This is a genomic window from Gallintestinimicrobium propionicum (assembly GCF_025567525.1).
GTDB classification, from domain to species: domain Bacteria; phylum Bacillota; class Clostridia; order Lachnospirales; family Lachnospiraceae; genus Gallintestinimicrobium; species Gallintestinimicrobium propionicum.
The window spans coordinates 1-115343 of the sequence record NZ_JAOQJY010000001.1 but is presented as its reverse complement, the minus strand read 5'-3'; the positions used below and the strand labels follow the sequence as shown (position 1 = coordinate 115343).

At 48.8% G+C, this 115343-nt stretch carries 109 protein-coding genes, 1 other RNA gene, 1 pseudogene and 1 other annotated feature (1 of these 112 running past the window's edge); of the genes and pseudogenes, 16 read left to right on the top strand and 95 right to left on the bottom strand.

Features of this window, described 5'->3' with window-relative positions:
• The 7 genes from ruvA to OCV62_RS00525 form a co-directional block, all read right to left on the bottom strand.
• Positions 1-372, bottom strand: partial view of a Holliday junction branch migration protein RuvA gene (ruvA, locus tag OCV62_RS00555; RefSeq protein ID WP_262584649.1) — the 5' portion only. The gene continues 243 nt to the left of window position 1, outside the view; the window shows 372 of its 615 coding nt (coding positions 1-372); the start codon lies at positions 370-372; the stop codon falls past the left edge of the window.
• A 21-nt stretch (positions 373-393) separates the two neighbouring features.
• A complete protein-coding gene (locus tag OCV62_RS00550) occupies positions 394-906 on the bottom strand; it encodes a Gx transporter family protein (RefSeq protein ID WP_262584648.1) in 513 nt (170 codons plus the stop codon).
• A 196-nt stretch (positions 907-1102) separates the two neighbouring features.
• Positions 1103-2263, bottom strand: a complete 1161-nt coding sequence (locus OCV62_RS00545) for an RNA-guided endonuclease InsQ/TnpB family protein (RefSeq protein WP_262584646.1) — start codon at positions 2261-2263, stop codon at positions 1103-1105.
• Entirely contained in the window at positions 2196-2849 is a 654-nt protein-coding gene (locus tag OCV62_RS00540; protein WP_262584866.1) for an IS607 family transposase, read from the bottom strand. The genes OCV62_RS00545 and OCV62_RS00540 overlap by 68 nt, the downstream gene beginning before the upstream one ends.
• 155 nt (positions 2850-3004) lie before the next feature.
• A complete protein-coding gene (locus tag OCV62_RS00535; protein WP_262584645.1) occupies positions 3005-3352 on the bottom strand; it encodes a NusG domain II-containing protein in 348 nt (115 codons plus the stop codon).
• Between the two features lie 79 nt (positions 3353-3431).
• Complete coding sequence (locus OCV62_RS00530; RefSeq protein WP_262584644.1) at positions 3432-4289, bottom strand: tetratricopeptide repeat protein; 858 nt, start codon at positions 4287-4289, stop codon at positions 3432-3434.
• Positions 4286-5026: a hypothetical protein gene (locus OCV62_RS00525; protein ID WP_262584642.1), complete on the bottom strand. Its 741-nt coding sequence runs from the start codon at positions 5024-5026 to the stop codon at positions 4286-4288. The genes OCV62_RS00530 and OCV62_RS00525 overlap by 4 nt, the downstream gene beginning before the upstream one ends.
• A 162-nt stretch (positions 5027-5188) precedes the next feature.
• Here OCV62_RS00525 and OCV62_RS00520 point away from each other — a divergent pair, with 162 nt between their 5' ends.
• Entirely contained in the window at positions 5189-6346 is a 1158-nt protein-coding gene (locus OCV62_RS00520) for an SLC13 family permease (protein ID WP_262584640.1), read from the top strand.
• Between the two features lie 144 nt (positions 6347-6490).
• On the opposite strand, the gene leuD is transcribed toward OCV62_RS00520, so the two are convergent.
• Both leuD and leuC read right to left on the bottom strand, forming a co-directional pair.
• Positions 6491-6979, bottom strand: coding sequence for a 3-isopropylmalate dehydratase small subunit (leuD, locus tag OCV62_RS00515; protein WP_021915332.1), 489 nt, complete (start codon positions 6977-6979; stop codon positions 6491-6493).
• A gap of 16 nt (positions 6980-6995) precedes the next feature.
• Positions 6996-8261, bottom strand: a complete 1266-nt coding sequence (gene leuC / locus OCV62_RS00510) for a 3-isopropylmalate dehydratase large subunit (protein ID WP_117959810.1) — start codon at positions 8259-8261, stop codon at positions 6996-6998.
• 246 nt (positions 8262-8507) lie between these two features.
• On the opposite strand from leuC, the gene OCV62_RS00505 reads away from it, so the two are divergent.
• On the top strand, positions 8508-9449 hold the full coding sequence (locus OCV62_RS00505) for a LysR family transcriptional regulator (RefSeq protein WP_021915334.1): 942 nt from the start codon (positions 8508-8510) through the stop codon (positions 9447-9449).
• Here the strand turns inward: OCV62_RS00505 and OCV62_RS00500 are convergent.
• From OCV62_RS00500 to OCV62_RS00460, 9 genes are all read right to left on the bottom strand, one after another.
• A complete protein-coding gene (locus OCV62_RS00500) occupies positions 9364-10155 on the bottom strand; it encodes a prolipoprotein diacylglyceryl transferase (RefSeq protein ID WP_021915335.1) in 792 nt (263 codons plus the stop codon). The genes OCV62_RS00505 and OCV62_RS00500 overlap by 86 nt on opposite strands.
• Before the next feature lie 123 nt (positions 10156-10278).
• Positions 10279-11625 carry a bifunctional GNAT family N-acetyltransferase/class I SAM-dependent methyltransferase gene (locus tag OCV62_RS00495; RefSeq protein WP_021915336.1) on the bottom strand — a complete coding sequence of 449 codons (1347 nt, stop codon included), beginning with the start codon at positions 11623-11625 and terminating at the stop codon, positions 10279-10281.
• A gap of 456 nt (positions 11626-12081) precedes the next feature.
• Entirely contained in the window at positions 12082-12948 is an 867-nt protein-coding gene (locus OCV62_RS00490) for a tRNA 2-thiocytidine biosynthesis TtcA family protein (protein ID WP_021915337.1), read from the bottom strand.
• Positions 12949-12952: 4 nt separating this feature from the next.
• Entirely contained in the window at positions 12953-14071 is a 1119-nt protein-coding gene (locus OCV62_RS00485; protein WP_021915338.1) for a cysteine desulfurase family protein, read from the bottom strand.
• On the bottom strand, positions 14071-14841 hold the full coding sequence (locus OCV62_RS00480) for a tRNA threonylcarbamoyladenosine dehydratase (RefSeq protein WP_021915339.1): 771 nt from the start codon (positions 14839-14841) through the stop codon (positions 14071-14073). Before OCV62_RS00480 ends, OCV62_RS00485 begins: the two co-directional genes overlap by 1 nt.
• 85 nt (positions 14842-14926) lie before the next feature.
• Entirely contained in the window at positions 14927-15496 is a 570-nt protein-coding gene (locus OCV62_RS00475; protein WP_262584633.1) for a GNAT family N-acetyltransferase, read from the bottom strand.
• Positions 15497-15507: 11 nt separating this feature from the next.
• Positions 15508-16545, bottom strand: a complete 1038-nt coding sequence (locus tag OCV62_RS00470; RefSeq protein WP_262584632.1) for a S66 family peptidase — start codon at positions 16543-16545, stop codon at positions 15508-15510.
• 156 nt (positions 16546-16701) lie between these two features.
• A complete protein-coding gene (locus OCV62_RS00465; RefSeq protein WP_262584631.1) occupies positions 16702-17280 on the bottom strand; it encodes a nitroreductase family protein in 579 nt (192 codons plus the stop codon).
• Between the two features lie 16 nt (positions 17281-17296).
• Positions 17297-17782 (bottom strand): GNAT family N-acetyltransferase, encoded by a 486-nt coding sequence (locus OCV62_RS00460; protein WP_262584630.1) that lies wholly within the window; start codon positions 17780-17782, stop codon positions 17297-17299.
• A 422-nt stretch (positions 17783-18204) separates the two neighbouring features.
• On the opposite strand from OCV62_RS00460, the gene OCV62_RS00455 reads away from it, so the two are divergent.
• Complete coding sequence (locus OCV62_RS00455; RefSeq protein ID WP_118763128.1) at positions 18205-18720, top strand: DJ-1/PfpI family protein; 516 nt, start codon at positions 18205-18207, stop codon at positions 18718-18720.
• A 21-nt stretch (positions 18721-18741) separates the two neighbouring features.
• On the opposite strand, the gene OCV62_RS00450 is transcribed toward OCV62_RS00455, so the two are convergent.
• The 8 genes from OCV62_RS00450 to OCV62_RS00415 all read right to left on the bottom strand — a co-directional run bounded on the left by OCV62_RS00450 (position 18742) and on the right by OCV62_RS00415 (position 27205).
• Positions 18742-19590, bottom strand: a complete 849-nt coding sequence (locus OCV62_RS00450; RefSeq protein ID WP_262584629.1) for an Rpn family recombination-promoting nuclease/putative transposase — start codon at positions 19588-19590, stop codon at positions 18742-18744.
• Positions 19568-19810, bottom strand: coding sequence for a hypothetical protein (locus OCV62_RS00445; RefSeq protein ID WP_262584628.1), 243 nt, complete (start codon positions 19808-19810; stop codon positions 19568-19570). The genes OCV62_RS00450 and OCV62_RS00445 overlap by 23 nt, the downstream gene beginning before the upstream one ends.
• Positions 19811-20111: 301 nt before the next feature.
• The gene (gene ilvC / locus OCV62_RS00440) at positions 20112-21128 is read right to left on the bottom strand and encodes a ketol-acid reductoisomerase (RefSeq protein ID WP_021915348.1); all 1017 of its coding nucleotides are present in this window, start codon (positions 21126-21128) and stop codon (positions 20112-20114) included.
• Positions 21129-21204: 76 nt separating this feature from the next.
• A complete protein-coding gene (gene ilvN / locus OCV62_RS00435; protein WP_262584627.1) occupies positions 21205-21726 on the bottom strand; it encodes an acetolactate synthase small subunit in 522 nt (173 codons plus the stop codon).
• A gap of 251 nt (positions 21727-21977) precedes the next feature.
• Complete coding sequence (gene ilvN / locus OCV62_RS00430; protein WP_021915350.1) at positions 21978-22466, bottom strand: acetolactate synthase small subunit; 489 nt, start codon at positions 22464-22466, stop codon at positions 21978-21980.
• Positions 22467-22485: 19 nt separating this feature from the next.
• A complete protein-coding gene (gene ilvB / locus OCV62_RS00425) occupies positions 22486-24102 on the bottom strand; it encodes a biosynthetic-type acetolactate synthase large subunit (RefSeq protein WP_021915351.1) in 1617 nt (538 codons plus the stop codon).
• 96 nt (positions 24103-24198) lie between these two features.
• On the bottom strand, positions 24199-24624 hold the full coding sequence (locus OCV62_RS00420) for a hypothetical protein (RefSeq protein WP_021915352.1): 426 nt from the start codon (positions 24622-24624) through the stop codon (positions 24199-24201).
• A 43-nt stretch (positions 24625-24667) separates the two neighbouring features.
• Positions 24668-27205 (bottom strand): homocysteine S-methyltransferase family protein, encoded by a 2538-nt coding sequence (locus tag OCV62_RS00415; protein ID WP_262584625.1) that lies wholly within the window; start codon positions 27203-27205, stop codon positions 24668-24670.
• Positions 27206-27413: 208 nt separating this feature from the next.
• Here OCV62_RS00415 and OCV62_RS00410 point away from each other — a divergent pair, with 208 nt between their 5' ends.
• Both OCV62_RS00410 and OCV62_RS00405 read left to right on the top strand, forming a co-directional pair.
• The gene (locus OCV62_RS00410) at positions 27414-28619 is read left to right on the top strand and encodes an FprA family A-type flavoprotein (protein WP_118763133.1); all 1206 of its coding nucleotides are present in this window, start codon (positions 27414-27416) and stop codon (positions 28617-28619) included.
• Positions 28616-29149 (top strand): hypothetical protein, encoded by a 534-nt coding sequence (locus OCV62_RS00405; RefSeq protein WP_262584623.1) that lies wholly within the window; start codon positions 28616-28618, stop codon positions 29147-29149. The genes OCV62_RS00410 and OCV62_RS00405 overlap by 4 nt, the downstream gene beginning before the upstream one ends.
• A 329-nt stretch (positions 29150-29478) precedes the next feature.
• Here OCV62_RS00405 and OCV62_RS00400 read toward each other — a convergent pair whose 3' ends face one another.
• From OCV62_RS00400 to gmd, 17 genes are all read right to left on the bottom strand, one after another.
• Positions 29479-29817, bottom strand: coding sequence for a cyclic-di-AMP receptor (locus OCV62_RS00400; protein WP_021915356.1), 339 nt, complete (start codon positions 29815-29817; stop codon positions 29479-29481).
• 72 nt (positions 29818-29889) lie between these two features.
• Positions 29890-30318: a GNAT family N-acetyltransferase gene (locus OCV62_RS00395; RefSeq protein ID WP_262584622.1), complete on the bottom strand. Its 429-nt coding sequence runs from the start codon at positions 30316-30318 to the stop codon at positions 29890-29892.
• On the bottom strand, positions 30311-30766 hold the full coding sequence (gene sufU / locus OCV62_RS00390; RefSeq protein WP_021915358.1) for a Fe-S cluster assembly sulfur transfer protein SufU: 456 nt from the start codon (positions 30764-30766) through the stop codon (positions 30311-30313). The genes OCV62_RS00395 and sufU overlap by 8 nt, the downstream gene beginning before the upstream one ends.
• Positions 30756-31976 carry an aminotransferase class V-fold PLP-dependent enzyme gene (locus OCV62_RS00385; protein ID WP_262584621.1) on the bottom strand — a complete coding sequence of 407 codons (1221 nt, stop codon included), beginning with the start codon at positions 31974-31976 and terminating at the stop codon, positions 30756-30758. Before OCV62_RS00385 ends, sufU begins: the two co-directional genes overlap by 11 nt.
• Entirely contained in the window at positions 31954-33021 is a 1068-nt protein-coding gene (locus OCV62_RS00380; RefSeq protein ID WP_021915360.1) for a SufB/SufD family protein, read from the bottom strand. Before OCV62_RS00380 ends, OCV62_RS00385 begins: the two co-directional genes overlap by 23 nt.
• A 50-nt stretch (positions 33022-33071) precedes the next feature.
• A complete protein-coding gene (gene sufB, locus OCV62_RS00375) occupies positions 33072-34478 on the bottom strand; it encodes a Fe-S cluster assembly protein SufB (protein ID WP_021915361.1) in 1407 nt (468 codons plus the stop codon).
• Between the two features lie 24 nt (positions 34479-34502).
• Positions 34503-35255, bottom strand: coding sequence for a Fe-S cluster assembly ATPase SufC (gene sufC, locus OCV62_RS00370; RefSeq protein WP_021915362.1), 753 nt, complete (start codon positions 35253-35255; stop codon positions 34503-34505).
• A gap of 288 nt (positions 35256-35543) precedes the next feature.
• Positions 35544-36614, bottom strand: a complete 1071-nt coding sequence (queA, locus tag OCV62_RS00365; RefSeq protein ID WP_317258828.1) for a tRNA preQ1(34) S-adenosylmethionine ribosyltransferase-isomerase QueA — start codon at positions 36612-36614, stop codon at positions 35544-35546.
• Positions 36614-37999 carry an aminopeptidase gene (locus tag OCV62_RS00360; protein WP_021915364.1) on the bottom strand — a complete coding sequence of 462 codons (1386 nt, stop codon included), beginning with the start codon at positions 37997-37999 and terminating at the stop codon, positions 36614-36616. The genes queA and OCV62_RS00360 overlap by 1 nt, the downstream gene beginning before the upstream one ends.
• On the bottom strand, positions 37999-38280 hold the full coding sequence (locus OCV62_RS00355) for a hypothetical protein (RefSeq protein ID WP_021915365.1): 282 nt from the start codon (positions 38278-38280) through the stop codon (positions 37999-38001). The genes OCV62_RS00360 and OCV62_RS00355 overlap by 1 nt, the downstream gene beginning before the upstream one ends.
• Positions 38281-38361: 81 nt before the next feature.
• On the bottom strand, positions 38362-40782 hold the full coding sequence (gene pheT / locus OCV62_RS00350; RefSeq protein ID WP_117959832.1) for a phenylalanine--tRNA ligase subunit beta: 2421 nt from the start codon (positions 40780-40782) through the stop codon (positions 38362-38364).
• Positions 40783-40802: 20 nt separating this feature from the next.
• Positions 40803-41822, bottom strand: coding sequence for a phenylalanine--tRNA ligase subunit alpha (gene pheS, locus OCV62_RS00345; RefSeq protein ID WP_262584617.1), 1020 nt, complete (start codon positions 41820-41822; stop codon positions 40803-40805).
• A 169-nt stretch (positions 41823-41991) separates the two neighbouring features.
• Positions 41992-42228 (bottom strand) — a binding site (T-box leader).
• Between the two features lie 36 nt (positions 42229-42264).
• The gene (locus OCV62_RS00340) at positions 42265-43119 is read right to left on the bottom strand and encodes a YihY/virulence factor BrkB family protein (protein WP_262584616.1); all 855 of its coding nucleotides are present in this window, start codon (positions 43117-43119) and stop codon (positions 42265-42267) included.
• A 27-nt stretch (positions 43120-43146) separates the two neighbouring features.
• Positions 43147-45831, bottom strand: coding sequence for a SpoIID/LytB domain-containing protein (locus tag OCV62_RS00335; protein ID WP_262584615.1), 2685 nt, complete (start codon positions 45829-45831; stop codon positions 43147-43149).
• Positions 45832-45907: 76 nt separating this feature from the next.
• Positions 45908-46091, bottom strand: a non-coding RNA gene (ssrS, locus tag OCV62_RS00330) — 6S RNA.
• A gap of 43 nt (positions 46092-46134) precedes the next feature.
• Positions 46135-47076 carry a GDP-L-fucose synthase family protein gene (locus tag OCV62_RS00325; protein WP_334301787.1) on the bottom strand — a complete coding sequence of 314 codons (942 nt, stop codon included), beginning with the start codon at positions 47074-47076 and terminating at the stop codon, positions 46135-46137.
• Positions 47077-47172: 96 nt separating this feature from the next.
• Positions 47173-48231, bottom strand: coding sequence for a GDP-mannose 4,6-dehydratase (gmd, locus tag OCV62_RS00320; protein WP_262584614.1), 1059 nt, complete (start codon positions 48229-48231; stop codon positions 47173-47175).
• Positions 48232-48415: 184 nt separating this feature from the next.
• Here gmd and OCV62_RS00315 point away from each other — a divergent pair, with 184 nt between their 5' ends.
• Positions 48416-49276: an AraC family transcriptional regulator gene (locus tag OCV62_RS00315; protein ID WP_262584613.1), complete on the top strand. Its 861-nt coding sequence runs from the start codon at positions 48416-48418 to the stop codon at positions 49274-49276.
• Between the two features lie 511 nt (positions 49277-49787).
• On the opposite strand, the gene OCV62_RS00310 is transcribed toward OCV62_RS00315, so the two are convergent.
• The 3 genes from OCV62_RS00310 to OCV62_RS00300 all read right to left on the bottom strand — a co-directional run bounded on the left by OCV62_RS00310 (position 49788) and on the right by OCV62_RS00300 (position 50539).
• Positions 49788-50066 carry a hypothetical protein gene (locus OCV62_RS00310; RefSeq protein WP_117466780.1) on the bottom strand — a complete coding sequence of 93 codons (279 nt, stop codon included), beginning with the start codon at positions 50064-50066 and terminating at the stop codon, positions 49788-49790.
• Positions 50059-50202 carry a hypothetical protein gene (locus tag OCV62_RS00305; RefSeq protein WP_262584612.1) on the bottom strand — a complete coding sequence of 48 codons (144 nt, stop codon included), beginning with the start codon at positions 50200-50202 and terminating at the stop codon, positions 50059-50061. Before OCV62_RS00305 ends, OCV62_RS00310 begins: the two co-directional genes overlap by 8 nt.
• Before the next feature lie 73 nt (positions 50203-50275).
• Positions 50276-50539, bottom strand: a complete 264-nt coding sequence (locus tag OCV62_RS00300; RefSeq protein WP_262584611.1) for a hypothetical protein — start codon at positions 50537-50539, stop codon at positions 50276-50278.
• A gap of 7 nt (positions 50540-50546) precedes the next feature.
• Here OCV62_RS00300 and OCV62_RS00295 point away from each other — a divergent pair, with 7 nt between their 5' ends.
• Complete coding sequence (locus OCV62_RS00295; RefSeq protein WP_262584610.1) at positions 50547-50843, top strand: transposase; 297 nt, start codon at positions 50547-50549, stop codon at positions 50841-50843.
• A 259-nt stretch (positions 50844-51102) separates the two neighbouring features.
• Here the strand turns inward: OCV62_RS00295 and OCV62_RS00290 are convergent, their stop codons facing one another.
• The 5 genes from OCV62_RS00290 to OCV62_RS00270 all read right to left on the bottom strand — a co-directional run bounded on the left by OCV62_RS00290 (position 51103) and on the right by OCV62_RS00270 (position 54097).
• The gene (locus OCV62_RS00290; RefSeq protein ID WP_262584609.1) at positions 51103-52053 is read right to left on the bottom strand and encodes a hypothetical protein; all 951 of its coding nucleotides are present in this window, start codon (positions 52051-52053) and stop codon (positions 51103-51105) included.
• A gap of 37 nt (positions 52054-52090) precedes the next feature.
• Entirely contained in the window at positions 52091-52273 is a 183-nt protein-coding gene (locus tag OCV62_RS00285) for a hypothetical protein (RefSeq protein ID WP_117961124.1), read from the bottom strand.
• A gap of 514 nt (positions 52274-52787) precedes the next feature.
• A complete protein-coding gene (locus OCV62_RS00280) occupies positions 52788-52949 on the bottom strand; it encodes a hypothetical protein (protein ID WP_165853143.1) in 162 nt (53 codons plus the stop codon).
• 38 nt (positions 52950-52987) lie between these two features.
• Entirely contained in the window at positions 52988-53788 is an 801-nt protein-coding gene (locus OCV62_RS00275; RefSeq protein WP_262584604.1) for a helix-turn-helix domain-containing protein, read from the bottom strand.
• A 24-nt stretch (positions 53789-53812) separates the two neighbouring features.
• Positions 53813-54097: a hypothetical protein gene (locus tag OCV62_RS00270; protein ID WP_117466771.1), complete on the bottom strand. Its 285-nt coding sequence runs from the start codon at positions 54095-54097 to the stop codon at positions 53813-53815.
• A gap of 337 nt (positions 54098-54434) precedes the next feature.
• Here OCV62_RS00270 and OCV62_RS00265 point away from each other — a divergent pair, with 337 nt between their 5' ends.
• The 5 genes and pseudogenes from OCV62_RS00265 to OCV62_RS00245 all read left to right on the top strand — a co-directional run bounded on the left by OCV62_RS00265 (position 54435) and on the right by OCV62_RS00245 (position 58344).
• A complete protein-coding gene (locus OCV62_RS00265) occupies positions 54435-54848 on the top strand; it encodes a cysteine-rich VLP domain-containing protein (RefSeq protein ID WP_262584602.1) in 414 nt (137 codons plus the stop codon).
• Positions 54849-54959: 111 nt separating this feature from the next.
• Positions 54960-55355, top strand: a complete 396-nt coding sequence (locus OCV62_RS00260; RefSeq protein ID WP_262584600.1) for a replication initiator protein A — start codon at positions 54960-54962, stop codon at positions 55353-55355.
• A gap of 183 nt (positions 55356-55538) precedes the next feature.
• Positions 55539-56477 carry a MobV family relaxase gene (gene mobV / locus OCV62_RS00255; protein ID WP_262584598.1) on the top strand — a complete coding sequence of 313 codons (939 nt, stop codon included), beginning with the start codon at positions 55539-55541 and terminating at the stop codon, positions 56475-56477.
• Positions 56478-56547: 70 nt separating this feature from the next.
• The gene (locus OCV62_RS00250; protein WP_262584596.1) at positions 56548-56739 is read left to right on the top strand and encodes a hypothetical protein; all 192 of its coding nucleotides are present in this window, start codon (positions 56548-56550) and stop codon (positions 56737-56739) included.
• A gap of 94 nt (positions 56740-56833) precedes the next feature.
• Positions 56834-58344: pseudogene (locus tag OCV62_RS00245) on the top strand (recombinase family protein).
• A 138-nt stretch (positions 58345-58482) separates the two neighbouring features.
• Here OCV62_RS00245 and OCV62_RS00240 read toward each other — a convergent pair.
• The gene (locus tag OCV62_RS00240) at positions 58483-60297 is read right to left on the bottom strand and encodes an aminopeptidase P family protein (protein ID WP_262584594.1); all 1815 of its coding nucleotides are present in this window, start codon (positions 60295-60297) and stop codon (positions 58483-58485) included.
• 380 nt (positions 60298-60677) lie between these two features.
• Between OCV62_RS00240 and OCV62_RS00235 the strand changes: the two genes are divergently transcribed.
• Entirely contained in the window at positions 60678-62054 is a 1377-nt protein-coding gene (locus tag OCV62_RS00235) for a citrate/2-methylcitrate synthase (RefSeq protein WP_021915948.1), read from the top strand.
• 277 nt (positions 62055-62331) lie between these two features.
• On the opposite strand, the gene thrC is transcribed toward OCV62_RS00235, so the two are convergent.
• Both thrC and OCV62_RS00225 read right to left on the bottom strand, forming a co-directional pair.
• The gene (thrC, locus tag OCV62_RS00230) at positions 62332-63822 is read right to left on the bottom strand and encodes a threonine synthase (protein ID WP_021915947.1); all 1491 of its coding nucleotides are present in this window, start codon (positions 63820-63822) and stop codon (positions 62332-62334) included.
• A gap of 113 nt (positions 63823-63935) precedes the next feature.
• The gene (locus tag OCV62_RS00225; protein ID WP_262584591.1) at positions 63936-64604 is read right to left on the bottom strand and encodes a cell wall hydrolase; all 669 of its coding nucleotides are present in this window, start codon (positions 64602-64604) and stop codon (positions 63936-63938) included.
• Positions 64605-65032: 428 nt separating this feature from the next.
• Between OCV62_RS00225 and OCV62_RS00220 the strand changes: the two genes are divergently transcribed.
• Positions 65033-66034 carry an FAD:protein FMN transferase gene (locus OCV62_RS00220; protein ID WP_262584589.1) on the top strand — a complete coding sequence of 334 codons (1002 nt, stop codon included), beginning with the start codon at positions 65033-65035 and terminating at the stop codon, positions 66032-66034.
• Between the two features lie 104 nt (positions 66035-66138).
• Here the strand turns inward: OCV62_RS00220 and OCV62_RS18410 are convergent, their stop codons facing one another.
• From OCV62_RS18410 to rsxC, 6 genes are read right to left on the bottom strand one after another with little or no spacing between them, the layout of a single operon-like run.
• On the bottom strand, positions 66139-66933 hold the full coding sequence (locus tag OCV62_RS18410) for an RnfABCDGE type electron transport complex subunit B (RefSeq protein ID WP_021914528.1): 795 nt from the start codon (positions 66931-66933) through the stop codon (positions 66139-66141).
• A 10-nt stretch (positions 66934-66943) separates the two neighbouring features.
• The gene (locus OCV62_RS00210) at positions 66944-67519 is read right to left on the bottom strand and encodes an electron transport complex protein RnfA (RefSeq protein WP_117959888.1); all 576 of its coding nucleotides are present in this window, start codon (positions 67517-67519) and stop codon (positions 66944-66946) included.
• Positions 67520-67533: 14 nt separating this feature from the next.
• Positions 67534-68274 (bottom strand): electron transport complex subunit RsxE, encoded by a 741-nt coding sequence (gene rsxE / locus OCV62_RS00205; RefSeq protein ID WP_262584588.1) that lies wholly within the window; start codon positions 68272-68274, stop codon positions 67534-67536.
• Complete coding sequence (locus tag OCV62_RS00200; protein WP_262584587.1) at positions 68267-68893, bottom strand: RnfABCDGE type electron transport complex subunit G; 627 nt, start codon at positions 68891-68893, stop codon at positions 68267-68269. Before OCV62_RS00200 ends, rsxE begins: the two co-directional genes overlap by 8 nt.
• Positions 68890-69831, bottom strand: coding sequence for an RnfABCDGE type electron transport complex subunit D (locus OCV62_RS00195; RefSeq protein ID WP_117959842.1), 942 nt, complete (start codon positions 69829-69831; stop codon positions 68890-68892). The genes OCV62_RS00200 and OCV62_RS00195 overlap by 4 nt, the downstream gene beginning before the upstream one ends.
• On the bottom strand, positions 69828-71162 hold the full coding sequence (gene rsxC / locus OCV62_RS00190) for an electron transport complex subunit RsxC (RefSeq protein WP_021914533.1): 1335 nt from the start codon (positions 71160-71162) through the stop codon (positions 69828-69830). The genes OCV62_RS00195 and rsxC overlap by 4 nt, the downstream gene beginning before the upstream one ends.
• 131 nt (positions 71163-71293) lie before the next feature.
• On the opposite strand from rsxC, the gene OCV62_RS00185 reads away from it, so the two are divergent.
• On the top strand, positions 71294-72418 hold the full coding sequence (locus OCV62_RS00185; protein ID WP_262584586.1) for a ribonuclease H-like domain-containing protein: 1125 nt from the start codon (positions 71294-71296) through the stop codon (positions 72416-72418).
• A gap of 249 nt (positions 72419-72667) precedes the next feature.
• Here the strand turns inward: OCV62_RS00185 and rpsA are convergent, their stop codons facing one another.
• The 21 genes from rpsA to OCV62_RS00080 all read right to left on the bottom strand — a co-directional run bounded on the left by rpsA (position 72668) and on the right by OCV62_RS00080 (position 99912).
• Entirely contained in the window at positions 72668-73801 is a 1134-nt protein-coding gene (rpsA, locus tag OCV62_RS00180) for a 30S ribosomal protein S1 (RefSeq protein ID WP_021914535.1), read from the bottom strand.
• Positions 73782-74630: a 4-hydroxy-3-methylbut-2-enyl diphosphate reductase gene (gene ispH / locus OCV62_RS00175; RefSeq protein WP_262584585.1), complete on the bottom strand. Its 849-nt coding sequence runs from the start codon at positions 74628-74630 to the stop codon at positions 73782-73784. The genes rpsA and ispH overlap by 20 nt, the downstream gene beginning before the upstream one ends.
• Positions 74631-74747: 117 nt before the next feature.
• The gene (gene cmk, locus OCV62_RS00170; RefSeq protein ID WP_262584584.1) at positions 74748-75416 is read right to left on the bottom strand and encodes a (d)CMP kinase; all 669 of its coding nucleotides are present in this window, start codon (positions 75414-75416) and stop codon (positions 74748-74750) included.
• 1 nt (position 75417) lies between these two features.
• A complete protein-coding gene (locus OCV62_RS00165; RefSeq protein WP_262584583.1) occupies positions 75418-76704 on the bottom strand; it encodes a BaiN/RdsA family NAD(P)/FAD-dependent oxidoreductase in 1287 nt (428 codons plus the stop codon).
• On the bottom strand, positions 76701-77633 hold the full coding sequence (locus tag OCV62_RS00160; protein ID WP_262584582.1) for a MurR/RpiR family transcriptional regulator: 933 nt from the start codon (positions 77631-77633) through the stop codon (positions 76701-76703). The genes OCV62_RS00165 and OCV62_RS00160 overlap by 4 nt, the downstream gene beginning before the upstream one ends.
• Positions 77634-77780: 147 nt before the next feature.
• A complete protein-coding gene (locus OCV62_RS00155) occupies positions 77781-79193 on the bottom strand; it encodes an oxaloacetate decarboxylase subunit alpha (protein WP_117959849.1) in 1413 nt (470 codons plus the stop codon).
• A 118-nt stretch (positions 79194-79311) separates the two neighbouring features.
• Positions 79312-80463 carry a sodium ion-translocating decarboxylase subunit beta gene (locus tag OCV62_RS00150; RefSeq protein ID WP_118763516.1) on the bottom strand — a complete coding sequence of 384 codons (1152 nt, stop codon included), beginning with the start codon at positions 80461-80463 and terminating at the stop codon, positions 79312-79314.
• Between the two features lie 44 nt (positions 80464-80507).
• Positions 80508-80882 (bottom strand): biotin/lipoyl-containing protein, encoded by a 375-nt coding sequence (locus OCV62_RS00145; RefSeq protein WP_021914542.1) that lies wholly within the window; start codon positions 80880-80882, stop codon positions 80508-80510.
• Positions 80883-80916: 34 nt separating this feature from the next.
• Positions 80917-81237 carry an OadG family protein gene (locus OCV62_RS18635; protein ID WP_412271465.1) on the bottom strand — a complete coding sequence of 107 codons (321 nt, stop codon included), beginning with the start codon at positions 81235-81237 and terminating at the stop codon, positions 80917-80919.
• 432 nt (positions 81238-81669) lie between these two features.
• Positions 81670-83100, bottom strand: coding sequence for an acyl-CoA carboxylase subunit beta (locus tag OCV62_RS00135; protein ID WP_021914544.1), 1431 nt, complete (start codon positions 83098-83100; stop codon positions 81670-81672).
• Positions 83101-83252: 152 nt separating this feature from the next.
• Positions 83253-84602, bottom strand: a complete 1350-nt coding sequence (locus OCV62_RS00130) for a D-alanyl-D-alanine carboxypeptidase family protein (protein ID WP_262584579.1) — start codon at positions 84600-84602, stop codon at positions 83253-83255.
• A gap of 62 nt (positions 84603-84664) precedes the next feature.
• Positions 84665-85234: an SMC-Scp complex subunit ScpB gene (gene scpB / locus OCV62_RS00125; RefSeq protein WP_262584578.1), complete on the bottom strand. Its 570-nt coding sequence runs from the start codon at positions 85232-85234 to the stop codon at positions 84665-84667.
• Positions 85231-85986 (bottom strand): segregation and condensation protein A, encoded by a 756-nt coding sequence (locus OCV62_RS00120; protein ID WP_021914885.1) that lies wholly within the window; start codon positions 85984-85986, stop codon positions 85231-85233. The genes scpB and OCV62_RS00120 overlap by 4 nt, the downstream gene beginning before the upstream one ends.
• 63 nt (positions 85987-86049) lie before the next feature.
• On the bottom strand, positions 86050-86907 hold the full coding sequence (locus OCV62_RS00115) for a metallophosphoesterase (RefSeq protein ID WP_262584576.1): 858 nt from the start codon (positions 86905-86907) through the stop codon (positions 86050-86052).
• A gap of 93 nt (positions 86908-87000) precedes the next feature.
• On the bottom strand, positions 87001-88188 hold the full coding sequence (locus OCV62_RS00110) for a D-alanyl-D-alanine carboxypeptidase family protein (RefSeq protein ID WP_262584574.1): 1188 nt from the start codon (positions 88186-88188) through the stop codon (positions 87001-87003).
• Between the two features lie 69 nt (positions 88189-88257).
• Positions 88258-89685 carry a glycoside hydrolase family 25 protein gene (locus OCV62_RS00105; protein ID WP_262584572.1) on the bottom strand — a complete coding sequence of 476 codons (1428 nt, stop codon included), beginning with the start codon at positions 89683-89685 and terminating at the stop codon, positions 88258-88260.
• A 191-nt stretch (positions 89686-89876) separates the two neighbouring features.
• On the bottom strand, positions 89877-90053 hold the full coding sequence (rpsU, locus tag OCV62_RS00100) for a 30S ribosomal protein S21 (RefSeq protein ID WP_021914881.1): 177 nt from the start codon (positions 90051-90053) through the stop codon (positions 89877-89879).
• 139 nt (positions 90054-90192) lie between these two features.
• Positions 90193-92802, bottom strand: a complete 2610-nt coding sequence (gene alaS / locus OCV62_RS00095) for an alanine--tRNA ligase (RefSeq protein WP_262584864.1) — start codon at positions 92800-92802, stop codon at positions 90193-90195.
• Between the two features lie 56 nt (positions 92803-92858).
• Positions 92859-93746 carry a DegV family protein gene (locus tag OCV62_RS00090; RefSeq protein WP_262584569.1) on the bottom strand — a complete coding sequence of 296 codons (888 nt, stop codon included), beginning with the start codon at positions 93744-93746 and terminating at the stop codon, positions 92859-92861.
• A gap of 99 nt (positions 93747-93845) precedes the next feature.
• A complete protein-coding gene (locus OCV62_RS00085) occupies positions 93846-97337 on the bottom strand; it encodes a GLUG motif-containing protein (protein WP_262584567.1) in 3492 nt (1163 codons plus the stop codon).
• A complete protein-coding gene (locus OCV62_RS00080) occupies positions 97312-99912 on the bottom strand; it encodes an efflux RND transporter permease subunit (RefSeq protein ID WP_262584565.1) in 2601 nt (866 codons plus the stop codon). The genes OCV62_RS00085 and OCV62_RS00080 overlap by 26 nt, the downstream gene beginning before the upstream one ends.
• A 201-nt stretch (positions 99913-100113) precedes the next feature.
• On the opposite strand from OCV62_RS00080, the gene OCV62_RS00075 reads away from it, so the two are divergent.
• Positions 100114-101469, top strand: a complete 1356-nt coding sequence (locus tag OCV62_RS00075) for an MATE family efflux transporter (RefSeq protein WP_262584563.1) — start codon at positions 100114-100116, stop codon at positions 101467-101469.
• On the opposite strand, the gene OCV62_RS00070 is transcribed toward OCV62_RS00075, so the two are convergent.
• The 14 genes from OCV62_RS00070 to OCV62_RS00005 form a co-directional block, all read right to left on the bottom strand.
• Entirely contained in the window at positions 101426-102004 is a 579-nt protein-coding gene (locus OCV62_RS00070; RefSeq protein WP_262584561.1) for a TetR/AcrR family transcriptional regulator, read from the bottom strand. The two genes, OCV62_RS00075 and OCV62_RS00070, sit on opposite strands and share 44 nt — an antisense overlap.
• 52 nt (positions 102005-102056) lie before the next feature.
• Positions 102057-103112 carry an NAD(P)H-dependent flavin oxidoreductase gene (locus OCV62_RS00065; RefSeq protein ID WP_262584559.1) on the bottom strand — a complete coding sequence of 352 codons (1056 nt, stop codon included), beginning with the start codon at positions 103110-103112 and terminating at the stop codon, positions 102057-102059.
• A 45-nt stretch (positions 103113-103157) separates the two neighbouring features.
• A complete protein-coding gene (gene accD / locus OCV62_RS00060; RefSeq protein WP_262584557.1) occupies positions 103158-104879 on the bottom strand; it encodes an acetyl-CoA carboxylase, carboxyltransferase subunit beta in 1722 nt (573 codons plus the stop codon).
• Positions 104876-106225, bottom strand: a complete 1350-nt coding sequence (gene accC / locus OCV62_RS00055) for an acetyl-CoA carboxylase biotin carboxylase subunit (RefSeq protein WP_262584555.1) — start codon at positions 106223-106225, stop codon at positions 104876-104878. Before accC ends, accD begins: the two co-directional genes overlap by 4 nt.
• A gap of 8 nt (positions 106226-106233) precedes the next feature.
• The gene (gene fabZ, locus OCV62_RS00050; protein ID WP_021914871.1) at positions 106234-106665 is read right to left on the bottom strand and encodes a 3-hydroxyacyl-ACP dehydratase FabZ; all 432 of its coding nucleotides are present in this window, start codon (positions 106663-106665) and stop codon (positions 106234-106236) included.
• Between the two features lie 19 nt (positions 106666-106684).
• On the bottom strand, positions 106685-107170 hold the full coding sequence (gene accB, locus OCV62_RS00045; RefSeq protein WP_262584553.1) for an acetyl-CoA carboxylase biotin carboxyl carrier protein: 486 nt from the start codon (positions 107168-107170) through the stop codon (positions 106685-106687).
• 5 nt (positions 107171-107175) lie between these two features.
• Positions 107176-108456, bottom strand: a complete 1281-nt coding sequence (fabF, locus tag OCV62_RS00040; protein WP_262584552.1) for a beta-ketoacyl-ACP synthase II — start codon at positions 108454-108456, stop codon at positions 107176-107178.
• Between the two features lie 79 nt (positions 108457-108535).
• Positions 108536-109276 (bottom strand): 3-oxoacyl-[acyl-carrier-protein] reductase, encoded by a 741-nt coding sequence (gene fabG, locus OCV62_RS00035; RefSeq protein ID WP_262584863.1) that lies wholly within the window; start codon positions 109274-109276, stop codon positions 108536-108538.
• 109 nt (positions 109277-109385) lie between these two features.
• Positions 109386-110324: an ACP S-malonyltransferase gene (gene fabD / locus OCV62_RS00030; protein ID WP_262584550.1), complete on the bottom strand. Its 939-nt coding sequence runs from the start codon at positions 110322-110324 to the stop codon at positions 109386-109388.
• Complete coding sequence (fabK, locus tag OCV62_RS00025) at positions 110315-111244, bottom strand: enoyl-[acyl-carrier-protein] reductase FabK (RefSeq protein WP_021914866.1); 930 nt, start codon at positions 111242-111244, stop codon at positions 110315-110317. Before fabK ends, fabD begins: the two co-directional genes overlap by 10 nt.
• A gap of 18 nt (positions 111245-111262) precedes the next feature.
• Positions 111263-111490 carry an acyl carrier protein gene (gene acpP / locus OCV62_RS00020; protein WP_262584548.1) on the bottom strand — a complete coding sequence of 76 codons (228 nt, stop codon included), beginning with the start codon at positions 111488-111490 and terminating at the stop codon, positions 111263-111265.
• 25 nt (positions 111491-111515) lie between these two features.
• The gene (locus OCV62_RS00015; RefSeq protein WP_262584547.1) at positions 111516-112499 is read right to left on the bottom strand and encodes a beta-ketoacyl-ACP synthase III; all 984 of its coding nucleotides are present in this window, start codon (positions 112497-112499) and stop codon (positions 111516-111518) included.
• A 205-nt stretch (positions 112500-112704) separates the two neighbouring features.
• Positions 112705-113553, bottom strand: a complete 849-nt coding sequence (locus OCV62_RS00010; protein ID WP_262584546.1) for an HAD family hydrolase — start codon at positions 113551-113553, stop codon at positions 112705-112707.
• A gap of 261 nt (positions 113554-113814) precedes the next feature.
• Positions 113815-114837: a DUF3048 domain-containing protein gene (locus OCV62_RS00005; protein ID WP_262584545.1), complete on the bottom strand. Its 1023-nt coding sequence runs from the start codon at positions 114835-114837 to the stop codon at positions 113815-113817.
• Positions 114838-115343 lie beyond the last annotated feature (506 nt).

Sequence of the window (115343 nt, the reverse complement as noted above, 5' to 3'; positions counted from 1 at the left end):
AATCCGCTGCGCGGTTTTGGTCCCAACGCCGGGCGCTTTTGCAATCGCCTTTGCATCCTGGGAAATCACTGCCATTCGAAGCTCGTCTGCGCTCATCGCAGAGAGCACCGAAAGACCGCCCTTTGGCCCGATTCCGCTGACCGTAATCAGCTGCCGGTACATATTTAAGTCGTCCCGGCTCAAAAATCCATACAGCCCGATCGCATCCTCCCGGACGCTTGTATAGGTATAGAGTTTAACCACTTCTCCGATCTGGGGAAGCCGTCCCGCCATTCCCGCCGGAATTCGGACATTATAGCCAATACCGTTTACTTCTATTACAATATTTTCTTCTTCGATTTCGGCGAGTATGCCGTTTAAATATGCAATCATGTGTTCTCCCTCTGCCGTATCCTATCTCTGCGGCGGCAGCGCCCGGTTGACCGCCCCTGCGCACACGCCAATAAAAATCCCGGTCACGCAGCCTGCCAGCATAAGCCACGGCAGATACCAGCCTGCCCAGCTGCCTCCGAGCACTGCGACCGCCACCGCCAGCTGCCCCAGATTATGGCACACGCCGCCAAGGACGCTCACGCCGACGACAGAAAACAGCTTCAGGCGTTTTGCAAGCACCATCGCAGCAAACGCACATGCCGCCCCCGCCAGGCTGTATAACATCGTAAACATACTCCCGAACAAAAATGCTGCCAGTGCAATCCGAACCGCATTCAGAAAAAGGGCTTCCTTCCAGCCATAGCGATACAGACACAATACCACTGCCAGATTCGCAAATCCCAGTTTAATCCCCGGGATGCCCGGGACAAGGATAAACAGCGATTCTATATAGGAAAGCATCAGTGCCGCCGCGGTCATGACACCGAGAAAGGCTGTTTTTCCGGAAGGATTGCGTGTACTGTTGCTGTTCATGAAGCTTTGCTGCCACTCAAAATATGTTTAAATATACTCAAACACATGGAGAAATTGAAGTCCTTGCGGATACTTCTTACTGCTTCAATGTGTATGCTTTGGCGATTGTAAACAATACGCTACTCACAAGTTCTTGTACACTCCACAGTCGTAAATTCCTGCGATAGCCCGCAGTACATACTTACGTTTGCGTTCATTATGCAACTTCGTAAGTTAAAGCATCTCTTAGATTAAGAGCAGCATTGAAATCCCTATCCTCGACATAGCCACAATCACAACGGTATATTCTATCTGAAAGCTTCAAATCTTTCTTGATAGCACCACAGCAGTGACATATTTTGGATGATGGATACCATCTGTCTACGACTCTTAATTCAATACCATTTTCATCACACTTCGCTTTAAGCTTAGTTCTAAATTCATAGAACTTTTGTGACGCAACGGCTTTTGATAGATGTCTGTTCTTCATCATTCCTGATACATTCAAATCTTCAATCGTTATATAAGATGGCTTGGTTTTCACTATCTCGGCTATTGATTTATTGATATAATCAGTACGGATATTATCTATTTTATGATGAAGTCTTTGCACTTTGAGCTTTTGCTTTTGTATATTCTTTTGAGTGGACTCCCCTTTCTTTGAATTTTCATACTTGCGTGAGAGACCTCTTTGTTCTCTGCGCAATTTCTTTTCCAATTTCTTAACTCTTGCTGACTTATTGATATTTTTGTAAGTTTTACCATTAGAAACAATCGCCAGGTCTTTCAAACCCAGGTCAATTCCTATACCGTCATTGCTATTATTAGCAATCTTAGCGTCGGGAATTTCTACAAGAGCTGACACATAATATCTACCTGCTTTGATGGATACTGTACCGCTTTTGATTTTCCATCCGTCTTTCGTTGTTGGTATATAGCCTTTTTCTTTCATGCGTACCCAACCTAAAGTGGGTATGTTTAACCTATGTCTCTCGCATCTACAATCTTTAGGATTATTCTTTACGAAATACATTTTTACATCAGATTTACCTTTCTTTTTGAAATTAGGAAAAGCACTTTGATGTTTAAAAAATCTTTTAAATGCAGTGCATCCATCTTCTATAGATTTTTTTACAGCTTTTGAATATGCTTCTTTAATCCATATTTTATCAGGATTATCAGGAATGTACTCATTATTGAGCCATACGCTAAAACTCTTGCCGGTCATAAACTTTTCACCTTTATCGTATAAAGCTTTGTTGTGACCGAGATAGAAGTTATAGACGTATCTACAAGTGCCGATCGTCTTGTTAATCTTGATTTTTTGCTCGACTGTCGGATTTATTTCCGTTTTGAAGCTCTTTAGCAATTTCCTCATCCCCTTCTATTTGTTTTTTATACTTACGAAGACCGTACAATCTACAAGAAAAAACGTGAAGAATAGATACAATATCCTGTACAAGTTCTTCCTGCGGTGATAATTCTTCATTATTCACTACCACTATGGTTGTATGAAACCTCATACAGAATTTTTCAAACCAATCATAGCCAAATCTGACAAATCTATCTTTATGTGTAATTATGATAGTTTTGATTTTTTGTTCCATTACTTCATCTAATAATTGATTCCACTTTTTACGATTGTAGTTAAGCCCACTTCCATAATCTTCAATACATTGATCTACAATGATACCTTTCGCATTGCAAAACTGGCGTAAAAAAGTTACTTGGTTTTGTAAATCATCTTTTTGGTTTCTTGTAGATACTCTGGCATAAATAACAGTCTGACGATTATCGTTTTCAGAATTTATGCCCTTAAACTGAAGATATTGGTCATAAGTATAATAACGCCTATCAGTTGGAGTTCGATTTGCTTTTAGAATCCCCTCTCTATCCCAGCGTTGTAACGTTTTGACTGAGACACCCAATAATTCAGCAAAATCTTTTGGTTTGTAATTAGTGATATTAGATGTGTTCATAACAATATCCTCCGTGGGTATATTTCAACACATTTAATTACTATTGACAATGATTTTGATTACTTAAAGTTTGCTCCTTTCTGGCGGATCCAATCTGTCATTGACCAGTTTGATCTATTTCGTTGACCAGCTCAGTCGTTTCATTCTGCTACCGCATCCAGTTCCTGATCTCCCAGCTGTTCCAGACGGATGACAAGCCGGTGCGGCAGGCAGACGATACTCTGTCCGCTTTTCCGAATCAGTCCGCGGCTGACGCAGATCTGATCCGGGCAGTCCGCTTCCTTCATTCGGACGCCACCCTCTGTAATTTCGATCACGTTATAGCTGTCTCCATCGGAAATCCGATATTCCCCGGGTTCCGACAGCGGCAGACGCATCAGCTCTTTACTGTCCTGCTCCACGATCGCATAAACCGTACCGGAAGTCCTGTTTTTGACCTGAAAGAAAAAGACAGCTGCTGCCGCTGCCAGTATAACAGCGGCGATCAAAAGGAAATCCCTCCTGTATTCGCCGCTGCTTATTGTATCATTTTCGAACGTATGTTTCAAGTTTTATTTCCCCGTCCTGTCAGGCTTCCGGGCAGTATTTTTTGCGCTGCACCTCATACTCTTCAGCTTTTGCGCTCTGTCCAAGCTCTCTGCAGATCGCCGCGCAGTTGCCGCAGAGCAGACCGTAGCCTTCTTTTCTGCCGAAATGCTTTTCCACCTCAAACAGCGCGTGCTCATAATTTTCCAGGGCGCGTTCCAGACTGCCCTGACGGTAGCAGACCTCGCCGAGTCCGGCAAGCGCTGCGCTGTAGTGTGTATCCGTCTTGCCGCCATCCTCTTTAAACGCGGAAATCGCAAGCTCGAGATGCTTTTCCGCCGCTTCCAGCTTGTCCATTTTCAGCTCGATCAGTGCAAGACTCGTCCGGGAAGTCGCTACTTCAACCCTTGTTCCAGGCTGTTTTTCCATAATCTGAATCGCTTTTTCCAAAAACAGCGCCGCATTTTCATTTTCGTTGAGCTTTTCCAATAAAATACTGATGCTGCTATATAGTTCTGCCAGACGATAGTCGTCTTTGGGAAGCTCTTTTTGATAAATTTCAAGGGCACGCCGATAATTTGCAAGTGCTTCCTCGTATTTTCCTGCCGTGCGGTACGCAGTCGCCACATTGAACAAGGTCGTTGCAAAATGGACGGTATGATCCAGCTGCAGCTCCTCCATCAAAAGAAGAACGTCCTCCCCGACCGCAAATGCAGCCTCAAACTGTCCGATGCTTCTGTAAAAGCCCAGAAGCTCGTTGCCGACGGAAATATAAATGCCATACTCCTGCTCTTTTTTGGCATCCTCCAGACAGGATAAGAGAAACGGCTCTATCTCTGTCAGCTGATCCTCCTTATAATAATGATCCAGCTTTGTTAAAATCTGGTCAATTGTCATCATTGCCCTGCGTCCTCCTTTGTTGCTGTCGCTTTCCAGCCTCCGCCCGCCTGATAGGCGACACAGTACCATTCCACTTCCCCGGTCGTATCCCTGCGCGCGATCGTACCCGATTCATCCAGCGTAATTTCATATAATAATTCGATCACATGGCTTCCCTCCTCTTCATAGGCAGCCGTGTAGATCAGACAATTCTCCCCGTCTCCCGTGTTGGCGCTGACCGGCAGAAAAATATTTTCCCCATTCGGATTGTCAAACGAATATTCCCCGACGACGATTTTTGCAGTTCTGGCGTTGTCTGTCGTTTTGCTTTTGGTATCCGTTTTCGACGTTTTATTTTTGGAAGAGCTCTGCTCAGACGTACTTTTCCCATCTGTTTCTTCCGTAAGAAGCCCGGCTTCCCGCTTTGCGATTTCTTCCTTCGCCTCCTGCGGAATCAAATCTGTCCGCATAAACAAATCGTGCTGAAGCTCTAAAACCTCACTGCTGGTCAAAGAAGAAACGTATACATTCCATTTGTTGCGAAATGCAGAAAGCTCTCCGTTTTCTTTTTTCAGGGTGCTGTTGATATCCCGCATGTTCTCTACTTCTTCCTGAAGTACTGCTGCATTGTCCTCTGCATCCTTTCTGCGGCTTCGCTCTCGCGAAAGCCCCCATGCCTCGAATGCAACGATTCCCAGCAGCACGGCGACAGTAATATAGGTAAAAATCTTTGCTAAAACCTCTTCCCGAAATCTCATACAGTCAATACTCCTTTACATTCGTTGTTTTGACCTTTCTCCATATTACAATAATCTTTCCAAAAAGTCATCCCTTTTTCATTGTTCCTTGACTTTCCTATTTGTAAAAATTATAGTATTTACAAGAAATATCCCATAATAAAAAGAAAAAGAGGCTTTCCCATGCTATATTCCATCTTTCAGAAACTGTTTTACAAAATCCGCCAGGAGGCTGTCCTGTCGATTGCCGTTTTGCTCGCCCTGCTCTCTGCCTGCTTCGTTTTGCCGGACGCATCCTATTTCGGTTATATCGATTTTCGCACGCTTACCATCCTGTTTTCCCTAATGACTGTCATGTCCGGGCTGCAGCGTCAGGGCGTTTTTACACGGTTCGCATATTCCCTGCTGTCCCGCACAAACAGCATCACTTCCCTGGTATTCGTCCTGGTCGGTTTATGCTTTTTTTGCAGTATGCTGATCACGAACGACGTTGCGCTCCTGACCTTCGTTCCGTTTTCCTTTGCTGTACTGGGACAGCTGCCGGAAGCATCCGGCAAAAAACACCTGACGCCCGTTGTTTGCCTGCAGACTATTGCCGCCAACCTCGGCAGCATGCTGACTCCCATCGGGAACCCTCAGAATTTATATCTGTATGGCAAAAGCCAACTGTCCTTTTCCGCTTTTTTGCAGCTCATGCTCCCTTATACGCTGCTGTCTGCCATCCTGCTTTCTGTCTGCATTTTCTATCTGGGACATCCGCATCGGCAGCAAACAGTCTCTTCCTCAATCCAGAATCCGACTACAAACGCTGCACAAAAAAAGCCGGCGCTGATCCGGCTTTACATCGTTTTGTTTTTCTTCTGCCTCCTTGCCGTTTTGCATGTGCTTCCCTACCCGGCAGTCTTTGTCCTCGTCCTCTTGGGCGCATTGATCGCAGATAAAAAAGTGCTGGCACAGGTCGATTATTCCCTGCTCGCCACGTTTCTCGCATTTTTTATTTTCATCGGAAATCTCGGCAGAATTCCCGCCTTTGCCTCCTGGCTTTCTGCAGCGCTCTCCGGTCGGGAAATCCTCATCAGCGTCCTCGCCTCCCAGGTCATGAGCAACGTTCCGGCGGCGCTTTTGCTGTCCGGCTTTTCCAATAACGTTCCAGCGCTGATCGTCGGCACTAATTTAGGTGGGCTCGGAACCCTGATCGCATCGATGGCAAGCCTGATTTCTTATCGGCAGATCGCCCGGAAGCTTCCCGAACAGAAAGGGCAGTACTTTCTTCTGTTCACCCTTGCAAATATTGGTTTTCTGGCAATTCTGCTTGTTTTTGCGACAGCTGTCCATCCATAATCGATACACGCTGCTTCTGACCGGTCCATACAGCCAATGATGTTCATCAGCGTCGTTTTGCCGGAGCCGGACGGACCCAAAACCGCAACTGCAAAAAGCCGCCGCAGGCGTTTCAAACCTGCGGCGGAGCATGCATTCTATTATTTAATCCTCGTTAATGTAATTGATCAGTCCGCCTGCAGCGATAATCTTCTGCATGAAGGGTGGAAACGCCTGTCCTTTGAACTGCCTGTTCTGCGTCTTGTCGGTGATGATACCGGTATCGAAATCGATTTCGACCTCATCACCCGCCTGAATTGCTTCTGCCGCCTCCGGGCATTCGATGATCGGCAGTCCGATATTGATCGAATTACGGTAAAAAATCCGGGCAAAGGTCTGTGCAATAACACAGCTGACGCCAGCCGCCTTGATAGCAATCGGCGCATGCTCTCTGGAAGAACCGCAGCCGAAATTTTTATCCGCAACAATGATATCGCCGGGCTTTACGTTTTTGATGAAATCCTTGTCAATATCCTCCATGCAGTGCTGTGCAAGCTCTGCCGGATCAGAGGAATTTAAGTAACGTGCGGGGATAATGACATCCGTATCCACGTTATCTCCATATTTGAAAACTGTTCCGTTCGCCTTTTTCATGCTGTTTTGTCCCTCCTCAATCGAGCTGCTCAGGACATGCGATCTGTCCCGCCACCGCGCTGGCTGCCGCAACTGCCGGGCTCGCCAGATAAACCTCTGATTTGACGTGCCCCATACGTCCGACAAAGTTCCGGTTCGTCGTCGATACACAGCGCTCGCCCTCTGCCAGAACGCCCATATAACCGCCAAGGCAGGGTCCGCAGGTCGGTGTGCTGACCACTGCTCCCGCCTCGATAAAGGTCTTTAACAGCCCTTCTTCCATCGCTTCCATGTAAATCTTCTGAGTCGCAGGGATTACGATACAACGGATCCCCTTTGCCACATGTCTGCCCTCCAGCACCTCTGCAGCGATCCGAAGGTCATCCAGTCTGCCGTTTGTACAGGAACCGATCACAACCTGGTCGATGGCAACAGATTCCTGGATTTCATCGATGGTCTTTGTGTTTTCCGGAAGATGCGGGAATGCGATCGTCGGACGCAGTGCAGAAAGGTCAATCGTGTATTCCTCATCATAAACAGCATCCGCATCCGCTTCGTAAATGTGGTATGGCTTTGTGGAATGCTCCTTCATGTATGCGATCGCCTTGTCGTCTACCGGGAAAATGCCGTTCTTGCCGCCTGCCTCAATCGCCATGTTGGCAATTGTAAACCGGTCGTCCATGCTTAAATTGGCAACACCCTCACCGGTAAATTCCATGGATTTATACAGTGCGCCGTCTACGCCGATCTTGCCGATGATATGTAAAATCACATCCTTGCCGCTGACCCACTTGCCCGGTTTGCCGATCAGGTTAAACCGGATTGCAGACGGAACTTTAAACCACGCCTTGCCGGTCGCCATTCCAGCCGCCATATCTGTGCTGCCGACGCCGGTGGAAAATGCGCCAAGCGCACCGTAGGTACAGGTATGGGAGTCTGCACCGATTACGACATCACCTGCTACGGTAAGTCCTTTTTCCGGCAACAGGGCATGCTCAATTCCCATCTCGCCGACCTCGAAATAGTTCGTGATCTCATTGCGGCGTGCGAATTCGCGCACGCATTTGCAGTGTTCTGCCGATTTGATATCCTTGTTCGGTACAAAATGATCCGGTACCAGCGCGATCTTGTCCTTATCGAACACACCGTCCACCTTCATTTTTTCCATCTCTTTGATGGCAACCGGGCTTGTAATGTCGTTGCCAAGAACCAGATCCAGCTGCGCTTCAATCAGCTGTCCTGCTTCCACATGATCGAGTCCGGCATGCGCGGCCAGAATCTTCTGTGTCATTGTCATTCCCATATGATCCGATCTCCTTTTTGGCTGAAAAACAGCCGGATTTGCAGATGTCCGTCGCCCCGGACGTCTTTTTTCTGTATTTAAGTGTATCATAGTACATTCAGAAAGGAAAATACCTTTCTCTTATATTTACTATAATCATCAGTTATGGTAGGATTGTGTTATATATAAAATCAGTTATACCAGTAACAGACAGAAACAGACCGCATATGGTAAAAATTACTACCGGTCTGCCGGAAAGGGAAACTTATGGAACAGAATTTTAATCTTTACCACATTTTTTATACCGTCGCCAAATGCCGCAACATTTCCGGCGCGGCGCGCGAGCTCTACATCAGCCAGCCCGCCATTTCCAAGGCGATCTCCAAGCTTGAACAGAGTCTTGGCACGACGCTTTTTTACCGCTCCTCCCGCGGTGTTTCCTTGACGGAACCGGGCGAAATCCTGTTTGCCCAGGTAGAAAACGCTTTCCAGGCGATCACCCAGGGCGAAGAACAGCTGCAGCGCTTCCAAAAGCTCGGCATGGGACATCTTTCCATCGGCGTTTCTGCGACGCTGTGCAAATATGTCCTGCTCCCGATCCTACAGCCCTTTATCCGCCAAAACCCGCATATCCAGCTTTCCATCGCCTGCCAGTCCTCCCTCGAAACGATGCAGGCACTCGAACAAGGCACGCTCGACATCGGGCTGATCGGCGCAGAGGATGACATGTCTGCGTTTGTTTTTGAACCCCTCACCGACATTCAGGATATTTTTGTCACCACGCACACCTATCTCGACAATTTAAAAGAGCGCATCCACCCAAACGACCATCTTTCCTCCCGGACGGCGTTTGCAGCGTCTACGCTCCTATTATTGAATAAAGAAAATATTACCCGCCGGTACATCGACCGCTATCTTTCCCAGGAAAACTTAAGCGCCTCCCGGATTATCGACGTAACCTCCATGGATCTTCTGATCGAATTTGCAAAAATCGACTTAGGAATCGCCTGCGTCATCAAAAATTTCGTCCGCGACGAGCTCGCAGAGGGAAGGCTTGTCCAGCTGAAAATGCCGGTTTCCATTCCCGCCCGCAAAATCGGCTTCGCCTATGCAAAATCCGGCGCTATTCCTCCGACTGTGCGCAAGCTCCTTTCTTTTTTGCAAGAACTGGAAGTCCAAAAAGCAATACAAGACCGATCAGACAGATAAACAGGGAGATAAACTGCGACGTGGAAAACTCCCCGACGTTTCCCCGGATCAGGTCGCCCCGGAAGTATTCCAGGACAAATCTGCCGATGCTATAAAAGATCAGATAACAGCTCGCCACCTGTCCGTCTGTTTTGAGCTTCTTCGACAGTGCAAGCAGCACGAAGCAGTTTGCAAAATCCAGCACACTGGAAATAATCTGCGTCGGCAAAAGCGCGACATCATTTGGTGCATAGGCGGAATTGTGGAACACGATCCCTATCGGGTTTGCGGGATCCAGCTCTATTCCGTAGCAGCAGCCGGCGAGCAGGCAGCCAATCCGCCCGAAGCCCTGTGCCATCGCAACCGCAGGCATCGCGATATCAAAAATTTTCCAAAAGTTCCATTTCGTACATTTGCAGTAAATCCACGCAGTCAGGATACCCCCGATAATGCCGCCGTATACGACAAAGCCGTCCTTAATGCTGCTGCCAAGAAGCACCGGATTTGCAAGAATGTCCGGCAGTCTTGTCAGAAGATACAGAATCTTCGAGCCCAAAAAGCCGCCCAGCACCGACCAGACCGTCAGCGGGAACACTTTTTCCCAGTCCATCTGTTTCTTTTTTGCACGGTATTCCACCATATAATAAGCGGACAAAACTCCGATCGCAATCATCAGTCCATAGCCGTGTACGGTAAACGGTCCAATAGAAAACAGGTCATTTTTCATACGCTGTAAAACTCCTTTGTATTTTCATTTCCGTCAGTGGGGAAAGCTGTCCGCCGACGCATATCGCCATTATACCCCGAAGAGACGGTTTCATGCAACCGCTTTTCCAAAAAGGCACCGCGTTCACTGCTTTCTTCCGATGTAGAGGAAGTGCTCGCTCATACCGAGCAGCTTTCTGTCCTGGCTCAGTCTCCATGCGAGGTTCAGCCATTTTTCCTGCTGCTGAGACGCAAGCTTGTGCAGCAGCTCTTCTTTCCCGCAAAGGATATTTTCCACACCCGCAAAGGCCAGTTGGCAAAGCCCTGCTTTTTCCATCATATCTTCCGCTTCTTTTTCCCCGCAGAAATAGGAGCTTGTAAAATTTTTACCAGGTTGTGCAGTTCCGTCCTCCAGACCGGCGAGGAGCCTGTCCATATCTCCGAAATCGTACAGTCCGCTGGCATAATCCTGAATTGGCGCATACGTCGAAATAAAGGATGCAAACAAAAGCCCACCCGGCTTTAACACCCGCAGCGCCTCCTGCAGGGCTTTTTCCCGATCCTGTTCCCGCATCAGATGATACAGAGGTCCCATCAAAAGCACAACGTCATACTGTTCCGCCTTGTAAAGATATTCCGAAAGCCGGAGCGCGTCGCCGTGGATACAGCTGTCCAACAGCACATCCGCTTCCTGCGCCTTTTCGATCGCCTGTCGGATATTTTTGCCGGACAAGTCAAATAACGTCACGTCATGTCCCTTCTGCGCCAGAAAAATGGAATATCTGCCCGGACCGCCGCCGATATCCAGAATCTTCTGCGGCGTATCGCCTGGAATATATTCCTCCATATAGCGCTTTGTCACCTCGAACTCCGGCGTGTGCCATTCCAGGCGATTCCATTCTTCGTATTCATCGTCATAGAAGCGTTCGACCTCGTTGCGGGCAGCGCTGTTTTTTTCCTCTTTCTTTTCGCTCTTCCAGATATATTCGCGGCACTCGAACCGGTGCGAACCGCTCCATTTCTGATCCCAGCACTCTCTTACAAAGGAAAAGCCGTTCTTTTCCAGCACCCGCCCGGATGCAGTGTTTTCCTTTGCCCGACGCGCCATTACGCGGTGGATGTGCAGCGTATTTTCCGCAAATGATAGAATCGCCGCTGCCGCCTCGGTTCCATAGCCCTGGTTCCAGCAATCCCGACGCAGGTTGCAACCAAGCTCCCAGATGCCCTGCTGCTGATTAAACGTCAGCCCGCCGCTGCCGATCAGCTCGTCGCTGTCCTTTTTATGAAATCCAAAATCATACAGCAGATCGGAATCCAGCTGTTTTTCTTCCTCCCGCAGCCACTGCTTCGTATCCTCCAGGCTTCCATGCGTTTCGTAGCGCATGTACCAGCTGACCTTCGGATCTCCCGTCCACAAAAATGCGCCCGGCGCATCCTCTTCCTTTAACGGTTTCAGCCAAAGCCGACTGGTTTCCAGTATCGGTGTTTTCATGCTCTTTTCCCATCCTCTTCTCAGATTTGTTCCATGCCGGCAAAAGGGAAATCATGCACATCGGCAGATGAAATGCACTTTCATGCAACATAGTATTTCCTACAGAGCAAAAAAGCCGAAGGCTCTTTGCCTCCGGCTCCGGTATTTTGGATTCTTCTTTCTCTCCGAAAAGAATTTCAAACGCCCGATGCACACAGAAACAAAAGACCCTTCCCTGTATCTGTGCACTGCGCTCTCTCGCATATCAGATACAGTTAACGCGTCCCATCATCATCTGCGGCATCGCCATGACAATTGTATAAACGTTTCTCAACATGCTCTGCTTTTCCTTTCGCGGTTCGTGGAATTAAAAACTGTGTTTACTATAGCACTTTCCGGAAAGAAGCACAACCCCGTTTCCCCGATATTTTTCTGCCGCAGCTGCTCCGTCACCCCGAAGTTGTCCACCCGACCCGTTTACTCCTCGGGCTCTCCGTCCATGCAGGCGTCAAATTTTTCCAGGAAGGTATGATAATCCCCGTCTGTTTTGTAGCCTGGCATCGTGTCGATATTGACGTTATGGATGCTGTTGAAAATGCTTTTTTCGATATTCGGATTATCCCGTTTTAATCTTCGAATCAGCGTCTTGATCTCCTGTCTCTTGGAACCGCCGCCTCCGTTATCGCAGATCGCGCAGTTTTCCGTAAACCGGCACGCACACTGGATAAACTGCAGGTTGTTGTAGCGTTTCCAGTCCAGAATCGCGTCCTCGTGAATGCAATACATCGGACGGATCAGCTCCATGCCCTCGAAGTTTTTGCTGTGCAGCTTCGGAAGCATCGCCTGCAGCTGTCCACCGTAAAACATCGACATCACGGGCGTCTCGATGACGTCACTGAAATGATGTCCCAGGGCAATTTTGTTGCAGCCAAGCTCCTGTGCCTTGCTGTATAAATAGCCCCGGCGCATGCGTGCACATAGATAGCACGGATTTTTTTCGCTCGTATTGGCAACCGCAAAGACATCTGTTTCAAAAACCGTGATCGGGATATGTAAAAGCTCTGCGTTGCTCTCTATTTTCTGTCGGTTGATCTCGTTGTAGCCAGGGTCCATGACAAGAAAAACCAGCTCAAATTTCACCTTGCTGTGACGCTGCAGCTCCTGCATCAGCTTTGCCATCAGCATCGAATCCTTTCCGCCCGAAATACAGACGGCGATCTTATCTCCCTCGTTTACCAGCTCATACCGCTGTACCGCCTCGATAAAGGGTCGCCAGATCTCCTTGCGGAATTTTTTAATAATGCTTCTTTCTATATTCTGGTAAGGCTCCAGTTCTCTTGCCATAGTTTTACTCTCTTTCTTTACAACACTCCAAAAACACCTGCAAAAAGGTATCCAGCTCTTTTTTCGTCGTCAGATGGCTTAAGCTGATCCGGAAAGAATTCATCGCCCGATTTCTATCTCGGCAGACCGCATAAACCGCCTTTGACGGCGTACCTTCTACCGCGCAGGCAGACTTGACTGACACGCAGATGCCCTTTTCATTCAATGCCTGCTGCATGCGCGTCCCGCGGATTCCCTTTACACTCACGTTCAAAATATGCGGCACTGCGTCCTCCGGGCTGTTGATTGACACACCCGGAATTTTGGACAGTTCTTCCCTTAAAAACCGGTTATATCCGGACACCGTTTCATATCGTTCCTTCTGATGACTGATTGCATCTGACAGCGCACATTTAGCTGCCGCCGCAAGGCTGAGGGCAGGCGTCCCGCTACGGTAAATCGTCGTGCTGTGCCCGCCGTGGATCAACGGCTCCAAAATCAGGTCCTTTTTCTTATATAAAATGCCGCTTCCGTTTAAACCGTAAAATTTATGCGGTGTAAAACTCAACGTATCGATCCCGTCCAGACAGACCGGAATTTTCCCCATCGCCTGCGTCGCATCCACATGCAGACGGCAGCCCGGGAAGTCTCTTAATATCTCTGCAATCTCTGAAACCGGCTGAATTGTCCCCAACTCACTGTCCACCAGACAGACAGATACTAGAATCGTGTCCCGGCGCAGAAGCTCCCGCAGATGCTCTAAATCGATTTTTCCGTTTCGGTCAATGTCGACCAGATCCACCTCAAAGCCCTGCTCCTGCAGCGCAGTCAGACACCCGCCCACCGAAGAATGCTCCAGCGCAGTGGAAATAATATGCATGCCTCTCGAACGCGCCAGCGCAGCGATTCCTTTTAACGCCGTATTGTTGGATTCGCTTGCACAGGAAGTATATATTATCTCCTCCGGCGCAGCCCCCATCAGTCCGGCAATCGATACCGTAATCTCATCCATCCGCTCCTTGGCGGCTTTTCCGGCATCGTGCGTGGAATTCGGGTTTCCAAAAAACTCCCTCTCCGTCTCACAAAAACACCGGAGCACATCCTCCGAAACCGGCGTATTTGCCGAATAATCCAGATAGATCATTATGCCTGTTCTCCCCGCACGCCTGTTAAATCTCTCACAATCTCGCCTGCCACGATCAGCCCAGCAACCGCAGGCACGAACGCATTGCTTCCGGGGACCTGTCTCCTCTGAGTACATTTCCGCGCTGTTCCAGGCGGGCAAATGCAGTTTGTCTTACAGCTGATCGCCATTTCGTCCACCGGCGTCATAGCTGGCTCTTTGGAATATACAACCTTTAAATGGCGCACTCTTCTTTTTTTGAGTTCCCGCCGCATGACGCGCGCCAGCGGACAGCCGGACGTCTTATAAATATCCGCCACCTCAAACGCGGACGCATCCATCTTGTTGCCCGCTCCCATGCAGCTGATGATCGGCGTATTGCTCTTTTGTGCCTGCATCACCAGCTCGATTTTACCGGTCACGGTATCGATTGCGTCCACAACATAGTCATACTGGGAAAAATCGAACTGATCCGCCGTATCCGGCATGTAAAACATTTTGTAGGTATGGACCACGGCATCCGGGTTGATCTCCAAAATCCGCTCTTTTGCCACGTCTACTTTATATTTTCCGACGGTTTTGCGAGTTGCAATGATCTGTCTGTTCAAATTCGTCAGACAAACTTTATCGTCATCGATCAGGTCAAGGGTTCCAACGCCGCTTCTGGCAAGCGCTTCTACCGTATACCCGCCGACGCCGCCAATGCCAAACACAGCAACTCTTGCATTTTTCAGACGTTCCATTCCGTCTTTCCCCAACAATAATTCCGTTCTTGAAAACTGATTTAACATGTATTTCTCCCGTTCTTGAAAACTCCTGACAGCATTTTTAAATGTACCCCACTATTCCTACCTTGTCAATAGGAAAGTACATGCCTCAGAGTTCGGAAAACCAGATCACCTTTGCTGGATTCGACGGATGCGCCCCGATATGCTTTTCCATCCATACCATGTTGTACCAGCGGTCGAACTTATACCCGCACTGGTAAAACTCCCCAACCATCCGGTAGCCAAGGTGTGTATGGAAGCGTACGCTGTCTTTGTTCAGATGCTCGTCCTCTGTTTCCGGATAGGCGATGCAGGCGTTTAAATTCAGGATATGCTGCCGGGAAAGCTGTTCTTCCAACGCTTTATACAGAGCTTTCCCGATTCCTTCTCCTTTCTGAAGCTCTGAGACGTAGATGGAGGTCTCCACCGCCCAGTCATAGGCCGGACGGGCATGAAAGGCCCCCGCATAAGCATAACCGACAATTTTCCCGTTTTTTTCTGCGACCAGATAGGGATATTTTTTCAGCGTTTCCTGGATTCTGCAACGAAATTCTTCTATAGAGGGAACCTCATATTCGAATGTGATTGCTGTTTTTTCTACATAGGGCGCATAAATTGCCAGAAGTGCTTCGGCATCTTCCTTAGTCGCTACCCTGATCTGTAATTTGTTTTTTTCCATATGGTTCCCCTTTATTTGTCCTCATAGGAAAAAGTAATCTGCTGCCGGTTCGCATCCACCACAGCGTCCACCCCGAACGGAATGATACATCTTGGCGTCGCATGTCCGATATTGACGTTTGCCACAACGGGAAGCGTCGGATCAGCCACTTCTTCTACGAGTATTTTTTTATATTCTTCAAAATACAGTTCATCCATCGGCTTGCCGCAAATGATTCCGGAAATCACCTCGAAAATCCCGGTCTTTTTCAACGTCTGAACCATTTTTCGGTACAGCTGCGGCACTGGCTGCTCTTCGCAGGTTTCCAGAAGCAAAATTTTTCCTGCCCAGTCCTCCTTTGGCGGAAACAGCTCATACTTTTCACACATCGAAACTGAGTCTGCGTAGCGGCTGTTATCAAAAATATCATACAGCACTTCCAGACAGCCGCCGAGAATTTTTCCCTGAAAAACAGGACTTCCCTGCAGCAGCAAAAAGCCTTCGTTTGGATGTGCGGTTCTCGGCGTACCGATTGCAGCAGGCGACCAGTCCGTCCGTTCCTCATACCAGACGTCGCTCGGCTCAATTTTTGCAATTTTCCCGGTCTGAATCAGCTCTTCAAAATAGGTTGCCGTATATGGAAGCATTTCGTGATCCATCTCACAGATATCCGCCAGAAACGACTGCCCGTAAAAGGTATTCAGCCCCAGCTTATGCAGCATCAGGTGGTTGACTGTCGTATCGGAAAACCCCAGAAAGATTTTTTTGTTCAGCGCTTTTTGTAATTCTTTGTGTTCAAACAGATACGGCAGCAGCCGATAGGTATCGTCCCCACCGATCGCGCACAGGATCATATCGATGGAATCGTCCGAAAATGCCTGTAAAAAATCCTTTGCCCGATCTTCTGGATGATTTTTGACGTATTCGATGCCTTTTTGCGCATGCGGCATCATAATGACGTTTAAGCCGTATTCCTTTAGTCTCCGGATTCCGATTTCCACTTCATGTGCCGCAAAGGCTTCTCCGATCGTACCGGAGGACAGGCTTACGATTGCGATGTTTTTTACCATTCTTTCCTCTCATTTCTGCGCACGCTTTTTACGCATGTCGAGTTTGTATCAAGTGCACGCAGATACAAATCTCGTGATTGAAAATTTTATTCATGACAATAGAATGCTCGCAGAGCGTGCATTCTGTTGTTTTTCAATCTTTCGTCCTCAAAGCTTTCAAATGCAGGTTACGACATCTTCAAGGTTCCGTTTCGGAACGACATAATTTCCGTCTTCATCCAGATGGTAGCGGATATCGCCATCCTTTTCGACATTCTCAATCCTGCTGATATGGGATGGATAACCAAATGCCACCACCGTATGCAGCTTCTGATCCTCCGTCAATCCAAACAGCTCCGAAAGCTTTTGCCGGTTGCACGCGCCTATGATACAGCTTCCGACCCCATGATTCCACGCTGCCAGCGTCATATTCGAAATCGCCAGCCCGGCGTCCGTATCGCAGTTCGGGTTGAATTTCAAATTCTGCACCACGCCGATAAACAGCACCGGCTCTTCTCCAGCCTTCGGCTGTCCCTGTTCCTTCGGAAGATATGCCGCCCACTTCGTCTCTGCAAAAACCTCCTGCACCTTTTGGGGCGTTTTCACAACGACATAGCTCAACGGCTGTTTATTCGCCGCGCTGGACGCGTACCGCGCCGCCGTCAGGATCTCTGCCAGAATTTCCTCCGAAATGGGCTTTTGGCAAAATCTCCGGTAAGTTCGTCTTTCTTTTAACAAATTCATCAGATCATTCATATGGATTTCCTCTGTCTTAGGATAAAACTCGTTGCATCACAATGTACTCTTTTTCCTGTATTACCGTAAATTTATTTTTGCTCCAGAACGCGAAGCTTTGCGGATTCCCATAGTCTACGCCCAGGCGGATTTCCCGATAGCCTGCGTTTTTCATTGCTTCCACTGCTTCCTGAATGATCTGTGTCCCGATTCCCTGATTCTGATATGCCGTATCCATCATAAAAAATCCGATCCATACGATCTCTTCCGTCGGATATCCATAAATCAGATCCATCACAGCAACCAGCATATCCCCGTCAAACAATCCGATATACGCTTTATCCTCTTTGCTCTTTCCAGGCGGCAGCGCATTTCTATCATCCAGGATACTTTCTCTGGTTACAAATGGTTGATGAAATTCATAAAACAGTTTGTTTTTAGAACAAAGATCATAAATGATGTCCACATCTTCTGTTTCCAATGCTCTCACAAAAAAACGTTTCGATAACGCTTCCAGATCCATTTTGTTTTCTCCTTTCCCGTTTTCATCCTAATCTCCATTCCGCAGGCGCTTTGCGCCGAAGGAATCGCGAACAGAACTTCCAGTTCTGTTCTGCGATCATAGCTACTTTGTGACGCCTGCGGCACAAATAGCTGTGTGAAAAATAAGCGATCACGCTTATTTTTCACACTATTCCTCGCACCTTTCCGTACGAAACCTGCCTGTTGAAAGACACAAGAGAACTTTTAATATCTATCATACAATACTGTGCAGCAAAAAACAATTTTCCCTTTTCTCTTTCTTCGCATTCTGTTACAATTCAGTTATATCGTTATCGTTCACACTTATCTCTTTCGATCACATATTTTGTGTTTACAAGAAAATTTGCTTTAAAGAGGACATGTATAAGCCTCAGCTACCATCTGCTGTAAGGAGGGTTCCCCATGAAAACTGTTGTTCTTTTATATCCAACAAGCTGTATTTATGAAATTGTCATTTTAAATTATTTCCTGCACTTTGCCGGCAAGGAAGTTTTGTTTGTATCTCCGGATGGAACTCCCATTACAGCGATGGAGGGTTATTCAATCAATGTTTCCGGTAAACTGACCGATATTGCTCCGGATGAAATAGAACTTGCGATCGTTCCAGGCGGAAATATCAAGGCAATTGACAATCCGATTGTATGGAACTGCTTAAAGGACATCAAATCAAGGGGCGGTATTCTCGCCGCCATCTGTGCCGGGGTTGATGTACTTGATCATGCCGGAATTCTGGACGGGGTTGTGTCTACACATTCTTCCGATCTCGACGTTGCGGTTACCGATCAGGTCATCACCTCCCGGGCGAATGGATATGTCGATTTTGCAATCGAAGTTGCAAAAAAGATGAATTTATTTCAGGATGAGGCAGATCTGCAGGAAACGATCGCATTCTGGAAAGACTACCGGAGGATGCAGTAACTCCGGCAGTCTTTTTCTGCGTTACCAGTATTTTTCTACATATTCTGCGACCTCTTTTTCTGGCATAGAAAACTCTTTTCCGATCGTCTCAATGATTGCCTCCTTGTTGATCTGAAACTTTTTACAGGTTTTGACAGTTGCCCGAATTCCCTCTGTTCGCCCCTGCAGAACACCTTCCATTCTCAGCTCTTCCAGTGCTTTACACATAAGCATTTGTCCTCCTTCTTTTTCTTCTGCTTCCAACGCCCGATCAATTAGACTTTGGGAGTTAGTAATCGTCCCAATGACAAGTCCAAGCTCTGATGGAATTTCTTTGTTCTCATAAATTGCATTTAAATTTTCATAATCCTTCTCGTAAATAAAACGGCTTGCCTCAAACACCGTATTTACATCAGGATTACGAAATTGCATCGGTTTACTCGTTCTTACTTGGAGCAGGTTCATGCTGTAATCCGATACCAGTGACTGTAATTTTTCCGGAATTTTCAACATGTCTTTTAAGCATCCCGGACCATCCCATTTTTCTTCTCCATAATAAACGCACAGGCTGATTACCGGATGCAGCCGGTCTGTTTTCTTAAAATTCGAAAGAAATTCATCGGATGAAACAAAATCTTTCTCCTGTCTGTTCTTAGCCGCAATTTCATGGTACTCTTTTAAACACGAAAAACAGTCACCAATCATATGCCGAAGCGGCATCGCATAATGAATCCTCTCCTGATTTTCCAACCCCCAGAGTACAAAATCCACTCCGTAAGCCGTTTTCTTTACGACGTCCCAGACTTTTTGTACTGTCTCCGCATGCCCATTAAATTTCAATACAGACGAAACATCCGTATCAGCTTCCTTAAGATCTTCGGGTTTCAGCACCTGTTCTCCCTGAAACACCGCTGCATTGAATAAATCCGCAAAATGCGCGTTGTTTTTCCAGAAGTTTTTTAATACGACATCCGGCTTTATCTTGTTTTTTCTCGCTACGTTTCACACCTCCTGTTTTGCAGGAGATACGATTTCCCGGTTGCAGGTTCCCCACGTCATCTGTAAAATCCCCCGCTTTTTCAATAAATGAAACTGATAGAAATTGGTTCAAAAGCATAGACTTCCGGAATAGAATAAGATTTCATAAAGATGCGCTAAAAGCGCTAATCTGCTGGTAGAAAATATGCTTTAAAACTATGATAACACAGTTGTGGGGATTGTCAAAGAGAACTTTAAGCAAAAAAGGGAACCTTGCGGTTCCCTTACACTTGGAACCTTCTAAATTCCTTGCGGAATTTAGAAGTAGCGCAAAAAAGGGAACCTTACGGTTCCCTTACACTTGGAACCTTCTAAATTCCTTGCGGAATTTAGAAGTAGCGCAAAAAAGGGAACCTTACGGTTCCCTTTTTTGCTTAGTTGTTGATCAGTTTGTCTTCGCCGTTCCAGCTGTAGAGTTTGCGGATTTCTTCGCCAACCTTTTCAGAAGGATGCTCAGCTGCGAGCTTTCTCATCGCTTTGAAGTGTACCTGACGGCCTGCGGGGCTCATGTCAAGCAGGAACTCTTTTGCAAAAGTACCATCCTGGATATCGGACAGGATCTTCTTCATTGCTTTCTTGGTATCTTCGGTAATGATCTTAGGACCTGTGATGTAATCGCCATATTCAGCAGTGTTGGAAATAGAATATCTCATGCCTGCGAAACCGGACTGATAGATCAGGTCAACAATCAGCTTCATCTCATGGATGCACTCAAAGTATGCGTTTCTCGGATCATAGCCAGCTTCTACCAGAGTTTCGAAACCAGCCTGCATCAGTGCACATACGCCGCCGCACAGAACTGCCTGCTCGCCGAACAGGTCTGTCTCTGTCTCGGTACGGAAGGTAGTCTCTAAAACGCCTGCTCTTGCGCCGCCGATTGCCAGTGCATATGCCAGAGCCAGATCCAATGCCTTGCCGGTAGCATCCTGCTCAACAGCAACCAGACACGGAACGCCCTTGCCTGCCTGATACTCAGAACGAACGGTATGACCAGGTCCCTTGGGAGCGATCATGGTTACGTCTACATCCTTCGGAGGCTTGATGCAGCCGAAGTGGATATTGAAGCCATGTGCGAACATCAGCATGTTGCCGGGCTCCAGGTTTGGCTCGATGTCTTTCTTGTACATGTCTGCCTGCAGCTCATCGTTGATCAGGATCATAATGATATCTGCTCTCTTTGCAGCTTCTGCAGCGGTGTATACGGTAAAGCCCTGTGCCTCAGCCTTTGCCCAGGACTTGGAACCTTCATACAGGCCGATAATGACATCACATCCGGACTCCTTTGCATTTAATGCATGTGCATGTCCCTGGCTGCCATAACCGATCACTGCAATTGTTTTACCTTCCAATAAAGAAAGGTTGCAGTCTTCCTGATAATAAATCTTTGCCATCTTGGTATCCTCCATATTTTGGTATCTGCTTCTATCTCTGAAAAGGAGGTCAGCCTCCTATCAGTAACATTGTACATTAAAGATTTTTGTTGTCCTCTTCATCGATGTAAACCACACGGTCTACACCTCTTGTAAGTCCCGCAATACCGGTTCTTGCAAGCTCCAGGATTTCATAGCCGGACAATAGATTTAAAAATGCTTCCAGCTTGCTCTGGGAGCCGGTTACTTCAATGACCAGGCTCTCTGCCCCGACGTCCACGATCTTGGCACGGAACACGTTTGCAACTGCGATAATACCTTCCCGCTCTTTTGCATTGGCCCTTACCTTGATCAGCGCCAGTTCGCGGAATACGCTGGAATCCGGCTCCAGCTCACGGATATACCGGACATCCACAAGCTTACCGACCTGCTTTTCTATCTGATCGAGGATTTCATCATCTCCGCTGGCTACAATGGTAATCCGGGTAAAACGCGGATCAGCCGTTACGCCTGCAGTAATGCTTTCAATATTGTAACCCCGTCTGGAAAACAGCCCGGAAATCCGACTTAATACGCCGGAGGTATTGTCAACAATCAGCTGAAATGCCTTCTTATGCATCGCTTCGTTTCCTCCCTGTACAGCACCCGGCTCTTCTGCCAGGCTGCCTGATCACCCTATGCGCTTTATTTTAGCAATGTTCGCATAGCATGTCAACGTATGAGTTTCCGGCATGTCATTCATAACCGGAAGTTATGGCTTTTTATTTTACGCAAAATCTGTGTTATAACGCAGGATCGCCTGATATCAAAATCCCGCCAAACTGTCTACAGAATGTAATGTCCTCACTGCACCTGCAACAGCTTCCCCATTCAGTTTTCCTGATCGTGGCATTTCTGCAGCGCCACAGTTCCGGTGCGGGCAACTTCCACGATGCTGATTGAATTGAGCATCTTTAAGAATAACTGCACGCGGTCCGGCACGTCACAGATTTGGATCATCATCTGATATTTGCTCATATCTACGATCTGCGCCTTTAAAATGTTGCAGATTTCCATAATATCCCTGCGATTGTTCCGGTTATATTTTACCTTCACCAGCATCAGCTCCCTGCTGATGCTGGCCGGCTCGTCGAAGGTCTTTACTTTAATGATATCCAGTTTCTTATTTAACTGCTTTTCGATTTGCTCTAACGTGTGGTTATCGCCGCTGGATACGATCGTCATGCAGGAAACACTCGGATCGTCTGTCTCTCCAACCACCAGACTGTCAATGTTAAACGCTCTTCTGGAAAACAGCCCCGCAACCTTGCAGAGAACACCGGAGCGGTTTTCCACCAGTACAGAATATATCTTCTTCATCGGTTTGTTCCTCCCTCCGTTATTTTACCGTATCCATCGGATTGATGACGCATTCCATCAAAACAGCGTCCTCATCCTTTAAAAAGGCGTCGATCGCCTCGTCCATCTTGTCCGGAGCCTCCAGACGGATAAAGTCCATGCCGTAGGCCTGTGCCAGCTTTTCCAGATCAGGACCGCCGCCGAGCTCTACGACAGAGTAACGTCCCTTGTAAGTATTCTGCTGGTACTCCCTTACCATACCAAGATAATGATTTGCAATTACCACAATTTTCACCGGAACCTGATACTGACGCATCGTCGCAAATTCCATCATGGACATCTGGAACGAACCGTCACCGCAGACTGCAACGACCTGTCTGCCCGGTGCGCCCAGCTTTGCGCCCATCGCCGCAGGAATGGAATAGCCCATCGTTCCCATACCGCCGGAGGTCAAAAAGCTGCCTTCACGGATCTTGCAGTTTCTGCATGACCAGATCTGGTTCTGTCCCACGTCTGCCACATAAACTGCGTCTTGCTCCATTTTATCGGAAAGCCTGCGCACGAACTCCGCCGGATCGACAAAGGCAGGATCGGGCTTTCTCGTATCTGCCATCGTCTTTTCATATTCCTGCAGGCAGACTACCCATTCGCTGTAATCCCCGTCTAACTCCTGTTCAAGCATATCGGAAAAAATGTGTTTTGCATCGCCGACCAGCGGGATCGTCGGGCCTGCGTTTTTTCCGATTTCCGCAGGATCGACATCCATATGGACGAGCACCTTATTTTTCGTGATGATTTCCGGCTGGTTGACCGCACGATCCGCCACTCTCGCGCCGACCATAATTATCATGTCCGCCTCGTTCATTGCGCGGTTTGCGCACGGTGCGCCGTTGTTGCCGACCATACCGAAATACAGCGGGTCTTCTGTCTGCATCGCGCCGATGCCCATCATAGTTGTTACAACCGGAATTTTGTGACGGTGGGAAAATTCCCGTAAAAGCTTCTGCGCATCGCCAAGCAGCACGCCGCCGCCTGCGCAGATGACCGGACGCTTTGCCTTTTCCAGCTCGGCAATTACCTTTTTGATCTGCACGATATGTCCTTTTACAGTCGGTTTATAGGTGCGCATGCTCACGCTGTCCGGATATTTGAATTTGCGTACCGGCGCATTCTGCACATCGATCGGAACGTCGATCAGGACAGGACCTTTTCTGCCGGTATTTGCAATATAAAACGCTTCTTTAAAAATTTGCGGAATGTCCTCTGCATTTTTGACCAGATAGCTGTATTTGACAAACGATTCCGCCGCTCCAGTGATATCCGCCTCCTGGAACACGTCGCTGCCGATCAGCTCGCTGTTGACCTGTCCGGTAATGCACACAAGCGGAATGCTGTCTGCAAAAGCTGTTGCGATACCAGTAATCAGGTTTGTCGCACCGGGACCGCTCGTTACCGCGCATACGCCCACCTTGCCGGTCACGCGAGCCAGACCGCTGGCTGCATGCGCCGCATTCTGCTCCGTCCGGATCAGAACAGATTTGATATCCGTATCCAACAGGCTGTCATAAAACGGACAGATCGCAACCCCCGGATATCCAAATACCATTTCTACGCCTTCATTTTCAAGGCATTTTACCATTGCCTGTGCACCATTCATGCTGCATCTCCTCCTTGCTGCCACCCTGTCAGCGTTTTGTGTGATTCATCGCACCTCTGTATGTTCATCTTAATTTTATCATCTTAAACTATCGTTTTACCGTTTGAACTTCCCGAAAAACTCCGCCAACGGCTCCACAACTGCTCCCAGATCACGGATCGCGCTGTTTAAGCTTTCGATGTCCATCCGGTTTAACTTCTCCGTCGCCTGGCTTAACGCCTCGCTGCTCTGCCAAACCAGACCGTTTTCATCAAACAGCGTCTGAATATCCGTCAGCGTCTCCTGCGCCGTCTGTAGCGTGTCTGTCGCTTCCACCAGCGTCTCCTGTCCCTGACTGATAATCTGCAGCATCGGCGGGACGATAAGCAGAAAAACTGCGATGACCGCCGCTGCCAGAACACAGCCTGCCGCAGCCAAAATTCTCGTCACGAAAAGCTGCTTTTTTAACGAAGCCGTCTGCTGTCTGTTCTGCTCTGTCAGCTCTTCCAGCAAACCGATCACATCCCTGGATCTTTCTTCCATCTGATCTTCCCCCTGTTGGAAATTTTTCAAAGTAGCGCTGATCTCACTCCTGCATTCCGACCAGGCGCTTTGCCAGCCGGACGGCGTCCGCCGCATCCCGAGAATAGCCATCTGCATGGATTTCATCTGCATAATCCTGCGTAATTACTGCACCGCCGATCATGATTTTTGCCGTTACACCCTTTTCTTTCGCATATTCAACAACATTTCTCATTTCCTGCATCGTCGTCGTCATCAGGGCAGAAAGTGCGATAATCTGTGCGTTGTGCTCGATTGCAGCTTCTATGATTTTCTCTTTCGGAACGTCCTTTCCGAGGTCGATGACCTGAAAGCCGTAGTTTTTCAGCATCAGCGCGACGAGGTTCTTGCCGATATCGTGGATATCCCCCGCAACCGTCGCAATGACAACTACCGGCATCTTTTCCGAAGTCTGTTCCTGCAAAAGCAGCGGCTCCAAAATGCCGATGCACAGCTTCATCGTCTCCGCACTCGCAATCAGCTGCGGTAGGAAATATTTTCCCTTATCGAACAGCTCACCGACCTCGTTGATCGCCGGAAGCAGCTGTCCATGCAAAAGCTCCTGTGGGGAATTGCCAGCCTCCAACGCTTTTTTCGTCAAATCCTCTGCGATTTTGCGTTTTCCCTTTAGCACCGCCTCTCGCACCCGCTCTGCCGCCTGCTGCTGTGGTGTTTTTGTACCCGCTGCTTTCTGCCGGGCCGCACCGTCCTGGACTTCCGTATTTCCCGGCTGGTTTGCCGTCACAGCGCTGCCTTCAGATGCCTGCAGGCTTTGCCGAAGCAGCGCTTCCTTTTTGGCATCCGCCTCTTCCCGACGTTCCTTTGCCTGACCGGAAAATTCGATATAACGGATATCACTGTCTTCTTTATTTAACAAAAGATCCGACGCAAATGCAGCGCCGACCAAAATATCCTGGCTCGGATTTGCAATCGCCATCGTCAGTCCGGACGCGATCGCCATCGTCAGAAACGCACTGTTAACGCAGCTTCTTTCCGGCAGGCCGAACGAAATATTCGAAAGTCCGCAAGTCGTTGCCAGACCGTTTCTATGGCAATACCGGATCGTTTCCAACGTTTCCAACGCCGCCTGTTTGTTCGCGCCGACCGTCGCCACCAGACCGTCCACAATAATATCCGTCTTTTTCATGCCCAATTCCAGCGCGCGCGCCACAATTTTTTCGATGATGGAAATCTTCTCATTCAAATTTTTGGGCAGTCCCTCGTCCGACAGCGGCAAAAGGACAAACATCGCGCCGTATTTTTTTGCCAACGGCAGCAGCTTTTCAAACTTTTCGGATTCCAACGAAATCGAATTGATCAGTGCGCGTCCCGGATAACGCCGAAGCGCTTCCTCCTGCACGTCCACATGGCTGGAATCGATGGACAGCGGCAGCTTCGTCACACCCGCTACCTCTTCCAGCGCCTGCAGCATCATCGCCTTTTCGTCGATTCCGCTCATGCCCATGTTGACATCCAGAATCGACGCACCGCGTTCTTCCTGCTCCTGTGCAAACTGCGTTACAAGTTCAAAGCTGCCCTCGCGCAGCTCCTGCTGCAGCTTCTTTTTACCGGTAGGATTGATTCGTTCGCCAACGATCAGAAACGGTCCGTCCAGGTCAAAGGTCAGGGACGCGCGTTCCGAAGTCAGTGCTCTCCGCGTCGGGTTTCCATGCACCGGAACCGGTCTTCCTGCCAGCCGGTGGGTCATTTTGCGGATATGCTCCGGCGTCGTGCCGCAGCAGCCGCCTAAAATCTGCGCCCCTGCGTCCAGTAAAAGCTCCATATCTGCGCCGAATTCCTCCGGTCCCATATCGTAAACGGTTTGCCCTTTTTCATCCAAAGACGGAAGTCCTGCGTTTGGCTTTGCGATGATGGGGATATCCGTCACCTTCGCCATCCTGCAGATGACCTCTGCCATCTGATCCGGTCCGGTTGAACAGTTTGCGCCGACCGCGTCTGCGCCCAGACTCGACAAAACGATCGCCGCCGTCGCCGCATCCGTCCCGAACAGGCTTCTTCCGTCCGATTCAAACGTCATCGTCACCATGACCGGTATGTCCGGACACGTCTCTTTTGCCGCAATGAGCGCCGCCCTCGATTCCTGCAGGCTCATCATCGTTTCCACCACGAGCAGGTCTGCTCCTGCTTCTGTAATATACCGGATCTGTTCTTTATAAACGTCGATCAGTTCTTCAAAATCCAGCGGGCCCATCGGCTTTAGCTGCTGCCCTGTCATCGTCAGATCGCCTGCTACCAGCGCCTTCCCATCTGCAGCCCTTTTGGAGATTTCGACTAATTTGTGATTCAGTTCTTCTATCCGGTCCTCCAGATCGAATTCCTTTAATTTGATCCGGTTTGCCGTAAAGGTCGGGGCATACAGAATATTCGTCCCTGCTTCCAGATATGCTTTCTGAAGTCCGCTCATAATCTCTTCATGCTCTGTAATCCATAGCTCCGGGCACACCCCGACAGGCATTCCCTGCTTCTGAAGATTCGAGCCGGTTGCCCCGTCCAGAAAAAGCAGACCGCTTTGTGCCAGCCTGCGAAATTCTTCTTTTGTCATTGCTCCTCATTTCTGCACTTTTCCTCTGTGCATTGAAAAAGTTTATACTATTCTAGCACGATTTTCCGGAAAAGAAAAGACGAACTGTTTTCACTTGTCACAAAATCCAAAATGCGGTATCCTATAGAGGTCAAAACAGCCTGCAGACAGGACGCAGAATGCGCGATTGCTGCGGCATTCTTACTTCAAAAAATGAAAAGGAGCGCTTATGTATTGTACAAGAAACGTATCCGACTCTGTCGTATGGGTCGGCGCAAGCGACCGTCGCCTTGCTTTATTTGAAAACCTTTTTCCTATTCCGCGCGGTGTTTCCTATAACTCTTATCTGATCCTCGATGAAAAAACCGCCCTGCTGGACACAACGGATGCTTCCGTCACCAGACAGTATCTGGAAAATGTCAGCCACAGCTTAAACGGCAAACCGTTAGATTACCTGATCATCAACCATATGGAGCCCGATCACTGCGCCAATATCGCAGAGCTTCTGCTGCGTTATCCGCACCTGACGCTTGTGGGCAACGCCAAAACCTTCGCCTTTGTCAGCCAGTTCTACGACCTCGACTTAACCGGACGCACCCTGACTGTCAAAGAGGGCGACACCCTTTGCCTCGGCTCCCATACCCTGCACTTCTTCCTCGCACCGATGGTGCACTGGCCGGAAGTCATGGTTACTTATGAAGAGACCGAACAGATCCTGTTTTCCGCAGATGCGTTCGGCAGCTTCGGCGCATTAAACGGCCATCTGTTTGCAGATGAAGTAAACTTCGACCGCGACTGGCTCGACGATGCCAGACGTTACTACTGCAATATCGTCGGCAAATACGGAATACAGGTACAGGCAGCACTCAAAAAGCTCTCTGCCCTTTCCATCCGCACGATCTGCCCGCTGCACGGTCCCGTATGGAGAGAAAACCTGGAATACCTGCTGAGCAAATATGACCTTTGGAGCAGATATGTTCCCGAAGACAACGCTGTTGCAATTTTCTATGCCTCCATGTACGGTGACACCGAAAATGCAGCCAACATCCTCGCAGCCGGACTTGCAGAGGGCGGCATAAAAAATATCGCGCTCTACGATGTTTCCGTCACCGACGTTTCTGTCCTGATCGCGGAAGCGTTCCGCTGCAGCCATCTTGTTTTTGCAGCGCCTACCTACAACAATGGCGTTTACCCTGCTATGTACAACTTCCTTCACGATATGGGCGCACTGAGCCTGCAGAACCGCACCATCGGTCTGATTGAAAACGGAACCTGGGGTCCTGTCAGCGCAAAGCAGATGCAGCAGCTGTTTTCTGAAATGAAGCAAATGAACGTCCTGGAGCCTGTCGTTACCGTAAAATCCTCTGTCAAGGAAGATTCCCTTGCCGCCTTATGCGCCCTCAAAGACCGCATTCTGGCGTCTTGTACGAAATGATGCGCGCAAAAACAGCGCTGGCTTCTTTGTCCCTGCTGCTTGCCCTTTCCCTTTCCGGCTGCGGAAGCGATTCTGCCCTGACCGATTACACCAGCCAGATGAATACGTTTTATGATGCGTTTTCTTCCGGAACACTGGCACTCGAGCAGATCGATCCGTCTTCCGAAACTGCACAGGAGGAGCTGCTTTCCGGTCTGGATGAACTGACTGCCCTGACAGACAGCCTCGCGGACATCTCCGTTCCGAAGCGCTATGCCGACGCCGGAATCGACGAGCTGGCTGCCCAGGCGGCGGAACACATGCAGGAAGCGGACAGCCTGTACCACGAAGCCTGCAGCGCAGAGACTTTCGACCAGGAACGCGCCAGCGCCGCACAGGAACATTATCAGCGCGCAATGAAACGAATCCATTACATCGGCATCATGCTGCAGGGCAGGACGCCGGACGATGAAGAGATTACCATCATTCACGAAACAACCGACTGGACGGGCGGAGATTTGCCGGATACCAGCGACGGAACGGCAAAGTGAGCGGTCGTGTTTTCCCATAAAAACCTCCATTCCGCAGGTGCTTTGCGCCAAAGGAATCGCGAGGCGAACGTCCAGTTCGGCTCTGCGATCCCAGCTACCTTGTGACGCCTGCGACACAGCGAACGCAAGATCGGTTTTTCGCCACAACAAAAAGCCGCTGTAGTTTTTACATCTTTCAGAGTCAGTTTTAAACTCCGACCCGGAAAGCATGTAGAAACTACAGCGGTTTTCTATTTTTTATCTCATCCTTATTGCATACAGCTTCGGTTCACAGCTTTCTGCTGACAACATCGGGCATTCCGAACACCCGCACCTGCCAGCGTCCAGCCTCAGAATTTCTCGTACTGATCCACATCCACTACAAAGACGGTACATCCGCCGACCTGCATATCGATCGGGATCATCGAGTTTGCGCCAGGGCCAAGACTTCCGGTCGACATGGAGGGCATCGTATATTTGACGGACTGACGCGCACCTGCGCATTCCTTTAAAATCTTGAGCGCGCCGGGAACCTGTTCATCCTCCGTACCGATGACCAGCGTGACGTTCTTGTTTTTCAAAAAGCCACCGGTGGTAGAAAGCTTGGTTACCCAGTATTTTTCCTTGTTCAGCTCTTCTACGGTTTCATCCACATCTTCCGAATGCAGCATGGCAAATATCATTTTCATAACAGATTCCTCCTGTCCGCGATGGGTTGCAGTTTTTTTCTATTATATACAGACCACCGGAAAAAAGCAATCTCAAAGCGTCTTCTTCATGTAATAATGTGTATGTCCCTTTGGTGCATTGGTAAGCGTACCGAATATTTCATAGCCCTGCTTTTCATAAAAGCCTGGTGCCTGAAAATCAAACGTATCCAGCTGTGCCATATAACAGCCTGCTTCTTTCGCTTTTTCTTCTACTTCTTTTAACAGTCTGGCAGCAATGCCCTGTCCCCGGTAATTCTCCGCCACCCATACAGACTCAATCGAAAGGATGTTCCAGAGGATACTGCATGCCAGTACACCGCCGACCAGTTCATTTTTTTCATTATAGGCGCAGCGGCAGAATTTAACAAAAGGCTCCCCTTGTCTGCAGGGAACCTTCCGTAAATTATATGCAACCAGCTGATCGTCTAATTCTTCTTCGTCTGCAACGGACGGAGCATCAAACCGGAAGCGATTATTCATGACATGCCTCGCATTTGCAGCCAGGGCCTTTTTCGAGCATTTCCTTTGCGGTATGCCATCCGAGACAGGCACATTTTACACGCGCAGGCATATGCGCCACATCCGCCAGGATCGAGGATTCCTCCAGCTCGTCCATTTCCTCCTCCGAAGCCTTGCCCTGAATCATGCGCAGGAAAATATCTGCAAGGCGCAGTGCTTCATCCTTGGATTTGCCGATAATCAGATCGAGCATCATATCTGCAGATGCCTGCGACACCGCACAGCCGTCTCCCTGAAATGCGCCGTCTACGATCTTGTCATCTTCTACCTTTAACAGCAGGACGATGTCATCCCCACAGCTGGGATTTACACCCTCCAGCGCCATATTTGCACCCTCCAGGGTGTGCTTATGATAAGGGTGTACATTATGCTCTGTCAGACTCTCATTGTAAAAGGTCTTACTCTCCATACCCCATTCTCCTTCTCAGTGTTTTGAGGCTCTGCGTAAAGCGCAGAACTTCTTCTTCCGTATTATAAAAAGCGAGGCTCGCACGTGTCGTGGACGGTGTTTTTAAATACGCCAACAGCGGCTGTGCACAGTGATGTCCCGCGCGGACAGCGATTTTATCGGAATCCAGAATCGCAGCCACATCATGGGGATGCACATCCTGAACCGTAAACGACAAAATACCATGATGGTCTTCGGGGCGGTCGGAGCCGATGATATGCACATACGGATTCTTCTTCATCTCTTCCATTGCCAGCGCTGTCAGCTCATCCTCACGCTTTGTGATCTCCTCAAAACCGATTCCTTCGATATAACGGATCGCTTCGCCCAGCGCATACGCGCCTGCAGCGTTGACGGTTCCCGCCTCGAATTTATGCGGCACCTCAGCATAGGTTGCACCGGTGCGGGTCACATATTCGATCATTTCGCCGCCGGTCAGGAAAGGAGGCATTTTTTCCAGCCACTCCATCTTGCCGTACAGCGCACCAATTCCCATCGGAGCCAGCATCTTATGTCCGGAAAAGGACAAAAAATCCACATCCAGCTCCGACACATTAACCGGCATATGCGGCACACTCTGCGCGCCATCCGCTACCAGTACGATGCCCTTTTCGTGACAGAGGCTGGCTATGCCTTTGATATCGTTGACACAGCCTAACACGTTGGACATCTGGGTAATTGCCATAATTCTCGTCTTTTCCGTCAGGACAGCTGCCACGTCTTCCAGCGTGATTTTGCCGTCTTTGGAGCATTCCACGAACTTTAACTGCGCTCCGGCACGTTTTGCCGCATGCTGCCAGGGCAGCAGATTGCTGTGATGCTCCATAATGCTGACTACCACTTCATCTCCGGGTTTCAGCAGCAGGCTTCCCAGGCTGTAAGCGACCAGATTCAGGCTTTCCGTTGCATTTCTGGTAAAAATGATCTCTTCCGGACGGGCTGCACCAATAAAGTGCTGTACCGTTTTACGGGCATCTTCATAACATTTCGTCGCATTCTCACTCAGTTCATATAAGCCGCGCAGCGGATTCGCATTATGGCATTCATAAAACTCCCGCTCTGCCCGCAGCACGCACGCAGGCTTCTGGGAAGTCGCCGCACTGTCCAGATAGGTCAGATCCGGATTTGCCAGAAGCAGTGGAAAATCTTCACGAATTTTCTTCACATTCATCAGCTGCATCTCCTCCCAGATAAGCTTTTACCAGTTTCTGCGCAGTTTCATCCGGAATCTTCTGGCATACCGCTTCGATTCTCGCATCTGCCATCAGTGCATATGCCTGTTCCTCCGAAATCCCGCGCGCCTGCATATAAAACAGCGTCTCTTCATCCAGCTGTCCGATCGATGCGCCATGGCTGCCCTTGACATCCTCTTCCGCACAGAGAATCAGCGGAATGGTCTGATTTACCACATCGTCGCCCATCAGCAGCACATCTTCTTTTTCTGCTCCGACAGATTCTGCTGAGCCGTGCTGAAAGTCGATCGTTCCGCGGAACAATTTCGAAGACGCATCCTTCAATACGCCGGACGCATTGATCTCGCTGTTTGTACGTTTTCCCTCATGCAGCGCCACATAGTTCATGTCCAGACGCTGATCGTCCTGTAACAGATAACCGATATCGGACTGCAGGGAGCTTTCATTTCCGAGAAGCTCTGTCTGGCATCCCTGATAAATCTTTCCGCCGCCCAGGAAAATGTGCACCATTTCAATGCGTCCCTGATCCTCGCAGATGCTTCCGACATCATTTAAAACACGAAACCCTTTGCCGAGGCAATCGATCTGAACGAGACGCAGCAGTGCGCCTTTTCCGACCTTTGCGCGGGTTCTCACGCTGCAAAGTCCCTCTGCATCTGCATCGGATGCATAATCCATCACAACGGTCATCTCGCTGTTTTCTTCTGCAATCAGATCAATCAGATCCAGACTTGCAGTCTGATCCTTACAGACAAAGCCAAGGCGCAGCGCAGCTGCCTCTTTTATGCCTGCAGGCATCCGGTAAGCTTTTGCTGCAAAGCCTGACTGCTCTGCCAGCTTGTCCATGTCCGGTCCCATACCGGTTTTGATCGGTTCCAGTGTGCTTGCTTCTACCGCAAACGTTTCCGGAATTTCTTCTTTTTCCAAAGCCTGTCTGTCTGCTTTTACCTGCTTTACTTCCGTTTCATTCATCCGAAGCCAGTTCCAGGTCTTTGCAGGCAGGAAATTTATTTTCATATCCATGTTGATTCCTACTTCCTCTCATTTCGCTGCAGATTCGTTTTCCTGCAGCCTTACCCGATGCTGCCTTTCATTTCCAGACGGATCAGATTGTTCATCTCGACCGCATATTCCAGCGGAAGCTCTTTCGAAACATTATCCGCAAAGCCGCTGACGATCATCGCTCTGGCATCTTCCTCGGAAAGTCCTCTGGACATCAGATAAAAGACTGCTTCGTCGCTGATCTTGCCGATCTGCGCCTCATGTCCGATATCCGCATCCTTTGTCCGGATATCCATTGCCGGAATCGTATCCGATCTGGAACGGTCATCCAGCATCAGGGACTCGCAGGAAACGGAGCTCTTGCTGTGCTTTGCCTGCTTTGTAACTACAACGCTGCTACGGAACGTGCTCACGCCGCCGTCCTTGGAAATCGATCTCGTATTCATATAGGAAGAAGTGTTCGGAGCGCTGTGTACGACCTTCGCACCGGTGTCCAGGTTCTGACCTTTGCCTGCAAAGGTAATGCCGGTAAATTCACTTCTCGCGCCTTCGCCAGCCAATAAGCTCGTCGGGTACAGATAGGAAACATGGGAACCAAAGGAACCGGATACCCATTCAATCGTGCCGCCCTCTTCTACCTTTGCCCGCTTGGTATTTAAGTTATACATGTTCTTCGACCAGTTCTCGATTGTCGAATAACGCAGCTTCGCATTTTTGCCGACATACAGCTCTACACAGCCCGCATGAAGGTTTGCAACATTGTATTTCGGTGCGGAACAGCCTTCGATAAAGTGCAGATACGCGCCCTCTTCAACAATGATCAGTGTATGCTCAAACTGTCCTGCACCGGGCGCATTCAGTCTGAAATAGGACTGCAGTGGAATCTCCACATGCACACCTGCCGGAACATATACGAACGAACCGCCGGACCAGACCGCGCCGTGCAGTGCCGCAAACTTATGGTCTCTGGGCGGAACCAGCTTCATGAAATGGCTGTGCACCAGATCGGCATATTCTCCGGTCAGCGCGCTTTCCATATCCGTGTATACAACGCCCTGTGCTGCAACCTCTTCGCGCACGTTGTGATAAACCAGCTCAGAATCGTACTGTGCGCCGACGCCCGCCAAGGAGGTACGCTCTGCATCCGGGATGCCCAGTGCTTCAAACGTATTTTTGATATCGGTCGGAACCTCGGACCATTTCGCACTCATCTGCGTGTTGGGGCGTACATAGGTAACAATCTCGTCCATATTTAAGTCTTCGATGGACGGCCCCCAATCCGGCATCGTCATTTCATTATATACTTTCAGGGCTTCCTGACGAAATTCGCGCATCCAGTCCGGATCGTGTTTTTCTTTCGAAATCTGATCCACGATTTCCGGTGTCAGTCCCTCTTTGACCCGATATACATCTTTCTCTTCGTTTCGGATGTCATAGATGCTTCTGTTGACATCCTCCACATAAGTCTTTTCTTTCATGGGATTCTCCTTCTTGGACGCTTCTTATTCCTGATGTCCGATATATTTTTCAAAACCGTTTTCGTTAATATCCTCCACAAGGCTGCTATCGCCGGACAGAATCATCTTTCCGTCTGCCAGCACATGCGTCACATCCACATGCAGGGATTCCAGAATTCTCGTGCTGTGTGTAATTACCAGCAAGGAGCCCTGCTGATTCTTCTGGAACTCTTCGATTCCCTTGGATACGGTACGGACTGCATCGACATCCAGACCGGAATCGGTTTCATCCAGAATCGCCAGATCCGGTTTTAACATCAGAAGCTGCAAAATCTCCGCCTTTTTCTTTTCACCACCGGAGAAGCCAACATTTAAATCACGGTCTGCATAGGAATGATCCATCTGCAGTACGTCCATTGCTTTCTTTAATTCTTTGCGGAACTCCCACGGACGGATTCTCTGTCCGGTGCGCTGTTCCAACGCATTTCTCAAAAAGTTCCCGAGGGTAATACCGGGAACCTCCAGCGGGTTCTGGAACGATAAAAACAGACCAGCCTTCGCACGCTTGTCTGTGGATTCCTCTGTAATATCCTGTCCCTTGAACCAGATCTGACCGTTTGTCAGCTGATATCTGGGGCTTCCCATCAGCGCATAACCCAGTGTGGATTTACCGGCACCGTTTGGGCCCATCAGGACATGTGTTTCTCCTCTGTTTATCTCAAGGTCAATGCCGTGAAGGATCTCTGTGTCCTCTACGTTGACTACTAAATTCTTTACCTGCAGCAGCTGTTCTGACATAACTTCCTCCGTTCTTCACAGGTCTTTGTCTCTGTTTTTCGTCCCTGCGACTGTCTTCCTGGTTAACTCCTACTAACTTTGTAGGGTTTGCTGTAGATTATCATAATGGAATCTTTCCCAAAATGCAAGCATTAAATCCTACAAAATTACAGGGATATCGGGCAACGGTTTGGCATTCCAGACAAAAAGGTCGGGAAATGCGCTCCACAGACAGTCTGTGAGACATTTCCCGACCTTGCTTTTAAATACTTTTTATAGATAGGAATTCTTTACCGCGTTCGTAAAATCCTACTCTGCGCGCACCCCTTCTTTGTTCAGATCTGCGATAAACATGGCATCCCCAAAAGAGAAAAATCTGTATTTCTCCTTTACCGCCTCTTCATACGCCTTCAACACATGGTCTCTTCCTGCAAATGCGGATACGAGCATCACCAGTGTCGATTCCGGCAGATGGAAGTTTGTAATCAGCCCGTCCATCACCTTGAACTTGTAACCCGGATAGATAAAGATATCCGTGTTGCCGCTGCAGGCTTTCATATGTCCGTCCGCTTCCGCAGCGCTCTCTACAGTACGGCAGCTCGTCGTACCGACACAAATCACACGGTTTCCGGCTGCTTTGGCACGGTTGATTTTATCCGCCGCTTCCTGGGTCACCTGATAAAATTCTGTGTGCATATGATGTTCCAGCACGTTGTCGACCTTGACCGGACGGAATGTGCCAAGTCCCACATGCAGCGTGACATAGGCAATATCCACACCCATCGCTTCTACCTGGGCAAGCAGCTCCTTTGTAAAATGCAGTCCTGCCGTCGGCGCAGCTGCAGAGCCTTCAAATTTTGCATATACCGTCTGATATCGGTTTTTGTCCTGAAGCTTATGGGTAATATAGGGAGGCAGCGGCATTTCACCGAGGGAATCCAGCACCTCTTCCCAGATTCCATCATAAAAAAACTTCACCAGACGGTTTCCATCTTCCTCCACATCCAGAATCTCTGCACGCAGACGTCCGTCGCCAAAGACGACCTTTGCACCGGGGCGCAGCTTTTTGCCGGGCTTTACGAGAGTTTCCCAGACATCGTTTTCCATCCGCTTTAACAGCAGGATCTCTACAGAGGCTCCCGTATCCTCCTTTGCACCAAGCAGACGCGCCGGAATAACCTTCGTGTTGTTTAAAACCAGACAGTCGCCCGGTTTTAAGAACGAACAGATCTCTTTAAAAATATGATGCGAGGTCGCCCCCGTCTGTCTGTCCATAACAAGCAGGCGGGATGCGCTCCGATCCTCCAGCGGATCCTGTGCGATCAGCTCCTTCGGGAGGTCAAAATAATAATCAGAAGTTTTTAAGCCTTCCATTTCCATTACAGACACGCTTTCTCCAAAAATGCAACATAGCCGCATTTTGTCTCATAAATATCTGCCTTGCTGGTAGCTTCCCACGGTGCATGCATGGAAAGAACTGCAACACCGCAGTCGATTACGTTCATGCCGTACAAAGCAAGAATGTAAGCAATTGTTCCGCCGCCGCCGACATCGATCTTGCCAAGCTCAGCGGTCTGGAATGCAACGCCGGACTCCTCCATGATCGCACGGATATGTGCAACATATTCTGCGTTTGCATCATTGGAGCCGGATTTTCCGCGGGCACCTGTAAATTTATTGAACACCATGCCGCGTCCGAAGAACGCTGCGTTTTTCTTTTCAAAAGCAGACGCATAAGAGGGATCAAATGCTGCGCTTACATCAGAAGAAAGCATATCAGAGGCTGCCAGACATCTTCTGACATTTAATTCACTGTATTCGCCGACAAGATTTAACACCTCTGCAACGGTATTTTCGAAGAAACGGGACTGCATGCCGGTTGCGCCGACGCTGCCGATCTCTTCTTTATCTACCAGGATGCAGCATGCGGTGCGCTCCGTCTGACCAATTTCCAGCATCGCTGCCAGAGAAGTAAATGCGCATACTCTGTCGTCCTGACCATAACCAAGCACCATGCTTCTGTCCAGGCCTGCTTCTCTTGCCTTGCCGGCCGGTACAACTTCCAGCTCTGCGGACAGGAAATCCTCTTCCTCAATGCCATACTGCTCCGCCAGAAGCTTCATCACGCCAGCCTTTACCGCCTCTTTTTCTTCTCCTGCCAGCGGTCTGCTGCCGAAGATTAAGTCAAGCGCTTCGCCCTCGATGACCTTGGAAGCCTTCTTTTCCATCTGCTCTGCAGACAGGTGGATCAGCAGATCAGAAATGAAGAATACCGGATCGTCTTCGTTTTCACCGATATTGATCTCTACGATGGAGCCGTCCTTCTTTGCAACGACGCCGTGCAGCGCCAGAGGCAGGGTTACCCATTGATATTTCTTGATACCGCCGTAATAATGAGTATCCAGGAGGGCAAAATCGGAATCCTCATACAGAGGGTTCTGCTTGATGTCCAGTCTGGGGGAATCGATATGTGCACCCAGAATGTTTAAGCCTTCGGTCATCGGCTTTGTTCCGATCTGGAACATCACAACCGTCTTGTTCATCCATACCGCATATACCTTGTCGCCTGCAGAAAGCTTCTTGCCCTCTTTCATCAATTCGGGCAGCTCGCGGTATCCTGCCGCTTCAATCTGATTTACAATCGTATCGACACATTCCCGCTCTGTTTTACCGTTGTCAAGAAAATCCATATAGTCTTTTGCCAGCGCATCTACCTTTGCGCTTTTGGCTTCGTCATAGCCTTTCCAAGCATTTTTGCGTTCCATTATTTCTTTATCTCCTTACGTTTGTTCTTGTTACCGAGCACCGAGGCTACCAGCCTCTTGGCACGCGGCACTTCCTCATCGTGAATCCGGAAGGTGCAAAGAGCCTTTTCCCCGACTCCAAACAGTTTTGAAAAAAATCCCTGCTTTTCGAAACGGCAGGAATAGGAAATCCGGTTTGCCAGAAGAATTCTCTCGATCTGCTCCTTTGTCCCCATATCGTATACCTTGCAGAAATCCACTTCATTATTCACCGTTCCGAGCGCGGTCGTTTTTTTCTCCATATATTCCTCCCTGTCCGATGTTCCATACGCAGAGCCCTTTTTGCTGCAAAACGGCATCAGGGCTCTGCTTACGTCTTTTTATTACTGTCTCAATTCAATGCCAAGCTGTTCCAGACCATTTAAGATCTTCTTCATTGCCGCTGTGATTTCTACATCCTCCAGCGTCTTATCCTTTGCACGGAAGGTCAGGGTATAAGCGATGGACTTATAGCCTTCCTTGATCTGTGTGCCCTCGTAAATATCAAATAACGAGTAGCTTTCCAGAATCTTGCCGCCGCGCTGTGCCAAAATCTTTTCAATCTGACCTACCAGAACGGTTCTCGGTACAACCATACTGATATCTCTGGTCACTGCAGGATATTTTGCGATGCCCTCGTACTTGCGGTCGAAGGATGCAAAGCCGTCCACTGCAGGCATATCCAAAACTGCCACATAGGTTCTCTGACCGATGCCGTAGTTTGCCATTACCTTCGGATGTACTTCACCGAGATAGCCGATTACGGTTCCATCATAAACAACGTTTGCCTGACGGCCGGGATGCAGCCACGGCTTCTGTGCGTTCGGATCGTACTCCGCTTTCTTCTTCATACCGATGTGCTCCAGAAACTCTTCGATAACACCCTTCATCGTGAAGAAGTCGCCTTCTCCGTAAAAACCGAGTGTAAACTGCATGCGCTCGTCCGGAAGCTCTGTCAGAGGCAGCGCCTTGGGCAGATAAATGTTGCCCATCTCATATAAACGGACGTCCTTGTTTCTGCGGTTATAGTTGGTTGCAAGGCTTGTCAGCATACCGTTTAACGAAGTGGTACGCATGATGGAATAATCCTCGCCCAGAGGGTTTAAGATCGTTACAGTCTTGCGCAGCTTACTGTCTGCCGGGATCAGCAGCTTATCGAACACTTTCGGGCTTTCGAACGAATAAGACATACCCTGGGAGAAGCCGCAGTATTCTGCGATATCCCTTGCCTTCTGTTCAATTCTTTCTTCGAAGGAAAGCTTACCGGTTGTCGCTTCGCCGGAGGGCAGGGTGGTCGGGATCTTGTCATAGCCGTAGAAACGTGCTACTTCTTCTGCGATATCGGCAAAGCCTTCCAGATCCTGACGGAACGAGGGAACAACAATTTCGTTGGCTGCTTCGTCATATGCAAGCTCGATGCGTCCGAAGTACTCCAGCATCTGCTCTTTTGTGATATCTGTTCCGAGGAAACGGTTGATCTTTTCGGGTTCAAACGGGATTCTGCGCAGGGGCTTGATCGGCTCGCATACATCTACCATGCCGCCTACTACCTCGCCGCAGCCCAGCTCTTCGATCAGCTGGCACGCTCTGTCGATTGCTGCTTCTGCATTGACCGGATCCAGACCTTTTTCGAAAATACCGGAAGCCTCGGTACGCATACCGATTCTCTTTGCAGATTTCCGGATATTGGGACCGTTGAATGTTGCAGCCTCGAATAAAACGGTGTGCACATCGTCTGTGATCTTGCTGTTTTCGCCGCCCATGATACCAGCGATGCCGACTTCTTTTTCCGCGTCGCAGATCATCAGAACCTGATTGTCCAGCTTGCGGATCTGACCATCCAGCGTCTCGAACTCATCTCCGTCCTTTGCACGGCGGACGATGATCTTATGTCCTGCGATCGTGTCCAGATCATATGCATGCATCGGCTGTCCGTACTCTGCCATAACGTAGTTCGTGATGTCTACCAGGTTATTGATTGGCCGGATACCTGCTGCAGCCAGACGTCTCTGCATCCACTTCGGGCTCGGAGCGATTTTGATATTTTTGCAGACCCTTGCGCAGTAACGGGTGCACAGATCGGTATCCTGTACTTCTACGTCCACATAATCGTGTACATTCTCGCCGTTTGCGTGTACTTCCACAACCGGAGGAATGAACGGCTTTCTGAAGGTTGCAGCCGCCTCTCTTGCGATGCCTAAAATGCTGTAGCAGTCTACACGGTTGCTGGTGATTTCATATTCAAATACGGTGTCGTGCAGACCGAGTGCCTCTACTGCGTCCGTGCCGACTTCTACATCGTCGTCGAAAATGTAAATGCCGTTCTCCGGTGCTTCCGGATACATGTCGCGGCTGCTGCCCAGCTCCTCGATGGAGCACATCATACCGTCGGACTCAATGCCTCTTAACTTGCCGGCCTTAATCTTAATGCCATCCTCCGGCAACGGACTGCCGTCATGACCGCCTGCAACCTTACCGCCGTCTAAAACAACCGGAACCTTGTCACCTTCTTTTACATTAGGTGCGCCGGTTACGATCTGAATCGTACGGTCGCCTACGTTAACCTGGCAGATAATCAGTTTGTCTGCATCGGGATGCTTTTCGATCTTCTCAATCTGTCCGATTACGATCTTTTCCAGGTTTTTATCCATGCGCTCATAGCCTTCTACCTTGGTGCCGGTCAGCGTCATGGCGTCAAAATACTCCTGATCGGTGCAGGAAAGGTCGGGCACATATGCTTTAATCCATGATAATGCTGTATTCATCTTCCTCTTTCTCCTTCCCGTTAAAACTGCTTTAAGAATCTGATGTCATTTTCATAAAGCAGACGCATATCGTCGATTTCGTATTTCAGAAGGGCGATACGCTCCAGACCTACGCCGAATGCAAAGCCGGAGTATTCTTCCGGATCGATATTGCACATCTTGAGTACCTTGGGATGTACCATACCGCAGCCCAGGATTTCAATCCAGCCGGAGCCCTTACAGAACCGGCAGCCCTTACCGCCGCACTTAAAGCAGCTGACATCTACTTCTGCACTGGGCTCTGTAAACGGGAAATGATGGGGACGGAATTTTACTTTGGTATCTTCGCCGAACAGCTCTTTTGCAAACTCTGCAAGCGTGCCCTTTAAATCGGCAAATGTAATATTCTTATCGATAACCAGACCTTCGATCTGATGGAAGGACGGAGAATGGGTTGCATCCACTTCGTCGGAACGGAATACTCTGCCGGGCGCGATCATACGGATCGGCAGCTTGCCCTGTTCCATGGTACGAACCTGAACCGGAGAGGTCTGGGTACGCAGGACGATTTCCTCATTGATATAGAAGGTATCCTGCTCGTCTCTTGCCGGATGGTCCTTCGGGATATTCAGCGCTTCGAAGTTGTAGTAGTCCTTCTCGACTTCGGGACCGCGAACCACTTCGTAGCCCATGCCAACAAAAATTCTCTCTACCTCTTCCAGAGCGATCGTATTGGGATGACGATGTCCAACGGAATTTTTCTTTGCAGGCAGGGTAACGTCAATCACCTCATTCTTTAAACGAGCTTCCATTGCACGGTCTTCCAGCTTTGCTTTTTCAGTTTCCAGCGCTGTTTCAATTTCAGCGCGCACTTCATTGACCATCTGTCCAACCTTCGGACGGTCTTGTGGCGCGACCTCCTTCATGCTCTTTAACAGCTCGGTCAGGGCGCCCTTTTTACCCAGTGCGCTGACTCTTACCTCGTTGAGCTTATCCAGGTTCTCGGAGGCGTCGATCTGTTTCAAAATCTCTTCTCTGATTTTTGCCAGTTTCTCTTTCACAGCAAACTCCTTTCTGTCAGATAGCCGTTTTTCTTCTGTGCGGCCTTCTACTTTCCCGGGACCTTCCTTTGATTATTGTAAACAGCAAAACTGCCCTGCAATTTTTACTGTCATGCCCAATAGAATCCTTTCTATTAGCTGAATAAAAAGAAAGCCCCTGGTTTATTAAACCAGGGACGAAAAAATTCCGCGGTACCACCCTTGTTCCCGCCATCGGCAGGCACTCATTGCAGACGTAACGTGTCCTGTGCGTTCCGACCTACCCAAAAGCACTGACAGCAGGCTCTCTTCAGCCGAACAGCTCCGGTGGGAAATTCGTATCCGATCCTGTTGGAAAAGCTCTCAGCCACTGGCTTCTCCTCTCTGCCGGTACAGGAAATACTACTGACACCTTCATCGCCTTTACGCCTTATTGTAAAAAATCCATCCCGAAAAGTCAATACTATTTCTCGAGAATCTCTCTTCGAAACGGAACAGCAAACCGGTTGATGTGTGCCCCGACTAACAGCAGATACATACAAAAATACAACCACATCATCACGACGATGATTGTAGAAAGGCTTCCGTATACGCCGAAATCATTGAACCGCTCTATGTATGCCGAAAAGCCCCAGGAAAACAGGTTCCAGCTTATCGCCGTAAACAATGCACCGGGAAACTGCTTCGTCAGTTTCAGCTTCACATTTGGCACATAGGCATAGATCACCATAAACACCAGCGTCAGGATGCCCCAGGAAAACAGCGGTTTAAAATGCATCGCTATGGACATCAGATGATCCAGTATCGGGATCCTGTCGTTTAAAAGACGTACCAGCGTTGTTCCAAAGACCATGAAAACGAGAGAGAGCAAAAGGACGATCAACAACAGAATCGTATAAAAAGATGCCAAAATCCGCTGCACAAAATAGTTACGATCCTCCACAACGCCGTTCATCGCATTTAAGCCGCGCATGATGGACAGCATGCCTTTGCTTGCCGACCATACAGTTACGATCGCTGCGACGCTCGTAACGCCAACGGTGCTGTTATAGAGCGACTCGATCAGGCTGCTCATCATCGGCACAATCGGCGATGGCATGACCTCTGACACCGCCTTTAACAGGTCGGATTTCTGCAGCGTCGTCAAGGGCAGCAGGGAACACAATAAAATAATAATCGGAATGATCGACAAAAACATAAAGTATGCAGAGCTTGATGCAAATGCATTGACATTTGATTTTGACATATGCCTGCCAAACCCTGTAATCAGCCGGATTTTCTTTTTCATAAACAGATCTTTTCCTTTCCGGTTTTTCATTTTGCGGTGCGTCGCTGCATGGACTTTTCAGGAAATCATTTTTAACTGACATCCTTTATAAAAGAACGTCAAAATTTCTTCTGCGCTGACAGACGCCTCCGCCATATGCTTCGCCCCATTCTGAGACATGCCGATTCCGTGCCCGTAACCACCGCCAATTAAAGTATATCCTATCATAAAGCCGTCCGTTTTAAAAGTGCTGACTTGAAAAAAGCTGCTCGGTAAAAGCGATGTTACCGCTGCCGCGCTCCCATCCTGTCTGACCGCCTGTGTTTTTCCGTCGCACAGCACATACCGGATGCTGTATTCTGACTGTATCCGTACCTGTCCGTTTTCGCTTTCGATCAAAAGCTCCTGCGCCGCGCCGCCGCTGCTGCGTTTTGTAACACGGATTTCCCGGATTTTCCCTGTGTTTTCAGACAGTTTCGTGCGCTCCTTTACTGCATTCCATTCTCCAGCTTCCCCAGGCACGAACACACACTGTCCATCCGCTTGTGCCCGTATCCATACCCTTTCCCAGAATGCCTTTTCATCAACAGTTTCTACCCTATAGCTCCAACGGTACCACGGCTCTTCTTTCTCATAAAAATCACCGTCCCTCTGCCTCAAAAACGCTTCCATTACATCCGACTGCTCCAGCAGCTGCGCCTGCTGCAAAATCGGTGCCATCGCAGCAACGCTTTCCTGCCCGCCAAGCTGTCTCGTCAGCTCCATGTTTCTTTCATCGATCGCCTGCGCACACAGATACGGATATGCTTCTGCCCGGGTCCCTCTCCAGACCGACAAATCCGTGCCATAGCCGCAGGACGTGGAATAATAATAGGTCTGCACCGGCTCCTCCCCGTAAAATAATACCTGTCCGGACGTCTCCTTGACCGCCTGTGTCGTCTGCCCCTGCTCTGCAAGATTCTGATACACCTGAAACGCCGTGCTGTCATCCACATGCGCCCCATACTCCGGTAATCCGGCGCGCTGCAGCCTTTCATATGCATAGGTTCTGGCACAGATCGCCTGGCTCTTTAACGCTTCCAGTGGATAAGACGCCGGCATTTCGCCCGGCACGACCCCATAAAGGTATTCTTCCAGCGGCAGCTCGTTGATTACAACAATTCCATCCTCCCGGCGCACCAGCTCGAGCCTGCCGCGGTAGTTTGCCTGCCCCTGTGCCCGCTCTACGCCGGATAACATCAGATGCCCGGTCAGGATTTTCGGTTCGATTGTAATCCGTCCGGTCTGATCAAACAACGGAGAATCCCGCGTAATGACAAGACGCTGACCTTTTTCGAGCGTGGTAAGCTCACTCTCGACGTTCCAAATCCTACAATCACAGTCCGCGAAAAGCTCCACGGCCTGATGTACGCTGTTTGCATAGCCAGACGTCTTAATCAGCACGCGAATGGTTTCCATCTTTTCTTCCCGCACCGCCAGCGCTGCCTCAATCGTTCCGTCCTCCACTACAAAATCCGTAAACCCATAGCCGATTTTCAATTCTCCGATGTCCATCTGTGAAAGCCGCCCATACAACCGATAACACTGCAGATCCTCCGAAAAAGGAATCGTCCCGTGACCTTCGATTTCTGCGCCGTTTCGCGACACGCCGAGCAGCCGTCCGGAAATCTTGACTGGCTTTTGGTACACAATGACAGGCTTTCCTGTTTCAAACGTCAGATCACAGACTGCTTCGGAAAGTTGTGCTGTATCTGAAACCACCGTCGTACTTTTTCTGTCCCTTTTCCAATCCGATTCTCTGTTCTCTTCTGTCCTCTGTCCCTCCGCAGAATCTGTTTTTACTTCAACTGCCGCCGCGCCGGAAAATTCACAGTCTTTCCAGAACCCGCGTATGCTCTGTCCGGTCGTCTCGATCATCCAGACATTTTTTAATATGACCGGTTCCGTTAATCTATTTCGAACTGCATACAGGCAATCCTCCCTTACGATCGCCCGCACTGGGCAAAACCGCATGGATTCTGTCAAAAACGTTGACGACGCAGCCGTCCGGACACCGTTCTGCGTCAGGATGCGCAGCTCTGTTTTCTGGCTCTGCGCCGCATCCTTTTTGCCAACAAAAGTAGTCCCCATTTCGCGCATCTTTGCAGCTTGCGTGTTTTCCTGTGCATCTCCCGATCTGTTTTCATCCCCCTCCAAAACGCCCAGCACTACAACCGTCTCCTCCTGAATCTTTCCGGCGGCATCATACTTTCTTCTCGCCCGGTCGAACCAGTCGTACCAGTCCGCTTTCTCCACCCGCTCTGTCCCCGTATACGCACCGCCTAAAAATAACTCCCGGCTGCCCGGCAGGCAGGAAAAATACTGTTTTGCCTGGGTCCACGTCAAATAGCCGTCGTCAGATTCCGCCTGAAATTTTTCCATCAAATCCAGCACCTGGTCGGGGGTTGACCTACTGCCTGCAGTATGCGCGGATACTGCAGCCGCCTGGGTATTATCCCGCGCGACATCGGTTGTCTCTGCGAGCGCCTGTGTCATCTGCCCCTGCCTGCAGTCTGCAAGGAGCCAGACCATATGGCCTGCATCCTCGATCCCGATATAGCTGTCCTGTTTTTTTTCATCCGTCAGCAAAAACTGATCTGCCGTCTTCTTGCACAGCCCAAACAAAAAAACGGCACCGATCAGAACCGCTGCCAGTTTCCCCAAAAGACGCCTGCGCGCCTGCTGTCTCTTCCTGCGTTCCCGAAACGACTCCCGTCTTTCCATTTGATTTTATCGCTCCCATGAAGTTTTCTTACAAAAGATAAAGAGACAACCCTTCCGGATCGTCTCTTTATCTTTTGTATCCCCCAAAATGCCGCCTCCCATCTTCTGACTCCTAGCCAAGGCCAGGTGGGTAACCGCAACCGGCGCTTCTGCCTTCCCCTGCGCAATGAGGGCCTGACATCTACCCGGCAATATAGGAATCCCGTTTAAAGTAAATGTAGGTTCAAAACAACAGGAGTTCTCGTACATTTCAGGTTGTTTTCATTATATCCAATTCATCCCGAAAATACAACAGGAATTTTTTTATCGCTCTGCACGCATCGGATTGTTTAAGAAATCTTCATATGCAAGACGGATTCCATCTTCCAGCTCGGTTTGGTAAGTCCAGCCCAGATTCTTCAATTTGGAAACATCCAGAAGTTTTCTGGGTGTGCCGTCGGGCTTTGTGGAATCCCACTTGATCTCACCGGTGTAACCGATCACCTTCGCGGTCAGCTCCGTCAGCTCCTTGATGGTCAGCTCTTTTCCGGTTCCGACATTAACGGTTTCATTTCCGGAATAATTGTTCATCAGAAATACGCAGGCATCCGCAAGATCATCCACATATAAGAACTCGCGCAGCGGCGTGCCGGTTCCCCAGCAGGTTACCTCTGTCGCGCCGGAAACTTTCGCCTCATGGAAACGGCGGATCAGCGCCGGAAGTACATGGCTGTGGGTCGGATGATAGTTATCGTTCGGTCCGTAAAGATTGGTCGGCATTGCAGAAATATAATCCGTTCCGTACTGGCGGTTTAAGAACTCGCAATATTTCAGACCGGAAATTTTTGCAAGCGCATAGGCTTCGTTCGTCTTTTCCAGCTCGGAAGTGAGCAGGCAACTCTCCGGCATCGGCTGCGGAGCCATTCTCGGATAAATGCAGGAAGAGCCTAAAAACAGCAGCTTCTTGCACTGATTCTGCCATGCGGAATGTATGACATTCATTTCCAGCGTCATGTTGTCATACATGAAATCCGCCAGCGCTTCCTGGTTTGCGACGATACCCCCGACCTTTGCTGCTGCCAGAAAAACATAATCCGGCTTCTCTGCTGCAAAAAAATCTTCCACATCCTGCTGTCTGCAAAGATTCAGTTCCTTATGAGTTCTTGTTACAATATTGTGATATCCGGCTTTTTCCAGTGCGCGCACGATTGCGGAGCCAACCATGCCGCGATGTCCTGCCACATAAATTTTGGCGTCTTTTTCCATCATGATGTTATCCTTCTTTCCTTATGTAACTGCCGTACATAACATATACCATGCATGCACGCCTTTTTTGCACCTATGCGTGCTTTTTTCCGAGGCTTACGCCTGCGTGCCTGCTTCTTTCACTGCCTTTTCACGTTTTGCCAGCATTCTGTCATGCTCTGCCATAATGCGGACAAGCTCTGCATAGCTGGTCTTCTGCGGATTCCAGCCAAGAACAGTCTTCGCCTTTGTCGGGTCGCCCCAGAGGTTGTCTACATCGGTCGGACGGAACCATGCAGGGTTGACGCAGACAAGCATCTTGCCGGTTGCCTTGTCATAGCCCTTTTCGTTCAGACCTTCACCTTCCCAGCGCAGTTCAATACCGTTTGCTGCAAACGCTTTTTCGGTAAAGTCCCGGACGGTGTGCTGCTCACCGGTTGCAATAACAAAATCTTCGGGTGTATCGTGCTGTAAGATCATCCACATGCACTCTACATAGTCTTTTGCATAGCCCCAGTCACGCTTGGAATCCAGATTGCCCAGCTCCAAATGATCCTGCAGACCCTCTGCGATTCTGCCCGCTGCCAGCGTAATCTTACGGGTTACGAAATTTTCGCCGCGACGCTCAGACTCATGGTTAAACAGGATACCGTTTACTGCAAACATGTCGTAAGCTTCTCTATATTCCTTGGTGATCCAGAAGCCGTACTGCTTTGCAACTGCATAGGGGCTGTAGGGATGGAATGGTGTTGTCTCTCTCTGGGGAACCTCTTCTACCTTGCCGTACAGCTCGGAAGTGGAAGCCTGATAAACCTTCGTCTTTTTGGTCAGCCCGAGAATGCGGACTGCCTCCAGAATCCGCAGCACGCCGATCGCGTCCACGTCGCCGGAATACTCCGGTACGTCAAAAGAAACCTGTACATGGGACTGTGCAGCCAGGTTATAGATTTCATCCGGCTGTACAATGCTGATGATACGGATCAGGGAAGAGGAATCGGAAAGATCCCCGTCATGTAAGGTAATCGCATTCTTTGCGATCAGATGGTCAATTCTTGCTGTATTCGAAATGGAAGCGCGTCTGGTAATGCCGTGCACCTCATAGCCTTTTTCCAACAGAAACTCTGCCAGATAAGAGCCGTCCTGTCCGGTAATGCCTGTAATCAATGCTTTTTTCATAAAAATTTCATCCTTTCCTGATTTTATCGCTCTGATGTCATATCCTTCTCATAATAGTTGATATTCTACCTGATCTTTTTCGATTTTAGAAGAGCATATCTTGCACAGAACTAGCATTATATTGACTTTTTTGATATACTAAAAGCTGCTACTCTGATTAAAAAATCTACAGGAGAATTTTTTTATGGATACCGCTCTTTTTGAAGGAACTCTCGTGGAATCCGAACGGATTTTGTATACACCGTCCACCTTTGCCCGGACAAACCTCATCCATCTGCAGGAATGCGGCCGCTTAAAAGCGTTGTCCCCCCACACCAGCCACCGGGAAAATCTCGCCTCCTACCTGTGTTTTATTGTCCTGGAAGGCTCCGGTACCCTCGAATACGACCAGAAGCACTACACACTCTCTGCCGGGGACTGTGTATTTCTGGACTGTAAAAAGAGCTACCTCCACCGCTGCTCCAATCAGCTCTGGACACTTGAATGGGCGCACTTTTATGGTCCGAACATGCCCGGAATCTATGAAAAATATACCGAGCGCGGCGGTCTTGCCTGTTTTCGCCCCCAAAGCCTTGCCCCGTATCAGAAAATTCTTGACAGCCTCTGTGAAACGGCGTCTTCCTCCGATTATGTCCGCGATATGAAGATTTTTGAGCAGCTCACTGCCCTGCTTTCTTTGTTGATGCAGGACAGCTGGCATCCCGGGAGCACCGCCAAACTGACCTCCCGCAAATATAACCTGCAGCAAATCAAAGATTACCTGGATTTCCATTATCCTGAAACAATCCGGCTCGACGACCTTGCGGAAACTTTTTATATCAACAAATTTTACCTGACCCGGATTTTCCGGGAACAGTTCGGCGTCTCCATCAACGCTTACCTTCTGTCCCTGCGCATTACTCACGCCAAACAGCTGCTGCGCTTTACAGATTTTTCGATTGAAAAAATCGGCATCCAGTGCGGCATGAAGGATGCCAACTATTTTTCCCGTATGTTTAAAAAGGTCGAAGGGATTTCGCCCGGAGAATACCGCAGGCAATGGTAAAAAAGAATCCTGCGAAGCAGGATTCTCCGCCTGCGGCAGGTCGCGCAAGCGACATTCTTCCATTCCGCTGCAGTGCGATCCGCGCGGAACGTTTTATCGTATAGGAACAAAGTTTAGGTCAGTTTACAAGGAACTACACGCAGACCACGAAACGGGGGCTGCTGACAACAAATAAAGGCTGAATATCAAGCACCGGGGAAGTGCGAGATATTCAGCCTGTTTTGTTGTCCGGGGTTTCCAAAGGGGCTTTCCCTTTGGCACACGACTTTGCTTGCAAAGTGTAGTGTGTTATACGCTCTGTCGGCGTTGCTGCGAAAATGCCGTTGCCGCCGGGGAGGGCAAGGGCATTTGAAACGGCAGGAAAACAGGGCTGTGATTGCGTGGCGTTGAGCCGCAAGCGCAGGACTGGTTTCATCAGCAGACAGGGCGGATATGAAAGCCCCCGTCCCTCGTCCCACGCCGGACTACGGGACAAAATGTCCCGAACCATTTTGATAAGCAAGCGTACTTGTCAACCTTTACCCTTTTTGAAAGAACCACTACCACGATAAGTGTTGACAACACAGGTAAAGACTTGTCCACAGTGTTTGCACCGTACCATGTGAACCATAATTTCATCCGCCCATCCATCTTCGGTCTCTACCTGATTCAACGGGCAAGTGGATTCTTCCTCAAGCAGTTCAAAACCGCCATTTGTCACAAGCTGTTGGATGTATTCGATACACGCCAGATAATCTTTCGGTGCGTTAAATTTCTTCCATTCCTGAATATTATGACAGTAGTCACACATTGTAACTCCCTCCATAACCAAATTTTTCTAAATTTTGAAATGGGCGGGAAGCCGTTTTAGGGCTTTCCCGCATTGATTGCCCATTAGCAAAGTCGGGCAGGACTGTCAACGGCGGCGCATGAAATACGCCGTTCATCTTGACCGTTGACTGGCTCGGCTGGCTTTGCTATTTTCCCGGTAAGTGAGAATGGGAATAGGTATGTATCATATTATTTTATCATAATCCCATCTGGCAAAATAATATCGCCATCATCTCCACTCACATCAAAAAATCCAACCTTGTGTTTTTGAGCTAAACTACGCATAAGTTCATACGCCTCGTCTGCTACCGACCAAGAAAACACAGCGTAAATTACATTATATCCAATACTGTAATCAACCATATGCAACTCCAAATTTTCATCGTCATCAAGAGCATCGTCATTTGGTGCATATTCCCCATTCATGGGCGGGAATTTTTCTTTCATTTCCATAAAGCAGATGTTTCAATTTGAAAACTTCCGTGTACGGAAGCTTCGTGCAATCAATGCACTTAATTTTTATATCACCTTATGTATGGCATTTCTGGCAATGATTTCAATGGAATCCGAAACAAGTGCAGTAAAGGTTTCAATTATAAAATCAGCAGATCCTGTAAAGAGAAAGGTATATTTCTGCTATTACCGACTGGCAAAAGGCATCCGTGGCATACTATCGTATGCAAAAGAAGGCGTCCGGCTCTGGTTTCGGACAAAACGTCCGGCATACCGTCAGATCTGCCTTAAGCTGGTCGCTTAAATAGATAAAAGAATAAGTCTTCTAAAGTCCGGTTCACGACGGGGCTTATTAAAGTGCCTCTAATCTGGAATACTGCCGTTTTTGATTCATTAAAAGCTGGCAGATTGGTGCTTTAGAAGAAGTTATTTATTTTTAAATTACATTTTGCGGAAACTCAAGGGGAGGGGCGAGGATGGCGGGGTTTCCGGACATTAACTCCGACTGTTGCAAAACGGCCCGGCTGCATGGTTCGCAGCCCGGGCCGTTCTCGTCTCTCTTTTTACAGTTTACAGATGGTTCCTGCCACCTTGTCTTTGCGCATGGCGTTCTGGATAGTCGGGATAGCTCCCACCAGCAGAAGGGCATATAGCAGTACCAGTTCCAGCACGTAGCTGGTCATGTCGATGACTTCCTCGGAAAGCAGGAGCGGCAGCAGGCGGTAGCCGTAGAAGACGTCAGTCTCCAGTTCTCTGGCAATCATGATGGCCCAGTCCACACGGTCGCCCACGTAGGTCATGACGATCATTATCACGACGCTGATGATGACGCCCTTTTTCGTCAGCTTGCCGCCCAGCAGCTCATAGCCCTTCAGGGCGCAGACTGCCATGATGACGCCGGAAATAGCCGCCACATAGCCCAGCTGGCTCAGCAGAATGATGCTGGCTGCGCCGAGCAGGGAGCCTATGAGAGCGCCTACGACGCCACCCACCAGGTTTTCCTTCTTATTCTTCTCGTTGGCAGTGTAAGCCGCCGCATTCTGGGTTGCCTTGTCGTAACACTCATCACAGAGACAGATCGCATTGCCTGCCACGTAAGCTGCGCCGGTCTCCTTCATTTCGCCGCAGAGCTCGCATCCATTGGTGAAGCCTTCCATTCTCAGCATATCCAGAAATGCCGGAAGGGACTCCTGCAGGATGCCTTTGATTTTCTCTACCCTGACATACCGCTTCAGGGTCATCCGGACCGTATGCTTCTCCTGCACCACGCCCATGATACCCTTATGTTCCTTGCGGAACTGTTTATCCGGTTCAAACTTCACGCCGTTCTCAGCCACACCGACTGATATGCAGACCATACCGTACTCGATACCCCTGCCAGTATCAAGACCGCTGACGCGCAGTGTAAATCCGTCTTTTTCTCCATAAGCCACACATAATTCCTCGTTAAAATGCAAGCCCAGAAACCGGGCAATCTCCGCATAACGGGCTGTTACCTTCCTGTTTGCTGTCATAACATTCTCTCCTCTTATGTCTTTTTTTGTATTTTTCCTATCTCCAGCTTTCAATGACCGCCTGCACGGTTCTCCGCCCCTGGAATTCGTTGATTTCCGGGTAGTAAAGCAGGCAGACGGTATCTTTGCTTTCTGTATAATGCAGATCGGCTTTCACATCGCCGAAGCTGATGCCCTCCAGTCGGCTGCCCTTGGCATCCTCCAGAACAGTCTTCAGCACATTGCGGTTCCTGTCCGCACGGTATTTAAATACCCGCCTATTTTAGCATGATTCATGGGGGTTGACAAGACCCAAAGCCTCTTGAGTTTCCGCAGTTTTATCCACAATGGCTTTCTTTTTCATATATAGTTATTAACAACTTTCAAGAAATGCTTAAAATATGTCCCTTTTTAAGATAATTGTGTCTGGTCAAATCCTTGAATAATATACAGAATACTTGAATATTTTTACAAAAAGCACCCGCAAGGGTGCTTTTTCATTCGCTTGGTCATAATAGCTAACTTGACCATCTGGATTTTGTGCATAGCAGTGAAATTGAAATATCAAATTTGAAAGGTGGTAGAAAAACCGTTAGAGTGTCCCATTTGCTGTACCTAATTATTGATTTCCGTTCATCCAGATTGTCTTGATATATTCGGTATAGCAGAACCAAGTGGGATTAGTTACTATCTGATTGATAGGCATTTGCATAGCAAATGTAATATATCAAATGCAAGCGTACTAAATCCTATAATTAACAGTGAAGAAACCAGTTTTGTAAAGCCGGAGAAGAAACACTAATCGTTTGGTAATCATGTCCTTCCTCCCATTCCGTTTGCTTTTCATACCATGCCATAAATTCTTTTTTTGTGGTAGGTGCTTTTGTTCTCTCAAAAACCATCAAATCATAACTCATATTGATAACTCCTTTCAGATTTCTTATTTATCGCTCTCTTATTTTCTCCCCCGCTGTGGGTTTGGATTTTTCAGCAAGTCCGACTTCTGTGCAATCTTTTTCAGCCACTTCTTTTCTTCTTCGGACAGCTTCTTCAAATTCAATTTGAGCCGCTTGCAGATAAATGCCAAAGCTACCTGTTCTGGGTCGCTGCCCTCTTTGGCGGTTTCCTCGGCGGTCTGCAAAAAATCTTCCAGTGGGTTATCCTCCGGGACGCTGAAAAAATCATCCTTATGTGTTTCCCACAGGTCGAAGGCTATCTTGTTTATGTCCTGCTGTATCACATAGCGGCAAAAGCTGTCATCGTCAATATGGGCGGTGACAAGCTGCCGTAGCTGCGGGTCGGTCAGGCCGGGATTGTACCGCTTCATAATCGTTGCGCTCATGGTATCCACTATGGCGTTTGCGGCCTGCACCTGCTTCACCGCCACGCCGTTCACATAGATTTCAAGGTCAGCCATGAGCCGGGGGAAGTCCGGGTGCGCCGCCAGCTCACACAAGAGGGAATTATCCACCCGCCCGCTTTTCAATAGTTCAATCATATCATTACTCAAACGCAGGTCTGCAAGATCGGCGTTTGGGTGATTTTTTGTTTGGGACAGCCCCAGCAGATAATCGGCGGTCACGCCGTAAAACTTCGCCAGCTTGATAATGGCATAGTGGCTGATGTCTTTGAGTTTGTCCCCCTCATAACTGCCCAACGCAGACTTGGAGAGATTGATTTCCTCCGCAAGCTGTTCCAGCGTCAGCCCACGCTCCACACGCAGGTCTTTCAATCGTTCTTGTATGGATAGTTCCATGCAATCCCTCCTTGTCCAGTTACTTTATTCGTTCATGACTATCGAAATAATTTTTCCTTCGCCGACTTGGTGGCTACCTTCCATGATTGAAAATTTTTGTCCTAAACAGACTTCTTTATAATGGCAATCTTGGAATGTAAATTTTATTATCGCCAGAGTTGGATTATCGAATTTGTCAACTTGCAGCTCAGTAAAAGTAATTCCCCAATAATCTCCGAGTTTATTAAAGATAGCATCTGGACGGTAGCCTGTTTTTGGCAAATTTCTTCGTTGTCCAGCATGAAAAATAACTTCCACAAATAAGTACATTAGACCCATATCCTCTAAATTTCTGTTTTCTTTTTTATTCTACCACAATTCCAAGAGCGTGGAAATAGAGAGTTTTCCGGGCTGATTTCCGACCTTATGGATATACGGGGTGGGCGGTCTTTTCGGTGTAGACTTAGGGTAGTTCATCGATGAGCTGCACCTTGAAAAATGAATGACCGTCCGAAAAGGAATACCCCGGCAGGGGAAGCACTGCAACGAGCCACTTTGGGACAAAATGTCCCGAAGTCCGGGGAGCGTGCCAACGCTGGAACACGCCGCAGGAATGGGGCAGGAAGCCTTTTCGGGGAGAACGGCTAAGGAAAAATGGAGGGAACACATGAGAGAGAACCCATATAAACGACTGCCGCCCATAGAGCGCAGGCAGGACGGTTCCCTTTACCGCATGACACCGGCACAGAGGAAACAGGCAAACGCCCTGATCTGCCGGGAGTGCTGCTGTTATGAGGATGGGAACTGTATGCTCCTTGACGATGGGGACACCCACACCTGCCCCCAGACTATTTCTTTCTCGGTCTGCTGTAAGTGGTTCCGCTGGTCGGTCTTGCCGCAAATCGGAACGCTGGAAGCGGAGATTTTCCGGGATAAGGAGCTGAAACGCTGTGCGATCTGCGGCAGAGTGTTTGTCCCAAAGTCCAACCGGGCGAAATACTGTCTCGATTGTGCCGCCGTAGTTCACAGGCGGCAGAAAACAGAAAGTGAACGGAAAAGGAGGTCTTGTGTGGACAGTTAGGGGCTGAAAAGTCCTTGATTTACAAGGCTTTGCAAGCACAGAACAGGGGCAGGCAATAGAAAGTACTGTCTACCCCCGGAAACGGGCTTCTAACCGTCCACAAAACACGATATGACAAACACCATTTATATCCATCAGCCGGAAAAGGCGGTCAGCTTTACCCGGCTTCCCAATTTCCTTTTTGAAGCCCCCACATTCACGCCCCTGTCCAACGAAGCAAAGGTACTGTATGCCTTTATCCTGCGCCGGACAGACCTGTCCCGGAAAAACGGCTGGGCGGACGAATATGGGCGCATTTACCTCTACTATCCCATCAACGAGGTAGTGGAGCTGCTCCACTGCGGGCGGCAGAAAGCGGTCAACACCCTGCGGGAGTTGCAATACGCCGGACTGATAGAGATTCAGAAGCAGGGCTGTGGAAAACCCAACCGCATTTACCCAAAATCCTACGAAGCGGTTCCAAACACCGACTTCAAGAAATCCGGTTATGGAACGCGGTCGGACTGAAAACCGCACTCCACAAGTACGATAATCAATTCTCTTGAAGTACGGAAACCGGACGGTATATAGAAATACAGAGATAAAAATATTGATTTATATTCTATCCATTCCCTTCCGATCCGAGATATTTTCTGCTGGATTTTCCTGTGGAGAAGTCCCGGAAAGGAACGGAATGGGGAAAGGAGTTTCATGGCACAACACGCAATTTTGCGATTTGAAAAGCACAAGGGCAATCCGGCAAGACCGCTGGAAGCCCATCACGAACGGCAAAAGGAACAGTACGCCAGCAATCCCGACATTGACACCAGCCGGAGCAAGTACAACTTCCATATCGTTAAGCCAGAGGGCAGGTACTACCACTTTATACAGAACCGTATTGAACAGGCAGGCTGCCGTACCCGTAAGGACAGTACCCGGTTTGTGGATACGCTGATTACCGCCAGCCCGGAATTTTTCAAGAAGAAGTCCCCAAAGGAGATACAGGAATTTTTCCAGAGGGCGGCTGATTTCTTAATCGGGCGGGTAGAGAAAGAAAATATCGTGTCGGCGGTGGTACACATGGACGAGAAAACGCCCCACCTGCATTTGGTCTTTGTCCCGCTGACAGAGGACAACCGCCTGTGTGCAAAGGAGATTATTGGGAACAGAGCCAGCCTCACAAAATGGCAGGACGATTTTCACGCCTATATGGTGGAGAAATATCCCGACTTGGAGCGTGGGGAAAGTGCCAGCAAGACAGGCAGGAAGCATATCCCCACCCGTTTGTTCAAGCAGGCGGTCAATCTCTCCAAACAGGCAAGAGCCATTGAAGCCACGCTGGACGGTATTACCCCGTTCAACGCCGGAAAGAAGAAAGAGGAAGCCCTCTCCCTGCTGAAAAAGTGGTTTCCGCAGATGGAGAATTTCTCTGGTCAGCTCAAAAAATACAAGGTCACAATAAACGACCTTTTAGCAGAAAATGAACAGTTGGAAGCCAGAGCAAAAGCCAGTGAAAAAGGCAAGATGAAAGATACGATGGAACGGGCAAAGCTGGAAAGCGAGCTGAAAGACATTCAGCGGCTGGTAGACCGTATCCCGCCGGAGGTGCTGGCAGAACTGAAACGGCAGCAGCACACAAAGGAGAGGTGATTGATGACAGAAAACATTTCACGCCGCAGCATGGCGGCACTGCACTTTGAAAATTAAATACGGAGGTACTATGGAGCATATCAGATACAAGAAAGAAACCGAAGTCGTGACTTTTCAAGGAAAGGAAATCACGCTGGAAAATCTCTCCCCGGTGTTCACGCCGGAGCAGGAAGCGGCAAAACGCCGGGAGCTGAAACAGCAGCTTTATGAGGTATTCCGCAAGTATGCCGACAAACGGCAGAGTGAGGAAGCCGGGGCATAAGGTTTTCCGAAGCCATCGTTGATTTGCGGGGCTGCTGGCGGTATAATAAAGGTGTCAGCAGCTCCGTTTCTTTTTTAAGAAAAGGAGCGACAATATGAACAATCGAATAGACGCAATCTATGCAAGACAATCGGTAGACAAAAAGGACAGCATTTCCATTGAAAGCCAGATTGAGTTTTGCAAATACGAATTGAAAGGCGGGAACTGCAAAGAGTACAAGGACAAAGGGTATTCCGGGAAAAATACGGAGCGTCCACAATTCCAACAGCTTATGCGGGATATTGAAAGCGGCCTTGTGCGGAAAGTGGTGGTTTACAAGCTCGACCGCATCAGCCGTTCCATTCTCGACTTTGCGAAGATGATGGACTTCTTCCAAAAGTACGAAGTGGAGTTTGTGTCCTCTACGGAGAAGTTTGACACCTCCACCCCGATGGGGCGGGCTATGCTGAATATCTGTATCGTGTTCGCCCAGCTTGAACGGGAAACGATACAGAAGCGGGTGACGGACGCTTACTACTCCCGCAGTCAGCGGGGCTTCAAGATGGGCGGGAAAGCCCCTTACGGCTTCCATACAGAGCCGATTAAGATGGACGGTATCAACACAAAGAAGCTGGTGGTAAACCCGGACGAAGCAGCAAATATCCGGCTGATGTTTGAGATGTATGCCCAGCCCACAACCTCCTACGGGGACATTACCCGGTACTTTGCGGAACAGGGGATTTTGTTCCATGGCAAAGAGCTGATACGCCCACGCTGGCGCAGATGTTACGCAATCCTGTCTATGTGCAGGCAGACCTTGATGTGTACGAATTTTTCAAAAGTCAAGGGACGGTCATTGTCAATGACGCTGCCGATTTTACTGGCATGAACAGCTGCTATCTGTATCAAGGGCGGGATGTGAAGCCCAGCAAGAAGAACGACTTGAAAGACCAAATGCTGGTACTGGCTCCCCATGAGGGCATTGTCCCCTCCGACATCTGGCTGACCTGTCGTAAGAAGCTGATGAACAACATGAAAATCCAGTCTGCCCGGAAAGCCACCCACACATGGCTGGCGGGAAAAATCAAGTGCGGGAACTGCGGGTATGCCCTTATGAGCATTAACAATCCTGTGAGGAAGCAATATCTCCGCTGCACAAAACGGCTGGACAATAAAAGCTGTGCCGGGTGCGGGAAAATCATCACTTCGGAACTGGAAACGGTTGTTTATCAGCAGATGGTAAAGAAACTGGCAAGCTACAAGACGCTGACAGGCAGAAAGAAAGCGGCAAAGGCAAACCCTAAAATTGCCGCCCTGCAAGTGGAGCTTGCCCATGTGGACAGCGAGATTGAAAAGCTGGTGGACAGTCTGACGGGCGCAAACAATGTGCTGCTCTCCTATGTGAATGTGAAGATAGCGGAACTGGACGGACGCAAGCAGGAACTTCTGGCGAGGATAGCGGAACTAACGGTGGAAGCCATTAGCCCGGAACAAGTCAGCCAGATTTCCGGCTACCTCGACACTTGGGAGAATGTATCCTTTGACGACAAGCGGCGGGTGGTGGATTTAATGATTACCACCATAGCCGCTACAAGCGACAGCTTGAACATCACATGGAAAATCTGACGGGCGGAACCCCTCCCGTCAGATACCTACTCTGTGTAGTCCCTTGTAAACTGTACTTTCCTATACGATAAAAAACAGGCAGGACCTCTTTTTCAAAATGTCCTGCCTACTGTTCCTTCTGAGTGTTTCCTGCCCGCCTTAAATCTCCCGTGTCGCTTCTTTGAGCCATGCCGCCTCTTCTTCGTTCAAATAAGGCGTCATTTTTTCGCGCACCTGTGCGTGATAACGGTTTAACCGCTCAATATCTTTTCTCTCCATCACAGAAACATCGATGGCATCCAGATCGATCGGTGCCCAGGTCAGCGTATCGAAATACATGAACTGTCCATCTCCGTTTTTCACGCCGTTTCTGGCAACCATCACATTTTCAATTCGGATACCGTGGCTTCCTTCGATATAAATACCGGGCTCATTTGTCACATCCATCCCTGCTTCGATCGGCACTTCTTTTTGATTGCCGGTGAAACGCCAGCGGATGCCCTGGGGTCCCTCATGGACATTCAAAATATAACCGACGCCGTGACCGGTTCCGCATTTATAGTCGATGTTCTGATCCCACATGGGCTGACGTGCCAGAATATCCAGGTTTCTGCCGGTGCAGCCGTACAAAAATTTCGCGTCTGTCAGCTGCAGCATGCCCTTTGCGACCGCTGTGTAATGCTCCTTGATCGTCTGGGAAACCGGCCCCAACACGATCGTTCTCGTCACATCCGTCGTACCGCCAAGATACTGACCGCCGGAATCCACCAAAAGCATACCTTCCGGCGCAAGCGCTGCGCAGTTGTCCTCGGTCGCCTCATAATGCATCATCGCTGCATTTGTCCCATAAGCGCTGATCGTTGGAAAGGAAAGATCCAGATAACCGTCGATCTCACTGCGCAGATGATCCAGATACATCGCAGCGGAATACTCCGTCATCGGAATTTTACCAACATTTTTCTTGACCCAGTAAATAAACTTGCAGACCGCCGCGCTGTCTTTTAAATAGACCTCTTGCATATTTTCCAGCTCGGTTTCATTTTTGACCGCCTTTAACAGCTCTGTCGGATTCGCTGCATCGACCACTTCTGCACGGTTTTCCAAAATCTTATAAAAAGCGTAGCTGACGTTGCCTTCATCGCACATCACGCTGCCTGTGATCGCACAGGACTCCATCCACTCTGCCGCCTCTTCATACGGATGCAGGGTAATGTGATACTTCGCCGCATGCGCTTTTAACACATCCGTCACTTCCCCATCCTGGAGAAAGAAATGGCACTCATCCTGTGTCAGATACGCATAGGACAATGCAACCGGATTGCATTCCACATCCGCGCCGCGGATATTCAACAGCCACATCAGATCGTCCAGCTTGCTCAAAAACAGACCGGACGCGCCGTGAGCTGCCATATCTTTACGAACTGCAGCCAGCTTTTCGGAAACATTCTGTCCAAACAGCGCCTCGTCCGGAACCAGAACCGGATGGCACGGAAGTGCCGGTCTGTCCGTCCAGACTTCATCTGCGAGATCTTTGCCATACACGATTTTAATCTGCTTGTCCGCCAGGTCTTTTTCCAGCTTCAAACCAAATCTCGTATCGACGACACGACCATCAAAGCCAAGTGTTTGACCGTTTTCCATCTTCTGCTGTAAAAATTCTTCCTTCGTCGGAACGTTGTCCTCCAGCATCCGGTATAAAGTAACTCCGGTTCCTGTAAGCTCCCGCTCCGCCTGGATAAAATATCTGCCATCCGTCCACAGACCAGCTTCGTCCATTCCGACGATCAGCGTTCCGTTTGATCCGGAAAAGTTGCATAAATATTCTCTTACCTTAAAATAAGCGTCCACATATTCCGAATTGTGAAAATCCGCTGTGGGAACCATGTACCAGTCTACGCCGTTTTTCTTCATGACCGCCCGCAGCGCTGCCAGACGATCCTGTATCTTCTGATTGACCATTTGTATTTCCTCCATGTGCCGGAGATTTTGGCACTACCAAAAATCTATCACAACAGCACATACCGCGCAAGAACTTGTCATAAGATTTTTTAAGGCTCTTTTCATTGATTTCACACTCGATTACAGTTCGCACGCGCCATTCGCAAAATTGTAAACTTATTCTAAACTTTTTGTTTTTTTCTTGTTTCCGTTCCTGTACTCGTGCTATAATTTACTATAAAATCAGCAAATTCCGGTACAAAAGCACAATGGTATTCGACGAATTTCAGCTGTCATGTCTATTTTCAGACATATCCTCATTTCTATGTATGTTCCGGCTGTCCTTTGCACAGCAAGCATCCTTTTTCTTTTGCATCGGTACAGCCATATATTATTTTCAGAAAGGCGGTATTTCCATGGAACTTCAGGTTACGAATAATTTTTCCGATATTACATCCGAAATCCTTGCGCTTGCAAAAATGAGTGAGCAGGCAGGCTCCATTGCGCCTGAGCTCTACACACAGTACGACGTCAAACGCGGTCTGCGGGATTTAAACGGCAAAGGCGTCCTCGCAGGACTCACCAATATTTCTGACGTGCGCGCCACCAAAATCGTAAACGGCGAAGCTGTTCCCGCACATGGGCAGCTGTTTTACCGCGGCTACAACGTGGAAGATCTCGTGCGCGGCTTTAGCAAAGACAACCGTTTCGGCTTCGATGAGGTAACTTATCTGCTGTTGTTTAACAAGCTTCCTAACAAGGAGGAGCTGGAATCCTTTTCCCGACTGCTCAATTCCTATCGAAGCCTGCCCACCAGCTTTGTCCGCGATATTATCATGAAAGCCCCCAGTAAGGATATGATGAATACCCTCGCCCGCAGCGTTCTGACCCTGTATTCCTACGACGACCGTGCAGACGATGTTTCCCTGCCAAACGTCCTGCGTCAGTGCCTGCAGCTCATCAGCCTCTGCCCGATGCTGTCCATCTACGGCTACCAGGCCTACAGCCACTATCATGACGGCAACAGCCTGTATATCCACCAGCCTTCCCAGACGCTCTCCATGGCGGAAAATATTTTACATATCCTGCGCCCTGACAGCAGTTACACCCCTTTGGAAGCGAAAATCCTCGATATCGCGCTGATTCTGCATATGGAGCATGGCGGTGGTAATAACTCATCCTTTACCACGAGGGTTGTCACCTCCTCCCTGTCCGATACCTATTCTGTTATCGCAGCGGCAATTGGCTCCTTAAAGGGTCCCCGCCACGGCGGCGCAAATATCAAGGTTGTCAAGATGTTCGAGGAAATGAAAGAAGAAGTACACGACTGGAAAGACGATGAAGAAATCAGCCGTTACCTCGCACGCCTGCTCAACAAGGACGCATTCGACCATGCCGGTCTGATCTACGGCGTCGGCCATGCGGTTTACTCCAAATCTGACCCGCGTGCTGTCATCTTCAAGGGCTTCGTAGAACGCCTTTCCGAAGAAAAGGGACTGCATGATGAATTCGAACTTTATAACAGCGTAGAGCGTCTCGCCCCTGCCGTCATCGCCAAAGAACGTCAGATGTACAAGGGCGTCAGCGTCAACGTCGACTTCTATTCCGGCTTTGTATACAAGATGCTCGGACTGCCGATGGAGCTCTACACCCCGATCTTCGCCATCGCCCGTATGGTCGGCTGGAGCGCGCACCGCATGGAAGAGCTTGCTACCAATAGCAAGATCATCCGCCCTGCGTATAAGACGCTCTGCACCGATCAGCCTTATGTGGAGCTGTCGGAAAGAAAATAACTGCGCGCAGTGGATCCCATAACGTCAATGCAGTTTCAACCATCAAGATAAACGGGCTTTCCCCACTGTTGACAGCCCGCACATTTTTACAATTGTGTAATCAAGGGGCGACAGCAAAGAATGCTGCCGCCCCCTTTGCCGGGCACACAAAAAACGGAGAACCATCAGGTTCTCCGTCATTTCTATCATCCATCTCTTTGTGATTTATGCCATTGGAAAGCTCGCAGAGCACGCATTCTGTTATTCATGACAATAGAATGCTCGAAGAGCGTGCATTCTATTGTTTTTCCAAAAACTCCATCACTGCCTGTTTCATGCCATCTTTTTCGCACTGGATGTTATGGAGCACCGGTGCGTTGCGGATTTTTGTGATCGCATCCGGAATCTTCACTCCACTGATCTTTTCCAATTCTTCCGTCAGGGCAAAATCATCCATATCTGCATATTTTTCATCCATAGCACTCAACACGGTTCTGGTGAATTTATACGGACTTGCAGTAGATGCGATCACAGTTTTTGTCGTGTCGCCGGTTTCTTCTTTATATTTGTTGTAAACCGCTGCTGCAACCGCGGTATGCGGATCGAGCACATAGTCGGTATCTTCGTACAGGCTGCGGATCTGCGCCGCGCATTCCTCCTGTGTCGCATAATTTCCGTAAAAATCACCGAGCTTTTCTTTCATCTCTGCAGTGATTTCATATTTGCCATCACCTGCAAGCGCCGCCATCAGGGACGCGTTGCATGCAGCATCCTCTCCTGCAATCCGATAAATCAGCCGTTCCAGATTGCTCGAAATCAGAATATCCATCGACGGGGACGTTGTAAGGATAAAATCACGATTTCTGTCATAAGCACCTGTACGGAAGAAATCATATAATACTTTATTGTCATTGGACGCACAGATCAGCTTTTTGATCGGCAGTCCCATATTTTTTGCATAATAGGCAGCCAAAATATTGCCGAAGTTTCCGGTCGGAACAGTAACATTGATCTCCTCGCCTGCTTTGATACGTCCTTCTTTTACAAGCTGTGCATATGCATAAACATAATAAACGATCTGGGGAACCAGACGTCCGATGTTAATGGAGTTTGCAGAAGAGAACTGATAGCCTCTTTCTTCCATCCATGCTGCAAGCTCTTTATCTGCAAACAGCTTCTTGACGCCGGACTGGGCATCATCGAAATTTCCGTGGATACCGATCACGCGGGTGTTTGCGCCGGTCTGGGTGACCATCTGTTTTTCCTGAATCGGGCTAACACCGTCCTTGGGATAAAAGACCATAATTCTCGTGCCGGGCACATCCGCAAAACCTGCCAGAGCCGCCTTTCCGGTATCTCCGGAGGTCGCCGTCAGAATTACGATTTCATTTTTGATCTGATTTTTCTTCGCTGCAGTCGTCATCAGGTACGGCAGAATCGAAAGTGCCATATCCTTAAACGCGATCGTCGGACCGTGGAACAGTTCCAGATACCACGCATTTTTCACTTCTGCCAACGGGGCGATCGCCTCCGTATCGAACTTACCGTCGTACGCCTTGTCGATGCAATAACGAAGCTCTTCCTCTGTAAAATCCGTCAGCAAAAGCTTCATCACTTCATATGCGGTCTGGCGATAATCCATCTGTGCAAACTCGTCCAGCGTTTTATCAAAAGAAGGCAACGCCTGGGGCACAAACAGACCACCGTCCGATGCAAGACCTTCCAGAATTGCTTTAGATGCCGACACGCTCTCTTCATTTCCTCTCGTACTTCTATACAAAACTTCCATGCTTCCTCCTGTTTCTGCTGCAGTTGCACAGCTTCGTTTCTTTTTTCTGTCCGTTTCGCTCAATTTTATCACAGGTTTTCTGACAGGACAATACCTTTTCCGATTTTTTGTCTTTATCCAAAGAACTCATGTCCGCCATGCGCAAACAATCTGACCAGATGTGTATCGAACCAGCGCATATTTTTTTCATTCGCCGCATTTCGCGCAGCAAAGTACAGCGCCCCTTTTGACAAATCCGTTCCATCCAGCGCTAACTCTACCGCCTGTTTCGTTTCCTCACTGATTGAAACAGTGTCGATCGTTCCGTTTTTTACCGGGGAAAACTGATAAACACCGTTGCTGTGCTGATACACCACATCTGTCACACAATCCGGGAACAGCTCGCTCTTTACCCGGTTTAAGACGACGTTTGCAACCAAAATCCTGCCGTTTAAATCCTCCGATCCGGCTTCCGCCTCCACGATTTTCAAAAGCACCTGATAATCCGCGCTGCTGATAGAAAGCTGTGTGCTGTCTGAAACAGCTGCTGCGCTATCCTCCCGTTCCAGCATCCTCACCTGCAGCGTCGGCTCTGCCAGATCGTTTTCCTCCATGGTCCGCCCGTTTTCTTCTTTTTCATAATCCAAAAGTTCCTCCATGCAGACGACGCTGTCCATGCTGTCCAGATACCGTCCCATTTCTCCTACCGTTCCGGTCAGCCGGACGCAAAACCATGCAGATACAAACATCATGGACGCCCCGGTCAGCCATATACCATATTTTAATGTACTGTTTTTTTCCATTTCCATCCCCGTTCCCGGCTGTACGCCTTCTAAAAGTCTATACAGCCAGTCTGAAAAAAATCACTTTTTTCACAGACAAACTGCGACAGAAACTTCATTTTATGGTAGGATGGAGGAATACTGGGGCAAAATAGGAACGAATTACGCATATTTTTAGAATTGCATCCGTGCTAAAAGCAATCCAGTATTTTATCTATTACAGTTCACTCATGCCCTTCTGAGTTCAGATTCCGTGCTTGCACGAAAATCTGAACTCAGAAGGGCACGAAGAGAGCGCCATTTTATGAGCAAAAAGAGCTGCGAAGCAGCGGAAAGCATCAAAGATGCGATTCATGACAATAGAATGTTCGCGGAGCGAGCAATCTATTGTATAGCGAATGGCGCGGGTGAACTGTAACTTTTATCTTGACCTGAAAGGATTTCTATCTATGATTTTATTTAAAAAATTTTTCGCACCGATCACTCTCCTGCTGTGCTTCACCCTGTCATTATCCCTGACCGGCTGCAGCGCATCTTCTGCGCAGCCGTTTTCCAAAACCGGCTTCTATTTTGACACCGTGATTTCCCTGACATGCTATGGAAACGATGCCCAAGCCGTCCTGAACGAGGCATTTGAACTCTGCGAGCACTATGAAAATCTGTTGAGCTACACCAAAGAAGGCAGTGATATCTGGAATATTAACCATGCGAATGGACAGCCTGTCACTGTCGATTCTGAAACTGCCTCTCTGCTGCAGACAGCGTTATACTGGTCTGAAAAAACAGACGGTCTGATCGATCCGACAATCACGCCGATTTCCCAGCTCTGGAACTTTTCCGGCGACCCGGCCGGTCCTGTCCCAAAGCAGTCCCAGATCAATGCCCTGCTCCCTCACGTCGATTACCACAATATCCGGATCGACGGCAATACGGTTACCCTCGCCGACCCAGATGCACAGCTTGACCTCGGATTTCTGGCAAAGGGTGCGATCGCAGACCGCCTGAAAGCATTTTTCCTCCAAAAGAATATCACAAGCGCCCTGATCAATCTTGGTGGAAACGTCCTGGCTGTCGGGCAAAAGCCGGATGGCACAGCATTTCGTACCGGCATCAAAAAGCCGTTTTCTGAAACAAACGAGCTGGTCGATATCGTCGCATTAAAAGACCAGTCCCTCGTCTCTTCCGGAAATTATGAGCGTTGCTTTCGGGAAAACGGAGTGCTGTATCATCATATTCTAGACCCTCACACCGGTTATCCCGCCGACACAGGCCTAAGCAGCGTTACGATCCTCTCCGATTCCTCCACGGACGGAGACGCCCTCAGCACGTCCTGCTTCTTACTTGGATATGAAAAAGGCAGGGAGTTGATCGACTCCCTGCCGGATATTGAAGCACTATTCGTTTTAAGCGACGGCACAATTTACCGCACGGAAGGATTCCCGCAATCGTAATCACTGAGAAAAGACCGCGCTGTATCGAATCTCAAAACTGATACAACACGGTTTTTTCCGTTCCAAACGCTCTGCGGCGAAACCTTCTTCGCAGGCGCAAACAATCAGTGCTTCACAATCACTTTCTTTGGACATTTCTCTGCGCAGATTCCGCAGCCCTTACAGGTTTCAGGATCAATCTTTGCGAGGAAGTCCGTCACTTTCGCTGCGCCAACCGGGCAGTTTCTTTGACAGAGTGTACAGCCGATACAACCTGCGCTGCACTCCTTCATCGTCACAGGACCTTTTGCCTTGGAGCTGCATGCCACCAGATACTTTGCATCGTAAGGAACCAGCGAAATCAGGTGCTTCGGACATGCTGCGACACATTTTCCACATGCCTTGCAGGCTTCCTTATCGACAACTGCTACGCCGTCTACGACATGGATTGCGTCGAAGGGACATGCCTTTACGCAGTTACCGAAACCGGTACAACCATAATCACAGGATTTCGGACCGCCGTTCGGGACAAAGGAAAGCATCGCACAGTCGGCGATTCCATGATACTCATAATCTGTCTTCGCCTTATCGCAGGTTCCCTGACAGGCTACAAATGCAACCTTTTTCGTCTCTTTTCCCGCTTCTACGCCCATGATCTTTGCGATCTCTTTTCCAACCGGCTCACCGCCCACCGGACAGGCATTGACCGGCGCTTCCCCTTTGGCAATTGCTGCCGCCAGATTTGCACAGCCCGCATAACCGCAGCCGCCGCAGTTATTTCCCGGAAGGGCTGACAAAACAGCCTCTTCCCGTTCATCTACTTCTACTTTAAATTTGATTCCGGCAATGCCCAGAAACAGGCCGATAAACAGACCAACCGCTCCTACCACTGCCATTGCAATCAGGATACCGCTTACCATTCTCCGCCTCCTATAACAGTCCGGAAAATCCGCAGAAAGCGATTGCCATCAGTCCTGCTGTGACGAGAACCATCGGCATTCCCTTAAAGGATTCCGGATAATCGTTGTATTCCAGTTTCTCACGGATGCCCGCAAGAATGACAATGGAAATCGTGAAACCAAGCGCCGTCGCAAAGCCATTCACCATGCCGGTAAAGATGCCGTACTCCTTCTGCACGTTGGTCAGCGCAACACCGAGCACCGCGCAGTTGGTCGTAATCAGCGGCAGATAAACGCCGAGCGCCTCATACAGCGATTTCATATATTTTTTGAGGAACATTTCTACGAACTGTACCAGCGCCGCAATGACGAGGATAAATACGATCGTCTGCAGATACTGGATGTTCAAAGGCGTCAGAATAAATTTGTAAATTGCTCCCGCCACACCGGAAGAAAGCGTAATGACAAAAATAACGGCGGTTCCCATTCCCGCTGCAGTTTCTACTTTTTTGGATACGCCCAGAAACGGACACAGTCCCAGAAACTGGCTCAATACTACGTTGCTGACCAGCGCAGAGCTGATCAGGATCAACAATAACTGCTGGATCTGTTCCATCATGTTCAGCCTTCCTCCTTCTTTGTCTGAGCAGCCGAATCCGAAGCGCCGTAAAAGCTGTGACCGCAGCAGCCGGAAACGCCACAGCTTAAACAGTCATCCGAGCAGCCGGACTGGATTTTGCTCATATCTTTTCCTTTTTTCTCACCGTTTATCTTGATCTTGTTCTGGGCAGCAGTCAGAAATGCCAGCACAAAGAATGCGCCGGGCGCCATAACGAAGATCGAAAACGGAACATAGGATTGGGGCATCACGCGGAAGCCGAACAGCTCTCCTGCGCCAAGGATTTCACGAACTGCACCAATACAGGTCAGCGCAACGGAAAATCCAAGTCCCATACCGATACCATCAAACAAAGAAGGGAGTACCGGATTTCTGGACGCATAGGATTCCGCTCTGCCCAGAATGATACAGTTTACGACAATCAGCGGAATATAAATACCCAGCGAATCATACAGGGACGGAATAAAGCCCTGCAGCAGAAGCTGCATCATCGTAACCAGAGACGCAGCGATGACGATGAACGCAGGAATTCTCACCTTATCGGGAATAATCTTGCGCAGTGCGGAAATGATCAGGTTACACAGTGCAAGGACTACCATCGTAGTCAGACCCATGCCCAGACCGTTGACTGCGCTGGTCGTAACTGCCAGGGTCGGACACATACCCAGCGTCAAAACAAACGTCGGGTTCTCTTTAACAATACCGTTATAAAGCCGCTCTGCAGGCGTATTTTTCTTACTCATTTGCTGCTCCTTCCCCTGCACCTTGCTGCAGCATGGTCTGGAAATAGTACACACCAGCGTTGACTCCATTGGTCACAGCATTGGTTGTGATCGTAGCGCCGGAAATGGCATCAATTTCATTGTCTGCTGTCGAACCGGTTTTAGTGTATACATACGGATAGGCATTTTTATCTGCAAACTGGGGAACCAGAACTTCTCCCGCCTGCATGCCAAGACCTGCTGTTTCGGAAATAGACAGCAGAGAAATCCCGTTTAATGTGCCGTCATTGCGCACGCCAACGGTAAACTGGATATCTCCGCCGTAGCCCTCATGGGTTGTCACCGTCAGCACATAACCAAGTACTGTTCCAGACGCATCCTTTGCCTCCTGACAGGCATTGACACTGGCTGCGCTGTAGCCGCCCTCATTGAGCACAGTCTGTGCAGCTTCTTCTGTAAAATCTGTCACAGCTTCAAAGCTTTCCGCATCAGAAAAGACCTCACGGCACGCATTTTCCTGTGCCAGCGCCTCCTGACGTGCGATTGGCTCTTTTGTTATCTGATAAACACAACCCAGCAGCAATCCGGCTACCAGGGTGATTGCGAACAGAATGCCCGCATCTTTCAGCATGCTCTTCATGACCGCTCTCCTCCTTTTCCGAATGCTTTCGGCATCGTATAACGCTCAATCAGCGGAACCAGAAGGTTGCCCAGAATAATCGCATAGGATACGCCCTCTGCGCTCGCGCCGAAAATACGGAAGATCGCGGTCAGGAAACCGAGAATCACACCGTAAATGTACTGTCCTTTTTTGGTGACAGGACGGGTTACATAGTCCGTCGCCATAAAGAATGCACCGAGCATCAGACCACCGCCTGCCAGCTGTGCGGACAGATATGCCGGGCTAATTGCAATTCCGCTAAGGGCTGCAAACAGCAGGACAAAAACGGCAAAGGAAGCGATATAGCTACCCGGTACGCGCAGGTCGATTACACCTGCAACGATCAGAACACAGGCGCCCAAAACGATCGCAATCACAGAGGTCTCACCGATCGTACCAGCCGTGCGTCCCAGAATCATGTTCAGAACGTTAACGCTTTCTCCTGCTTTCAGACTTGCCAGAGGCGTCGCACCGGTATAGGCATCGCAGTTAAAATTCGTCATCAGGGAGGTAAAGGAAATCAGCAGAAAGCATCTGCCTGCCAGCGCCGGGTTCATGAAGTTCTGTCCCAGTCCACCGAACAGCATCTTTACCACCAGGATTGCAAATACGCCGCCGACAACTGGAATCCAGAAAGGAACGGATACAGGCAGGTTTAATGCCAGTAACAATCCGGTTACGACTGCTGAGAAATCGCCGATCGTGATGGGTTTTTTCATCAGTTTTTCATAGATGTACTCGGTCAGGACACAGGTTGCGATACTGATCAGGATCAGAACCAGTGCCCGGAAGCCAAAATTGTAAATGCCAAAAAATGCGGGCAGAAGCAGTGCAATAACTACTGTCAGCATAATCCGGGAAGTGGTATCCTTCGCCCGGATATGGGGGTTGGAGGATACATTGCGTAAATCGCTCATTTCTTCGCCTCCTGCTGTTTTTTCTTTTTTTCAGCCAGAACCATCTTTCTCGCGGATTTGATCGCCTGTGTCAAAGGACGCTTTGCCGGGCAGACATAGCTGCAGCATCCGCATTCGCAGCATTCCAGACCGTTACAGGCTTCAAATCTTTCGAGGTCATGACGTTCTGCATAGTCTGCAAGGAGCTTGGGCACAACTCTGCCGGGACAGACTTCTACACAGCGTCCGCAGTTGATACACGCCGACGGCTGTGAATCTGCAACATCGTCATGAGTCAGGCACAGCAGTGCGGAGGATGTCTTGGTTGTCGGCACGTTTAAATCAAAAATACCAAAGCCCATCATCGGACCACCGGAAATAATCTTAGCAGGTTCCTGTACAAAACCACCCGCTTCTTCGATCAACTCGTTGTAATTGGTACCAATCCGGACAATAAAGTTTTGAGGGTTTGCAACTGCATCTCCCGTTACCGTTACGATACGGTGCATCAGCGGTTTCCCTTCGCGCACAGCCTGATTGATCGCAACAACCGTATCAACATTGTCTACGATACAACCCGCATCTGCAGGAAGCATGGAGGAATTGATCGCACGTCCTGTCACCGCATAAATCAGATGGCGCTCCGAGCCCTGCGGGTATTTTGTATGTAAGGCAGCCACGGAAATATCCGTTTCATCCTTTGTCAGCTTCTTTAACAGTGCGATTGCATCCGGTTTATTATCTTCTACTGCCAGCGTTCCCTTTGCGTTCGGGAACAGCTTTAACATTACCTTCAGACCGGCAATCAGCTTTTCCGGCTCCTCCATCATTCTTCTGTAGTCAGAGGTCAGGTACGGTTCGCATTCCGCACAGTTTACGATGACATCTGTAATGCTGTCCGGATTTTTCGGACTCAGTTTTACATGTGTCGGGAAACCTGCGCCGCCCATGCCGACGATGCCGGCTTCTTTCACTCTTCCGATAATTTCCTCCCGGCTTAATGTCTCCAGGTCTGCAGGAACAAACTCTGCTTCTTCATATAAATGGTCGTCCTCAATCACAATGCTCATTACATTGTCACCGGTTACGACGCGGTGTGGCTCGATCGCCTTAACTGTACCGGAAACCGTCGCATAAATCGGTGCCGATACAAAACCCTGGGCTTCCGCAATCTTCTGTCCTGTCAGTACATGGTCTCCCTTTGCCACGACAGGCACTGCAGGCGCACCGATATGCTGGGACAGCGGATATACCAGGTCACCCTTTGGCAGAACTGCCTTCATGGGCTTATCCTTCGACAGATCCTTCCCATCATAGGGATGAATGCCGCCCATAAATGTCAACTTAGCCATTCGCCAATCATCCTTCCTTTTCTTTTTTGTTTCTGAACATGTACATTGTATACATACATTCCATCTTGTATCATACTATTTTTTTAGCCAAAATACTACAGGAAATTTCAAAAATATGCTATCATACGGTTATGAAAACTTTAAAAAACCCTATTTTATCCGATACAACGAAAGAGCTGGCTTCTTTTTTTGAAGCCCCTCAGGACATTTTATTTTTCGATATCGAAACCACCGGATTTTCCGCGCGCAGCGCCTGCGTCTATCTGATCGGCTGCGCTTATCTGACCACAAACGGCTGGGAAACCCGGCAGTTTTTTGCGGAGACGCCCGATGATGAAGCGGATGTTTTGCAGCAGTTTTTCTCCTTTGCCGCCTCCTTTCCGGTCATGGTACATTTTAACGGAACAACCTTCGATGTTCCGTTTCTGCAGACCCGCGCGAAAAAATTCGGGCTTTCTTTTGTCCCGGCGTCCGTCCAGCACGACATCTACAAAAAAATAAGCCCTTATAAAAACCTCCTGCATCTGCCGGGATGTCGCCAGAAGCAGCTGGAGGAGTTTATCGACATCCATCGGGAAGACCATTTTAACGGCGGCGAGCTGATCGAGCTGTATCATTCCTACGCCATACAGCCTACAAAAGAGCTTCTCGACATCCTGCTTTTACACAACCGTGAAGACCTCGAGGGAATGATCACTCTTTACCGCGTGATGGCAATCCCGCTATTTTTCGAAGAACAGGGCTTTTCTCCGGTCACCCTTTCTCTCGAGCATACCGAGGACGCTTTTGGAAAAGCGCGGACCAATGCAGTCTTTACCCTGCAGACAGATATCCCTCTTCCGGTTTCTTTGTCCCTGCACGGCTCCGGCACTGTTTTAAAAAACTGCTTCCTCGCAGGCAGGGAACGGACTGTGCTGCTGCGCCTGCCGGTCTATGATGGCGTTTTAAAGCATTTTTATCCAGACTATAAAAACTATTCCTACCTACCTGCAGAAGATACCGCAATTCACAAATCCGTCGCCGTTTACGTCGATAAATCGCAGCGCATGCCCGCGACAGCCGCAACCTGTTATACAAAAAAAGAAGGACAATTTCTTCCCTGCTTCTCTGTGCCGGACGAGCTGCCGTTATTTCGGGAAAACCATAAAGACCGCCAGTGTTTCCTGCTCGCCGACGACTTGTTAAATTCTGACGCATCTGTCCAGAAAGAGTATCTGTCCGGGCTGCTGCGCGCACTGGTGAAAACAAAGAAATAGGTTGGTAAGAAATCCAATCAACAATAGAATGCACGCTCTGCGTGCATTCTATTGTTATGAATCAGAAAAAAGAATGTGCCTTGGCACATTCTCGCGCCGAGGCGCGGTTGCTTTAGCAACCATCTACCCTTGCGCCGGGTGCGCATCCTCGCGGAGCGTTTTTATCGTATGGAAACGAAGTTTCCTATACGATAAAAAACAGGATGTACGCAACTTACGCACATCCCGTTCTATTTCTTATCGTTTCAATTATTCAGCGTCCTGATCTGCGATTACCTTGTCGATATCAACAGATACTACATCGCCGTCTTCCTGCTCTTCCTTCTTCTCAGGAGCATGCAGCGCTTTGATGCTCAGGCTGATCTTCTTGTCCGCTTCGTTGAAGTCAACTACCTTTGCGGTAATCTCTTCGCCTACCTGCAGAACATCAGAGGGCTTCTCAATATGCTCTTTTGCGATCTGGGAAACATGAAGCAGAGCATCGATGCCGGATTCCAGCTCAACGAATGCGCCGAAATCAGTCATTCTTGCAACCTTACCGGTTACAACATTGCCGATTGCGTACTTGGTTGCTGCATCTTTCCAAGGGTTCTGATCTTCGAATTTCAGGCTCAGAGCAATCTTGCTGCCGTTGATCTCTTTGATCAGGACCTTCAGTTTTTCGCCAACCTTGAAGACTTTCTTAGGATGCTCAATACGTCCCCAGGACATCTCGGAGATATGAAGCAGACCATCTGCGCCGCCCAGATCTACGAATGCACCGAAATCGGTAACGTTCTTTACAACGCCTTCTACAACGTCACCTTCATGGATTCTTGCGAACAATGCAGCCTGCTGTTCTGCCTTCTTGGCAACAATCAGCTGCTTGCGATCGCCGATATATCTTCTTCTCTTAGGATTGTACTCGCTGATAACGAATTCGATCTCCTGATCTGCATACTTCGTCAGATCTTTCTCATAGGTATCGGAAACAAGACTTGCGGGGATGAAGATACGAACTTCATCTACAACAACAATCAGACCGCCATCCAGTACCTGTGTTACTTTTGCTTTCAGAACTTCATGGTTGTTGAAGGCTTCTTCGATTCTCTTGTTGCCTCTGTCAGCAGCAAGTCTCTTGTAAGTCAGCAAAACCTGTCCCTCACCGTCATTGACTTTCAGTACCTTAACTTCCATCGTGTCACCAGGTTTTACGACAGTTGTCAAATCCAGATTGGAGTCATTAGAATATTCGTTTCTGGTCAGAATGCCGTCAGATTTGCATCCGATGTTCAGTACGGCTTCTTCAGGCTTCACATCAATGACTGTACCTTCAACTACCTCTCCTGCATGTATTGTTTTCAGTGATGCATCAAGCATCTGTTCAAAAGTTAATTCGGACATAATTTTGAACCTCCTCGATAATTTTGTTCGGGGTAGATGCCCCGGCTGTAATACCCACTAGTCGGACAGATTTAGGTAGATCTAAATGCAAGTCATCCAGTGTCTGTATAAAATAGGTATCTGCACACTCCCGACTGCATATCTCGTACAGTTTCCTGGTATTGGAACTGTGCCTGCCACCTATTATTATCATTGCATCAACTTTGGCAGCGATTTCTTTTGCCTCGGTCTGTCTTTCCTCGGTTGCGTTACAGATCGTATTCACAACACTAATATCATAACCTTTTTTTCCGAAAATTTCAACAAGTTCTTGAAATTTATTGTAGTTAAATGTCGTCTGCGACACAATACAGACCGGCTGATCGGGATTACAGTGGATCTGTTCGATTTCTTCGGTGCACTCCGCCACCATCGCAGGGGTACTTGACCACCCCATAATCCCCTCTACTTCCGGGTGTCCTGCGTTGCCGATAATCAAAATCTGTTTTCCGTTTGCGCTCTCTTTTTCGACGATATTATGAATTCGCTTGACAAACGGGCAGGTCGCATCCACGCATTCCAGCCCCTGCTGCTCGATCTGGTCGTAAATCTCCTTTGCTACGCCGTGGGAGCGAATCACAATCACGCCCTCTTTGATCTGGCTGAGCTCTTCTTTTGTTTCAATTACAGAAACGCCTTTTTTTTCAAGGTCACCGACCACCTCTTCATTATGGATGATCGGACCGTAAGTATATATTTTTGCGCTGGTCTGCGCCAGCTCGTACACCCGGTCTACCGCACGCTTTACGCCAAAGCAAAAGCCCGCGCTTTTTGCAAGCAAAACTTCCATCTTTTCCTCATTTCTGCGCACGCATTTTGCGCATGTCGAGTTTGTGTCAAGTGTGCGCAGACACAAATCCCGCGATTGAAAAATTTTATTTTTCAATCTCTTCCTCGCTCCTGATTCTCAGCAGCCTTTTTCCGCGCAGATTTCCAGAATCCGGTCAACAACCTCTTCGATCGAAAGATCGGAGGTATCCAGAAGCACTGCGTCGTCCGCCTGCTTTAACGGCGCGATCGCCCTCGTCATATCCTGCATATCCCGTTTTTTGACGGTATTTAAAATCTCTTCATAATCGCAGTCCATGCCCTTTGCACGGTATTCGTCATAACGGCGCTTTGCGCGTACATCCGCCGATGCGGTCAGATAAATTTTGACTGTCGCCTGCGGAAGAACGCATGTTCCAATGTCTCTGCCGTCCATAATCACATCCTGCGTCACCGCCAGATCGCGCTGCAGATCGATCAGCCAGCTTCTCACCTGCGGCACAGCCGCGCTCTTAGACGCCATCTGTCCGACTTCTTCGGTACGGATTTTACTGTTTACATTTTCTCCGTTTAAAAATACCTGCTGTTCGCCTGCCTCATATGCGACCCGGATGTTCGCCTCCTGACATTTTTTTGCGATTCGGTCGGTTTCTTCCCCTTTTACGCCGTTTTCCAGCAAAAAATATGCCATCGCGCGGTAAATCGCGCCTGTGTCCACATAACAGCAGCCTTTCTTTGCCGCCACCTTTTTGGCGATTGTACTTTTTCCCGCTCCTGCAGGTCCGTCAATTGCAATGCTGTATCCCATTTTATTCTCCTTTATTGCTGCCTGCCGCGCTCGTCCCGGCAAGGTAGCCGGTCGACCACGCGACCTGTAAATTAAATCCGCCGGTCAGTGCATCCACATCCAGCACCTCGCCTGCAAAATACAGTCCCGGCAGGCGTTTGGATTCCATCGTGGACGGGTTGACATCCTTTACATAGACGCCGCCGCGCGTAATAATTGCTTCGGCAAACTCCCCGGTTTTCTCCACTGTCATCGGCAGCTTCCGGATCAGCGCCGCAAATTTCTGCCGTTCCTGTTTCGTAATTTCATGTACCTTTTTTTCCGGTTCGATTCCGGATAATTCCAGCATGACCGGAATCAGGCGTGCCGGGAACAGCCCGTCTATCGCATTCCCGAAATTTTTATTTTTCTGACTGTCAAATTCCCGCAAAAGCCGTTTATCCAGCTGCTCTGCAGTCAGTGCAGGCTTTAAATTCAGTTCTATCCGACATTCCGGACGCGAAAGTTTTTTCTTTTCGTTTTTTTTCGTCCATTTTGCAAGCTGCGCGCTGTAGTAGCTGCTCGCGGACAACACCAGCGGTCCGCTCACGCCAAAGTGCGTAAACAGCATTTCCCCGAAGCCCTGATAGATTTCCTTTCCATCGAAGTAAAGCGCCAGGTTGACGTTTTTTAATGCAAGTCCCTGCAGCTTTGCACACCAGGTATCTTCCGTCACAAACGGCACCAATGACGGCGTGCATGCCACAACCTTATGTCCGGTTGCTTCCGCCCACCGATAGCCATCTCCGGTCGAACCGGTAGACGGATAGGACAGACCGCCCGTTGCCACAATCACGCTGTCTGCCTGTATCCTTTTCCCATCGGAAAGCTCCAGACCGACTGCTTGCCCGTCCTCTTCCAGAACCCGCTTCACGCTGCTGTGCAGATGAACCTTCACGCCCTCTCTCTGCAGCAGGCGCTCCAACGCGCGGATCACGTCCGAAGAATGGTCGGATACCGGGAACACGCGGTTGCCGCGTTCCGTTTTCAACGGACAACCCGCCTGCTCCAAAAGCTGCATCACCGCCTGATTATCAAACGTTTCAAACGCGCTGTATAAAAACTTCGGATTCGTTACAACCTGATCGAAAAAGACGTCCCTGCTGCAGTCATTTGTCACATTACAGCGCCCTTTTCCGGTAATATAGATTTTCTTACCCAGTTTTTCATTTTTTTCATAAAGCGTCACCTGAGCGCCGGATTTTGCCGCCGCATAAGCCGCCATCATTCCGGCTGCCCCGCCGCCGATTACCGCGATATTTTTTTTCAATCTTCCGTCTCCTTCGGATTTAAAAAGGATTCTGTCAGAACCGAATCCTCATTGATAAAATTGATCTCATCATTCATATAAACCTGATAATTATTCCAGGCATTTTCCAGCCGCTCCAGATTTTTGCGAACCTGCTCCGGACTTTTCATACAGAGCGCCACAACGAGCGCATTGATGACAGAAAGCGGCGCAACGAGCGAATCCACGATCGAAACCATGTCACTTCTGGCAAGCAGGTTGCAGGAAGAATATAAATTCATCGGAGAATGGACGCTGTCCGTGATCGTAATGACCTTGGCGCTCCTATCGTTTGCAAATTCCATCGCCTTTAACGTCCGCATGGAGTAGCGCGGAAAGCTGATACCGATGATGCAGTCCTCTTCGTCGATCCGGAGCATCTGCTCGAAAATCTCGCTCGTGCTCGTGGACTTGATCTGAATGACGTTATCCCGGATCATCCCCAGATAAAAGCTCAAAAAACCGGCTAACGGCTCACAGCTGCGGATTCCGAGAATATAAACCCGTTTTGCGGAAAGGATCAGATCCACCGCCGTTTCAAATGCTGCCGGGTCGAGATGATCGATCGTATGCCGCAGCTTTTCGATATCGCTGTTTAAGACAGAGGTCAGAATTTCAGACTGGGTACTGCCCGCATATTTTGCGCCAACGCCATCCACGGTATTTAACTTTCCCTTGACCCATGCCGCGATCGCCTGCTGCATCTGCGGATAGCCTTCATATCCCAGTCCGGCTGCAAACCGGACTACGGTCGATTCGCTGATTTCAAGCTCTGCGCCGAGCTTCGCCGCCGTCATAAAAGCCGCCTGATCGTAGTGCTCCATAATATAAGTCGCAATCGCCTTATGGCCTTTACTCATCGCCGCATATTTCTCGTTAATCCGGGAAATAATATCGTGTCTGTTCTCCATCTTTTCGTTTCCTTCTCGCCCCTCTGGTTTTTGTTTCTCACACGCAAAAACCTTCTTTTAACATTTTAGCGGCTGGACGCCGGACTGTCAATAGACGGCAAAAAGGGAAGCCAGAGATGGCTTCCCTTTGTACTTTTTATGGAATCCTTATACCGGATAAGCGGCGTTCTTTGTGTCAGCCTGCTTTAAATCCACTTTTTCCTGCTGTGCAAGACGATATTTGAAGAAATCGGTTGCAACCTGAGGGAACAGTGCATAGGTCAGGATATCTTCATCCTGCTGCTTCCACTGCTTCATCTCGGATTCGATCTTCTCCAGTTCGTTCGGAATCAGGTCTGCAGGACGGCATGTGATCACTTCTCTGTCGCCGATAACCTTCTTCTGAACTTCCGGATTGAAGGGCTTTACAGTGCGGCCATATTTGCCGGAAAGCAGATCCTTGGTCTGGTCGGTTGCCATCTTGTAGCGCTCGCCCATCAGGACATTGAATACTGCCTGTGTGCCGACAATCTGAGAAGAAGGAGTAACCAGCGGAGGCTCACCAAAGTCTTTCCGAACCTTCGGGATTTCCTTCAGCACATCGTCGTACTTGTCGCTTGCGTTCTGCTCTTTCAGCTGGCTCACCATGTTGGAAAGCATACCGCCAGGAACCTGATACATCAGTGTCTTGATGTTTACGCCAAGAACCTTGGGATCCATCAGACCGGACTTTAAGCACTCTTCTCTGTAAGGACGGAAGTAGTCAGCGATTTCAGCCAGAAGGTTCTGGTCGTAACCGGTGTCATAAGGTGTGCCGCGGAAGGTCTCAACCATAACCTCTGTTGCAGGCTGAGAAGTACCCAGTGCAAACGGAGACATTGCACAGTCGATAACGTCTACGCCAGCTTCAACAGCCTTTAAGTAGGTCATGCTTGCAACGCCGGAGGTATAGTGGGTATGCAGCTGAATCGGCAGCTTGGTCGCACCCTTCATGGCACTGATCAGTTCGGTTGCTTTATACGGAAGCAGCAGACCTGCCATATCCTTGATACAGATGGAATCTGCACCCATATCTTCGATTTCTTTTGCGATATTGGTCCAGTAATCCAGAGTGTATGCATCGCCAAGCGTATAGGAAAGAGCTACCTGAGCGTGTCCTTTTTCCTTGTTGCAGGCTTTTACTGCGCATTCCAGGTTGCGCAGGTCGTTTAAGCAGTCGAAAATACGGATGATATCAATACCGTTTGCGATAGATTTCTGTACGAAATACTCTACCACATCATCTGCATAGTGACGATATCCGAGGATATTCTGTCCACGGAACAGCATCTGCAGTTTGGTATTTTTGAAACCGTCACGCAGCTTGCGCAGACGATCCCACGGATCTTCCTTTAAGAAACGCAGGCACGCATCAAAGGTTGCGCCGCCCCAGCATTCTACGGAATGATATCCGACTTTATCCATTTTATCTACGATAGGAAGCATTAACTCGGTAGGCATTCTGGTCGCAATCAGCGACTGATGTGCATCACGAAGTACAGTTTCCGTAATTTTAATCGGTTTTTGTACAGGCATTGTCATTTCCTCCATACTGTTCTATTTTACCGGACAGCATCTGTATCCGGCAACAGGCGGAGCCTGACCGCCATCCTGCCCTGCAGCATGCGCGGTCGGTTCCGAAATTCAGATCAGATATTCTTTAGAACACACCGAAGATCGCCATAAACGTACCGGCTGCTACTGCAGTACCGATAACGCCGGCTACGTTCGGACCCATCGCATGCATCAGCAGGAAGTTGGTAGGATCTGCCTGAGCGCCAACCTTCTGCGATACGCGGGCTGCCATCGGCACAGCAGATACGCCTGCGGAACCGATCAGCGGATTTACCTTTCCATGTGAAACCTTGCACATCAGTTTACCGAACAGAACGCCTGCAGCGGTACCGAATGCGAATGCAATCAGACCCAGCACAACGATCTTGATGGTATCCCAGTTTAAGAATGCTTCTGCACTTGTCGTTGCGCCAACGGAAGTACCGAGCAGAATTACAACGATGTACATCAGGGCGTTGGATGCGGTATCCGCCAGCTGACGAACCACACCGCTTTCTCTGAACAGGTTACCTAACATCAGCATACCAACCAGTGGAGCTGTGGTAGGCAGGATCAGGCAGACAACGATTGTAACGATGATCGGGAACAGGATACGCTCCAGCTTTGTAACCGGACGGAGCTGTTCCATCTTAATCTTCCGCTCTTTTTCTGTGGTCAGAAGCTTCATAATCGGGGGCTGGATGATCGGCACCAGGGACATATAGGAATATGCCGCTACTGCGATCGGTCCAAGCAGCTGGGTCTGTCCCAGCTTACCGCAAAGGAAAATAGAGGTAGGGCCGTCTGCACCGCCGATGATGGAGATTGCAGCTGCAGCTTTGTCATTGAAGCCCATCGCAATCGCACCGAAGTATGCAGCGAAGATACCAAACTGTGCTGCAGCTCCCAGCAGGAAACTCTTCGGGTTTGCAATCAGCGGACCGAAGTCTGTCATCGCACCGACACCCATGAAGATCAGGGACGGCAGAATTGCCCATTCATCCAGTTTGTAGAAATAATACAGCAGGCCGCCTACGCCGTTTGAGGAATCCTCAAAGCTCAGCATGATATCCGGGTAGATATTTACAAGCAGCATGCCAAATGCAATCGGGACAAGCAGCAGCGGCTCGAATTCCTTGGCGATTGCCAGGTAAAGGAACACGCATGCCACCAGAATCATCACTACATTTCCCCATGTCATATTGAAAAATGCAGTCTGATGAATCAGGTTGTCCATCGTAGTCGTAATATAAGACATTTCGTTGACCTCCTGTGTCAGTAATCAGGGCCGGACAATCCGGATCAGTTTAAGGTTGCCAGTAATGCACCTGCTTCGATCGCGTCGCCGACTGCTACATTGATGCTTGCCACAGTACCGTCCTTAGGAGCTACAACGGGGATTTCCATCTTCATTGCTTCGATGGTAACAACCGGATCGCCGGATTTTACAGCCTGGCCAACCGCAGCGTCAATCTTGAATACCTTGCCGGCTGCGCCTGCTTCTACGCGGATGCTGCCTGCTGCACCTGCCGGAGCTGCTGCTTTGGGAGCAGCCTTGGGCGCTGCTTTCGGAGCTGCCTTAGGTGCGGTCTTGGGTGCTGCAACCGGTGCTGCGCCGCTTTCTTCTACTGTAACATCATATACGTTTCCGTTTACGGTAATGGTATAATTCTTCATGATTCAATCCTCCTGTGAGTAATATGCTTTTTGCTCAGGCATTTTTCCAGCTTCCGCTGCGCCGTCTGATACTTCTTACAACAAATCCGTCTGTCGATGTGCTGCCTTCGCTTGCCGCAATCGCCGCTGCGATTACTGCGATCAGCTCTTCATCTGAGGTTTCTTCCTCTTCTTCAACAGGCGCTGCAACAACCGGTGCCGCTGCCGGAGCAGCTGCAGGCTGTTTGTTCTTCTTGGAAAACTTTTCCTGAATCTGCGGGATAAACTTGAAGCAGCCGATTAACAAGCTGATCAGAATCAGGATAATAAATACCGTTCCCATACCCATCAGGGTGTTAAGGGCTGCATTTAACATCAGCTCACCCATGGAACGCTCTACATTTACTGTGATGGAAGACAGGCTGCCCTGGTCATTGATAATCAAGGTAACAACCGCATTATGATCCGCACCGGAAACGCTCGCTTCCACAATCGCCTCGTCGGAACCAATCTCTACTTTATGATCTGTCACTCCATTATATGCACCCAGATCGGACATCGCCAATTCCCAGCTGGAAATGCCGGCGCTGATAACCGCGTCGCTTGCATACTGATCCTGCATGCCACCGGTTACAATCTCGTTCAGTGCGTTTACCACCTGATCAGAATAATTGATCAGGCTTGCTTCATCGATCTGCAGCTGGCTTTCCTGCACCTGGTCTGCTTTGCCGCACGCGGCTGTACCGATCAGGCAGGTCACCATACCTAACAGCAGCAAAAATTTTTTCATATGAAACAGCTTCCTTTCTTAGACTGTGCCGTGCTTTCTGACAGGACCGTCCTCCCGTTTGGTGAACAGCATCTCGAATGCACCGATCACATATTTTCTGGTGTCTGCTGCTTCGATGATCTGATCTACATAGCCTCTCTGTGCTGCGCTCTCTGCGCTGGTCTGCAGTGCTTCATACTCTGCTGCGCATGCGTCGATCGCTGCAGCATCCTGACCGTCACAGATAATCTTAGCTGCCAGCTTCGCATCCATTGTGCCGATCTTCGCATCCGGCCATGCATATGTAATGTCTGCGCCGATTGCCTTGGAGTTCATAACAGTATAAGCGCTTCCGAAAGCCTTGCCGATTACAACGTTTACTTTCGGAACGGTCGCGCCTGCAAATGCATAGGTCAGCTTTGCAGCAGCCTTTGCGATCTTCTTCTCTTCACATTTGCTTGCAGCATAGCCTGCAACATCTGTCAGGGACAGAACCGGGATGCTGAATGCGTCACAGAAGTTTACAAAATCAGCAGCCTTTTCACAGCCCGCCGCAGAAAGGACTTCACCGAAGTTTGCTGTTTCCTTGCCTTCTTCATCATAGATGCGGCTGCGGTTTGCAACTGCACCGACTGTCTCGCCGTTTAAGCGCAGGAAGCCAGTTACCATATCCTTGCCGTAAGCGCTCTTTACTTCTACAAAGTTCTGATCATCCGCCAGCATGGACAGGACAATCGTGGTATCTCCGTTATAGCCTGCAGCATCTGCGATGTCACGGTTTAAATCGTCCTCGCATTCGCCGTAAGCGTCGTTTTCTTCGTTATTGCCGGGGATCATGCATACCAGCTCGCGGATCTGGGAAAGGATTTCCTCCTCTGTGCCCACGAAATCAACCAGTCCGGCTTCCTCGCTCTGGAATTTTGCAGAAGAGGTATCGTCCTTCTCTGTCCAGCTGCCTTCCATAGCGTTCGGGGAATTTACAAACAGCTTTGCTTTTTTGCTTTCCATAAAGGTAAAGTCTGTCAATCCCGGAATCAGTGCCAGACCGCCGCCGCAGCTGCCAAATACTGCTGTGATCTGCGGGATCACGCCGGATGCCAGAGCCTGTTTGCGGTAGATTTCACCGAAACCGTTTAACGCATCCGTTGCTTCCTGCAAACGTAAGCCTGTGGAATCAATCAGTCCGATCACCGGCGCACCTGTCTTACTTGCCAGGTCATAAAGGCCTGCAATTTTTCTGGCGTGCATCTCGCCAACGCTTCCCCCCAAAACAGAAGCATCCTGGCTGTACACATACACAAGGTTGCCATCGATCACCCCGTAGCCGGTGATCACACCGTCGGAAGGGGTTTTTGTCTGTTTCAGATTGAAATCTGTAGCTCTGGCAGTTACCTTCGCGCCGATTTCAACGAAACTGTTTTCGTCGAGTAAAGCTGTAATTCTTTGACTCGCTTGTGAAGTATTGCTCATTTTTTCAGCCCTCCATGTTATATTGGGTAATATAATAGACCAGTTAAGATCCGTACTTTAGAAGTATAACACGAAAAAGTGCAGTCTGCCAGATATATTTTAGAAATATTCTACTTATTTATTTTTAAATTGCTTCTCTTTTACAGCGGTTTTTACAACAACACCAGGGCAAGAAGTCTTTTCAAGCAGTAACAATAGGTGATTTTCGGTACCCCAAATGCCGCTGTAACAGGTAATTGCTCATAAAGCGCGCCATTTACCAGATAGCTCACCGTCCCGACCTGTTCACCCGCTTCGACCGGTGCCGTCAACTGTCCGGGCAGGCTCACGCGCACATCCGTCTGATCGCCTCTGGAAAGCAGCATCCGAATTTCCTTTTTGGGGCAATTTAACGAAACCTCCGCAAGCTGTCCGTTTTCCACCAAAAGCGTCTTTGGCAGGTCAGGCTGCTGCAGGCTTCTTTGGTCAAATGCTTCCAATCCATATTCCAAAAGCAGCCTCGCATCGTGCCATTTCCATGTGCGATTGTTCGGCCAGCCGCACGCCAGCAGCGCAATGGTAAAACTTTTTTTCCCTTTTGTAAGCGCGCCCACATAGCAGTATCCCGCTTTTCCGGTAAATCCGGTTTTCCCGGACAGCATTCCGTCCATCATCTGTAAAAATGCGTTGTGGTTTGCAGCACTGACTGTCCTGGTTCCGGTTTCAAACGTCCCGTCCTGCGCTTTTTTCAGGCTGCAAAACTGCCTGGAAGCCGTTCTGGTAATTGTAAGAAAAGTCTCCTTTTGGGGAGACATAAACGCACAGTAGCGCATGATTGCAGCGAGGTCTGTCGCCGTACAGGAATGCTGTTTTTGTGTTCCGTCTGTTTCAAGCTCTGCGTCCAGTCCGTTCGGCGTGATAAAAAACGTGTTCTCACAGCCGATTTCCTTTGCTTTTTCATTCATTTTCCGGGCAAAGGTAAGCACTGCCTTCCTGCTTTCTTCCTCTGTGTGCAGGCTGCAGTCCATGGAAAGCCCAGCCGCCTTACTCCCGTAATACTCTGCGATCACCACTGCTGCATCGTTATAGGATTCCAGCATCAGCCCGTAAAGGAGATCCTCCATTCGGTAATACTCGCCCTTCTGCACGCCCATATGTACCTTCGGCTGCCTCGCCGCATAAGAAGAAACCGGCAGGACGTCCTCCGGATTTCCAGTTTCCAGTGCCAAAACACAGGTCATGATCTTCGTCGTGCTCGCCATCGGCAGGACTTCGTCCCCGTTTTTGGAAAACAAAATACGCCCGTTCTCCGCGTCCATCAGGACGGCGGCACGGGCGTACAGCTCATTGGTTAAACTTGTCTCATTTTTTCGTTCGTCTGCGGTCGCTGCGGCAGATCCGGACGCTGCATAGCTATTTCCGGCGTTCACAGTCATCTCTGGTACAGATACAGTCGTAAACAACATCAGCACGAGTGCCGTCAGTGCTCCTGCAGACTTCCAGTTTCGATTCCCGATCGGCATATTTATTCCCCTTTCCGGGATTTCTTCCTATTATATGCCGCAGGACAGCTGTGATATGCGAATCACGTCTGCAGCTGCAGCACTGCCTCCTGCTCTGCCTGCTCTTTGAATTCTTCAACCTGTACGGCGGACAGCTCCGGCAGCTCTTCCAGAGAGCCTACGCCAAACGACCGCAAAAACTGTTCTGTCGTGCCGAATAAAAGCGGGCGTCCTGGCGCATCCAGCCGTCCCAGCTCTTCTACCAGATCGTATTCTACCAGACGGTTGATCGCATGGTCGCAATTGACGCCTCTGATCTTCTCGACGTCAAGGCGCGTCACCGGCTGCTTGTAGGCAATGATTGAAAGAGTTTCCAGCAGTGTGTCGGTCAGCGTATATTTCTTCGGAGCTTTGGCGATGCGGATCAGATAATCGTAAAATTCCGACCGGGTACACATCTGCCAGGAATCTTCGAGCGAAATCAGGTTCACCCCCCGGTGCTCCTTTTCCCAGCCTGCGCGCAGTTTTTCTAACAGTTCCCGCGTTTTTTCAGGCGTCTCGCCAATTGCTTCTGCCAGTCGTTTCGTTTCCACTGCTTCCCCCATCGTAAAGAGAATTGCTTCCAGCGCTGCTTCCTTTTCTGTCAGCTTCATGCCATTTGTTCCTCCCTCGATATCACCGTCATATCATCATTGATCGAAGCCTGCTCTACCGTAATTTTTCCGGTTTTCATCAGCTCCAACACCACCAGAAAGGTCACGATCACTTCGACCTTGCTGTGCTGCTTTTCCAAAAGTGCCCGGAAGGAAAACCGTTTATGCGTCCGGATAAAATCCTCCACATAGACCGCTTTTTGGTCTACGCTGACCTCATCTTTTTCGATTCTGCCGAAATTGCTGCGCACCGGGTCTTTTTTGTCCTCCTGGCGTTTCAGGATTCCCTCAAAAATCTCCTGTAACTTCGCCAGCGTCATATCTTTGAGCAGTTCGTTGTAATCCAGCGGCGGACGATACGCCTCCACCTCTCTTGGAACATCCTTTTCCCTGTAAAAGCTCTTCGCCGCATCCAGCTCCATGTCCCGCAGCTCGAAGGACATATACTTATACATCTTGTATTCCAGCAGCTTTTCCACCAGCTCTGCTCTCGGATCTTCTTCCTCGCCCTCTTCATTGACCTCACGGGGAAGCAACATCCGACACTTGATGTCCAGAAGTGTTGCCGCCATCAGCAAAAATTCGCTCATGACGTTCATGTCTTCCGTCTGCATCTGACGGATATAATCCAGATACTGTTCCGTGATTTCCACGATCGGAATATCGTAAATATCGACTTTATTTTTTTCAATCAAATGTAAAAGCAGATCCAGCGGACCCTCAAATACTTCCAGTTTGACCTCAAGCGCCATATTTTTCTCCAGTAAGTGCCTTTAAAAATTCCATCTGCCGACAGGCAGACAATCGGAATCTTTTTACTCTTCTGTGACCAGATCAATGACCACAAGCTCCGCCGGATTGAACAGCCGTACCGGAATTGTATGGCTGCCCAGCCCTCTGCTGACAATCATCTTTTTCTGATTCTGTTCATAATAACCGCCGTCATATTTCGGGAACAGCCGATAGGACGTGGAAATCACCCCGCCGATACCCGGAATCCGTACAATTCCGCCGTGAATATGTCCGGAAAGCGTCAGATCCGCGCCCCAGCCGGCATAGGCGTCAAAAAAAACCGGATTGTGGGCAAGCAACACCTGAAAATCATTTCGGTCAGCATGTCCGACCATCCGGGAAATTGTTTTCGATTCCAGTTTTGTGCGATCCAGCTTCTGATAATATTCTCGCGGCAAGTCAAGACCGGTAATGCGGATTCCATACTCCGGCAGCAAAACGCTGCCGTTTTCAAGAATCCGCACATGGTTTCCTTTTAAAAACGCACGATAGGATGCCCCCATTTTCCCATAGGTTTGCGGTTCCCGATAAATCCGGTATTCGTGATTGCCGTTTGCATAATAAAACGGATACTCTGCAGAAATCGCCCTGACAAGCTCCTTTGCATGTTCCATTGACTTCCCTGACCGGGAGGTAATCAGATCTCCTGCGCACAGAATCAGATCCGGATTACTGGACTTTATCGCAGCGAGCAGCTTTTCATTGTGTTTGCCGTAGGATTTGTTGTGCAGATCTGCAAGCAGAACCACTCTGCAGTTTTTTTTCAGCCTCCGATCTGAAATTCGATAGGAAACTTTCACAAATCGATTGCTGTCACATATCATCACAACCAGCAGTATAAGTGCTGTCAGACACAACAAAATGACCAGAATCTTCCACATAGGCATCCTCTCTTTTTGAATCTGTAAAGCCATTTCCGGCTTTTATCCGCATCTGCTCCTGCAGCATCCTTTTACTGCCTCTTTCCACAAAACTCACAGCAAAAACGCTGTCACCGCTTTTTTCACATAATCTCTGTAAAACGCTTTTTCCACGTTGCTTGCATACAAAATGGGAACCGTACCGATCTGCTCTCCGTTCAGGCGATAAATCGCTTCGCCTGCCTTTGTGCCTACAACGACCGGTGCCTCTGCCTCTTTTGGGACAGAAATTTTTTTCTGAACCATAGAAATATCGTTGCCATCGGTATCCAGCCAGACAAACTCCGACGCATAGACGACCGGAACCGTTTCTTCCTGTCCGCCTTTTACGGAAACTGGAAGAAGCTGGTCTTTATTATCGTCCCGGTACAGGGCGCTGACGCTGTAACCGTAAGAAAGCAGCGTTGCCGCATCCAGAAAACGTGCCCTGGAATCCGGTGCAGTCATCACGACCGTAATCAGGTCCATCCCATCTTTTCTGGCAGTTGCAGACAGACAATATTTCGCCTTCGCCGTTGAACCGGTTTTCAGCCCCGTCGCCCACTGGTACTGCTTTAGCAGCTTGTTGGTGGACGAAAGTGTAAACGGCGTGCTGCCCCGCGCCGTCGTATGGGTAATATCCTCCATCCAGATTCCGGTATACTGATAGATGTCTGGATATTTCTGTACCAGCTCGCGGCTCATAATCGCCACATCCCGCGCCGTTGTATGGTGGCTGTCGTCGTCCGTCAGTCCGCAGCAGTCCGTAAAATGCGTATTTGTCATACCCAATGATTGTGCCTTTTCATTCATCTTTGTAACAAAGGCTTCTTCGCTTCCGCAGATGTATTCCGCCATCGCAACCGCCGCGTCGTTGCCGCTTGCAACCGCAATACATTTGATCAGCGTTTCCACTGTCTGCACTTCTCCTGCTTCCAGAAACACCTGCGAACCGCCCATCGACTGCGCGTGTTCACTCGTCACCACTTCATCCGTCAGATGGATCTGCCCCTGTCCGAGCGCTTCAAAAATCAGCAGCAGCGTCATAATCTTGGTAATACTGGCAGGCGAGCAGATCCGGTCTGCATCCTTTTCAAAGATCACTGTCCCGGTCTGCGCTTCCAGTAAAATGGCAGAAGGGGCCGACACCGTTACCGCCCCCTCTGCTGCTGTTCCATCCAGTCCCGGAACCAGGGATGCCATAAAAATCAGCAGAAATGACAGCCATGCTGCCAAGACTTTTTTCCAGAAGGATTGTCTCATTTCCTACACTCCGTCCATCCGTTTTACCACTATTTTTATGTCCCTGCTCCCGGATTATTCCTTTTTCGCTTATTTCTGCGCAATCGCTGCTGCAGCTGCCGCTGCAACGGTCTCTGCCGGAACGACTGCTCCGGTAGCTGTATCAATCGTCACACCTGTCGCAGGATCCGTTACCCATGTTGCAGGATTGATCACCGGCACTGCAGTTGCCAGACCGTTTGCATCAAACACATAGGTCACGCCGCCTACTGCCAGTGTCGTATTGACTGCCATCGCGCCGTTTGTCTGGAAGTAACGCATGCCGGAAGCATCCGTATACCAGCCGTACTGCATTGCGCCGTCTGCTCCGAACAGATAAGTCACGCCGCCGATATTGGTCAGCCCGGTCGCCATCACGCCATTTGTATTGAAATAATATTTGTTTGTGCCGACTGTCAGAAGTTCGTTGGCTGCCATAGAACCATCCGTCTTAAAGTATCTGGTTCCTGCGGTCGGGTCGCTGTAAAAGCCGTACTGCATTGCACCATCTGCTCCGAACAGATAAATCTTGCCATTTAACGGGATCATGCCTCTCTGCATCAGGCCATTGGAATCAAAATAATATTTCTTTCCACCGATTTCCACCAGATCAGTCAGCATATGGCCGTCCTTGGTATCCATGTACATCATGTTAAGGCTGTCACCAAGCCACCCCTTTTTGTACAGTGTGCCGTCCGCATTCATGAAGTAGCGCTTACCTCCATCCTCTATGAAGCCGTACTGCATTCTGTAGTTCTTATAATAATATCTGCCACCCGCACGGTCTACGAAGCCGTTTGCAACGATCAGGTTGGAGTAATCCTTGAACTGATAGTTTACATCCACACTGCCGTTTATGCCCGCAACGACACCGCTGCTGGAATACTGCCAGAACGCCGGATTGGGATATTCGCATACCGTGTTGTACTGTGCAATCCATTTGTCATAAGGGGTTGCCGCGATCTTGCCGACCATCCAGTTTTTGCTGGAATAAACCATCGGATAATAGCCTGCCTGCTGTACGGTGCTGCAAAATGCCACCGTCAACGCTGCCAGCTGATCGGGAGACATGTTTTTATGGATGGAATCCTCCAGGTCATATACGACCGGATAGCTGACCGAATAAGGTTCCATCGCTGCAATGGCAAACTGAGCCTCCGTCATCGCGCCCTCTACGGTTGTCGCATACGAGTAAATGTAGACGCCGACCTTCATGCCAGCTGCAGTCGCTCCCGCCATATTCACCGCATAATACGGGTCTAAACCGCTCTTTGCGCTTCCCGCCTTTATGAACGCAAAGCTATAGCCTGCATTTTTGACTGCGGACCAGTTTACCGCGCCCTGATATTTGGATACATCAATTCCCTTCGCGAGCGGTGCAGCCGCCTTGGCAGTCGCCGGTGTTGAAAGAAACGTTCCTGCCGCTACCGCAGCCGCCAGCACAAAACCGGCAATTCTCTTTCCAAATCCGAATTTCATTTGTCCTCCTATGTACTGTGAAAATTTGCGAAACGGAATCCTGCCTTGCAGGATTCCTCACCTGCGGCGGGTCGCATCCGCGGCATCTTTCCATTCCGCCGCAGTGTGATCCCATCCGAGGGACTTTTTTTCACAATACGAATGTATTGTGAAAAAAAGTCCCTGGGGGAAACCCTCAGGGACTCATTCCTTTAGTTATATTTGCGTTTTCTTGCTGCTTCAGACTTTTTCTTACGCTTTACGCTGGGTTTCTCGTAGTGTTCTCTTTTGCGGATCTCCTGCTGGATACCTGCCTTTGCGCAACTTCTCTTGAAACGACGCAGAGCGCTATCTAAAGTCTCATTCTCTTTAACGATGATATTAGACATATACTCTCACCTGACCTCCCTTCAGTCCCTCTCGTATCCACGACTGACCGGGTTAATAATGTACAAAATTGATTAACTCACATGCACATGAATTATTATAACAAAAAATTCTGATTCGTCAACAGTTTTTTCAAAATATTTATTTGTCGATCTGTCCTGCCAGAATCTTCGCTGCTTCTGCTATTGCTGCATCGATTCCTGCCGGATTCTTACCGCCTGCCTGAGCCATGTTCGGACGGCCGCCGCCGCCACCGCCAACCAGTGCCGCAATTCCTTTGATCAGGTTACCTGCATGGGCGCCCTGCTTCATTGCAGCATCTGTTGCCATTGCGATCAGATTGACTTTTCCATCCTTTGCGGAAGCCAGAACAACAACACCTTCTCCAAGCTTTTCCTTTAACTGGTCACCAAGATCGCGCAGGCCGTTCATATCCACATCTGCTACACTGACTGCCAGAAGCTTCACTCCGTTTACATCCTGAACCTGATCCATAACGTCACCCAGCGCCTCTTTTGCAGCCTTGCTCTTTAAGGATTCATTCTCAGCCTGCAGGCTCTTAAGGTCTGCCATCAGGTGCTCCAGCTTCTCCTGCAGGTTTGCAGGGGTTGCCTTTACGGTCTTCGCAGCCTCTTCCAGCTTCTTCTCAAGATCGTTGTAGTAATCGAATACGCCCTGTCCGGTCAGCGCTTCAATTCTGCGCACACCTGCAGCAACACCGCTCTCGGAAAGGATCTTGAATGCCTGAATTTCTCCGGTGTTGGAAACATGGGTACCGCCACAGAACTCCTTGGAGTAATCGTCCACGCATACAACACGAACCGTATCACCGTATTTTTCGCCAAATAAAGCCATGGCGCCGGATTTCTTTGCCTCATCCAGAGTCATCAGTTTGGTGACAACCGGGATATTTTCTGCAATTTTTTCATTTACTGCCTTTTCCACCTGTTCCAGCTCTTCTGCTGTCATTGCTGAAAAATGGCTGAAGTCAAAACGCAGATGTCCTGCATTATTCAGGGAACCCTGCTGCTCTACATGAGTGCCGAGTACATCCCGCAGTGCTTTCTGAAGCAGATGCGTTGCTGTATGGTTTTTGCAGGTTGCGCTGCGGTTTTCCTTATCAACAGACAGCGTTACTTCGTCATCCAGCTTGAACATGCCGCTTACCACATAGCCCACATGACCGATTTTGCCGCCTTTTAAGTGGATCGTGTCTTCTACTGCAAATTTGCCGTCAGCAGAGGTGATCACACCCTTGTCGCCTTCCTGACCGCCCATTGTGCCATAGAAAGGAGTTGCATCTACAATAATTGTACCCTTGTCGCCATCTGTCAGTGCTTCCACCACTTCATCCTCTGTGGTCAGCGCGCTGATTCTGGAAACCGCCTCCAGTTTGTCGTAACCAACAAAGGAAGAGGTGATTGCAGGATCAAGAGACTCATAAACAGTCGCATCTGCGCCCATATAGTTGGTCGCCTTCCGTGCTTTTCTCGCCATCTCACGCTGCTTCTGCATCGCTGCATTAAAGCCGTCCTCGTCAATGGAGAACCCTTTTTCCTCAAGGATTTCTTTTGTCAGGTCGATGGGGAAGCCGTAGGTATCGTACAGGCGGAACGCATCCTCGCCATCCATTACAGTCTTTCCTTCTGCCGTCATCTTTTCTTCCAGATCCGTCAGAATTGCAAGTCCCTGATCGATCGTCTTATTGAATTTGTCTTCTTCCTGTGTCAGGACATTTAAAATAAAATCTTTCTTTTCTTCCAGCTCCGGATATCCGTCCTTACTGCCTTCGATTACTGTTGTGCTCAGATTTGCAAGGAATTTACCGTCGATGCCGAGCAGTCTTCCGTGACGTGCCGCACGACGGATAATTCTGCGCAGAACGTAGCCGCGTCCTTCATTGGAAGGCAGAATACCGTCGGAAATCATAAACGTTGCGGAACGGATATGGTCAGTGATGATACGGATGGAAACGTCCCATGCGTGCTCTTTGTGATACTCCTTGCCTGACAGCTCACAGACACGGTCGCGCAGCGCACGGATGGTATCTACGTCAAAAATGGAATCCACGTCCTGAACAACCACTGCCAGACGTTCCAGACCCATACCGGTATCAATGTTTTTCTGTTTTAATTCGCTGTAGTTGCCGTGGCCGTCATTATCAAACTGGGAGAATACGTTATTCCATACTTCCATATATCTGTCGCAGTCGCAGCCAACGGTACATCCAGGCTTGCCGCAGCCGTATTTTTCGCCGCGGTCATAATAAATCTCAGAGCAGGGACCGCATGGACCTGAGCCATGCTCCCAAAAGTTGTCTTCCTTACCAAAGCGGAAAATCCGTTCCGGTGCAATGCCGATCTCGTTCTGCCAGATTGCAAAAGCTTCGTCGTCATTTTCATAAACAGACGGATAAAGTCTGTCGGGATCCAGTCCAACGACCTGTGTTAAAAACTCCCAGCTCCATGCAATCGCTTCATGCTTGAAATAGTCGCCGAAAGAAAAGTTTCCGAGCATTTCAAAAAAGGTACCGTGACGTGCGGTTTTACCGATATTTTCGATATCACCGGTACGGATACATTTCTGACAGGTAGTCACACGTCTTCTGGGCGGAATCTCCTGTCCTGTAAAATAAGGCTTTAACGGCGCCATGCCGGAGTTGATCAAAAGCAGACTGTTGTCGTTATGCGGCACCAGAGAAAAGCTCTTCATCGCCAGATGTCCCTTACTTTCGAAAAACTCAAGGAACATCCTTCTCAATTCGTTCACACCATATGCTTTCACGTTTCTTCCTCCTTCGTTGTTTCTTACAACGTTCTTTCATCGCCCCAGAAATACAGAGCCACTGTACCCGGACCGGTATGGGAGCCAATTACAGTTCCGATATTGTTGATCTGTACTTTTCCGTCCAGTTTAGGAAACGTTTCCTCAACCAGTTGTGCAACCGCTTTTGCATCTCCCATGCAGGCTGACTGACTGATATAACACTTTCCGGAATATTCCCGTCCGTTCTGCGCATGCTCTTCCATCCGCTTAACGATCTCGCGAATCACCTGTTTTTTCCCACGGTATTTGCTGCGCGGAATCAACCTGCCCTCGGAATTCACATTCAGCAGCGGACAGATATTGAGCATCTTTCCGAAAAATCCTGCGGTTTTGGAAACTCTTCCGCCACGGATATAGCTGGTTAAATCTGTTGAGAAAAACCAGTGATGCAGGGTATTGCGATGCGCCACGATCCATGCTGCATTTTCCTCCAGAGACATTCCGGCACGCTGATTTTCCAGTGTCTGTTCCACCAGCATACCGTAACCAGAAGAAGCCGCAAGGGAATCCACAACCATCACCCTGCGGTCCGGATATTTTTCTTCCATCTGGGTCTTTGCAACATTCGCCGAGTTGATGGATCCAGAAATTCCACTGGAAAGCGTCAGATGAAGCACATCTTTTCCGCTCTTTAAAACAGGCTCAAACAACGCGCAGTATGCCTCTGCATTCACCTGAGAGGTCACAGGCTGCGCGCCGTCTCCGATCATTTTATAAAATACTTCCGGCGAGATGGACGAGTACAGGTCATCTGCATATTCTTTTCCATCCAGCTGATAATGGAACATGGCAAAGGGAACTTCATTTGTTTCCATGAAGGTTCGGCTCATATCTGCTGTCGAACAGCAGGTAACAACATACTCTCTCATTTTTCCCGCTCCTTTGGGTATCTTATTTTTGCAAACCTGTCTTATTATAGTAAATCTTTTCGTCTCTTACAAGTCCAAAAATAAAATATCCGCAAGGTATTACTGGGAATCCGTCTGTTGCTGTTTCTTTTTCTTACGTTTTTCCCGCCGTTTTTTCACCCGCTTTTTGCCGCGCCTTATCGCCTTTATGATAAGGACTGCCGCCAAAACGGCTGCGATGGCGAGCGCAAGGATCAGCCAGATCGGCACGCTGTTATCCTGCACGCTGTAGACCGCAAACGCTGTTCCGTAAGGAACCGATACAGTCACATAGCTGCCGTCTTCTTCTGTATCCGCTTTTTCCCATTTATTTTCCGTCTGAATCCTTACCGCAGCGCTGTCTGCACCGTCCGGGATCCGAAGATGCAGGACATATTCTTCCTTTTGCTCCGGCATGTTGTCGATATTCCAGATATAGGCATAGGCAAGATCACCATCCGAAATCCTATCCGCCTGCACGCTTTCCGCAGACAACACACTCGTGTCATAGAAATCGCCTTCAACCAGAAAATCCGGTTTTAACTGGTTTGTTGCTGAAAACCACGCAAGGCTCTTGGTAAAACGTTTGCTCTCTGCCGTCACTGTTACGTTAGCAGTCACATGGGTCAGCGGGAATTTTCTGTCCCAGCTGATGTAGCAGTCCTCATCCGGCTCAATATCCGGAACTTCTTCTTCCGTCACCGTACCGTCGTAGGGAATCTGCAGCGTCGCAAGCACCTCGTCATCCTGTTCAAAGGTCACTGTCACCTGCGTAAAGCCAGCCGGAATTGTTTCCATTTGCATCAGTTCTTCGTAGGTACAGCGCTGCGCCTTTCCAATATAATTGATCTGATCGACACCACCCCACAGATCAGAGACGAAATAATTGTTTTCCAATGTACCGTCTTCATTGATACAACCCGCAATGCTGCCGATCTTTTCGGTGCGATTGCCGGAAATTGTCACCATCGCAAGGCAGTTGCTGATATCATATCCTTCCCCGGTAATGCCGCCGATTTTGTTATCGCCCTTTAAATTACACAGGGCGTAGCTCTGATTGACCCGGCTTGCAGAATATCCTGCGATACCACCGAGACCGTTGCCGGATTCCAGCTGAACCGTTCCGTAGTTTTCGCATGTATGGATCAACCCCAGCTCTTCGCTTCCGGCAATACCTCCGCTGTTTCTCTTTTTGCCCGCTACCGTTCCGTAGTTGATACAGTGAATCAACACGTCGTTTGTAGTGGAACGCACCTCCACATCGGTCAGCTCTGTCAGATCCATATCAACCTCGGGATCCACATCATACTCCGTATTCATAATTCCGGCGATACCGCCTGCATTGATGTCGCCCTCAATTTTTCCGTGATTGTTGCAGCCCGAAACGACACCGAGCGTCCGCTCTGTAAGTGCTTTCCCAGAAACATCGTCAATCGCACTGCCGTTTCCGAGCAGAACGTTGACATCGTCGCTGATGATATCGGTAATTCTGGAGGACGTATTTAAAATCCTGTCCAGATCACTGGTAATCGACTGGATTCCTCCATCGACACTGTCAGTCATGCTGTCGATCGTATCGCCAGACGCTTTGCTCTGATCGGTCAGCTCCCCGGAAATATTGCTCATCGTGTTCGTCAGGGAATCTCCCGTACCTGTAAGCGTACTCTGCAGGTTTTTGATATTGTCAGATGCGGACGTAATCTCTCCCTTCATCTGATTTAGGTTATCGTCGATCTTTTCGTCATGGTTTACTTTAATCGGATCTTTTTTGAGGATATCCGTAATTGCGTCCGCCTTGCTCTCTACTTCACTCTGACTCGGGATAGAAATAGATTCCGATGGCAGTTCAGAAGGAAGTGTGGAGGGCAGTTCACTCGGCCATTCCGAAGGCAATTCCCATCCGGAGCTGCTTTCTTCCGAAGATTCCCTGGATACACTGTCCCTGGCAAACCACGCATAATCGCCTGCCTCATCGTCCCCTGCTGCCAGATATTCTGCCGCGTCGTCTGCAGGGATTGCCGCAGCTTCTTCGTTGTTGGACGACTGGTTTTGGGTGTCGCCGTTTTCACTGGAAGAAGGCTGTTCGCTCTCTGCAGGGCTTTCCTGCAAAGAACTGCTCTCCTGAGAAGAGCTTTCTTCCGGGCTGCTGCTTTCCGACGCGCTTTCCCCATCACTTTCCGACGCGCTGCTGCTCTCGGAGGAACTTTCTGTCAATATATCCTTCATGTCGTTTAACTTTCCATTGATATTATTGGCAGCATTCTCCGTATTTTGTCGGATGCTCTCCATCATTCTCGAAATTGTATCGTTTCCGATCTCGCCCAGATTATTCAGTGCGCTGCTCAAGCTATCCATATAGGCCGTCATCGCTGCATTATTGCCGGTAACGGTGCTCTTCATGGAATTGATCTCGCTGTCCAGATTGCCCATCGTATCCTCATACTGCTGCTGCAGCGTCTGGACATAGCCTCTGGTGTCAGAGGATACGCTGCGCATCGCATCGGACATCTGCCCCATCAGGTGATTGATCTCTGAAAAATCGTCCCTCACCTTTTCCAGATGATCGGAAAGATATTCCGACTCCCGGTAAGGCTCCGCCTGACCGATAATACCGCCAACGTCCTTGCGCCCCATGACATGACCCATATTTTTACAGTTGATAACCGTACCGCTCTGGCGCCCGATCACACCGCCGACATTGTAGCCGATATGTGCATAGCCGATTTCACCTTTGTTGGTGCAGCCTGCCACCGTGCCGGACGATCTTCCGGCAATGCCGCCTGCGTCATTTCTTGTCACGACGTTCTGCGTCAGATTCAGCGTTCCGATATCGATGCCGTTTAAATCCAGCGTTGTCTTTAAGTCCTCGTCGTTGATTTTTCCTTCATTTTCGCAGTTCTGAAGGATACCGCGGTTCATGCCGCAGATACCGCCGACCTCATTCGTGCCGACAATCGTGCCTTTATTATAACAGGTCAGCACGATGCCGTCCGCCCTGTTTTCCCCGACAATGCCGCCGACGTTTGTGTTGCCGGTCACAATTCCTTCAAAACTGCAGTTTTCCAAAATGCCGTAGTTCGTTCCGACGACTCCACCGACATTTTCTGCGCTGCCAGTCACCTTCACACTGCCGGAAACGTTCAAATCCTTTACCCTGCCGGTTTTGCCGACATAACGGAAGAATCCGTAATCAGAGCCCTCCCTGGAAATCTTCAGTCCGCTTACCGTATGCCCGTTTCCGTTGAAGGTTCCCGCAAAATACGGAATGCCATCAAACGAGCTGCCGGACAGGTCGATATCGTTCTGTAAGTTGAAAATCCTGCCATAGCTGTAATAATCGTCCTGGCACTTCTGAACATATTTTAAAAACTCTTCTTTATTGGAAATCGAAATCTCTTCTACGACGATATCGGCTTCCCGGTCTTCCAGCGCTTCTTCTGCGGTAACTGCCTCTTCCTGCTTCTTTTCCTCCGCATACGCCATAGAACCGTTCTGTAAAATCGCTGTTGGCAGCATGGAAACGCTCAATAACACCGCCAGCCATTTTTTACAGCTGTTCGTTCTGTTCTTCATCGCTGTCCTCCTTTTTCGCATCCTGTTCGCCCGGCTGTGCTGCTGTGTTCGGTTGTGACACGTCGTCCGGCTGTGCTGCTGTGTCCGGTTTTGCTGCATCATCCGGCTGTGTCAATCCTTCCTGTTCCATTACAAGCTCTGTCTCTTTTCCGCCAATCGGCAGTCTGGATTCAAAAGAAGCCTGCATGGAACCGCTAAAGCTTCCCTTGATCTCCGCGTCGATTTCACCCTGTATATAACCCTTGACACGGCCATTTACAATCATCCGTCCGGAAACATCTCTTCTGGTCGCCTGGGGCAGATTAATTGTCAAAGCAGTCTTTTCGATAATGATATCGCCCAGCAGCAGAATCTGCGGCAGGACAAACAGTACCAGTATAATGGAAATCAAGGTTCCTCTTCCCAGTGCAATACCGATTGAAGCAACTGTCGCATCCGATGCGATCTGTCCGATCAGAAAACCTGCTCCGGTCAGAATCGTACCAGAGGTAAAGATTGTCGGAAATGCCTGATTGATTGTTTCAATAATTGCCTCATGAATCGGCATCTGTTTTTTCAATACCATATAACGACTGGATATAACGATCGCATAGTCGATCGTCGCACCCATCTGGATTGCGGATACAATCAGGTACGCAATGAAAAATACACTTCCTCCTGTCAGCGTAGGCACAGAGAAATTGATCCAGATACTTCCCTGAATGGTCAATACCAGCAAAATCGGGAGTCCGGCGGACTGGAATGTAAACAGCAGAATAATCATAACAAACAACGCTGTCAGTACACTGATAATAATATTATCTGTTGCAAACGAAGACATCAGGTCATGATTGCTTGTGCAGTCACCAACCAGTATCACGTCTGATTTATTATAATACTTCGCGCAAATATTGCGGATGTCATCCATTGCCGTATACGCTTCGTCCCCTTCCGTCGGCACACTGACAGTCAGAACCAGTCTGGAATAATCCTCTCCCTGCAGCTGCAGCTGTGCATCATGCAGCGTATTATAAAGGTCCGTCAGCTTTTCATCCATATCCGCATCCAATGTGACGTAGCCTTCCTCATACTGATCATACAGGAATAAAAACATATCTATAATCGGCACTTTGTACTCGTCGATGCCTGTAAAAATCGGACCGTTCTGTCCCTGTTCATAGGCATATGCCATATACAAAACCCGTACGATCTCAATATCCAGATCTGTCAATTCAGAAAATGCACGAGGCGCGATTTTATCCGTCAGGACATAATCATCGTTGATCGAAACGTTTGCAAGCCCTGTCACGGTGTTGACATAATCGAGCGTTTCAAATTCCTTCAGAACCTTTTTCTCGGATTCATAATCGCCCTTCGGCACCAGAATTGCAATCTGATTCGAAACGCCAAACTCGTCCTCAATTTTATGCCTGGCAATTCTCGTCTCACTTTCCCTTGCGGCCGGAACGGAATTGACATCATACAGATAACTGCAGTTATTTGCCATCCATGCTGCAAAGCAAAGCAGTATCACAAATACAGGCGGAACGATAAATCTTGTCAGGTTCGCCCATTTACCTGCAAACGAAATATTCGGAACAAAGCTCTTGTGATGCGTGTTGTCAATTCCCTTTGCAAAGATCATCAGAATCGCAGGCATCAGGAAGAATACGGAGATCAAACTGAAAATAATTGCCTTTACCAGTACGATACCCATGTCATAGCCCAGACGAAAATGCATGAACATCATCGCCACCATGCCGGAGATGGTCGTCAGGGAAGAAGAACTGATCTCCGGTATTGCCTTTGACAGCGCAACCTTGATCGCAGATTCCGCATCCATCGTCTCATGCTCTTCCATAAAACGATCACAGAAAATAATCGCATAGTCAATTGCCAGCGCCAGCTGCAGAACGACAGAAATCGAATCCGTTACGCTGGAAATCGTTCCCATCAGGTAGTTTGTTCCCTTATTCAGGAGTGCAGCCACACCAAACGTAATCAACAGTACCGGGATTTCCATATATGCCTTCGTGGAAATCAGCAGTACTACTACAATAATCACAACTGCAAGAACCAGAATCAGATTCATGTCATTATTCAGGGATTCTGTCTGTTCTTCTTCAGAGCCGACTGAGGTAGATATATAGGTATCATAATCCGAAAGCAGCTCCTTTACCGCCTGCTTGGCATCCTTGCTGATCTCATCGTCTTCTGCGCCGTCAAAGGTCACATCAAACAGGGCGTTCGTTCCATTGTAATGATCCGCAGAATCATCAAAGGCAACTTCCTTCACACCCTCTACCGCCTCCAGCTTTTCCACCAGCGCATCTGCGTCCTGCCAGGTAATATTCGACACCATGATCCTGGCACTGCCATATGTCATAAACTGTTCATCCATCAGGGTCAGACCAATTCTCGTCTCACTGTCTGCCGGCAGATATTTTGTAATATCCTGATTTACCGATACTTTATTCATGCATGCTGCACAGTAAATACACGCAATGGCAAACAATACCAGAAAAGCTTTTCTTTTGTTGACAATAAAGGTTGCTACTGTCAGCCAAAAATTCCCTTTTTCCTTTTTTTCTTCCATTCGATTCACTCCTTGACCTCTGCTTTTCAACAAGAAATTTCATTCTATATTATAAAATCACTCCTTATTCTTTACAAGTAAATTTTCCCGTCAATTTCCCCAATCTGTCCAAAAAATTATATCCACTCTGCCAATTGTGTACCTGAACTTTTTCGATTAAGATTAAGGTACTGACATTATTTTAGGGGAGAGACAGAAGTTATGGAAAAGAGACAACACAAGCAAAAAGCAGTTCTGATGACAGAGGGACCGATCTGGCGGTGCCTTTTATTATTTGCACTTCCGCTGATGGCCGGCAACCTGTTTCAGCAGCTTTACAATACGGTAGACAGCATCGTCGTCGGTAATTTCGTTGGAAAAGAAGCACTCGCCGCAGTCGGCTCCACGGATAGCGTTATCAATACCTTTATTGGTTTTTTTTCCGGCATGTCAACCGGTGCAGGCGTCATCATTTCCCAATATTACGGCGGCAAAAAAGAAGAAAAGGTTTCCATCGCCGTCCAGACAACCATCGCGCTGACACTTTGCATGAGCATTCTCTGCACGGTGCTCGCCCTTTTGCTTGTTCCATCCCTGCTGCGCCTCATGGGCACTCCGGATGATGTCTTTCCTGAGGCTGCAACCTATCTTCGCATTTACTTTATCGGTGTCACCGGACTTTTGTTCTATAACATGGGTGCCGGCATTCTTCGCGCGGTCGGAGATTCCAGACGTCCGCTCTATTTTCTGATTTTCTGTGCGGTTTTGAACACGCTGCTGGATCTTTTATTCGTCGCAGTTTTGCGGTTCGGTATCGCGGGTGCTGCCTGGGCAACGATCCTTTCCCAGGGAATTTCTGCCCTCCTGACACTCTTTGTCCTGACCCGCGAAAAAGCCTGTTACCGCATCATTTGGAGTAAGGTCCGTCTGGATCCGAACATGACGAAAAAGATTTTCTTTCTCGGACTTCCCGCCGCAATTCAGATGGCAGTCACTTCCTTTTCCAATGTTTTTGTACAGGCATACATCAATCGTTTTGGTTCTGCTGCTATGGCAGGCTGGTCTTCCTATGGAAAAATTGACAAATTCTGCGTACTTCCGATCCAGAGTCTTTCCCTTGGCGTGACCACCTTTGTCGGTCAGAACCTTGGTGCACGCAAAATAGACCGTGTCCGGCAAAGCACTAAGGTCGGCACACTGCTCTGCTTTGCCGTCGCGATCCTCATTACGATTCCTGTCTTGATTTTTGCCCGTCCTCTCGTCTCCATGTTCAACCGCACGCCGGAGGTTTTAGACTACGGCACACTTTTCATCCGTCTGGAAATGCCGTTTTACCTCGCCCTTTGCATCAATCAGGTACACGCAGGTACGCTGCGCGGTATCGGCAATACGAAAGCCCCCATGGTCATCATGATGAGCTGCTTTATCGTGTTCCGACAGATTTATCTTTACACGATCACACAATTTACAGACTCTGTCATCGCCGTTGCGCTCGGCTATCCGCTGGGCTGGGTGTTGTGCAGTATCTGTCTGTTTACCTATTACCGTCACACGAAGCTGGAAACGTATCTGCGGTAAAAACAGCTCCGGACGCCAGCGTTTTTGCAATGGCCTCCGGAGTTTCCTGTTTTCCGTTTTTTTCCCACATAACAAACACATTCATCAACGCACCGCCATAAAAATACAGCTCGTAGGGCTGGATCTTATAAACCGGTTGAATCCGTTCCATCATAAAAGAGTTCATAGCTTCCAATATGATATGATACAAATGCGCATCTACAAGCTTCAGGATAAAGGCTGCATACTGATCAAAATACTTCAGTGCATGTTCTATACTCCCTGGATCATGAAATTTTCCGCCTTTTTTTAGGATCTCGCTGCGTTCCCAGACATACCCGTTTACAATCTCATGAAAGTAATCTGCAAGCGCATCTTCTTTTTGTTCATAATAATGATAAAACGTCATTCGGGAAACACCGGCACGTTTTACAATATCGGATACCCGGATCTCTTCATATGATTTTTTATCCATCAGGGAAAAAACGGCTTCTCCGATGCACATCCGCGTAAAACGGGTTCTGTTTGTATATTTTTTCCCAAATAATTCCGCCATATCCTTCTCCTTTGCCCTGCATTGTAGCATCATAGCACAGCTTTCGGTTTATTTACAATCCTCCCAGTAAATCTTCCATAACATCCTGTACTGTCTCTATCTGATTTGCCAAAAAACCCTGCGCTCCGCAAAAAAGCAAGCCATTTTCTGTATCTCCCTTTACGGCATGGATCAACGCTTCTGTAATACAATAGGGTATTTCCGCCGGATTACAGTGCTTTAGACAGCCAAAGCATTTTTGCGGTCTTTGGACCTCCCCCTTCTCTACATGTTCCAGAAAAGGATTTCTGATTGCGCGCCCCGGCATTCCAACCGGACTTGACACCAGTACAATATCCTCTTTTTGTGCCTTCAAATACGCATCTTTATATGCACTGTCTGCGTCGCATTCTTTGGTTGTAATAAACCTGCTTGCAACCTGAATCAGATCCGCTCCAAGCATAAACTCATGCTCTGCCCGCGCCTTATCACAGATCCCGCCGCCGACTGCAACGGGTATTTTCCTTTCCGCCTTCTTTTCATAGACTCGTACCAGTTTCAGTATTTCAGAGATTTCCATATCATAATCCATTTTCTCTTCCAGCTGTTTTCTGGAAAATCCAAGATGTCCGCCAGCCTCCGGACCTTCGATCACTATAAAATCCGGATATCGATGATATTTTTTCTCCCAGTATTTCAAGATCAGTGCCGTCGCACGGGCACCGGAGACGATCGGTGCAATTGCAATGTCGGTATCCGAAACCATTGCCGGAAGCTCCAGCGGCAGCCCGGCGCCGGACACAATAAAATCTGCGCCGGTCTCAACGGCCTTTCTTACATAGGTCTCATAATGATTCATTGCCACCATGATATTAAACCCGAGGATGCCATCCGGTGCAATCTTTCTCGCCTTTTGCAGTTCTTCCTCCATTGCCTTCAGATTTGCCAAAACCGGGTTTTGTTCAAATTCAGGCTGTAAAAAGCCGATCTGCGCGGCCGAAATGGTTCCAACTCCCCCTTCCTTCGCCACCGCCCCCGCCAGTCCGGACAGGCTGACTCCAATTCCCATTCCTCCCTGAATCAGCGGTTTTTTCAATCTTTTTTTTCCAATCCATACCTGGCTTTTCATGGTAGTTCTCCTTCGTACTAATTTCTTCTAAAGAGGATGCCGGGTTCAAAGCTTCCGGAATCTTTCATACCGTCTGTCACAAAGTTTTTCAGGCTCCAGCACAGCATATTGTTTTAAAAACCTTCTTAATTCTTCCCGAAGCTGTTCCAACACTGATCCCATATTCTGTGTGGTCAGCTTTTCCGGTTCTTTGATCATCCGCTCTGCTGCCTGTGCACTTACAACATCCTCTGCAGTCAGCTTCATTTTATCTGCAGCCTCGGGCGCACACTTTTTATCTTTCCAGAGTATACTTGCAAAACCTTCCGGTGATAAAACAGAATACACCGCATTCTCCATCATCCACACTTCATCTCCACAGGCGAGGGCCAGCGCTCCGCCGCTTCCCCCTTCCCCGATAAAGATGGATACCACCGGCGTTTTCAATCTGCTTATCTCCAACAGATTTTCCGCAATTGCGGATCCCTGACCGCGCTCCTCGGCTCCAATCCCGCAAAAAGCTCCGGGGGTATCTATAAAACAAATCACCGGTCGATGAAATTTTTCCGCTTCCTTCATCAAACGAAGAGCCTTCCGATATCCTTCCGGCTGACACATTCCAAAATTATGCTTTACCCGATCTTTGGCGGAGGTTCCCTTTTCCTGGGCGATCACAGTAACCGGAACTCCTTCAAACAGCCCAATTCCTCCAATCAGCGCCGGATCATCTCCAAACCTCCTGTCCCCATGAAATTCATAAAATTCAGAAAAAAGTGCCCGGATATAATCACTGCCCACAGGTCTGTCCGCCCGTCGTGCAGCAAGCACATGCTCCCATGCCGATTCCGATTCTTTTTGCTCCAGGACCAGACGGGCTGCCGGGTTCTTTTTTGCACCTTCCTGCACTTTTGTATCCAACAGCTGACAAAGCGCCTTTTTGCAGCATTCCCGGTCATGCATTCTGCAAAGATCCGCCAGTACCTTTTTTAATTCGGAACGTTCTATGATCCGATCTACGAATCCGTGCTCCATTAAAAATTCAGAGCGTTGAAAGCCCTTGGGCAAACGTTGTCCGATCGTCTGTTCAATTACCCGAGGTCCGGCAAACCCGATCAGCGCATTGGGTTCTGCCAGTATCACATCTCCTTCCATCGCAAAGCTCGCTGTCACACCGCCAGTAGTCGGATCTGTCAATACACAAACAGACAAAAGACCTGCCGCGCGGTGCTTTGCCATTGCAGCAGATACCTTTGCCATCTGCATTAAAGAATGAATTCCTTCCTGCATACGCGCGCCGCCGGAGCAGGTAAACAGAATTAACGGTAAATTTTCCGTCGTTGCTTTCTCGATCAAACGAGTCAGCTTTTCCCCGACAGCCCATCCCATGCTCGCCATCATGAAACGGCTGTCCATTACGCCAATCGCTGCCGATATACCATCTATGGAACCGGTTCCCGTAACGATGGCTTCCTTCATTCTGGTCTTCAGCCTTTCCGCTGCCAACTTTTCTTCATATCCCTCAAACCCCAACGGATTTTCTCCGACCAGATCTCTGTCTGATTCCAGAAAGGTTCCCTCATCTGCCACTCGGCGGATCCTCTCATAAGCACGTACCTTAAAATAACCTCCGCACTTTGGACAAATATAGTATGCATCCCGCACTTCCTGTACGAGGATCGGTTTTTTGCATCTGCTGCAGCGGCATAATAAGCCATCCGGAACAGTTGTGGTGCTTTCTCTTTTTTTAAGAGGCTTTTTTGTTTTTTTAAAAACATGATCCAGATTCACTTGCTTTCTCCATTCCTGCGTTCCAGAAATTCAATGTCCGTTTTTCCCTGCCGGAACTCTTCATTCTCCAGAAGCTCATACAAAAAATCTACATTTGTATCTACGCCCTCTATGATCACTTCTCCCAGGGCACTGTGAAGCTTTTCAATTGCCTCCCGGCGGCTTTTCGCCCAGACACTGATCTTTGCGATCATTGCATCATAAAACGGCGGAATCGTATAGCCACTGTAAATGGCAGAGTCAACACGGACACCCTTTCCTCCCGGCAAATGCAGCCCCGTAACCGTTCCCGGGCATGGTGCAAATCCTGCGTCCGGATTTTGAGCGTTTATTCTGACTTCTATGGAATGACCATTTACAGACACATCTTGCTGCCGCAGTAAAAGCAGCTGTCCATCCGCAATTCGAATCTGTTCCTTGATCAGATCCACACCCGTAACCCATTCCGTAACCGGATGCTCTACCTGAATTCTGGTATTCATTTCCATAAAATAAAAATTTCCATCCGGCTCCAGTAAAAACTCTATCGTACCTGCGTTCACATATCCAGCTGCCTTTGCCGCGTCCACAGCACATTCCCCCATTTTTTGACGCTGACTTTGGGAAATGCTTGCACAGGGTGCTTCCTCCAGCACCTTCTGATGCCGTCGCTGCATAGAACAGTCCCGTTCTCCCAGATAGATCGTATTTCCTGCACAATCTGCCAGAATCTGTACCTCCACATGCTTTGGTCCGGTCAGAAAATGCTCCAAATACATTGCTCCATCTCCAAAGGATTGTTTTGCTTCTGTCTGTGCTATCCGGAAATTTTTTCTGAACTCCTCCGGGCTTTGTGCCACACGCATACCCTTTCCGCCGCCTCCAAGGGCAGCCTTGATCATGACAGGATATCCGATCGCTTTTGCCTGCTCCAGTCCATCTTCTTCCCCATAAACAGCATCCCTGCTGCCCGGAATAATCGGGATTCCTGCTTTCTGCATCGTATTTCTGGCTTCCTGCTTATTCCCCATTCGTGCGATCACCTCTGCAGGAGGACCGATAAAAATAATCCCACATTTTTCACACAGCTCTGCAAACCGGCTGTTCTCTGACAGAAATCCAAATCCCGGATGAATCGCATCCGCCCCTGTTACAACAGCGGCGCTCAGAATCTGTTCCATTGCCAGATAGCTATCTGTCGGACGCGCAGGTCCAATGCAAACAGCCTCATCCGCCAGCTTTGCATGCAATGCATCCCGGTCTGCTTCGGAGTACACAGCAACCGTCTCAATTTCCATCTCCCGACACGCCCGGATGATCCGAACCGCAATTTCACCTCTGTTTGCAACAAGTACCTTTCTGATCATGTCTGTTATCAAGCTCCTATCATAAATGTCAGCTCTGCCCTTGCAACAATCTTTCCGCCTACACTGGCAGTTGCCTCTCCGATTCCCATCGGTCCTTTTTTTCGGATAATGCGTGTTTCCAGACAAAGTCTGTCACCCGGAATCACTTTTCCTTTAAAGCGGCATTTATCCACTGCACCAAAATATGCAATTTTCCCTTTGTTTTCCGGAAGCGATAAAATCGCTACTGCTCCTGTCTGCGCCAATGCCTCCAGGATCAGCACTCCCGGCATTACAGGCTCCTCCGGAAAATGTCCGGCAAAAAAATCTTCCCGGTATGTAACACATTTATAGCCAACTGCATATTCTCCCGGCTCATAATCCTCAATTCCGTCAATCAGCAAAAAGGGATGTCTGTGCGGAATCAGTTCCTGGATCTGCATAATATTCAACTGCTTCATAGGGTTCTCCATATCCGTTTTAGTTCTGTTCTTCCACAATAAAAAGCGGCTGCCCGTATTCCACCATCTCCCCGTTTGACACAAGAATCTGCTTCACGGTCCCGCAGTAATCACTTTCCAGCTCATTCATCAGCTTCATGGCTTCCACAATTCCAAGGGTCTGACCCTTTTCTATCCCGTCGCCTTCCTGTACAAAGGGTTCGGCATCCTCTGCTGGCGCTGCATAAAAAATACCAACCAGCGGGGAGACTACCGTTTTTGTATGCTCTGTTTTTGTGAGCTCTGTTCCTGTAAGCTCCACCGGTGACATCTGTTTTGACTTATCTTGTGGACTTTCCGACTGTTTTTGCAGCTGCACCAAAGTGCTTTGTGTTTCTGGATCTGTTTGCTTACGAGGCTGCTTCTTTTTTAGGCTTAAACGCATACCGTTTTGTTCCAGGCAAAAACTGTCAAGCTCTGATGCCGATACCCGGTCGATCAGCTCTGCGATCTGTTCCAATTCCATATCTATTACTCCCTGTTTCCTTCCTCATAGCGTTTCATTAAAATAGTGGCATTGTGTCCGCCAAAGCCAAGGGAATTGCTCATTGCATAATCCAGTTTTTTCTGCTTCGGTGCACCAATGGTATAATCGAGGTCACATTCTGCATCCGTCTCCTTCGTACCGACAGTCTGATGAACAAAGCCCTCCTGCAAGGTTTTCACACATACAATTGCCTCTACTGCACCAGCGGCACCAAGTAAATGCCCGATCATGGATTTGGTGGAATTAACAGCCACCTGTTTTGCTGCTTCTCCAAATGCCCGTTTGATCGCCCGTGTTTCAAACAGATCATTATGATGCGTCCCTGTTCCGTGTGCATTGATATATCCGATCTGATCCGGCTCTGTTTCTGCCTCCTGCATAGCAAGCTCCATCGCCCTTGCTGCACCGCTTCCATCCTCACATGGCGAGGTAATATGAAATGCATCTCCGGTCGCACCATATCCAACCAGCTCTGCGTAAATCCTTGCGCTTCTTTTCCGGGCATGCTCCAGCTCTTCCAGAACAAGGATTCCGGCACCTTCCCCAAGAACAAAGCCTTTTCTGTCTACATCAAAGGGAATGGATGCCCGCAGCGGATCTGTTTCCTGAGAAAGCGCCGTAAGAGCCTGAAATCCTGCAATACCTGTCGGACAAATACAGCTTTCTGCTCCGCCGGCAAACATGATCTCCGCATCCCCATACTGAATGGCGCGGAATGCGTCTCCGATGCAGTTTGTTCCGGAAGCACATGCCGTTACAACATTGGTGCATTTTCCACGTATACCCAGTTGAATGGAAATATTTCCTGCTGCCATATTGGAAATCATTCTCGGAACCATCAAAGGATCTACCCGATTTGCCCTTCCATCCAGAATTTTTGTGTATTCCTTTTCAATGGTCGAAAGGCTTCCAATTCCGGATCCCACGATCACACCGGCACGAAACAGATCTTCTTTTGTCAGATCGAGGCCGGCATCCTCCAGGGCCTCCTTTGCAGCTGCGACTGCATACTGGGAAAACAATTCCATCCGCCTTGCCGCTTTTGCATCCATTTTCTCTTCCCCATGGAAATCTTTTACCTGAGCTGCAAGCTTTACTTTAAAGTCCTTCGTATCAAATCCGGTAATTTCTCCAATTCCTACGGTTCCTTTTCTGACGTTTGTCCAAAATTCCGGAACCGTATTCCCGATTGGCGTAACCGCGCCTAATCCGGTGATCACAACTCTTCTTTTCTGCACCATTTTTTCCTCTGTATTTTTTTTCATAAGGCTCCTCATGTCCTGAAAATTTCCTGTGCTGCTATCTCAAAGCTGTCTTGCGCCAGATTTGCTTCTGCTTTTTTTGCTACATCAGCATGCCGCCATCTACCTGTAATACCTGACCGGTAATATAATCTGCGTCTTCGGATGCCAGAAACGCGATCACCCCCGCCACCTGTTTTGCTGTTCCAGGTTTTTTCAATGGGATTGCAGAAAGCATTCGTTCTCTGGCTGCATCGCTTAAATTTTTTGTCATATCGGTCTCAATCCATCCCGGTGCAACTGCATTCACTGTAATATTGCGTGAAGCCAGCTCTTTTGCCGCACTCTTTGTCATACCGATCACACCAGCCTTGGACGCCGCATAATTTACCTGTCCTGCATTCCCGCAAATTCCGACTACAGATGCAAGATTGATGATCTTTCCGCTTCTTTGGCGAAGCATCTGACGGGAAACAAAATGCAGCATGCAAAAAGTTCCTTTCAAATTTGCAGCAATCACAGCATCAAAATCCTCCTCCGACAGTTTCATCAAGAGATCATCCCTTGTTATGCCTGCATTATTGACCAGGATATCGATTCTTCCAAATGTATCTATGATCTGTTTGATATTTTTTTCACATTCTGCATAATCAGAAACATCCCATGCCATGCACACTGCATCCCCGCCTGCAGACTTTATTTCTGCAACCGTTTCAAGTGCTGCCGCCTCCGATCCCCTGTAATTGACGATCACAAAGGCACCTCTTTTGGCAAGTTCAATCGCCGTTGCTCTTCCGATTCCTCTGGATGCTCCGGTTATTACTGCAACTTTTCCTGTCAGCATGTTTCCCCTCATTTCCGCGCACGTTTTTTGCACGTTCCGAGTTTGTGTCGAGTGCGCGCAGACACAAATCTCGCGATTGAAAAATTTTATTTTTCAATCTTTTCTCCTTTTATACCGTTTCGTTCAGAAAATCCTGCATTCTTACAAGATCCTCCATGGTAGAAACCGTACAGATCTTTGCCTCTGCATTTATTTTTTTCAACAAGGTGCTCAGGGTATGCCCCGGACCGATCTCTACAAAATACTCTACACCTTCTGCAAGCATCGTCCTCATGCTCTGTTCCCACTTTACAGGAGAATAAACCCCCTGGGAAAGCAGGGACCGAATCTGCTCTGTTTTTGTGATTGGCTGAGCCGATACATTCGATACGTACGGAATCTGAAGCTCTGACAGTTTCACCTGTTCCAGCTCCCGTTCCAGTTTTTCTCCTGCCGGCTTCATAAACGGAGAATGGAAGGGGCCGCTGACCTTCAAAGGGATGACTTTGGCACCGTTTTCCTTCAGTCTTGGTATCATTTCCAAAAGTGCCTGTGTCTCCCCGGTTATCACCTGCTGGCCCGGGCAGTTATAATTTGCAACCGTAACGGCATCGGTATTTTTTAAGAGTGCCTCCAATACATCCGGTTCCAGACCGAGCACCGCAGCCATCCCTCCAAATCCGTCCTTTGTTGCATTTTGCATCAACAGCCCCCGCTTTCTGACTAAGAGAAGTGCCGTTTTTATATCCATAGCACCAGCTGTTGCAATTGCTGCATATTCTCCAAGGCTCAATCCGGCTGTCATATTCGGAGCAATCCCAGTTTCCAGAATCGCCGCTGTCATTGCCAGGCAACATGTGACCAGACACGGCTGTGTATATTCCGTTCTGTTCAACAGGTCATTTTTCGCAAAACAAAGGGACTTCACATCGAAATCCAGTACGCTTCGGGCTGTATCCACTACTGCTGCAGCTGCACTGTTCTGTTCATAAAAATCCAGTCCCATTCCAGGCATTTGTGCTCCCTGCCCCGGATATAAAAAAGCTACCTTTTTCTTTTTTATCGCCATACCTTCATCCTTTTTTCTGCATCCTCTATCAGCTGTCTGATCAAGGTCCTGCAATCTGTTTCTTCATGGATCATGCCTGCAATCTGTCCAGCCATTACGCTTCCGTTTAACACATCGCCTTCCGTTACCGCTCTTCTTAATGCACCGAGTGTAAGATATTCCAGTTCTTCCATGGAAGCTCCCGCCTGTTCCAGCTCCAGATACCGTTTCGTCATATCATTGCGCAGAGCCCGGACCGGATGTCCCGTGCTTCTTCCTGTTACCTTTGTATCAATATCTTTTGCTTTTAAAATCCGTTCTTTGTAGGCCGGATGAATATGACATTCCTTTGTCACTACAAAACGCGTTCCCATCTGAACGCCTTCCGCACCAAGCATAAGGGCTGCTGCAATTCCTCTTCCGTCTGCAATGCCTCCTGCCGCGATCACAGGAATATTCACCGCATCACAAACCTGCGGGACAAGGGTCATTGTCGTACTTTCTCCGACATGCCCGCCAGACTCATAGCCCTCTGCCACAACTGCATCTGCTCCGCACTTTTCCATCCTTTTTGCCATTGCAACAGATGCAATAACCGGAATGACCCGAATATCCTTTTCTTTCCAAAGCGTCATATATTGTTCCGGATTTCCAGCACCTGTTGTAACAACCGGCACACGTTCCCGCGCCACTGTCCGCGCTACTTCATCTGCATGAGGGCTCATCAGCATGATATTGACACCAAAGGGTCTGTCCGTCCGTTTTCTGACCTCTCTGATCTGCTCTGCAACCCATTCTGCCGGTGCATTCGCTGCACCAATCATTCCCAGTCCTCCGCCATTTGATACCGCTGCTGCAAGATGATAATCCGCCACCCAGGCCATTCCACCCTGAATAATGGGATATTCTGTTTTCAGCAATCCGGTGACTCTTGTCTGCATCCTGTTTTTGTCCTCCGCTTATGCTTTATGGCTTTCTACATAGCTCATGACATCACCGACTGTTTTCAGCTGTTCCAACTCCTCTGCCGGAATATCAACTCCAAAATGCTCTTCAAATGCCATTACCATTTCAAACAGATCCAGGGAATCTGCCTTCAGATCCTCTGAAAAAGAGGTTTCCGGTGTAATGGAATCTTTATCTGCTCCAAGGTTTTCTGCTACAATTGCCTTAATTTCTTCAAACATAATAAAAAATCTCCTTTTTACTTTTTTAAATCCATTCTGCGATAGATGCACCCCAGGTCAGTCCACCGCCAAATCCTGCCATTACAATTCTGTCTCCTGTTTTCAGTCTTTTCGACTGATCCAGTTCGTTTAAAAGAATCGGAATACTTGCAGATGACGTATTTCCGTAATTCTGCAGATTCATGGGGAATTTTCCCAGAGGCTCCTTCAGACGCTTTGCCACGGCCTCCACAATCCTTTGATTTGCCTGATGCAAAACATAGCAGTCAATTTCTTCTCTGGAAAGTCCATTGATACAAAGCACCTCCTCAATCACCTGCGGTACCCTGCGCACTGCAAACCGAAATACTGCCTGCCCATCCATACTGACCTTTGATGAAGCACTCTGCTCTATGCTGAGTCTATGCTGCTCTGTCTCCAGATTTCTGTCATAGTGATGCTCCAGCATCAATGCATTTCCCATGCTTCCATCCGAATGGGATATAAACCGATACCCTTTTTTTTCTGTGCAGGTCAGAACAACCGCTCCGGCTCCGTCTCCAAATAAAATACAGCTGTTTCGATCTTTCCAGTCAATGATATTGGACAGACGCTCACTGCCAATGATCAAGGCTGTTTTGTAAGCTCCACTTTCCAGATATGCTTCTGCACTCTGATATGCCAGTAAAAATCCACTGCATGCTGCATTTAAATCAAAGCAGACTGCCCGTACCGCTCCGATACGTTCCTGAATCCGACAGGATACCGATGGCATTACTGTTTCCGCAGAAAGCGTCGAAACAATCAGCAGATCGATTTCCTTTGCTGAAATCCCGGAATGCTCCAGAGCCTGCATAGCTGCCTGGACGCCCATATCGACCACAGTTTCTTTCTCCGCGATATGCCTTCTGCAAATTCCGGTTCGCTCCCGAATCCATACCTCTGTCGTCTCAACCATCTGCTCCAACTCCCGGTTTTCCACAATTTTCTCCGGTATGTATGAACCGGTTCCTCTGATCTCGACTGCCATTGTCTCTTTTATCCCATCCAAGCTGCAACAGCAATGACGGAATGTCCTTTCTGTTTTCGTTTCGTCCCCTATCTTACCCAAAACGGAATTGGAATACAATTTACAAAAAAAGACAAAATGTCAACTTCTATTCGGTGCATACAAAAAAGACCCGGGTGCAAATCTGTTATGCACTCGGGTCTGATTCGTTGAATATGTCCGTTTTCTATATTATTTTCTGCATCCGTTCGATAAATTCCGCCACTGCTCCATCCATGCAGTCCGACAAGACCATATCACAACAATCCTTTACCTCCTGGGGTGCATTTTTTACGCAGGCAGAAAGCCCTGCTGCCTTCAGCGCTCCTATATCGTTAAAAAAATCTCCGATAAACGCGGCTTCCTCTGCAGTTCCTCCAAGATACCTGCAGGCACGTCTGAGCGCATCCCCCTTTCCTGATGCCTCGTTCATAATCTCTACCAGAGTATCCTCCGTATGCTCGATTCTGACGCCATCCGGCTTATGACTTCTGACAAATTCTGCGCATTTTATTCCATCCTGCGCCGATACGTATAAAATGATCCGATACCAGGGCTTCTCGATCTGCTCCAGCAAAGCGATCGGGTAGCTATTTTGCTGCTGGCAGGCAGTCTGATCCTCTTTTGTCTTCACCTGCCAATAGTTCGTACGATTCACAATGACGATTCTGCACTCTGTGAACTGCTCCAACTCTTTTTTCATAGAAAATGCAAACTGCAGCGCATCTTCTTCCACGCAAAGCTCATCTAAGTATTCGCCCTTCTGAAAATCGTAGAGTGCACAGCCGCCATTTACCACACTCAATGTATTGATTGGAAGGTCACCAATAAAGCCCTTCACACTGTCCGGTGAACGTCCTGTGCATACACCGAAGCTTCCGCCCTCTTCAACATATTTCCGAATCGCCAGTCGGTTTTTCTCCGGTATTCCAATGCCGCCGATTCCAAGGGTCCCATCGACATCCGCAAAAATATATTTGATCGCCATTTCCCTGCTTTTACCTCTCTTTTTTCCTGTCAGTTCCATCTGTGCCATACGCGTTACCGTTAAGTCTTCGCTATTTCACCCGCACTGCCCGAAACCGTATCCGTACATAATCTACGAACCAGTGATCCTCCTCGTCTTTTTCACAAACCGCATCTCGCGCTTTTTTTTAGTTCATGACAATAGAATGCTCGCAGAGCGTGCATTCTATTGTTTAGCACAAAAAAGCGCAAATTTTACGAACATTTCTGCATCCGTAAAATCCGCGCTCTTTTTTATCCCTCAGTGAAACGCGTGTTCTGTTGTTTGTACTCAGGAAACTGTTACGCTTGTCCAGTCATCCGAAGGACAGATGCCAATATAGGTTTTACCAGGATTTAAGGTTATCTCTGCTCCGGATAAATCGTAATAATGCGTAATTCCGGTCTCACTTGCTTTTGCCCACATAATCGGGATCGCTTTTCCACCGGTAATATACCAGCCTGCGCCCTGCCCGATCACGTTATAAATCAAATAGCCATTTTTATCATATTGGGTAAAGGTGCAGTTCTGTAAAATAACATTTGCAAAAGAAGGCGCTTTTTTATCCTCTCCATCTTTGGCAAGCTTTTTATTTTCGTAATAATCATAGGTACCGGTTTTTGCATTGTAGGACAGATATGGTTTTGTCAGTCTGAAGCAGTTTAACTGCACCAGGTTTGCCGGAATGTTGCCAGCCTTTGCAGAAAGATTCGTCGCTCCAATCTTCCAGTGGTTCATCGCTGCCGGATTTGTGTAAGTAGAAGGAATGGCGGCTGTTGTCACCTGCTTTGCGATGTCATTTTTAAGGACATATTCGGTAAACTCCTGCGCCTTGCCATTTTTCACTCTGCTAAAGCCACCGGATAAATGGCTAATCCCTGTGGACTTGAAATACGGATTATTATAAAATGGTCCGCCGTCATGAATCAGAATTGCATTCCATTCCGAAGCAAGCAAAATATTCGTCGGTCTTGTGGAACGGACATTGCCGATCTGACCGACATTCTGCCAATCCTTATAAATCGCCATCAGTCTGGTAACTCGCTTATTTGCAGTCGAGTTCATCATCTCATAAACGACATCCGCTTCCGAAAGCCCGTAATGCGGCAGTGCTTTCGTATCATTATCGATCATAACCGCAACCGGACGCTGTGTCTGCAGCGTTATGCTCGTCGGAAGACCCGTCAGTTCAGATACATAGGCTGCCTGCGCTGCAGCGGCCGGAGCTGCCTGTGCCTCGATCCCAGAAAGCGGGGCAAACAACAGTGCTGCAGCAGTAAAAACTGCAGTCATAGACAAATATCTCTTGTTCATATAAAATACCTCTCTACTATAATCTCTTTCCTTACATTTTATCATTCTGAACGCACACTGTAAAGAAAAAGGTACGGCCCTGTGCAGAAAACAATACGCACCGTCGGGTCGCGAAAGCGACATTCTTCCTTTCCGACGCAGTGCGATCCTTACGGAGCGTTTTTGCATTCGCCGTCCGTTCACACGCGCCATTCCCAAACTCGCATCTTCGATGCTTTCCGCTGCTTCGCAGCTCCTTTTGCTCATGAAGCGGCGCTCCCTTCGTGGGACTACGCAGGCAGATTTTCGTACAAGCACGAAGCAGCCTGTTTGGTTCCATGAGTGAACTGGGATAACAAAAAAGACAGGTTTTTCACCTGTCTTCCTTTTCTCATACCTTCAAAACTGAACACTGAAATCCTCTTTTGTATCTTCCACATCCATTCCCAACCTGTCAGGATAAGCCCTCGACCGATTAGTATTTGTCAGCTCCATGCATTACTGCACTTCCACCTCAAACCTATCTA

What these genes read in the sequence shown, in the direction of transcription:
- OCV62_RS00550 (WP_262584648.1), bottom strand. Translation starts at nt 906, where the DNA reads ATGAACAGCAACAGTACACGCAATCCTTCCGGAAAAACAGCCTTTCTC.
- OCV62_RS00545 (WP_262584646.1), bottom strand. Translation starts at nt 2,263, where the DNA reads ATGAGGAAATTGCTAAAGAGCTTCAAAACGGAAATAAATCCGACAGTC.
- OCV62_RS00530 (WP_262584644.1), bottom strand. Translation starts at nt 4,289, where the DNA reads ATGATGACAATTGACCAGATTTTAACAAAGCTGGATCATTATTATAAG.
- OCV62_RS00525 (WP_262584642.1), bottom strand. Translation starts at nt 5,026, where the DNA reads ATGAGATTTCGGGAAGAGGTTTTAGCAAAGATTTTTACCTATATTACT.
- OCV62_RS00520 (WP_262584640.1), top strand. Translation starts at nt 5,189, where the DNA reads ATGCTATATTCCATCTTTCAGAAACTGTTTTACAAAATCCGCCAGGAG.
- leuD (WP_021915332.1), bottom strand. Translation starts at nt 6,979, where the DNA reads ATGAAAAAGGCGAACGGAACAGTTTTCAAATATGGAGATAACGTGGAT.
- leuC (WP_117959810.1), bottom strand. Translation starts at nt 8,261, where the DNA reads ATGGGAATGACAATGACACAGAAGATTCTGGCCGCGCATGCCGGACTC.
- OCV62_RS00505 (WP_021915334.1), top strand. Translation starts at nt 8,508, where the DNA reads ATGGAACAGAATTTTAATCTTTACCACATTTTTTATACCGTCGCCAAA.
- OCV62_RS00500 (WP_021915335.1), bottom strand. Translation starts at nt 10,155, where the DNA reads ATGAAAAATGACCTGTTTTCTATTGGACCGTTTACCGTACACGGCTAT.
- OCV62_RS00495 (WP_021915336.1), bottom strand. Translation starts at nt 11,625, where the DNA reads ATGAAAACACCGATACTGGAAACCAGTCGGCTTTGGCTGAAACCGTTA.
- OCV62_RS00490 (WP_021915337.1), bottom strand. Translation starts at nt 12,948, where the DNA reads ATGGCAAGAGAACTGGAGCCTTACCAGAATATAGAAAGAAGCATTATT.
- OCV62_RS00485 (WP_021915338.1), bottom strand. Translation starts at nt 14,071, where the DNA reads ATGATCTATCTGGATTATTCGGCAAATACGCCGGTTTCGGAGGATGTG.
- OCV62_RS00480 (WP_021915339.1), bottom strand. Translation starts at nt 14,841, where the DNA reads ATGTTAAATCAGTTTTCAAGAACGGAATTATTGTTGGGGAAAGACGGA.
- OCV62_RS00475 (WP_262584633.1), bottom strand. Translation starts at nt 15,496, where the DNA reads ATGGAAAAAAACAAATTACAGATCAGGGTAGCGACTAAGGAAGATGCC.
- OCV62_RS00470 (WP_262584632.1), bottom strand. Translation starts at nt 16,545, where the DNA reads ATGGTAAAAAACATCGCAATCGTAAGCCTGTCCTCCGGTACGATCGGA.
- OCV62_RS00465 (WP_262584631.1), bottom strand. Translation starts at nt 17,280, where the DNA reads ATGAATGATCTGATGAATTTGTTAAAAGAAAGACGAACTTACCGGAGA.
- OCV62_RS00460 (WP_262584630.1), bottom strand. Translation starts at nt 17,782, where the DNA reads ATGGATCTGGAAGCGTTATCGAAACGTTTTTTTGTGAGAGCATTGGAA.
- OCV62_RS00455 (WP_118763128.1), top strand. Translation starts at nt 18,205, where the DNA reads ATGAAAACTGTTGTTCTTTTATATCCAACAAGCTGTATTTATGAAATT.
- ilvC (WP_021915348.1), bottom strand. Translation starts at nt 21,128, where the DNA reads ATGGCAAAGATTTATTATCAGGAAGACTGCAACCTTTCTTTATTGGAA.
- ilvN (WP_262584627.1), bottom strand. Translation starts at nt 21,726, where the DNA reads ATGCATAAGAAGGCATTTCAGCTGATTGTTGACAATACCTCCGGCGTA.
- ilvN (WP_021915350.1), bottom strand. Translation starts at nt 22,466, where the DNA reads ATGAAGAAGATATATTCTGTACTGGTGGAAAACCGCTCCGGTGTTCTC.
- ilvB (WP_021915351.1), bottom strand. Translation starts at nt 24,102, where the DNA reads ATGAATGGTGCACAGGCAATGGTAAAATGCCTTGAAAATGAAGGCGTA.
- OCV62_RS00420 (WP_021915352.1), bottom strand. Translation starts at nt 24,624, where the DNA reads ATGGAAGAAAGATCCAGGGATGTGATCGGTTTGCTGGAAGAGCTGACA.
- OCV62_RS00415 (WP_262584625.1), bottom strand. Translation starts at nt 27,205, where the DNA reads ATGACAAAAGAAGAATTTCGCAGGCTGGCACAAAGCGGTCTGCTTTTT.
- OCV62_RS00410 (WP_118763133.1), top strand. Translation starts at nt 27,414, where the DNA reads ATGTATTGTACAAGAAACGTATCCGACTCTGTCGTATGGGTCGGCGCA.
- OCV62_RS00405 (WP_262584623.1), top strand. Translation starts at nt 28,616, where the DNA reads ATGATGCGCGCAAAAACAGCGCTGGCTTCTTTGTCCCTGCTGCTTGCC.
- OCV62_RS00400 (WP_021915356.1), bottom strand. Translation starts at nt 29,817, where the DNA reads ATGAAAATGATATTTGCCATGCTGCATTCGGAAGATGTGGATGAAACC.
- OCV62_RS00395 (WP_262584622.1), bottom strand. Translation starts at nt 30,318, where the DNA reads ATGAATAATCGCTTCCGGTTTGATGCTCCGTCCGTTGCAGACGAAGAA.
- sufU (WP_021915358.1), bottom strand. Translation starts at nt 30,766, where the DNA reads ATGGAGAGTAAGACCTTTTACAATGAGAGTCTGACAGAGCATAATGTA.
- OCV62_RS00385 (WP_262584621.1), bottom strand. Translation starts at nt 31,976, where the DNA reads ATGAATGTGAAGAAAATTCGTGAAGATTTTCCACTGCTTCTGGCAAAT.
- OCV62_RS00380 (WP_021915360.1), bottom strand. Translation starts at nt 33,021, where the DNA reads ATGGATATGAAAATAAATTTCCTGCCTGCAAAGACCTGGAACTGGCTT.
- sufB (WP_021915361.1), bottom strand. Translation starts at nt 34,478, where the DNA reads ATGAAAGAAAAGACTTATGTGGAGGATGTCAACAGAAGCATCTATGAC.
- sufC (WP_021915362.1), bottom strand. Translation starts at nt 35,255, where the DNA reads ATGTCAGAACAGCTGCTGCAGGTAAAGAATTTAGTAGTCAACGTAGAG.
- queA (WP_317258828.1), bottom strand. Translation starts at nt 36,614, where the DNA reads ATGGAAATGGAAGGCTTAAAAACTTCTGATTATTATTTTGACCTCCCG.
- OCV62_RS00360 (WP_021915364.1), bottom strand. Translation starts at nt 37,999, where the DNA reads ATGGAACGCAAAAATGCTTGGAAAGGCTATGACGAAGCCAAAAGCGCA.
- OCV62_RS00355 (WP_021915365.1), bottom strand. Translation starts at nt 38,280, where the DNA reads ATGGAGAAAAAAACGACCGCGCTCGGAACGGTGAATAATGAAGTGGAT.
- pheT (WP_117959832.1), bottom strand. Translation starts at nt 40,782, where the DNA reads ATGAATACAGCATTATCATGGATTAAAGCATATGTGCCCGACCTTTCC.
- OCV62_RS00340 (WP_262584616.1), bottom strand. Translation starts at nt 43,119, where the DNA reads ATGAAAAACCGGAAAGGAAAAGATCTGTTTATGAAAAAGAAAATCCGG.
- OCV62_RS00335 (WP_262584615.1), bottom strand. Translation starts at nt 45,831, where the DNA reads ATGGAAAGACGGGAGTCGTTTCGGGAACGCAGGAAGAGACAGCAGGCG.
- OCV62_RS00325 (WP_334301787.1), bottom strand. Translation starts at nt 47,076, where the DNA reads ATGGAAAAAGACGCCAAAATTTATGTGGCAGGACATCGCGGCATGGTT.
- gmd (WP_262584614.1), bottom strand. Translation starts at nt 48,231, where the DNA reads ATGAAAAAAGCATTGATTACAGGCATTACCGGACAGGACGGCTCTTAT.
- OCV62_RS00315 (WP_262584613.1), top strand. Translation starts at nt 48,416, where the DNA reads ATGGATACCGCTCTTTTTGAAGGAACTCTCGTGGAATCCGAACGGATT.
- OCV62_RS00310 (WP_117466780.1), bottom strand. Translation starts at nt 50,066, where the DNA reads ATGTGTGACTACTGTCATAATATTCAGGAATGGAAGAAATTTAACGCA.
- OCV62_RS00305 (WP_262584612.1), bottom strand. Translation starts at nt 50,202, where the DNA reads ATGAACGGCGTATTTCATGCGCCGCCGTTGACAGTCCTGCCCGACTTT.
- OCV62_RS00300 (WP_262584611.1), bottom strand. Translation starts at nt 50,539, where the DNA reads ATGGAAATGAAAGAAAAATTCCCGCCCATGAATGGGGAATATGCACCA.
- OCV62_RS00295 (WP_262584610.1), top strand. Translation starts at nt 50,547, where the DNA reads ATGTTTCAATTTGAAAACTTCCGTGTACGGAAGCTTCGTGCAATCAAT.
- OCV62_RS00290 (WP_262584609.1), bottom strand. Translation starts at nt 52,053, where the DNA reads ATGACAGCAAACAGGAAGGTAACAGCCCGTTATGCGGAGATTGCCCGG.
- OCV62_RS00280 (WP_165853143.1), bottom strand. Translation starts at nt 52,949, where the DNA reads ATGAGTTATGATTTGATGGTTTTTGAGAGAACAAAAGCACCTACCACA.
- OCV62_RS00275 (WP_262584604.1), bottom strand. Translation starts at nt 53,788, where the DNA reads ATGGAACTATCCATACAAGAACGATTGAAAGACCTGCGTGTGGAGCGT.
- OCV62_RS00270 (WP_117466771.1), bottom strand. Translation starts at nt 54,097, where the DNA reads ATGTACTTATTTGTGGAAGTTATTTTTCATGCTGGACAACGAAGAAAT.
- OCV62_RS00265 (WP_262584602.1), top strand. Translation starts at nt 54,435, where the DNA reads ATGAGAGAGAACCCATATAAACGACTGCCGCCCATAGAGCGCAGGCAG.
- OCV62_RS00260 (WP_262584600.1), top strand. Translation starts at nt 54,960, where the DNA reads ATGACAAACACCATTTATATCCATCAGCCGGAAAAGGCGGTCAGCTTT.
- mobV (WP_262584598.1), top strand. Translation starts at nt 55,539, where the DNA reads ATGGCACAACACGCAATTTTGCGATTTGAAAAGCACAAGGGCAATCCG.
- OCV62_RS00250 (WP_262584596.1), top strand. Translation starts at nt 56,548, where the DNA reads ATGGAGCATATCAGATACAAGAAAGAAACCGAAGTCGTGACTTTTCAA.
- OCV62_RS00240 (WP_262584594.1), bottom strand. Translation starts at nt 60,297, where the DNA reads ATGGAGGAAATACAAATGGTCAATCAGAAGATACAGGATCGTCTGGCA.
- OCV62_RS00235 (WP_021915948.1), top strand. Translation starts at nt 60,678, where the DNA reads ATGGAACTTCAGGTTACGAATAATTTTTCCGATATTACATCCGAAATC.
- thrC (WP_021915947.1), bottom strand. Translation starts at nt 63,822, where the DNA reads ATGGAAGTTTTGTATAGAAGTACGAGAGGAAATGAAGAGAGCGTGTCG.
- OCV62_RS00225 (WP_262584591.1), bottom strand. Translation starts at nt 64,604, where the DNA reads ATGGAAAAAAACAGTACATTAAAATATGGTATATGGCTGACCGGGGCG.
- OCV62_RS00220 (WP_262584589.1), top strand. Translation starts at nt 65,033, where the DNA reads ATGATTTTATTTAAAAAATTTTTCGCACCGATCACTCTCCTGCTGTGC.
- OCV62_RS18410 (WP_021914528.1), bottom strand. Translation starts at nt 66,933, where the DNA reads ATGGTAAGCGGTATCCTGATTGCAATGGCAGTGGTAGGAGCGGTTGGT.
- rsxE (WP_262584588.1), bottom strand. Translation starts at nt 68,274, where the DNA reads ATGAGTAAGAAAAATACGCCTGCAGAGCGGCTTTATAACGGTATTGTT.
- OCV62_RS00200 (WP_262584587.1), bottom strand. Translation starts at nt 68,893, where the DNA reads ATGAAGAGCATGCTGAAAGATGCGGGCATTCTGTTCGCAATCACCCTG.
- OCV62_RS00195 (WP_117959842.1), bottom strand. Translation starts at nt 69,831, where the DNA reads ATGAGCGATTTACGCAATGTATCCTCCAACCCCCATATCCGGGCGAAG.
- rsxC (WP_021914533.1), bottom strand. Translation starts at nt 71,162, where the DNA reads ATGGCTAAGTTGACATTTATGGGCGGCATTCATCCCTATGATGGGAAG.
- OCV62_RS00185 (WP_262584586.1), top strand. Translation starts at nt 71,294, where the DNA reads ATGAAAACTTTAAAAAACCCTATTTTATCCGATACAACGAAAGAGCTG.
- rpsA (WP_021914535.1), bottom strand. Translation starts at nt 73,801, where the DNA reads ATGTCCGAATTAACTTTTGAACAGATGCTTGATGCATCACTGAAAACA.
- ispH (WP_262584585.1), bottom strand. Translation starts at nt 74,630, where the DNA reads ATGGAAGTTTTGCTTGCAAAAAGCGCGGGCTTTTGCTTTGGCGTAAAG.
- cmk (WP_262584584.1), bottom strand. Translation starts at nt 75,416, where the DNA reads ATGGGATACAGCATTGCAATTGACGGACCTGCAGGAGCGGGAAAAAGT.
- OCV62_RS00160 (WP_262584582.1), bottom strand. Translation starts at nt 77,633, where the DNA reads ATGGAGAACAGACACGATATTATTTCCCGGATTAACGAGAAATATGCG.
- OCV62_RS00155 (WP_117959849.1), bottom strand. Translation starts at nt 79,193, where the DNA reads ATGACAATGCCTGTACAAAAACCGATTAAAATTACGGAAACTGTACTT.
- OCV62_RS00150 (WP_118763516.1), bottom strand. Translation starts at nt 80,463, where the DNA reads ATGTCTTATATTACGACTACGATGGACAACCTGATTCATCAGACTGCA.
- OCV62_RS00145 (WP_021914542.1), bottom strand. Translation starts at nt 80,882, where the DNA reads ATGAAGAATTATACCATTACCGTAAACGGAAACGTATATGATGTTACA.
- OCV62_RS18635 (WP_412271465.1), bottom strand. Translation starts at nt 81,237, where the DNA reads ATGTTAAATGCAGCCCTTAACACCCTGATGGGTATGGGAACGGTATTT.
- OCV62_RS00135 (WP_021914544.1), bottom strand. Translation starts at nt 83,100, where the DNA reads ATGAGCAATACTTCACAAGCGAGTCAAAGAATTACAGCTTTACTCGAC.
- OCV62_RS00130 (WP_262584579.1), bottom strand. Translation starts at nt 84,602, where the DNA reads ATGCCGATCGGGAATCGAAACTGGAAGTCTGCAGGAGCACTGACGGCA.
- scpB (WP_262584578.1), bottom strand. Translation starts at nt 85,234, where the DNA reads ATGAAGCTGACAGAAAAGGAAGCAGCGCTGGAAGCAATTCTCTTTACG.
- OCV62_RS00120 (WP_021914885.1), bottom strand. Translation starts at nt 85,986, where the DNA reads ATGGCGCTTGAGGTCAAACTGGAAGTATTTGAGGGTCCGCTGGATCTG.
- OCV62_RS00115 (WP_262584576.1), bottom strand. Translation starts at nt 86,907, where the DNA reads ATGTGGAAGATTCTGGTCATTTTGTTGTGTCTGACAGCACTTATACTG.
- OCV62_RS00110 (WP_262584574.1), bottom strand. Translation starts at nt 88,188, where the DNA reads ATGAGACAATCCTTCTGGAAAAAAGTCTTGGCAGCATGGCTGTCATTT.
- OCV62_RS00105 (WP_262584572.1), bottom strand. Translation starts at nt 89,685, where the DNA reads ATGAAATTCGGATTTGGAAAGAGAATTGCCGGTTTTGTGCTGGCGGCT.
- rpsU (WP_021914881.1), bottom strand. Translation starts at nt 90,053, where the DNA reads ATGTCTAATATCATCGTTAAAGAGAATGAGACTTTAGATAGCGCTCTG.
- alaS (WP_262584864.1), bottom strand. Translation starts at nt 92,802, where the DNA reads ATGTTCCTTGAGTTTTTCGAAAGTAAGGGACATCTGGCGATGAAGAGC.
- OCV62_RS00090 (WP_262584569.1), bottom strand. Translation starts at nt 93,746, where the DNA reads ATGAGAGAGTATGTTGTTACCTGCTGTTCGACAGCAGATATGAGCCGA.
- OCV62_RS00085 (WP_262584567.1), bottom strand. Translation starts at nt 97,337, where the DNA reads ATGAAGAACAGAACGAACAGCTGTAAAAAATGGCTGGCGGTGTTATTG.
- OCV62_RS00080 (WP_262584565.1), bottom strand. Translation starts at nt 99,912, where the DNA reads ATGGAAGAAAAAAAGGAAAAAGGGAATTTTTGGCTGACAGTAGCAACC.
- OCV62_RS00075 (WP_262584563.1), top strand. Translation starts at nt 100,114, where the DNA reads ATGGAAAAGAGACAACACAAGCAAAAAGCAGTTCTGATGACAGAGGGA.
- OCV62_RS00070 (WP_262584561.1), bottom strand. Translation starts at nt 102,004, where the DNA reads ATGGCGGAATTATTTGGGAAAAAATATACAAACAGAACCCGTTTTACG.
- OCV62_RS00065 (WP_262584559.1), bottom strand. Translation starts at nt 103,112, where the DNA reads ATGAAAAGCCAGGTATGGATTGGAAAAAAAAGATTGAAAAAACCGCTG.
- accC (WP_262584555.1), bottom strand. Translation starts at nt 106,225, where the DNA reads ATGATCAGAAAGGTACTTGTTGCAAACAGAGGTGAAATTGCGGTTCGG.
- fabZ (WP_021914871.1), bottom strand. Translation starts at nt 106,665, where the DNA reads ATGAAGCAGTTGAATATTATGCAGATCCAGGAACTGATTCCGCACAGA.
- accB (WP_262584553.1), bottom strand. Translation starts at nt 107,170, where the DNA reads ATGGAATTGGAACAGATCGCAGAGCTGATCGACCGGGTATCGGCATCA.
- fabF (WP_262584552.1), bottom strand. Translation starts at nt 108,456, where the DNA reads ATGAAAAAAAATACAGAGGAAAAAATGGTGCAGAAAAGAAGAGTTGTG.
- fabG (WP_262584863.1), bottom strand. Translation starts at nt 109,276, where the DNA reads ATGCTGACAGGAAAAGTTGCAGTAATAACCGGAGCATCCAGAGGAATC.
- fabD (WP_262584550.1), bottom strand. Translation starts at nt 110,324, where the DNA reads ATGGCGATAAAAAAGAAAAAGGTAGCTTTTTTATATCCGGGGCAGGGA.
- fabK (WP_021914866.1), bottom strand. Translation starts at nt 111,244, where the DNA reads ATGCAGACAAGAGTCACCGGATTGCTGAAAACAGAATATCCCATTATT.
- acpP (WP_262584548.1), bottom strand. Translation starts at nt 111,490, where the DNA reads ATGTTTGAAGAAATTAAGGCAATTGTAGCAGAAAACCTTGGAGCAGAT.
- OCV62_RS00015 (WP_262584547.1), bottom strand. Translation starts at nt 112,499, where the DNA reads ATGGCAGTCGAGATCAGAGGAACCGGTTCATACATACCGGAGAAAATT.
- OCV62_RS00010 (WP_262584546.1), bottom strand. Translation starts at nt 113,553, where the DNA reads ATGGCACAGATGGAACTGACAGGAAAAAAGAGAGGTAAAAGCAGGGAA.
- OCV62_RS00005 (WP_262584545.1), bottom strand. Translation starts at nt 114,837, where the DNA reads ATGAACAAGAGATATTTGTCTATGACTGCAGTTTTTACTGCTGCAGCA.